Annotated in this window: 112 protein-coding genes, 2 tRNA genes, 2 rRNA genes and 4 pseudogenes (2 of these 120 cut by a window edge); 49 read left to right on the forward strand and 71 right to left on the reverse strand. The window is 38.7% G+C overall.

All coding sequences use genetic code 11. From position 1 onward, the window contains the following. The 6 genes from O1450_RS15360 to O1450_RS15385 all read left to right on the forward strand — a co-directional run. On the forward strand, positions 1–296 hold the 3' portion of the coding sequence (locus O1450_RS15360; RefSeq protein ID WP_241336832.1) for a transcriptional repressor. The gene continues 202 nt to the left of window position 1, outside the view; 296 of the gene's 498 nt are visible here — the last part of the coding sequence; its start codon lies off the left edge, out of view; its stop codon occupies positions 294–296. Next, the gene (znuC, locus tag O1450_RS15365) at positions 269–1,057 is read left to right on the forward strand and encodes a zinc ABC transporter ATP-binding protein ZnuC (RefSeq protein WP_241336834.1); all 789 of its coding nucleotides are present in this window, start codon (positions 269–271) and stop codon (positions 1,055–1,057) included. The genes O1450_RS15360 and znuC overlap by 28 nt, the downstream gene beginning before the upstream one ends. Positions 1,058–1,060: 3 nt before the next feature. Continuing rightward, the gene (gene znuB, locus O1450_RS15370; RefSeq protein WP_269229106.1) at positions 1,061–1,870 is read left to right on the forward strand and encodes a zinc ABC transporter permease subunit ZnuB; all 810 of its coding nucleotides are present in this window, start codon (positions 1,061–1,063) and stop codon (positions 1,868–1,870) included. A 162-nt stretch (positions 1,871–2,032) separates the two neighbouring features. Beyond that, the gene (locus O1450_RS15375) at positions 2,033–2,953 is read left to right on the forward strand and encodes a Dyp-type peroxidase (RefSeq protein ID WP_269229107.1); all 921 of its coding nucleotides are present in this window, start codon (positions 2,033–2,035) and stop codon (positions 2,951–2,953) included. A gap of 170 nt (positions 2,954–3,123) precedes the next feature. After that, on the forward strand, positions 3,124–4,929 hold the full coding sequence (argS, locus tag O1450_RS15380; RefSeq protein WP_269229108.1) for an arginine--tRNA ligase: 1,806 nt from the start codon (positions 3,124–3,126) through the stop codon (positions 4,927–4,929). A 197-nt stretch (positions 4,930–5,126) separates the two neighbouring features. Next, a complete protein-coding gene (locus O1450_RS15385; protein ID WP_269229109.1) occupies positions 5,127–5,729 on the forward strand; it encodes an SPOR domain-containing protein in 603 nt (200 codons plus the stop codon). Positions 5,730–5,790: 61 nt separating this feature from the next. Here the strand turns inward: O1450_RS15385 and O1450_RS15390 are convergent, their stop codons facing one another. The 9 genes from O1450_RS15390 to guaA all read right to left on the reverse strand — a co-directional run bounded on the left by O1450_RS15390 (position 5,791) and on the right by guaA (position 12,487). Beyond that, positions 5,791–6,444, reverse strand: coding sequence for a glutathione S-transferase family protein (locus O1450_RS15390; protein ID WP_269229110.1), 654 nt, complete (start codon positions 6,442–6,444; stop codon positions 5,791–5,793). Between the two features lie 97 nt (positions 6,445–6,541). Continuing rightward, on the reverse strand, positions 6,542–6,940 hold the full coding sequence (locus O1450_RS15395; RefSeq protein WP_269229111.1) for an OsmC family protein: 399 nt from the start codon (positions 6,938–6,940) through the stop codon (positions 6,542–6,544). Then, a complete protein-coding gene (locus tag O1450_RS15400) occupies positions 6,937–7,884 on the reverse strand; it encodes a pirin family protein (protein WP_269229112.1) in 948 nt (315 codons plus the stop codon). The genes O1450_RS15395 and O1450_RS15400 overlap by 4 nt, the downstream gene beginning before the upstream one ends. A 153-nt stretch (positions 7,885–8,037) precedes the next feature. Then, entirely contained in the window at positions 8,038–8,301 is a 264-nt protein-coding gene (locus O1450_RS15405; protein ID WP_269229113.1) for a DUF2798 domain-containing protein, read from the reverse strand. 17 nt (positions 8,302–8,318) lie between these two features. After that, entirely contained in the window at positions 8,319–8,624 is a 306-nt protein-coding gene (locus O1450_RS15410; RefSeq protein ID WP_269229114.1) for a DUF3861 domain-containing protein, read from the reverse strand. Positions 8,625–8,647: 23 nt separating this feature from the next. Then, complete coding sequence (locus tag O1450_RS15415; protein ID WP_269229115.1) at positions 8,648–9,037, reverse strand: Fur family transcriptional regulator; 390 nt, start codon at positions 9,035–9,037, stop codon at positions 8,648–8,650. Positions 9,038–9,051: 14 nt separating this feature from the next. Beyond that, complete coding sequence (locus O1450_RS15420; RefSeq protein ID WP_269229116.1) at positions 9,052–9,579, reverse strand: PadR family transcriptional regulator; 528 nt, start codon at positions 9,577–9,579, stop codon at positions 9,052–9,054. Positions 9,580–9,751: 172 nt separating this feature from the next. Then, positions 9,752–10,672, reverse strand: a complete 921-nt coding sequence (locus O1450_RS15425; RefSeq protein ID WP_269229117.1) for a restriction endonuclease — start codon at positions 10,670–10,672, stop codon at positions 9,752–9,754. A gap of 246 nt (positions 10,673–10,918) precedes the next feature. Next, a complete protein-coding gene (gene guaA, locus O1450_RS15430) occupies positions 10,919–12,487 on the reverse strand; it encodes a glutamine-hydrolyzing GMP synthase (protein ID WP_269229118.1) in 1,569 nt (522 codons plus the stop codon). 441 nt (positions 12,488–12,928) lie between these two features. Here guaA and O1450_RS15435 point away from each other — a divergent pair, with 441 nt between their 5' ends. Continuing rightward, positions 12,929–14,155 (forward strand): DUF445 family protein, encoded by a 1,227-nt coding sequence (locus tag O1450_RS15435; RefSeq protein WP_269230486.1) that lies wholly within the window; start codon positions 12,929–12,931, stop codon positions 14,153–14,155. A gap of 63 nt (positions 14,156–14,218) precedes the next feature. Here O1450_RS15435 and O1450_RS15440 read toward each other — a convergent pair whose 3' ends face one another. Continuing rightward, complete coding sequence (locus O1450_RS15440) at positions 14,219–14,578, reverse strand: NirD/YgiW/YdeI family stress tolerance protein (protein ID WP_269229119.1); 360 nt, start codon at positions 14,576–14,578, stop codon at positions 14,219–14,221. Positions 14,579–14,722: 144 nt separating this feature from the next. Then, positions 14,723–15,145 (reverse strand): DoxX family protein, encoded by a 423-nt coding sequence (locus tag O1450_RS15445; RefSeq protein WP_269229120.1) that lies wholly within the window; start codon positions 15,143–15,145, stop codon positions 14,723–14,725. A 236-nt stretch (positions 15,146–15,381) separates the two neighbouring features. On the opposite strand from O1450_RS15445, the gene O1450_RS15450 reads away from it, so the two are divergent. Continuing rightward, positions 15,382–16,020 (forward strand): DedA family protein, encoded by a 639-nt coding sequence (locus O1450_RS15450; protein ID WP_004665252.1) that lies wholly within the window; start codon positions 15,382–15,384, stop codon positions 16,018–16,020. Position 16,021: 1 nt separating this feature from the next. Here the strand turns inward: O1450_RS15450 and O1450_RS15455 are convergent, their stop codons facing one another. The 5 genes from O1450_RS15455 to O1450_RS15475 form a co-directional block, all read right to left on the reverse strand. Next, positions 16,022–16,612: a threonine transporter RhtB gene (locus O1450_RS15455; protein ID WP_269229121.1), complete on the reverse strand. Its 591-nt coding sequence runs from the start codon at positions 16,610–16,612 to the stop codon at positions 16,022–16,024. A 208-nt stretch (positions 16,613–16,820) separates the two neighbouring features. Next, positions 16,821–17,213, reverse strand: a complete 393-nt coding sequence (locus O1450_RS15460) for a hypothetical protein (protein WP_269229122.1) — start codon at positions 17,211–17,213, stop codon at positions 16,821–16,823. A 9-nt stretch (positions 17,214–17,222) separates the two neighbouring features. Next, complete coding sequence (locus tag O1450_RS15465) at positions 17,223–18,065, reverse strand: ParA family protein (RefSeq protein WP_269229123.1); 843 nt, start codon at positions 18,063–18,065, stop codon at positions 17,223–17,225. Between the two features lie 80 nt (positions 18,066–18,145). Further along, the gene (locus tag O1450_RS15470; RefSeq protein WP_269229124.1) at positions 18,146–18,538 is read right to left on the reverse strand and encodes a SirB2 family protein; all 393 of its coding nucleotides are present in this window, start codon (positions 18,536–18,538) and stop codon (positions 18,146–18,148) included. A 9-nt stretch (positions 18,539–18,547) separates the two neighbouring features. Continuing rightward, the gene (locus O1450_RS15475; protein ID WP_018678399.1) at positions 18,548–18,856 is read right to left on the reverse strand and encodes a BolA family protein; all 309 of its coding nucleotides are present in this window, start codon (positions 18,854–18,856) and stop codon (positions 18,548–18,550) included. A gap of 191 nt (positions 18,857–19,047) precedes the next feature. Here O1450_RS15475 and O1450_RS15480 point away from each other — a divergent pair. The 5 genes and pseudogenes from O1450_RS15480 to O1450_RS15500 all read left to right on the forward strand — a co-directional run bounded on the left by O1450_RS15480 (position 19,048) and on the right by O1450_RS15500 (position 20,695). Then, positions 19,048–19,120, forward strand: a tRNA-Gly gene (locus O1450_RS15480). 41 nt (positions 19,121–19,161) lie between these two features. Next, positions 19,162–19,237, forward strand: a tRNA-Gly gene (locus tag O1450_RS15485). Positions 19,238–19,430: 193 nt separating this feature from the next. Next, positions 19,431–19,963 (forward strand): annotated as a pseudogene (locus O1450_RS15490) (IS5 family transposase); the annotation flags it as partial. Beyond that, positions 19,952–20,371, forward strand: a complete 420-nt coding sequence (locus tag O1450_RS15495; RefSeq protein WP_269230487.1) for a type II toxin-antitoxin system HipA family toxin — start codon at positions 19,952–19,954, stop codon at positions 20,369–20,371. The pseudogene O1450_RS15490 and the gene O1450_RS15495, both read left to right, overlap by 12 nt. A gap of 42 nt (positions 20,372–20,413) precedes the next feature. After that, positions 20,414–20,695: a hypothetical protein gene (locus O1450_RS15500; protein ID WP_269229125.1), complete on the forward strand. Its 282-nt coding sequence runs from the start codon at positions 20,414–20,416 to the stop codon at positions 20,693–20,695. Positions 20,696–20,712: 17 nt separating this feature from the next. On the opposite strand, the gene O1450_RS15505 is transcribed toward O1450_RS15500, so the two are convergent. Beyond that, positions 20,713–24,060: a DEAD/DEAH box helicase gene (locus O1450_RS15505; RefSeq protein WP_269229126.1), complete on the reverse strand. Its 3,348-nt coding sequence runs from the start codon at positions 24,058–24,060 to the stop codon at positions 20,713–20,715. Positions 24,061–24,550: 490 nt separating this feature from the next. On the opposite strand from O1450_RS15505, the gene O1450_RS15510 reads away from it, so the two are divergent. Both O1450_RS15510 and O1450_RS15515 read left to right on the forward strand, forming a co-directional pair. Next, positions 24,551–24,853, forward strand: coding sequence for a helix-turn-helix transcriptional regulator (locus O1450_RS15510; protein ID WP_000364388.1), 303 nt, complete (start codon positions 24,551–24,553; stop codon positions 24,851–24,853). A gap of 4 nt (positions 24,854–24,857) precedes the next feature. Next, positions 24,858–26,117, forward strand: a complete 1,260-nt coding sequence (locus O1450_RS15515) for a type II toxin-antitoxin system HipA family toxin (RefSeq protein WP_269229127.1) — start codon at positions 24,858–24,860, stop codon at positions 26,115–26,117. 424 nt (positions 26,118–26,541) lie between these two features. Here the strand turns inward: O1450_RS15515 and O1450_RS15520 are convergent, their stop codons facing one another. The 4 genes from O1450_RS15520 to O1450_RS15535 form a co-directional block, all read right to left on the reverse strand. Beyond that, positions 26,542–27,978 carry an amino acid permease gene (locus O1450_RS15520; protein ID WP_269229128.1) on the reverse strand — a complete coding sequence of 479 codons (1,437 nt, stop codon included), beginning with the start codon at positions 27,976–27,978 and terminating at the stop codon, positions 26,542–26,544. Between the two features lie 190 nt (positions 27,979–28,168). Then, a complete protein-coding gene (locus O1450_RS15525) occupies positions 28,169–28,528 on the reverse strand; it encodes a RidA family protein (RefSeq protein WP_269229129.1) in 360 nt (119 codons plus the stop codon). A 10-nt stretch (positions 28,529–28,538) separates the two neighbouring features. Then, positions 28,539–29,642, reverse strand: a complete 1,104-nt coding sequence (alr, locus tag O1450_RS15530) for an alanine racemase (RefSeq protein WP_269229130.1) — start codon at positions 29,640–29,642, stop codon at positions 28,539–28,541. A gap of 24 nt (positions 29,643–29,666) precedes the next feature. Next, positions 29,667–30,923 (reverse strand): D-amino acid dehydrogenase, encoded by a 1,257-nt coding sequence (locus O1450_RS15535; protein WP_269229131.1) that lies wholly within the window; start codon positions 30,921–30,923, stop codon positions 29,667–29,669. A 136-nt stretch (positions 30,924–31,059) separates the two neighbouring features. On the opposite strand from O1450_RS15535, the gene O1450_RS15540 reads away from it, so the two are divergent. Next, positions 31,060–31,527, forward strand: a complete 468-nt coding sequence (locus tag O1450_RS15540) for an Lrp/AsnC ligand binding domain-containing protein (protein WP_269229132.1) — start codon at positions 31,060–31,062, stop codon at positions 31,525–31,527. Between the two features lie 45 nt (positions 31,528–31,572). Here O1450_RS15540 and O1450_RS15545 read toward each other — a convergent pair whose 3' ends face one another. After that, on the reverse strand, positions 31,573–32,721 hold the full coding sequence (locus O1450_RS15545) for a DUF1624 domain-containing protein (RefSeq protein WP_269229133.1): 1,149 nt from the start codon (positions 32,719–32,721) through the stop codon (positions 31,573–31,575). Positions 32,722–32,796: 75 nt separating this feature from the next. Here O1450_RS15545 and O1450_RS15550 point away from each other — a divergent pair, with 75 nt between their 5' ends. Then, entirely contained in the window at positions 32,797–34,887 is a 2,091-nt protein-coding gene (locus O1450_RS15550; protein WP_269229134.1) for a TonB-dependent receptor, read from the forward strand. 51 nt (positions 34,888–34,938) lie between these two features. On the opposite strand, the gene O1450_RS15555 is transcribed toward O1450_RS15550, so the two are convergent. The 7 genes and pseudogenes from O1450_RS15555 to O1450_RS15585 all read right to left on the reverse strand — a co-directional run bounded on the left by O1450_RS15555 (position 34,939) and on the right by O1450_RS15585 (position 39,936). Then, the gene (locus O1450_RS15555) at positions 34,939–35,307 is read right to left on the reverse strand and encodes a ribonuclease E inhibitor RraB (protein ID WP_269229135.1); all 369 of its coding nucleotides are present in this window, start codon (positions 35,305–35,307) and stop codon (positions 34,939–34,941) included. A gap of 221 nt (positions 35,308–35,528) precedes the next feature. After that, a complete protein-coding gene (locus tag O1450_RS15560) occupies positions 35,529–36,194 on the reverse strand; it encodes an RluA family pseudouridine synthase (protein ID WP_269229136.1) in 666 nt (221 codons plus the stop codon). Between the two features lie 177 nt (positions 36,195–36,371). Further along, complete coding sequence (locus O1450_RS15565) at positions 36,372–36,824, reverse strand: hypothetical protein (RefSeq protein ID WP_004665277.1); 453 nt, start codon at positions 36,822–36,824, stop codon at positions 36,372–36,374. Between the two features lie 561 nt (positions 36,825–37,385). Next, a complete protein-coding gene (locus O1450_RS15570) occupies positions 37,386–38,273 on the reverse strand; it encodes a DMT family transporter (RefSeq protein ID WP_269229137.1) in 888 nt (295 codons plus the stop codon). Positions 38,274–38,346: 73 nt separating this feature from the next. After that, positions 38,347–39,048 (reverse strand): annotated as a pseudogene (locus tag O1450_RS15575) (hypothetical protein). A gap of 43 nt (positions 39,049–39,091) precedes the next feature. Then, positions 39,092–39,667 carry a DUF4126 domain-containing protein gene (locus O1450_RS15580; RefSeq protein WP_269229138.1) on the reverse strand — a complete coding sequence of 192 codons (576 nt, stop codon included), beginning with the start codon at positions 39,665–39,667 and terminating at the stop codon, positions 39,092–39,094. A 125-nt stretch (positions 39,668–39,792) separates the two neighbouring features. Further along, positions 39,793–39,936 carry a zinc ribbon-containing protein gene (locus O1450_RS15585; RefSeq protein ID WP_004637424.1) on the reverse strand — a complete coding sequence of 48 codons (144 nt, stop codon included), beginning with the start codon at positions 39,934–39,936 and terminating at the stop codon, positions 39,793–39,795. A gap of 233 nt (positions 39,937–40,169) precedes the next feature. On the opposite strand from O1450_RS15585, the gene O1450_RS15590 reads away from it, so the two are divergent. Genes O1450_RS15590 through O1450_RS15600 form a run of 3 tightly spaced genes read left to right on the forward strand, consistent with a single transcriptional unit; the run spans position 40,170 to position 42,039 of the window. Then, a complete protein-coding gene (locus tag O1450_RS15590) occupies positions 40,170–41,129 on the forward strand; it encodes a hypothetical protein (RefSeq protein ID WP_269229139.1) in 960 nt (319 codons plus the stop codon). 18 nt (positions 41,130–41,147) lie between these two features. After that, the gene (locus tag O1450_RS15595; RefSeq protein WP_269229140.1) at positions 41,148–41,462 is read left to right on the forward strand and encodes an STAS-like domain-containing protein; all 315 of its coding nucleotides are present in this window, start codon (positions 41,148–41,150) and stop codon (positions 41,460–41,462) included. Continuing rightward, positions 41,455–42,039 carry a PIN domain-containing protein gene (locus tag O1450_RS15600; protein WP_269229141.1) on the forward strand — a complete coding sequence of 195 codons (585 nt, stop codon included), beginning with the start codon at positions 41,455–41,457 and terminating at the stop codon, positions 42,037–42,039. The genes O1450_RS15595 and O1450_RS15600 overlap by 8 nt, the downstream gene beginning before the upstream one ends. A 55-nt stretch (positions 42,040–42,094) precedes the next feature. Here the strand turns inward: O1450_RS15600 and acnD are convergent, their stop codons facing one another. The 4 genes from acnD to O1450_RS15620 form a co-directional block, all read right to left on the reverse strand. Further along, positions 42,095–44,725, reverse strand: coding sequence for a Fe/S-dependent 2-methylisocitrate dehydratase AcnD (gene acnD, locus O1450_RS15605; protein ID WP_269229142.1), 2,631 nt, complete (start codon positions 44,723–44,725; stop codon positions 42,095–42,097). After that, complete coding sequence (prpC, locus tag O1450_RS15610; protein WP_269229143.1) at positions 44,725–45,882, reverse strand: bifunctional 2-methylcitrate synthase/citrate synthase; 1,158 nt, start codon at positions 45,880–45,882, stop codon at positions 44,725–44,727. Before prpC ends, acnD begins: the two co-directional genes overlap by 1 nt. Positions 45,883–46,037: 155 nt before the next feature. Continuing rightward, the gene (gene prpB / locus O1450_RS15615; RefSeq protein WP_004665301.1) at positions 46,038–46,919 is read right to left on the reverse strand and encodes a methylisocitrate lyase; all 882 of its coding nucleotides are present in this window, start codon (positions 46,917–46,919) and stop codon (positions 46,038–46,040) included. Next, on the reverse strand, positions 46,912–47,622 hold the full coding sequence (locus O1450_RS15620; protein WP_269230488.1) for a GntR family transcriptional regulator: 711 nt from the start codon (positions 47,620–47,622) through the stop codon (positions 46,912–46,914). Before O1450_RS15620 ends, prpB begins: the two co-directional genes overlap by 8 nt. 443 nt (positions 47,623–48,065) lie before the next feature. On the opposite strand from O1450_RS15620, the gene O1450_RS15625 reads away from it, so the two are divergent. Further along, on the forward strand, positions 48,066–49,271 hold the full coding sequence (locus O1450_RS15625; protein ID WP_269229144.1) for an amino acid aminotransferase: 1,206 nt from the start codon (positions 48,066–48,068) through the stop codon (positions 49,269–49,271). A gap of 254 nt (positions 49,272–49,525) precedes the next feature. Further along, positions 49,526–50,896 carry a phosphomannomutase CpsG gene (locus tag O1450_RS15630; protein ID WP_269230489.1) on the forward strand — a complete coding sequence of 457 codons (1,371 nt, stop codon included), beginning with the start codon at positions 49,526–49,528 and terminating at the stop codon, positions 50,894–50,896. A gap of 53 nt (positions 50,897–50,949) precedes the next feature. On the opposite strand, the gene galE is transcribed toward O1450_RS15630, so the two are convergent. The 21 genes and pseudogenes from galE to tviB form a co-directional block, all read right to left on the reverse strand. Further along, positions 50,950–51,966 carry a UDP-glucose 4-epimerase GalE gene (galE, locus tag O1450_RS15635; RefSeq protein ID WP_269229145.1) on the reverse strand — a complete coding sequence of 339 codons (1,017 nt, stop codon included), beginning with the start codon at positions 51,964–51,966 and terminating at the stop codon, positions 50,950–50,952. After that, a complete protein-coding gene (gene pgi / locus O1450_RS15640) occupies positions 51,959–53,632 on the reverse strand; it encodes a glucose-6-phosphate isomerase (RefSeq protein WP_269229146.1) in 1,674 nt (557 codons plus the stop codon). The genes galE and pgi overlap by 8 nt, the downstream gene beginning before the upstream one ends. Positions 53,633–53,634: 2 nt before the next feature. After that, a complete protein-coding gene (locus O1450_RS15645) occupies positions 53,635–54,894 on the reverse strand; it encodes a nucleotide sugar dehydrogenase (protein WP_269229147.1) in 1,260 nt (419 codons plus the stop codon). A gap of 17 nt (positions 54,895–54,911) precedes the next feature. Next, positions 54,912–55,787: a UTP--glucose-1-phosphate uridylyltransferase GalU gene (galU, locus tag O1450_RS15650; protein ID WP_269229148.1), complete on the reverse strand. Its 876-nt coding sequence runs from the start codon at positions 55,785–55,787 to the stop codon at positions 54,912–54,914. Positions 55,788–55,798: 11 nt separating this feature from the next. After that, the gene (locus O1450_RS15655; protein WP_269229149.1) at positions 55,799–57,673 is read right to left on the reverse strand and encodes a polysaccharide biosynthesis protein; all 1,875 of its coding nucleotides are present in this window, start codon (positions 57,671–57,673) and stop codon (positions 55,799–55,801) included. Positions 57,674–57,822: 149 nt separating this feature from the next. Continuing rightward, the gene (locus O1450_RS15660; protein ID WP_269229150.1) at positions 57,823–58,998 is read right to left on the reverse strand and encodes a DegT/DnrJ/EryC1/StrS family aminotransferase; all 1,176 of its coding nucleotides are present in this window, start codon (positions 58,996–58,998) and stop codon (positions 57,823–57,825) included. 30 nt (positions 58,999–59,028) lie between these two features. After that, a complete protein-coding gene (locus O1450_RS15665) occupies positions 59,029–59,679 on the reverse strand; it encodes an acetyltransferase (protein ID WP_269229151.1) in 651 nt (216 codons plus the stop codon). Positions 59,680–59,683: 4 nt separating this feature from the next. Beyond that, on the reverse strand, positions 59,684–60,286 hold the full coding sequence (locus tag O1450_RS15670) for a sugar transferase (RefSeq protein ID WP_269229152.1): 603 nt from the start codon (positions 60,284–60,286) through the stop codon (positions 59,684–59,686). Further along, a complete protein-coding gene (locus O1450_RS15675) occupies positions 60,279–61,496 on the reverse strand; it encodes a glycosyltransferase family 4 protein (protein WP_269229153.1) in 1,218 nt (405 codons plus the stop codon). The genes O1450_RS15670 and O1450_RS15675 overlap by 8 nt, the downstream gene beginning before the upstream one ends. Positions 61,497–61,499: 3 nt before the next feature. Then, positions 61,500–62,630, reverse strand: a complete 1,131-nt coding sequence (wecB, locus tag O1450_RS15680) for a non-hydrolyzing UDP-N-acetylglucosamine 2-epimerase (RefSeq protein ID WP_269229154.1) — start codon at positions 62,628–62,630, stop codon at positions 61,500–61,502. Between the two features lie 13 nt (positions 62,631–62,643). After that, a complete protein-coding gene (wbjC, locus tag O1450_RS15685) occupies positions 62,644–63,756 on the reverse strand; it encodes a UDP-2-acetamido-2,6-beta-L-arabino-hexul-4-ose reductase (protein ID WP_269229155.1) in 1,113 nt (370 codons plus the stop codon). A gap of 1 nt (position 63,757) precedes the next feature. After that, entirely contained in the window at positions 63,758–64,792 is a 1,035-nt protein-coding gene (locus O1450_RS15690) for a polysaccharide biosynthesis protein (protein ID WP_269229156.1), read from the reverse strand. Between the two features lie 10 nt (positions 64,793–64,802). Next, positions 64,803–66,017, reverse strand: coding sequence for a glycosyltransferase (locus O1450_RS15695; protein ID WP_269229157.1), 1,215 nt, complete (start codon positions 66,015–66,017; stop codon positions 64,803–64,805). After that, positions 66,010–67,086: a glycosyltransferase gene (locus tag O1450_RS15700; protein ID WP_269229158.1), complete on the reverse strand. Its 1,077-nt coding sequence runs from the start codon at positions 67,084–67,086 to the stop codon at positions 66,010–66,012. The genes O1450_RS15695 and O1450_RS15700 overlap by 8 nt, the downstream gene beginning before the upstream one ends. Next, positions 67,079–68,395, reverse strand: a complete 1,317-nt coding sequence (locus tag O1450_RS15705) for a hypothetical protein (protein ID WP_269229159.1) — start codon at positions 68,393–68,395, stop codon at positions 67,079–67,081. The genes O1450_RS15700 and O1450_RS15705 overlap by 8 nt, the downstream gene beginning before the upstream one ends. A gap of 2 nt (positions 68,396–68,397) precedes the next feature. Then, positions 68,398–69,558, reverse strand: a complete 1,161-nt coding sequence (locus O1450_RS15710) for a glycosyltransferase (protein ID WP_269229160.1) — start codon at positions 69,556–69,558, stop codon at positions 68,398–68,400. A 9-nt stretch (positions 69,559–69,567) separates the two neighbouring features. Further along, positions 69,568–70,113: an acyltransferase gene (locus O1450_RS15715; protein ID WP_269229161.1), complete on the reverse strand. Its 546-nt coding sequence runs from the start codon at positions 70,111–70,113 to the stop codon at positions 69,568–69,570. After that, positions 70,114–71,418, reverse strand: coding sequence for an oligosaccharide flippase family protein (locus O1450_RS15720; protein WP_269229162.1), 1,305 nt, complete (start codon positions 71,416–71,418; stop codon positions 70,114–70,116). 49 nt (positions 71,419–71,467) lie between these two features. Then, positions 71,468–71,644, reverse strand: a pseudogene (locus O1450_RS16585) (DapH/DapD/GlmU-related protein); the annotation flags it as partial. A gap of 344 nt (positions 71,645–71,988) precedes the next feature. Then, positions 71,989–73,014 (reverse strand): NAD-dependent epimerase/dehydratase family protein, encoded by a 1,026-nt coding sequence (locus O1450_RS15730; protein ID WP_269229164.1) that lies wholly within the window; start codon positions 73,012–73,014, stop codon positions 71,989–71,991. A 20-nt stretch (positions 73,015–73,034) separates the two neighbouring features. Further along, positions 73,035–74,309 carry a Vi polysaccharide biosynthesis UDP-N-acetylglucosamine C-6 dehydrogenase TviB gene (gene tviB / locus O1450_RS15735; protein ID WP_269229165.1) on the reverse strand — a complete coding sequence of 425 codons (1,275 nt, stop codon included), beginning with the start codon at positions 74,307–74,309 and terminating at the stop codon, positions 73,035–73,037. 348 nt (positions 74,310–74,657) lie between these two features. Between tviB and O1450_RS15740 the strand changes: the two genes are divergently transcribed. The 5 genes from O1450_RS15740 to O1450_RS15760 all read left to right on the forward strand — a co-directional run bounded on the left by O1450_RS15740 (position 74,658) and on the right by O1450_RS15760 (position 80,004). Continuing rightward, positions 74,658–75,758: a polysaccharide biosynthesis/export family protein gene (locus O1450_RS15740; protein WP_269229166.1), complete on the forward strand. Its 1,101-nt coding sequence runs from the start codon at positions 74,658–74,660 to the stop codon at positions 75,756–75,758. Between the two features lie 2 nt (positions 75,759–75,760). Then, the gene (locus O1450_RS15745; RefSeq protein ID WP_269229167.1) at positions 75,761–76,189 is read left to right on the forward strand and encodes a low molecular weight protein-tyrosine-phosphatase; all 429 of its coding nucleotides are present in this window, start codon (positions 75,761–75,763) and stop codon (positions 76,187–76,189) included. A 16-nt stretch (positions 76,190–76,205) separates the two neighbouring features. Then, entirely contained in the window at positions 76,206–78,389 is a 2,184-nt protein-coding gene (locus tag O1450_RS15750; protein ID WP_269229168.1) for a polysaccharide biosynthesis tyrosine autokinase, read from the forward strand. A 177-nt stretch (positions 78,390–78,566) separates the two neighbouring features. Beyond that, on the forward strand, positions 78,567–79,274 hold the full coding sequence (locus tag O1450_RS15755) for an FKBP-type peptidyl-prolyl cis-trans isomerase (protein WP_269229169.1): 708 nt from the start codon (positions 78,567–78,569) through the stop codon (positions 79,272–79,274). Positions 79,275–79,320: 46 nt separating this feature from the next. Then, positions 79,321–80,004 (forward strand): FKBP-type peptidyl-prolyl cis-trans isomerase, encoded by a 684-nt coding sequence (locus O1450_RS15760; protein WP_269229170.1) that lies wholly within the window; start codon positions 79,321–79,323, stop codon positions 80,002–80,004. Between the two features lie 32 nt (positions 80,005–80,036). Here O1450_RS15760 and murJ read toward each other — a convergent pair whose 3' ends face one another. Then, a complete protein-coding gene (gene murJ, locus O1450_RS15765; protein WP_269229171.1) occupies positions 80,037–81,587 on the reverse strand; it encodes a murein biosynthesis integral membrane protein MurJ in 1,551 nt (516 codons plus the stop codon). A gap of 62 nt (positions 81,588–81,649) precedes the next feature. After that, on the reverse strand, positions 81,650–82,228 hold the full coding sequence (gene ampD, locus O1450_RS15770; protein ID WP_269229172.1) for a 1,6-anhydro-N-acetylmuramyl-L-alanine amidase AmpD: 579 nt from the start codon (positions 82,226–82,228) through the stop codon (positions 81,650–81,652). Positions 82,229–82,373: 145 nt separating this feature from the next. Between ampD and nadC the strand changes: the two genes are divergently transcribed. After that, a complete protein-coding gene (nadC, locus tag O1450_RS15775; protein WP_269229173.1) occupies positions 82,374–83,219 on the forward strand; it encodes a carboxylating nicotinate-nucleotide diphosphorylase in 846 nt (281 codons plus the stop codon). A 5-nt stretch (positions 83,220–83,224) separates the two neighbouring features. On the opposite strand, the gene O1450_RS15780 is transcribed toward nadC, so the two are convergent. From O1450_RS15780 to O1450_RS15795, 4 genes are all read right to left on the reverse strand, one after another. After that, positions 83,225–83,398 (reverse strand): ABZJ_00068 family colistin stress protein, encoded by a 174-nt coding sequence (locus tag O1450_RS15780; RefSeq protein ID WP_269229174.1) that lies wholly within the window; start codon positions 83,396–83,398, stop codon positions 83,225–83,227. A gap of 310 nt (positions 83,399–83,708) precedes the next feature. Then, positions 83,709–84,425 carry a ribonuclease PH gene (rph, locus tag O1450_RS15785; RefSeq protein ID WP_269229175.1) on the reverse strand — a complete coding sequence of 239 codons (717 nt, stop codon included), beginning with the start codon at positions 84,423–84,425 and terminating at the stop codon, positions 83,709–83,711. A gap of 124 nt (positions 84,426–84,549) precedes the next feature. Continuing rightward, positions 84,550–85,740 (reverse strand): fatty acid desaturase family protein, encoded by a 1,191-nt coding sequence (locus O1450_RS15790; RefSeq protein ID WP_269229176.1) that lies wholly within the window; start codon positions 85,738–85,740, stop codon positions 84,550–84,552. A 29-nt stretch (positions 85,741–85,769) separates the two neighbouring features. Next, complete coding sequence (locus tag O1450_RS15795; protein ID WP_269229177.1) at positions 85,770–86,810, reverse strand: ferredoxin reductase; 1,041 nt, start codon at positions 86,808–86,810, stop codon at positions 85,770–85,772. A gap of 312 nt (positions 86,811–87,122) precedes the next feature. Between O1450_RS15795 and O1450_RS15800 the strand changes: the two genes are divergently transcribed. From O1450_RS15800 to O1450_RS15810, 3 genes are all read left to right on the forward strand, one after another. After that, complete coding sequence (locus tag O1450_RS15800) at positions 87,123–87,773, forward strand: TetR family transcriptional regulator (protein ID WP_018678343.1); 651 nt, start codon at positions 87,123–87,125, stop codon at positions 87,771–87,773. A 107-nt stretch (positions 87,774–87,880) separates the two neighbouring features. Further along, positions 87,881–88,507 carry a TetR/AcrR family transcriptional regulator gene (locus tag O1450_RS15805; protein ID WP_241284062.1) on the forward strand — a complete coding sequence of 209 codons (627 nt, stop codon included), beginning with the start codon at positions 87,881–87,883 and terminating at the stop codon, positions 88,505–88,507. Between the two features lie 181 nt (positions 88,508–88,688). Then, positions 88,689–89,621: a tetratricopeptide repeat protein gene (locus tag O1450_RS15810; RefSeq protein ID WP_269229178.1), complete on the forward strand. Its 933-nt coding sequence runs from the start codon at positions 88,689–88,691 to the stop codon at positions 89,619–89,621. Positions 89,622–89,745: 124 nt separating this feature from the next. On the opposite strand, the gene O1450_RS15815 is transcribed toward O1450_RS15810, so the two are convergent. Continuing rightward, positions 89,746–90,366 (reverse strand): thiol:disulfide interchange protein DsbA/DsbL, encoded by a 621-nt coding sequence (locus tag O1450_RS15815; RefSeq protein ID WP_269229179.1) that lies wholly within the window; start codon positions 90,364–90,366, stop codon positions 89,746–89,748. Between the two features lie 178 nt (positions 90,367–90,544). On the opposite strand from O1450_RS15815, the gene ubiG reads away from it, so the two are divergent. From ubiG to O1450_RS15865, 10 genes are all read left to right on the forward strand, one after another. After that, the gene (gene ubiG, locus O1450_RS15820) at positions 90,545–91,258 is read left to right on the forward strand and encodes a bifunctional 2-polyprenyl-6-hydroxyphenol methylase/3-demethylubiquinol 3-O-methyltransferase UbiG (RefSeq protein WP_269229180.1); all 714 of its coding nucleotides are present in this window, start codon (positions 90,545–90,547) and stop codon (positions 91,256–91,258) included. Then, complete coding sequence (locus tag O1450_RS15825; protein WP_269229181.1) at positions 91,258–91,956, forward strand: HAD family hydrolase; 699 nt, start codon at positions 91,258–91,260, stop codon at positions 91,954–91,956. The genes ubiG and O1450_RS15825 overlap by 1 nt, the downstream gene beginning before the upstream one ends. A 31-nt stretch (positions 91,957–91,987) precedes the next feature. Next, positions 91,988–92,734 carry a YciK family oxidoreductase gene (locus O1450_RS15830; protein ID WP_269229182.1) on the forward strand — a complete coding sequence of 249 codons (747 nt, stop codon included), beginning with the start codon at positions 91,988–91,990 and terminating at the stop codon, positions 92,732–92,734. A gap of 179 nt (positions 92,735–92,913) precedes the next feature. Then, positions 92,914–93,297, forward strand: a complete 384-nt coding sequence (locus tag O1450_RS15835; RefSeq protein WP_250753703.1) for an RcnB family protein — start codon at positions 92,914–92,916, stop codon at positions 93,295–93,297. 111 nt (positions 93,298–93,408) lie between these two features. After that, a complete protein-coding gene (argA, locus tag O1450_RS15840; protein WP_269229183.1) occupies positions 93,409–94,764 on the forward strand; it encodes an amino-acid N-acetyltransferase in 1,356 nt (451 codons plus the stop codon). Between the two features lie 310 nt (positions 94,765–95,074). After that, positions 95,075–96,067 carry a sulfonate ABC transporter substrate-binding protein gene (locus O1450_RS15845; protein ID WP_269229184.1) on the forward strand — a complete coding sequence of 331 codons (993 nt, stop codon included), beginning with the start codon at positions 95,075–95,077 and terminating at the stop codon, positions 96,065–96,067. 141 nt (positions 96,068–96,208) lie between these two features. Then, on the forward strand, positions 96,209–97,384 hold the full coding sequence (gene ssuD, locus O1450_RS15850) for an FMNH2-dependent alkanesulfonate monooxygenase (RefSeq protein WP_269229185.1): 1,176 nt from the start codon (positions 96,209–96,211) through the stop codon (positions 97,382–97,384). Next, positions 97,381–98,184 carry an aliphatic sulfonate ABC transporter permease SsuC gene (gene ssuC / locus O1450_RS15855; protein WP_269229186.1) on the forward strand — a complete coding sequence of 268 codons (804 nt, stop codon included), beginning with the start codon at positions 97,381–97,383 and terminating at the stop codon, positions 98,182–98,184. Before ssuD ends, ssuC begins: the two co-directional genes overlap by 4 nt. 13 nt (positions 98,185–98,197) lie before the next feature. Further along, positions 98,198–99,004 (forward strand): ABC transporter ATP-binding protein, encoded by an 807-nt coding sequence (locus O1450_RS15860; RefSeq protein ID WP_269229187.1) that lies wholly within the window; start codon positions 98,198–98,200, stop codon positions 99,002–99,004. A gap of 242 nt (positions 99,005–99,246) precedes the next feature. After that, on the forward strand, positions 99,247–99,858 hold the full coding sequence (locus O1450_RS15865; RefSeq protein WP_269229188.1) for a TetR/AcrR family transcriptional regulator: 612 nt from the start codon (positions 99,247–99,249) through the stop codon (positions 99,856–99,858). A gap of 294 nt (positions 99,859–100,152) precedes the next feature. Here O1450_RS15865 and O1450_RS15870 read toward each other — a convergent pair whose 3' ends face one another. Both O1450_RS15870 and O1450_RS15875 read right to left on the reverse strand, forming a co-directional pair. After that, positions 100,153–101,487 (reverse strand): ISNCY family transposase, encoded by a 1,335-nt coding sequence (locus O1450_RS15870; protein ID WP_269229189.1) that lies wholly within the window; start codon positions 101,485–101,487, stop codon positions 100,153–100,155. A gap of 135 nt (positions 101,488–101,622) precedes the next feature. Then, positions 101,623–102,156, reverse strand: a complete 534-nt coding sequence (locus O1450_RS15875) for an SMI1/KNR4 family protein (RefSeq protein ID WP_269229190.1) — start codon at positions 102,154–102,156, stop codon at positions 101,623–101,625. 93 nt (positions 102,157–102,249) lie between these two features. On the opposite strand from O1450_RS15875, the gene O1450_RS15880 reads away from it, so the two are divergent. After that, positions 102,250–102,945 carry an IS1 family transposase gene (locus O1450_RS15880; protein WP_269228537.1) on the forward strand — a complete coding sequence of 232 codons (696 nt, stop codon included), beginning with the start codon at positions 102,250–102,252 and terminating at the stop codon, positions 102,943–102,945. A 194-nt stretch (positions 102,946–103,139) separates the two neighbouring features. Then, entirely contained in the window at positions 103,140–103,523 is a 384-nt protein-coding gene (locus tag O1450_RS15885; protein WP_269229191.1) for a hypothetical protein, read from the forward strand. Positions 103,524–103,626: 103 nt separating this feature from the next. Here the strand turns inward: O1450_RS15885 and O1450_RS15890 are convergent, their stop codons facing one another. After that, the gene (locus tag O1450_RS15890; RefSeq protein ID WP_269229192.1) at positions 103,627–104,193 is read right to left on the reverse strand and encodes a phosphorylase family protein; all 567 of its coding nucleotides are present in this window, start codon (positions 104,191–104,193) and stop codon (positions 103,627–103,629) included. Between the two features lie 63 nt (positions 104,194–104,256). Then, on the reverse strand, positions 104,257–105,390 hold the full coding sequence (locus O1450_RS15895; protein ID WP_269229193.1) for a TDT family transporter: 1,134 nt from the start codon (positions 105,388–105,390) through the stop codon (positions 104,257–104,259). Positions 105,391–105,597: 207 nt separating this feature from the next. Between O1450_RS15895 and ribF the strand changes: the two genes are divergently transcribed. The 5 genes from ribF to O1450_RS15920 all read left to right on the forward strand — a co-directional run bounded on the left by ribF (position 105,598) and on the right by O1450_RS15920 (position 111,155). Next, entirely contained in the window at positions 105,598–106,599 is a 1,002-nt protein-coding gene (ribF, locus tag O1450_RS15900; protein WP_269229194.1) for a riboflavin biosynthesis protein RibF, read from the forward strand. A 60-nt stretch (positions 106,600–106,659) separates the two neighbouring features. Further along, positions 106,660–109,497 (forward strand): isoleucine--tRNA ligase, encoded by a 2,838-nt coding sequence (gene ileS / locus O1450_RS15905; RefSeq protein ID WP_269229195.1) that lies wholly within the window; start codon positions 106,660–106,662, stop codon positions 109,495–109,497. Continuing rightward, positions 109,490–110,020: a signal peptidase II gene (gene lspA / locus O1450_RS15910; RefSeq protein WP_269229196.1), complete on the forward strand. Its 531-nt coding sequence runs from the start codon at positions 109,490–109,492 to the stop codon at positions 110,018–110,020. The genes ileS and lspA overlap by 8 nt, the downstream gene beginning before the upstream one ends. A gap of 1 nt (position 110,021) precedes the next feature. Next, the gene (locus O1450_RS15915) at positions 110,022–110,504 is read left to right on the forward strand and encodes an FKBP-type peptidyl-prolyl cis-trans isomerase (protein ID WP_269229197.1); all 483 of its coding nucleotides are present in this window, start codon (positions 110,022–110,024) and stop codon (positions 110,502–110,504) included. Between the two features lie 108 nt (positions 110,505–110,612). After that, positions 110,613–111,155, forward strand: coding sequence for an NADPH-dependent FMN reductase (locus O1450_RS15920; RefSeq protein ID WP_269229198.1), 543 nt, complete (start codon positions 110,613–110,615; stop codon positions 111,153–111,155). 238 nt (positions 111,156–111,393) lie between these two features. On the opposite strand, the pseudogene O1450_RS15925 reads toward O1450_RS15920, so the two are convergent. Both O1450_RS15925 and O1450_RS15930 read right to left on the reverse strand, forming a co-directional pair. After that, positions 111,394–111,471, reverse strand: a pseudogene (locus tag O1450_RS15925) (ankyrin repeat domain-containing protein); the annotation flags it as partial. Between the two features lie 98 nt (positions 111,472–111,569). Then, on the reverse strand, positions 111,570–112,064 hold the full coding sequence (locus O1450_RS15930; RefSeq protein ID WP_269229199.1) for a hypothetical protein: 495 nt from the start codon (positions 112,062–112,064) through the stop codon (positions 111,570–111,572). Positions 112,065–112,199: 135 nt separating this feature from the next. Between O1450_RS15930 and O1450_RS15935 the strand changes: the two genes are divergently transcribed. Next, positions 112,200–112,895, forward strand: a complete 696-nt coding sequence (locus O1450_RS15935; RefSeq protein ID WP_269228460.1) for an IS1 family transposase — start codon at positions 112,200–112,202, stop codon at positions 112,893–112,895. Here O1450_RS15935 and O1450_RS15940 read toward each other — a convergent pair. The 4 genes from O1450_RS15940 to O1450_RS15955 all read right to left on the reverse strand — a co-directional run. Continuing rightward, positions 112,876–113,337, reverse strand: a complete 462-nt coding sequence (locus O1450_RS15940) for a Panacea domain-containing protein (protein WP_269229200.1) — start codon at positions 113,335–113,337, stop codon at positions 112,876–112,878. The two genes, O1450_RS15935 and O1450_RS15940, sit on opposite strands and share 20 nt — an antisense overlap. Before the next feature lie 360 nt (positions 113,338–113,697). Continuing rightward, positions 113,698–114,511, reverse strand: a protein-coding gene (locus tag O1450_RS15945) for an IS5 family transposase (protein ID WP_269229201.1) whose coding sequence is annotated in 2 segments (ribosomal slippage) — positions 113,698–114,130 and positions 114,129–114,511 — 816 coding nt in all. Because the reading frame shifts where the segments join, the coding sequence is not laid out codon by codon here. 100 nt (positions 114,512–114,611) lie between these two features. Beyond that, a 5S ribosomal RNA gene (gene rrf, locus O1450_RS15950) occupies positions 114,612–114,726 on the reverse strand. A gap of 174 nt (positions 114,727–114,900) precedes the next feature. Then, a 23S ribosomal RNA gene (locus O1450_RS15955) occupies positions 114,901–115,343 on the reverse strand; it runs 2,448 nt beyond the window's last position.

Genomic DNA, 115,343 nt, shown 5'->3' on the forward strand with positions numbered 1-115,343 from the left:
GACAAGCAGACCGCCCTGCTGCCCCACCTACGGTTTATCGTACTTTAGACTTTTTACTAGAAAAAGGCTTAATTCATAGATTAACCTCTATCAATGCTTATATTCCGTGTTGTCATCCACGTGAAGGACACCAAGCTGCCTTTCTGATTTGTACTGAATGTCATTCAGTGAAAGAGGCTTCAGCACAAGGCTTGATTCAACAGCTTGATCAACTTGCTGCTTCTGATCAATTTTTTGCACAGCACAGCATCATTGAAATTTCTGGAAAATGTCATCAGTGCAACACACGTCAGTAAGCACTCCACTTATTCAATTGGAGAATATTTCTGTTCGACGTGATGAGCGGGATATTTTGAGAAATATTGATTTTGCATTACAAGCAAAAGAAATTGTAACGCTCATAGGGCCAAATGGTGCAGGTAAGTCGACGTTAATTAAAGTCTTACTCGGCATCATGTCACCCAATAAAGGAAAAGTTCACTTTTCCAAGAAATTAAAACTGGCTTACGTCCCACAAAAATTCAACCCTTCAGCCAGTCTTCCCTTACGTGTTCAAGACTTACTTGATTTAGAAATTTGCACTGCTGATTTACGTGAAGAAATTAGTCGTGATACAGGGATTCAAAAACTACTGTCCTCCAAAGTACAACAACTGTCAGGCGGTGAACGACAACGGGTTTTACTGGCACGTGCTTTACTACGTCAACCTGATATTTTAGTGCTTGATGAGCCAATGCAAGGTTTGGATATTCAATCCGAAGCTGAGCTTTACGACTATGTTAGAAGCCTACCTGAACGCTACGGTTGTGCAGTGTTAATGGTCTCCCATGATTTGCAATGGGTGATGCAAGGTACGCATCGGGTGGTCTGTCTCAATAAGCACATTTGCTGTAGTGGTTTACCTGAAAGCATTCAGCAGCATCCTGAATACCAAGCGATTTTTGGTACGCAACGGATGTTCTATCAGCATCATCACAATCATTGTGGGCATAGTGACCATGCCGAACCCTGTTCTCATGATCCACGCCCACATATTCACCCCGAACCAAAGGTCTAAGCAATGATGGAATGGTTACAACTACTATTACCTGCTTGGATTATGGGGTCGCTACTGGTATTCCTGACAGCACCACTCGGCTGCCTGATGCTTTGGCGCAGAATGTCTTTTTTTGCCGACACCATGGCCCACGGAACTTTACTGGGTGTCGCGATTGCAGGTTTATTGCATTTACCTTTTTGGTTAGGTGTAGCCAGTTTAGCTGCATTATTGGTAGCAATTTTATGGGTGCTGCATGATTCTCGCCTACCCAATGATGCCCTCCTCGCTCTAAGCTCAGCAACCTTACTCTGCTCAGGCTTGCTCTTGATTCAGCATATTCCGAGTTTACGTCCCGAATTATTGAGCTATTTGTTCGGTGATCTACTCAGTATAGAGTGGGCTGATTTACCCATGTTTGCCGTGGTCATTGTGAGTTCTCTGGCTGTGCTTTATCGCTCATGGTCAGCGCAAATCCAAATTGCGATTGACCCTGATATTGCCATGAGCGAAGGAGTCAGTGCCAACTGGCAACGTTTAATTTTCATGCTATTACTGGCTTTATTTACTGTACTTGCGCTCCGCGCTGTCGGCTCACTCCTTATGGGTGCATTACTGGTGATTCCTGCACTAAGCGCACGCTTACTTGCACATTCACCTAAACAAATGGTGATTTGGGCATTTATACTGGCTCAATTGGGTGTGACGGTTGGCTTATGGTCTAGTGCGGCGTTAAATATTGCCACAGGTCTGAGTATCGTTTTATGTATGGCGCTTTGCTTCGCAGTTATTTTTGCAGTACAAAAATTCATACCAAATTTTAAAACCAATTAAATGTTTCCAATCTTAGCATCCAATGCTTGGATGCTATGTCGACTATTATTTAACGATTATCAATATCGTAAAAATCGTCAAAAGTAAGCTATTAAGCACTGCTCACATCGGGCAAAATCATATCTTTGTATCATTTAAAAATAACGAACCAAGGAGAGCTTCATGACTGCTCAATCCGTCATTCTTCCATTACCATCCGACCATGCTCGTTTTATTGTTTTGCGTTTAAAAGATTTAAGTATTTCGGAACTCAAGCAGCAGATTGAAGCTCTGCTTTCAACTCGTGATCGTCTTATCACTCAACACCCAAATGATCAGATTAAAACTGCGATTGCATTTGGCCCTGAGCTTTGGTCGAGACTTTATTCACAAACGCCTGAGGGGTTTAAACAACTCGACCCTCAACAAGGGGCGTTTAATATGCCTGTCGTACCCGCCGATGTGTTTATTCATATCGCCAGCGCTCGTGCCGATATTTGCTTTGCCATCAGTCAAGCATTCTTCAGTGGCATTCAAAACAAAGTTGATGTTTTAGATGAACGCGCGTGTTTCCGTTTCTTTGATGGTCGCGATATGACAGGCTTTATTGATGGTACAGAAAATCCTCAATTTCCAGATGACCGTGCTGAAGCTGCCCTCCTTGCAGAAACAGCTGGCGCTTTTGCAGATGGCAGCTTTATTTTCGCACAACGCTATATTCATGATTTAGCAAAATGGCAACAACTCAAAGTCGATGCTCAAGAACATGTTTTTGGACGTACCAAACTTGAATCTATTGAACTTGATGATGACATCAAACCCCAAAATTCGCATGTCGCTCGTACTGTAGTAGAAGATGAGGATGGCGAAGAAATGGAAATCTTGCGTCACAGTTTGCCTTATGGTGATGGTAAAGGTGAACAAGGTCTATTTTTTGTTGCCTATACCAATAATTTGAGCATTATTGATGCCATGTTAAAACGAATGTTTGGTACCACAGGTGACGGTATTCATGACCGTTTATTGCATTTCACTACTGCGATTGATGGAGCATATTATTTCGCACCGAGTGATGAATTACTCGAACAGGTTTTACAAGCTTAAAGAGAAAAATGCTATATCTATCGTCGATATAGCATCCCCATCACCACACTGAAAAATAAAAGTCTGAAAAGATTTATGTGAATATGTTAATTCCACTTCAATCACTCTCCCCTTAAGCCCTCAAAATTTGCTATATTTGACGTTTTTCCGCGACATTTATTTCGGTAACTATGAATACGGCAATACAAGCAGCTCTTGATCATGCGGTGCAATCCCTTCAACAACAAGGGGTACTTCCTTCAGATTGGACAAACACGAGCCATTTAACCCGTACTAAAGACCGAAGTCACGGTGATTTTGCTTCAAATATTGCCATGATCGGCTCTAAAGCTGCTGGTATGAAACCACGTGATCTAGCTGAAAAAATCTTAGCAGCACTGCCTGAAGTCGCTGACATTACAAAGGCAGAAATCGCAGGTCCTGGTTTTATTAACTTCTTTTTAAATGCAGACCAACGCTTCGCTGTACTTGATCAAATTCAAGCACAAAAAGATCAGTATGGTCGCACTCAAGCCAATGCAGCTAAAAAGATCCAAGTTGAATTTGTTTCTGCAAACCCAACATCTAGTCTACATGTAGGACATGGTCGTGGTGCAGCTTACGGCATGACTGTTGCCAACCTTTTAGAAGCAACAGGTGCAAAAGTTGACCGTGAATATTATGTCAACGATGCAGGTCGTCAAATGGATATTTTGGCAACCTCAACGTATTTACGTTATTTAGAACTCACGGGACAAACACTGGTTTTCCCTAAAAATGCTTATCAAGGCGACTACGTCAAAGAAATCGCACAAAGCATTATTGATAAAGATGCAGATGCGCATGTTCGTCCAGTTGCTGACATTTATAAAGATGTGCCTGAAGACGTTCAATATGCCGAAGAACTCGATGCTGAAGGCAATAAAGTTGTCCTTGCTGGCGATAAAGAAAAACACATTGATGGCTTAATTGCCAATTCACAACAACAGTTAGGTGCGGGTTATCGTGTATTTCACCAAGCGGCTTTACATGCCATTTTGGATGATATCAAAGATGACCTTGCTGACTTTGGCGTGACTTTTGATGAATGGTTCAGCGAAGCTTCGCTAACCGAAAAAATTGATGAAGCACTTGCGACGCTTGATCAACGTGGCTTTCTCTATGAAAAAGATGGCAATATTTGGTTTAAATCAACTGAATTTGGCGATGAGAAAGACCGTGTAGTCAAACGTCGTAATGGTCAAACCACTTATTTTGCATCTGACATTGCTTACCACTTAAATAAGTTACAACGTGGCTATACCGACCTGATTGATATTTGGGGTTCAGACCACCACGGCTATATCTCACGTGTGAAAGCAGCCATTGATGCAATGGGTTATGACTCGAAGAAATTGACCGTGCTTTTGGTTCAGTTCGTGAGCTTATGGCGTGGTGGCGAGATGGTGCAAATGTCATCTCGTTCGGGTCAGTTCGTGACTTTACGTGACCTACGTAAAGAAGTCGGTAATGACGCAGCTCGTTTCTATTATGTGATGCGTAAATCTGAACAACACATCGACTTTGACTTAGACCTTGCCGTTTCTCAAAGCAAAGATAATGCGGTGTACTACATTCAATATGCGCATGCCCGTGTGAACCGTATGGTAGATATTCGTGCACCAGAAAAGAATATTCCATTTGATCGCACTGCTCTACAAAATTATGATGCAAAATTACTGACTTTAGAGGCAGAATTTGAAATATTAGCTAAGCTCTCAGCTTATCCAGATATATTAGTACGTGCAGCCAATGCGTATGAACCGCATCAAATTGGCAACTATCTGAAAGAATTAGCTGCGTTGTTCCACGGTTGGTATAACTTGGATAATGTTAAAATTCTAGATGAAACAAATATCCCTTTATCTCAAGCACGTTTATTACTTTCAATTAACGTACAGCAAGTTTTACGTAATGGTTTAGACTTACTGGGCGTATCAGCGCCTGAGACAATGTAACTAGCAAAGCAACGCTTTGCACATTGTCGCAAGACAAGGGCTATGCCCGCGTAGAAATGTAATCAGCAAAGCAATGCTCTTGCAACATTACCCAGATCGTAAAACAAACAAAGCATTATTTTAAACATAATGCTTTGTTTTTAAGCAGTTTCAAGTTACAAATAACCTAATAGGATTAGGATCAAGAGGAATTTCAGGTGTTTGGAAAAACGCAACGTGGTGTATCTGAACGACCAAACAAGCCCAAAAAACCACTTGTTCCCAAGTGGTTAGGAATGCTTGTCGCAATTCTTGCGATCCTTTGTGCAGGCGTCATGTTAATGCTATGGCAGCCGTGGCAACCCGTCCCCGCAAAGAATCAAGTCACTTCTGAACATTACGAAGAAGACACCAATAAGGACTATCGTTTCTATGACTTGTTACCCCAACAACAAGTCACGCCAATTCCTGAACAGGCTGTCCCTGAAACAAAACAAGAAGGTAATGTTGTGATTATCGAATCACCAAAACCTGAAACAACCACAGCAGACCCAACAACCATCACATCGACTGAAACAACCACACCAGTTCAAGCCAGTTATATCTTACAAGTACGTAGCTATCCAGATCCAGATAGCGCTGATGCACGTCGTGCGGAAATTATTTTGAATGGTTTATCTGCCGATATCATAAAAACCGTTGAGAATGGGCAAACATGGTATCGTGTTTTCTCTGGTCCTTATGATAGCCAAGATGCAGCACTTGCTGCTCAACAAACCTTGCAACACAGTGGTATTGATTCAATTGTAATTAAACGATAAAAATCTTCATGAATGAAAAAAGGGAGAACCCGTTGTTCTCCCTTTTTTCATGTTTGAAAATTTATGCACACTGCGAATGCAAACTTTTTTGCTCAGCGTGCTGAAATGCTGAACGCTGCTGAACACGTTGGACAAAGGCTTGAATATTCGGATATTTACCATGTAAACGTTTTTGGATTGCAATCAGTGGAAATGCCATTTGAATATCTGCAAAAGAAAAGTCTCCCGCGAAATAATCATGTTCTGCCAAATACTGTTCAAGATAGAGAATATGTTCTTTTACACGAGGACGAACAAAACCAGCTTTTATACCATTGGTAATTTTTTCAGCAACAGGGCGAATAACCCACGGAACATGTTTGCTTACATTATTGATGACGAGAGTCATCACCAACAATGGCATAAGAGAGCCTTCTGCATAGTGCATCCAATAGGAATATTGCCGCTGGTCTTTTGCTTGTTCTGGTTTAAATTTTTGCTGCCCATCATACTGCTGTTGCAAATAATCCAAAATAACAGCAGATTCTACAATAACCTCTTCATCATCAACCAGAATTGGTGCTTTTCCTAAAGGATGAATTTGTTTAAGGCTTTCAGGGGCTGCATAACTAGGTGACCTTTGATAATACTCAACTTGGTAATCCACACCAAGTTCTTCTAATGCCCACAGGATACGGAATGAACGTGAGCATTGTAGGTAATGTAAGGTAATCATTTTTGTGCCTGCTTTTTTACTGTGTAACTGCGGTTCTAATCCCTCTCACAGTTACACTTAGAATTATGTTTCGCCCAAGCACAATAGCACTTTAGTCTTAAACAATCACGGTCTGTATGTCTAAACTGCGTAACAAAGTTTTAGTAACTGGTGTTTTGCTACATACATTGAGAAATTTTTCTTGTAAGTCTTGTGAAATCGGTTGTTTAAATATTACTCGACGTTCGATTCGTTCCTGTTGTTCACGATTGGTGTGAAAATCGACTTCTACGCTAAACTGACCCAAATCAATTTGCTTATGCTGTGCATACATGCGTAAGGTAATCATGGTGCATGATGCTAGACTTGCAGTCAGAAAATCATAGGGCGCTGGCCCTGTATCATGACCTCCAAAAGATTCGGGTTTATCGGTTAGAAATTGGTGTGTTCCACTCGTTACTTCCCCTTTCCACGGTTCAGGTAAAGTTAGAACTTTTGCACTTGCGATAATACTCATTTCGATGCCCTCATTTGCTCAGGCAGTACAGGTGCTTCGAGACGCTTACCTTGATAATCAGGAATTTCACCAAAACGGGGATCATGATTGACCCAATCTTCTCGTGCTTGCTGTAAATCTTGCATGGTACGTCCAACGAAGTTCCACCACAGCAAAATTGGCGACTCAAACGGTTCACCCCCGATGAGTAACACACGATGACCTTCTGTCAGCTCAACTTCGATTTCAGTCAAGCCTGTTTCCAAGATCACCATATTATCAGCATTTAACTCATGTCCATTAACACGAGCAACACCCTCTAATGCCATAAAGGCATATTCAAATTTTGGATTCAGTGGAATACGGGTTTTCGTATTGGCTTGTGCAGTGAGGTCAACACCGACCAAAGGCGTATGTACTTGAACTGGTGAGGTTGTTTCCAAGAAATCACCGACCAACACGGTAAACTCAACCTGATCCTTACTCACCACAGGCAATTCTGGATAGTGCTCAAATTTAGGATCTATGTTGAGCTTGTCATCTGGCAAAGCAATCCAAAGTTGTGCCGCATGCATTTTAGTTTCAGTCTCAGGTGCAACTTCAGTATGAGAAATTCCATGACCTGCCGTCATTAAATTCACTTGCTTTGGACGAATCAGTTGTTTTGAACCCAGACTATCAGTATGCATCATGGTGCCTTCAATCATCCATGTAAATGTCTGCAAACCAATATGTGGGTGTGGCCCAACATCTAAACCATCTCCCGCAGGGAAACTCACAGGCCCTGCATGATCAAGGAAACACCACGCCCCCACCAAACGCTTCTGACGACTCGGTAAGGCTCGCTTAATGACTGTACCCTTACCAATTTCCGCTGATCTAATCGTAAATTCTTGAATAAACTGATTGATATAAGTTTCACAATCTTTGGAGTTAGAAATATCGTAATCGTTATTATTGCTCATGATATCGCTCTCTTTTACCTATGCTATTGCAATGAGTTGTTTTACTGATCTTAACAATACAATCATCATTCAATATAGTCTTTTGGTAATACGCAGAGTGCTATCAATGAGACAATCTTGCATTTATTTTTCACAATGCATGAACAGGATCAATCAATGTGATGGCATCTCCACAATTAAGCCTGTCAAACGTCTAACCAAAGGTAGAAAAATCAAAACTACAGGATAAGCAATCAACCAAGATAGCATCCAAGCATTTAACCAGTGGCTTATAAAATTTGTGGTTAACCCTAAATTAATCAGCATATTGATCAGTGACAAAGTGCCACTCATTAAACCTGATAGCAATAAAGGCATAATCCAAGCAGCATATTTTGCAGGTAATTTAGTAAAGAAAGTCTTCTTTGTTTGTTGCATGCCATTTGCCCCCACACTCATTCAACCTGTTTCTTTACATGTTGCTTTAGATTCTTCATAAATTGACCGAACTGCGGCAAGAATTCTTCGAATAGTGGATGATCTTTATTTTCCAGCATCACTTCACTAAAAAGTTTTAGCCCCACTGCAAAAGATTTTGTAGTTTGATCATCGAACAACTCGGCTTTTTTCAAACGCTCAACGATCTCAAAAATATCGTCATGATTCCCTGTATAGAACTCTAAACGCTCGGTATAGGTCGAGGCGTGCCCTTTTGCATCTTTTAAATGCTGTACCGTGACATGGTATTGATGTTGTTTCATCATTTGCTCCAATCAATTTTTAATTAAGGATTTTCTTTGATTTCGATCTGCATCAAATCAATTTGAAATTGGGTAAATACGGCTTCTAAGGACTGTAAAAATCGTGCTTGTTTTGCTGTGGTTAAATCTGCACAGCGAATTTGTAGTAATTGATTTTTAGAAACCCTTGGAAGATTAAATTTCGTTTCCGCACGATGAAATTGATAACTCACCAATAAACCTGCCAAGACAAGATCACTCACCACGCGATAGATGGTTGCCAAACTTAACTGCTGCTTTTGTAGATTTAGACGTTGGTAAATTTGTTTCACGGTGAGGTCATCCGTCTGTTGTGCCAGTAAAGATAAAACTGCCATGCGTGGATGCGTCACTCGTAATCCTGCCTGTTTAATTTTCTGCTGTAGCGCTAACATCCTTCGCCCCCAACTTATAAACGTCCAATCGCAATTGCGGCTTGATCAATCTTTTCAGCAATTTGATAAATTTGTTCTTGCTGTAGATCAGCAATACTGAGTTTTAATCGTAATGCTGTTTTTAGATTTTCCATTGCTCGATGGATCTCTATCAGTTGATCGTTGTTATGAATTTCACGTCGAATCCGTAGTTTTTCCAACAAAGCGGTCAGCATTTCCTGCTGATCTTTTAGATAAGTCTCGCCATATTCAGTGACTTGGTATTGCTTACGTTCGGCATCCAGTAAAGAAATACAGTTCATTTCTTCTAAGCTAGTCAGTGTTGGATAAATTGTTCCTGCACTTGGTGTATAGCCATCACCGACTAAATCACTAATTTCTTTAATAATTTCATAGCCATGTTTAGGATTTTGCTGAATTAAATGCAGAACTAACAGTTTCATACGTCCTGATTCAAATAAACGTCCACGGCGCCCTGTACGGTGATGCTCTCGATGGTGTGTATCATGTTCATTTTCACGATGATCTGATTGATGTCTCATCTTTATTTTTCTCATACTGCTTAATTTATGATAAATAAGATATATCTTAATTATTCTTATGGCAAGTTAAGATATCTTTTTAAATTTTATAATTTTGATATTTAATGATTTATTAATTTTTTATAGAGAAATTTTATAAAGTTAAGTAATAAAAAAGAGCGACTGAGCGCTCTTAAAAACTATCTTCATCAAACCGATCTTGATCTATTTTATAAATATAAAAACTTCGCTCAACTTGCACACCTAAACCGAACTCGATCATTAAAGAAGTTAGCTTTTCTCCATCAATTAAGACAATTCCAGATTTTTTTGCAGATTCGACTGCTTCTTTGCTAAAACTTGAGGTCGTAATAAATACACCTTTCTTAGCAACCTGATCGGCTAATGCACCTTTGAACTGTTGTATATTTGGGCGACCAACGGTATCTTCCCAGCGCTTTGCTTGAATATAAATTTTGTCTAAACCCAAACGATCTTCACTGATGATTCCATCAATACCACCATCACTTGTTTTACCTATTGCTTGTGCAGCATCTTGATGTGAACCCCCATAACCCATAGCAACAAGCAAATCTACAACTAATCTTTCAAAAAACTGCGGAGAATTGCCTTTAATTAAATTTAATAGCTCAATTTTCAAATCATCATTTAATATTTTAGCTTGCTGAGAAATAATTTCTGGGGGTGTTAACTCTTCAGAGTCTTCATCATCTTTTTGCGTGCTTTCATTTCTTTGTTCTTTTCTATCTTTTGTATTTATTTTTCTAAATTCACTAAAAGTATCAAATTGAGATAGATATTGAGCATCTATTTTTTTAATTTTACTTAGATCCAAACTTTTCCCTAAATTAGACAGATTAAAATGCGCTCGTTTAGGATAATCAATTAATCCAGCTTTCTTTAAATAAGTCTTGGCCCATTGCAAACGATAAAATATAACATTTCGCCCATCTTCCATTGTTTCATTTCGATCTTCTTCTGAACATTTTAATTCTTGAAGTAGTATTTCATAAGCTTCTTTTAAACTATAAGTCACATCATGTGATTGCATAATACGGAGCAAAGGCAGCATCAAATCATAATGTGTATACATATAAACCCAAAATAAAATACTAATTTTTAAAACAGTATAAAAGAAAAAGAGCGCCTAAGCGCTCTTTTAAGAGTAATTTTCTAGGGCACTGCCAAGAACACCTTACGCATCATTTTTAAAGTTTCATTTTAAAACTCATTCATGGCATAAAACTGGCACTAGGCTTCGTTTCTTGAAATCCTACTGCCGCGGGCACAGCTCTTGGCGTAAATTTGGCAAGCAGCGTTGCTGTTTGAAACCCCAGTTTTACTCCCACTCAATCGTTGCTGGTGGCTTAGATGACACATCATACACCACACGTGAAACATCTTTGATTTCATTCATGATACGCGTTGAGATTTTATCAACTAAGTCATACGGTAAATGAGCGAAACGCGCTGTCATAAAGTCAACCGTTTCAACCGCACGAAGCGCAATCACCCATGCATAACGGCGACCATCACCAACAACACCCACAGATTTTACAGGTTGGAATACTGCAAATGCTTGCGCAGTTTTATCATACCAACCGCTTGCACGAAGCTCTTGCATAAAGATGTCATCAGCAAGACGTAGAATATCAGCATATTCCTTTTTCACTTCACCCAAAATACGCACACCCAAACCTGGACCTGGGAATGGATGACGATAAAGCATTTCGAATGGAAGACCGAGTGTCGTTCCTAAACGGCGTACTTCATCTTTAAACAAATCACGAATCGGCTCAACCAATTCAAAAGCTAAATCTTCTGGTAAACCACCGACGTTATGGTGTGATTTAATCACATGTGCTTTACCATTTTTAGTGGCAGCAGATTCGATCACATCTGGGTAAATCGTACCTTGAGCAAGGAAATTTACGCCATCAAGTTTACGTGCTTCTTCAGCAAATACTTCGATGAATTCACGACCAATAATTTTACGTTTCTTCTCAGGATCAACTTCACCCGCTAACGCCGTTAAGAAACGCTGTTCAGCATCGGCACGAATCACACGGATGCCCATGTTTTTTGCAAACATGTCCATCACTTGTTCACCTTCGTTTAAACGAAGCAAACCATTGTCTACAAATACGCAAGTCAACTGATCGCCAATCGCACGGTGTAAAAGTGCAGCAACAACAGAAGAATCAACACCACCTGAAAGACCTAACAAAACTTTTTGATCACCAATTTGCTCACGTAATTGTTCAACACGCAAGTCGATGATGTTTTCAGAGTTCCAAAGATTGCGGCATCCGCAAATCCCATGCACAAAGTTCGATAATAACTCTGCACCTTTCGCTGTATGTGTCACTTCAGGATGGAATTGAACACCATAGAAACGGCGTGTTTCATCACTTACCGCAGCAAATGGACAGCTTGGTGTACTTGCAGTAACAGAGAAACCTTCTGGAATCACACTGACTTTATCGCCATGACTCATCCAAACATTAAGCTTGTCGTCACCATCATTGAGATCACCCAACAATTGATCACGAACCAATACATCAACAGCAGCATAACCAAATTCATGTACTGTACCTGGTTCTACTTTACCACCAAGCTGTTCAGACATGGTTTGTAAACCATAGCAAATACCTAAAACAGGTACGCCTAATTCAAATACCAACTGCGGTGCGCGTGGACTACCTTCTTCATGTACGCTTTCAGGGCCACCTGACAAAATAATCCCATTCGGATTAAATGCACGAATATCTTCTTCAGACATATCGTATGCATACATTTCAGAGTAGACACCTGCTTCACGCACACGACGTGCAATCAGCTGGCTATATTGAGAGCCGAAATCCAGAATAAGGATGCGATCTTCAGTAATTTGAGTATTGGTCGTCATGGCTAATCAGAAAGGCAAATGAATTAAGCGCCATATTCTAACATTTTTCACGCTTTGGCGCATCGCAATTCATCATCTATCTTATTTTTTAACTTTTATCACCAATCATGACTGATATTTAAACTAAAATTTCATAAAATGATGCCTAAAAAGAGTGTTAAATCAACTCTTCTTGGCGATTCTGATCAACAAAAAATAGAATTTGGTGCTAAGATGATGAGCCGAAAAGATGCATGACCACGGAAAGGTATGCTGTCGGCATCATCGTTTCCTTTTTGTGCGACTGCACTATCCTTGGAAAGAGGAAAATAAAAAGGTAACTAAAAGCCTAAAAGATATTGGCTCAGTCAATATTGTAAAATATTTCACTATCATCTATGGCTTGCCCTATAACGAGCAACAATTAGGACTTGAAGGACCAATAAAATAATGTTTCAAGAAATGATTGCGGATTTTCAACAGAATTTCTGGTTATATATTTCAATCCCGTTTATTAGTGGCTTTATTGGCTATGTAACCAAAGTTATTGCCATTCAAATGATGTTTGCACCACTTGAATTTAAGGGACTAAGATTATTTGGTCTTCCAATCGGATGGCAAGGCATCGTCCCTCGCAAAGCTGAAAAAATGGCGACCATAGCCGTTGAGTTAATGACCTCAAAGTTAATTCAGCCACAAGAAATTTTTGCCAGACTAGATCCGAAAAGGATTGCTCAAGAAATTGAAAAACCACTAATGGCTGCCGCTGAAGACATTACCCGTGAAGTTGCACAACAATATCAACCGGGTTTATGGGAAGGTATGCCTGAGTTCGCACGAAAGAAATTAATTAAGCGAGTTCAAGCCAAAGCCCCTGAGATTGTTGAACATATCATGGGCGAAGTGCAAAAAGATGTCATCAAATACTTTGACATCAAACACATGGTGATTAGCAATCTCCTCAAAGATAAGCGTCTTCTCAACGAAATTTTCAAAAAAGTTGGCAAACAAGAGTTTAAATTCTTTAGTAACGTCGGTTTTGTCTTTGGCTTCGCTATTGGTGTGGTGCAAATGTTGTGTTGGGTAGTCACTCAAGGAAAATATCCTTGGATGCTGCCAATGTTTGGTGGATTTGTTGGCTTTTTCAGTGACTGGATGGCTTTACAAATGATGTTTAGACCACTGTATCCCAAAAAGGTATTGGGTTATACGTGGCAAGGTTTATTCATCAAACGTCAAAATGAAGTTGCAGCTGATTATGCAGCCTTAATTTCCAAGCAATTGCTTACATCACGCAATATGATGGAAGAACTTTTTTCTGGAACCAATTCAGATAAAGTGATCGAACTCGTCAGCCGCCATGTCAAACAAGAAATTGACCTACAGGCAGGTATTGTTCGTCCATTGGTTGTTTATGCGATTGGTGGTGAAAAATATCAAAATCTGAAAGCAGAAGTTGCTGAGCGTATTTTAAAACAACTCCCAGAAACGATGCGCTATGTAGAGTCTTATGCCGAAGATGCCATGGATGTTCGCACGACCTTAGTCGAACGAATGCAAAAATTAAGTCCTGAAGAATTTGAAGGCATGCTCCGCCCTGCATTTAAAGAAGATGAATGGTCATTGATCATTGTTGGCGCAGTACTAGGTTTCCTTGTTGGGGAAATGCAAATTCACTTTATGCTCTAAAGCAATACCATCAAAATCAAACAAGGAAGCTTCAGCTTCCTTGTTTTTTTATGACTAGTGCATCTACTTTTCAATTTTGATCACTTCAATGTCAGTGGGTTTATAGCGGTGGGTATCCACCTCTCCCACTAGCCGAACATGATCACCGACTTTCAAGCCTGCTTTACGCCAAATATCATCATCAACTTCAATGCCAATCGTGCCACTCTGATCTTTAAATTCGTAATGATCACTTCGCAAATGTTTCGTAATTTGACCTGTTAAAGTAACACCTGTTTCATCAGCCAGTTGAGCAATCTGATTCACCGTTATCACATTTTTTGCTGCTTCTTGCACAAGCACGTGATCATCTTTTCCTGCCCATGTGAACGTTGACAATCCTGTTAACATGACGATCCCACAACTGACTAGGATTTTTTTCATCGTACTTCCCTCATGGTTTTAACATCTTATTATCTAAACAGAAATAAGCCCTTGCTTCGGCTTCTGTTTGTAATTAAGCATTAACTTTATCTGTATAAAAACCGATCCCCACTCATTGACGTGGGGATTGTTTTAAATGGCTCATTATTTCTCAATCACATGATCTAAGCTCAAACGACCAGCACCATGCAACATTAAATAAAATAAACCACCAGACATAGCTAAGTTTTTCATAAAGTTGATTTGTTGCATTTGATCATCTGCGCCATGGAAAATGAATGCGGTAATAATGCTAAAGATACCTAAACCAAATGCAGCTAAACGAGCTTGAAAACCAAATAACAGCGCAAGTCCACCACCAAACTCAACCAAAATAGTTACTGGTAACAATGCCGCAGGCACACCCATCGATTCCATATAACCCGCTGTAGCGCCATAAGCGCTGAGCTTGCCCCATCCTGCAATAATAAAAATATAGGCCATTAGGATCCGTGCAACAAGCGTAACGATATTTTCTACACCTGACTGCGTTACGATATTTTTTAAGATAACATTTGGATTAAACATAATTGATTCCACACTAGTTGTTTTTTAATATAGAAACAGTTTATGTGTGTTTTATTTTGCAATAAACATTATATTAGTTAATGCATCGTTCTATATTTGCAACAAATATTGTTATTCCAAATCAAAATTAATCATGTCGCTACTCAATCAATGTTACCAATTAAATTGGTTTTTATACTGACATTCTATAGTTGCACTGCTAGGATTTAGCTCAAATTTATACTGTTAACAGCTTCATGGAACTTATTGATTTTATTCTGCACGTTGATGAACACCTTTTAGAATTCATTACCAATTATGGCGTATGGATTTATGCCATTTTATTTTTAATTATCTTCGTTGAAACAGGCCTCGTAGTGATGCCTTTTTTACCTGGAGATAGCTTATTATTTGCTGCGGGTGCACTAGCAGCATCAACTGGTGCGATGGATCCGTGGGTGCTCGGTATTTTATTATTTATTGCCGCAGTATTAGGTGATACCGTAAATTACCATATTGGGCGTTATATCGGCCCGCGTGTATTCGAAATGAATTCACGATTCATCAATCAACAACATTTACTTAAAACACAGCAGTTCTTCCAACGTCATGGCGGTAAAACTATTATTTTTGCCCGCTTTGTTCCGTTTGCACGTACCTTTGCACCATTTGTCGCAGGTGCAGGCAGTATGAATTATAAATTTTTCCTCACCTATAACGTAATTGGTGCTTTTTGTTGGATCGCATCATTTATTACGTTAGGTTATATCTTTGGTAATATGCCAATCGTTAAAGATAATTTCACCTATTTAATTTTTGGCATTATTATCATCAGTATCTTGCCGGGCGTTATTGGTTTTGTTCGGCAAAAACTCAATGAGCGTAAAGCTCAATAAATTAAAATAATCGAAAAATCATTGGCAACATACAGATCAGTAATAACATTGCCGACCCTTTATATAAATGGTCGGCTGTAATTCCATTAAAACTCCCAACCAGAAGTGCTCGTCCGAAGTACATCCAAAAAACACTTACAGGGATTAAGATCACACTAAAAATCGCAAAAACTAGCACTGCATTTTCAACCGAAGTCCACGTTTCAACAGGAAAAATACCTGCCGCTAAAAGCACTGTTTTTGGATTTTTTAAAGTCGCGCTAAATAATTTTGTCTTACGTATCTTCTGATGGCGTTGATCATATTTTTGCAAATGCGCACTTTTCCAAAGATGAAATGCCATCCAAAGTACCAATGCTAAACTCACCGTATGTAAAATCAGATCTAAAGCTGGCCAAATCGGCTCAAAAAGATGAATAAATAATGCCCACAAACTTATGCCATATACATATCCCAACCATTCAATTGGAATGAAGATTATCGTCTTAAAAGCCCCTTGTTGATGAGTTGCACTGGCGAGCAATGCATTGGTTGGACCTGGAATAAGTAACACCGCCAACATCGCCAAAACAAAAAACCAACTGTCAATCATAAAGATACCGAACCACTATGTAGGTCGCCACCTTAAACGAATTTGAAGCAAAAAAACAAATTTAGGGGAGAAAATTAGGCTATAAAAATTAAAGAAATGAATATAAAGATTACTAAGATATTGTTTTATATATTTTTATATTGAAACATTTTGCTAAAATTTAGTTATTTATCACTGTAATAAATTACAGTGATAAATAAATTTCAACTTATGACTTTGAACGTGGCTTGACCACAATTGCACAACCTTTGAACTGTGCAGCTTGGACAATTGCATCTTGCTGACCGAGTAGGTTGGCAAGTTCAGTATTCTTGGTATTCATCGACTGCCCCATATTGACAGAGATTGTTGGGGAAATTCCCCAGCCGCCACCTCTCGCCCAACCGCCGCCGAGCCCAACACCGACACCCACCCCAGTACGCTTAGGTGTCTGCACACCATTATCGATGTATTGTTGAACACGATTATATTCAGCTTGCAACTGTTGGCAGTTTAAAGCTTGGTACTGAGTTGGTGAAACATAAGACGGCTTAACCGTTGATGCGCAAGCACCTAATAACATACTGAGTGCTAACACAGGCATCCAATATAAGCGTTTCATAAGATTCTCTTATTTTTTTGATTCAATCTCACCAAATAAAGTGACGTAAGCTAAGGTCAACTTATGTTCTGATGCCAAGTGAATCAAGGGTAAATTCTTTTGATGTGATTCTTTCATCAACACGGATGGCGGTAACATGCTTGCTAAAACAGGTAAACCTTCATCTTTTAATTGTTGAACCACTTCACGCGGTAATTTTGCCTGAGATTGGAATTGATTCACGACGATTCCCTCAATCTCCAAGCGATCATTATGATCATCTTGGGTTTCGAGTACATTTTCAATCAAAGTTTGTAACGCACGTTTCGAAAACACATCACAGTCAAATGGAATCAAGACACGATCTGCGGAAATTAATGCCGACAAGGTAAAGAAATTAAATGCGGGCGGTGTATCAATGAAAATACGATCATAACGCGCACTGAGTGACTGAATCGAATCACGCAATTTATAGATTTTATGTTTGCTTTCTAAAGCATGTTCTAGCGCGCCAAGGCTTGGGCTGGCAGGAATCACATCTAGATTTTCAAAAGATGTCCGATGAACATAACTCTCTAAACCTTTGCCTCGTGGTGCTTTTAGGATCGAGCCGATGGCATTGCTAATTAATCCCTTCTGCTGCGTGCTGCCTAAAATATCATCAAAGAAATTTTCAATGTTTGGCTCTAATGCTGCTTTGTCAGCAGAATATGTTGCATCTTCACCTAAAAGGTATTGGCTTGAATTTGCTTGTGGATCAAGATCAATCACCAAAGTTCTTAAACCTTGCTTAGCACTAATTGCAGCTAAGTTGACTGTAATACTTGATTTCCCTACACCACCTTTTTGGTTAAACACCACACGAGTTAACATGATTTCCCTCTACAAGATTTTTGTAAACTGCACGCAGTTTAACTTAGTGCCAAAACAATTACTAAAACAATGTCAAACAATTACGCAAAAACAGGTTTAATGATGACTAAGCCAATAATACCAACTAATGCCACTGTACCGACCAACAAACCTGCACGGCGCTGTTGTAACAACACGCTGTTGTCTTTTTTATAAATTTTGATTAAAGATGACCAAAGTACAAAAAAGAGAATCACTTTGGCATAAAACCAAGGTGCTACCTCAAAGTTCTTCATCACAACTAAAATAGCCCCTGTCAAAATAATCAGGGTCAGCGACAAATGTTGTAAACCGACGAGACCTTTAAAACCTTTTGGATTGGGTTGTTGGTTTTGTACACCGATAAATAAAGTCGCTGCACGAAGAACAAAAGCAATGATCAACAAGCTCACTGCGGACATATGAATAATTTTGGTGAGTAAATGTGCGTCCATGATCAATCCTTAACTTTTAGGTGCATGCGCGCATTCAGGACTGGCTGGCGCTTGCCCTTGCCATTCACTTGCCACATAAGCATGAATCGCTAAAGCATGGATTTTCCCAGGATTCATTAACTCAGTCGCAACAGCATAGATTTTTTGATGACGCTGTACCAAACGTAAGCCCTGAAATTCATCACTCACCACAATCACTTTAAAGTGTGATTCTTTACCAGGAAAATAACCACCATGCCCTGCCGACTCATTGATAACTTCAAGATGGGTAGGTGCTAAAGTTTGCAAACGTTCAATCAACTGTTGTTCTAAGTTCATCAGTCACTCTATTAAGGTCAGATTGAGATAGCCCATTAGTATACATGACCCGACCTCTAGAGAAAATTTTGTACAAAATTTTGCCTTTCCGCTTTTTAAAAGCGTAGAAATGCTTTTATTTTATGCAATTAATCATTTTCTTTGCATAAAATTATTGACCCTATTTTTGCATAATGTATTATACACGGCATGCGGGAATAGCTCAGTTGGTAGAGCATAACCTTGCCAAGGTTGGGGTCGGGAGTTCGAGTCTCCTTTCCCGCTCAAATTTTTTAGTGTAAGTTTTAGTAAAAACTGCTCAATAAGCGGGAATAGCTCAGTTGGTAGAGCATAACCTTGCCAAGGTTGGGGTCGGGAGTTCGAGTCTCCTTTCCCGCTCCAGATTCAAAAAAACCCTAATCGAAAGATTAGGGTTTTTTTCTTTTTGATTATTAATAATATTTTTTCTAAAACCTATATATTTTAGCTTTATAAGAAGCCCTAAGAATTTTTAAATAACGTGTTTTTTATACAAGTACGTGGCTTTGTTGCACAAAACTATTCTTGAAGGCTTCATCAACAATATAATTTCTAGATGAAGAAGCCTGCACCTAAAATCTACCGTACAACCAATTGGTCCTCGTATAACCAAGCTTTAATCAAGCGAGGAAATATTTCAATCTGGTTTGATCCTAAGACCCAATGGTATGCACAGCCACAAGGCAAATACGGACGAAATCAAACTTATTCCGATACAGCGATTCAATACTGTTTAATGATCAAATCTCTATTCCATCTTTCTTTACGCATGGTCACTGGCTTTGCTCAAAGCCTGATTAAACGCTGTGGTTTGAATTGGACAGCACCAGATTACTCCACCCTCTGTAGACGACAACAGCATATTGATATTGCGATAAGCTATCAGAAAAGTCGTGATGGGTTACACCTACTCGTCGACTCTACAGGGTTAAAATTTTTAGGTGAAGGCGAACGGAAGCGTAAGAAACATCAACCTGAATATCGTCGCCAATGGCGCAAACTTCATATCAAATACGAGCAGTTCAGCTCACAACAAACAATGTGGCAACGGAAACGACTCTACTCGGGGACTGGATTATCAAAACTCCTTCTTCCAGACATGCTTTTGTTGCGCTAAATGAATATTCTATGATGCCCCTTGCCAAAACGGTCGGAATAGATGTCCCTGAGATTCGCTTAGTGGATATGGCAATTTTACAAGACCTTCCACCATTAAATTTACCCCAAGAGCAATATGCTTTCGCAATCAAAAGATTTGATAGAGAGAGTACTGCTGATACTACAGAGCTTATTCACATCGAAGATTTTGCTCAGATCTTCAGCGCATATCCACATCAGAAATATAGCACCACAAATTATGAGCAGATAGGAAAGATCATTTATCAATTTTCAGATAAAAAAATTATTGATATTCAGCAATTTGCTAGCCGTTTACTCATAAATATTTTACTCGCCAATGGAGATGCACATTTAAAGAACTGGAATATAATTTATTAAGATAAAAGTGCACCAAGATTATCACCCGCATACGATATATTAATGACTAGTGTATATATTGAAAATGAGCATCATTTCGCATTAAATCTTGCCAAAAATAAAGATTGGTATCTAGCTGAGATAAAGCATTTTAAGCAATGGGCAGAAAAAGTAGGCGTTCCATGGCGTATCATCGAGAAGCAACTTCACGATATTATGGATAATGCTCGACCATTATGGCCAGCGCTATTACTAGACTTACCTATAACTTCCGCTCATAAAGAAAAATTAAGAGCACATTGGGAAAAATTTCATCCAGACTTTCTGATACTTACAGATGATTAGGGCAACCAGTAACAAGACTAAAATTTTTCAAACAAGTTCATCACGTCATTTTCCGTCAGTTTCACTTCGCCTTCATGATCTGTACTTAGAATAGAGTGTGCCAGTTTTGCTTTATTTTGCTGTAAGGCAAGAATTTTTTCTTCTATGCTTTTATTGGTAATCAGCTTATACACAAATACCGACTTGTCCTGTCCAATTCGCCATGCACGATCTGAAGCTTGATCTTCAGCAGCAGGGTTCCACCATGGATCATAGTGAATGACTGTATCTGCGGCAGTTAGATTCAGACCGACCCCTCCTGCTTTCAGACTGATTAAAAATACCGACACTTGTCCAGACTGAAATGCTGTAATGACTTCATCTCGCTTTTTGGTCTGCCCAGTCAGCTTCACATAGCCAATTTCTACATGATGGAGCTGTTGCTCAATCAGTTCCAACATTGAGGTAAACTGAGAGAAGATAAGAATTTTTCGCCCCTCTTCCACCATTGGAACGACCATATCCATCAACTGTTCAAGTTTGGCAGAATGTGCCTGCGCGGTTTTCACTGAATCCAGCTTTAGTAAGCTAGGATGGCAGCACACCTGACGTAGCTTCAGTAAGGCATCTAAAATTTGAATTTGACTACGTTTAAAGCCTTTTTCTGCCACAATTTTCTGAATGCTTGCCTGCATCGTGGCGCGAACAGCCTCATATAACTTAGATTGCTGGTCATTCATATCAATATTGACTTCAATCGTGGTTTTTTCTGGCAACTCTTTGACTACGTCAGTTTTCAAGCGACGTAAAATGAAGGGCTTAATCCGGTTGACCAGCTTTTGTCTTAACTGCTGATCACCGCGTTTTTCAATCGGATGACGGTATTTTTTATTAAAAATTTCTTGTGAATATAAGAATCCTGGCATCAGGAAATAAAATAGTGCCCACAGCTCACCCAAATGATTTTCCATCGGGGTACCTGTTAGACACAAACGATGTCGTGCTTTTAATTGCCTTACTACCTGTGCAGCTTTGGCACGCGGATTTTTGATATTCTGCGCCTCATCCAAAATGAGTTGATGATATTCATATTGCTTTAGTTGTTCTTCATCTCTCGCCAGAAGCGGATAGGTGGTTAACACAATGTCATAGTGCGGAATCTGCTCAAAATACTGATGGCGGTCGGCCCCCTGTAGCAGCAATACCTTGAGTTCAGGGGTAAATTTCTCTGCTTCTTTGAACCAGTTATGCATCAGCGATGTGGGTGCAACAATTAGGGCAGGACTGTCATGCAAATATCCAGCCTGTTTTTCCATGAGTAAATGGGCTAAAGTTTGTGCTGTTTTCCCCAAGCCCATATCATCTGCCAGAATCCCGCAATGCTGGGTTTCCCTTAAAAACTGTAACCAGCCTAAACCCTGCTGCTGGTATGGACGCAATTCCCCCTGAAAACCTTGTGGTGTCGGCAGTTGTTGCTGATAGCCTTGTTTGAATTTCTGTACAAATTGTTGCAGACGATCACTGACCTGCCATGTCATCCCAAGATTATGCTGCAATTCTAATAATTGACTCGCATCATAGCGATCAATACTGCGCTCTTCTTGCTGTAAAATGCTCTGCAGATGCAACAATACCGGCTTAATATCCCTAACGGATAAGGCCAAATCAGGTTGATCAACTGCAGTTTTCACGGTGAAAATTTGACTGTCATGCAGATGAATAAAAGTCCGCGGATCAAGTAAATCAGGATTTACTCGCACCAAAGCTACGAGCGCATCAAGCAAATTATAAGAATTGCCTGCACTGTCTTGAACCGTCGCACCGATATTGAACCAGTCCTGCTGACCTTCAGATTCAGTGATAGAAATATTTAAATTTTCAACATATTGCACATTAAAAGGGCTGTTCTCCAGATGCTCTATCTGCCAGCCCATCAGCTCAATTTGATTGATGGGCATCAGCTGTTTGATCCAGTCTCCATAGAAAGCAAAAACCATAGAATCAAGACGTTGTTTATCCAATTTTAATTGCTGGTCATAACTAAAATCTTTCACCCACTTCAGTGATTCGACCAATAGCTGTAAACGCTGGATTGACTGTTGTTCCTGAACTAAGTCCCGAAGCTGTCGCACCATTTTACCATGCTGTTCACCAATAAAACTGTCACCTGATGTACCTGCTTTAATTCGCCCACCTGCATAGGAGAATTCAATTTCAGCACAAACAGACTCTTCCCATTTCCAATCAAATTTATCTAAAACACCGAAGCGTAAAATTGGCTGGGGACTACCCTTAATGACATCAATATGCTGAATAGACTCGGGCTGAGGCAATTTTTTCACCTCTGAATATTGATGAGTCAGTTGCTCAAACTCTGGAAAGAGCATAGTTGGAAGATCAGGCATCTGTAAAAAATGGTACAGAAGATTTGCCGTATATTCACCATATAACTGGCCCACCGTGTTCTGTTGAATATCCACATAACATGGTGGATGGCTCGCGAGAATCTGAATATGTGGATTTGATTTTAAATCGAGTCGAATATCACCATTGACCAATTCAATGTTTAAATGCTCTGTCTGTTTGTTTAGACCTTGTTGCCAGATCAGTTCGATGTGATAGCCTTGTTCTGACCATTGAAGTGCAGCATGGCTCTTTTTTTTCCAGTACACATCGCCACTTTGAATAAAAGATTTGAAATGCTCCAATAAAATGCTTGAGATATCAAGATTGCTTTGATAAAAGCGTTCGTCGCTGTTTATTTTGGCGTAATAATAAATCTGGTTAAATAATTGTCGTTTTTGTTCAGGTAAAGTCAGATGCTTTCTGGTGATATTTTCATATTGGGTATAATAACTTTCCCCTGCAATTGAGCCGTTTTTATTGCGTCTAGCCTTCTGAACATCAACTGTCAATTTCTTTAAGCTGACAGACTGATCTAGCAGGTAAATTAAATAATTGTTTGTTTTGACAGATTGCTCAGGTTCAGTCTGTTGTAAATACCGTTTAAAATCATTCAACCAGCGCTGCGCCTGATCATCCCCCCATTGGCGTTTTGCGATTCCTTGCGGAGATTGAGATTCAGCATAACGCTGTTGAAATTCCTGACGATATTCTTGAAAGAATAACCGCGCTAAAGCAGCAGCATGTTTACAGTTATATCCAACCGGACAAGTGCAGTCGTCATCGATTAAACGGTCTTTTTGGGGATTATAGGTAATCGCAGTATCATAATAATCTGTCCCTTCAATTTGGGCATACATGGTGACACCATCTTTTTCCTCAAAGAACTCAATCGTTTCCCTATCAATGTGTTTAGCATAGCTAAGACTACGCTGAATAGTTGCAGTACTAAAGCGAGATAGAAAATTGATCAATGAGGACATAATTACTAGAGACTAAAAATATTTATACAATTATAACGGACAAAGCTGTCATTTCAGAACAGTAGGGCTTTATTGCACAAAGATTTATAATTTGAAGCATCCCCCAACTTACCCAAATGTAAATTATAACTCGCTATCTGGTAGTGAACTTTGATGTTTTTTCTATTGGCTGGCGTAGATACTTCTAAGCTGCCTAAGGTATCAGCAAAGGCAGAGCCCTGCCCATCGACCTCATTGCTTCAGACCACTGGTGCCAGATATTCCAGATTGAACTGATAGCAAATCCCGGTTCCTCGTGACACCATGCAAAATTAATAGAGCTTAAAGCAAGTTGTTAGACTCTGTTAGATTTTAAATATCTAATTAGACTTCTTTAATCTAATAGGATCTAATCAGCCCATAAAGCACCTCATTACCGATCAACGAGCACAGTTCATAACTCCATTATTTTGTGGTTTAATACATATATATAAACATAAGACACAATATTATGGATTTAAAATTCAAAAAACCTGAAGAGGTTGTTACTTTATTATGTGAAAGGCTTCGCAAAGAACGACTTTATCTGGAAATGACTCAGGCAGACGTCGCTACACGTGCTGGTATTAGTGTGAATACAGTATCTAATCTGGAAGCTGGTCGAAATGTTTCATTTGAAAATTTAGTACGCGTTGCCATGGTATTGGGCCGATTAAAAGAATTAGAGGAACTCTTCAAACCTCATTTAAACAGTGTAAATGACATTCTCCGCTATGAGAGCAATACGGCTCGCCAACGTATCAAAAGGAAATAAGTCCATGCTCAAAAAACTTAATGTTTACTACAATGGATGGGGTGAATATTGGCTTTGGGGTACACTGGTCTCCTCAACCGCAATCACAGGTCGGCCATTAATCGCCTTTGAATACAGTGCAGAAGCGATCAGTAAAGGTTTAGAACTTTCCTCTTACCTACTTCCATTAAAAGGTGACTCATTAAGAACGAACTTTCCTACACATCAAATGGGATTGCCAGGTCCTATATATGATGCCTTGCCCGATGGTTGGGGCATGCTTCTTATGGATCGCTTATTTAAAAAAAATGGACTCAATCCAGCACGGATTGGGCCATTAGAACGACTCACGTATATTAATACACATGCAATGGGGGCATTATCCTTTGAACCTTCAGCACCTGAGTTAGCATTAACTGAAAATATTCCACTGATTAAACTCGCTCAAGAAGTTCAGGAAGTTCTCAAAGGAGAAGGTGCAGAATTTTTACAGCATTTATTAATTATGGGTGGATCTCCACAAGGTGCAAGGCCAAAAGCGCTCGTCTACCGTGATCCTGTCACCAACGAATTCTCAACAGTTAGCTCACATCAACATGAAGCATGGCTGATCAAATTTCCCGCTCAGCAAGAGCATCCTGAAGTTTGTGCAATTGAAGCTGTTTATGCAGAATGCTTACGTCATTGTGATATTGACACCCCTGACACTCAATATTTTACTCTTCCGAATGGATTAACCGCATTTGCATCAAAAAGATTTGACCGCCACGATGGCATGCGTATCCCTATGCAAAGTTTAGCTGCCTTCACCGGAGCTGATTTTAAATCACCAGGGAGTTTAGACTACAGTAACTTTCTCCGCGCTACACACTTTTGCACCAATGATGTTCGCGAAAAAGCAATTGCATTCAAGCGAGCTGTTTTCAATGTAGTCTTCAATAATCGAGATGATCATTGCAAAAACTTTTCATTTCTGATGTCCCAAAATGGGCAATGGAAACTCGCCCCTGCCTATGATGTTACTTTCTGTGAAGGGCCAGGGGGATATCATCAAATGGATATCATGGGTGAGGCACTGGATATTCCTCGACAAGCTCTTGTAAAACTTGGTACTCAGGAAGCGGAACTTTCTGCCCAAGAAGTCGATGAAATTATTAGTTCGATTTGTAAGGTTGCAATCCGATTCAGTGATATCGCTCATGATCTATTACCTGAACAAATTCAAACAGAGACTCTCCAGATGATCCAAAATAGGATTGCGCATAATATTCATTTATTGAATTGAATATAAAAAATTTTCATCAGGATTAAGAATCATTATATTAAATTATATACTGTTATTATTTCTCATGAAAATTAGCACCAAAATATAGGTGACTTTTATAGACTAGAATCTCCAATATGAAGTGACCAAAATACCATTAAATGATCTAAATTGCTAAAAATTTTACCCCACAAAAAACCACACTATACCAATTAAATCATACACTTATAATTAACATCATTTAATGGAATAAATCTCGGCGACCTTGCCAAGGTTGGGGTCGCGAGTTCGAGTCTCCTTTCCCGCTCCAAATTTAAAAAGCCCTAGTCGAAAGATTAGGGCTTTTTTCTTGCCGAGATTTCTTTAATACATCATCTCATCAATAAAAAAGGTGTTTCCATTTGCATAGAAACACCTATGTTGTTATTTAAGCCAACATCTCAAACTAAGCAGCAGACTTTTCCTGTAATCGGCGCATTCTTGGTTTATACAGCACACGATAGGTCACACTTAAAATCACAATCCAAACGGGACTGACATACAAGGCTTTCAATGTATCGGGTTCAAGGGCCAAAATCACTAAAGTAAACATCAGGAAGGCGATCACGACGTAAGACATGAATACCCCACCCGGCATTTTGAATGTTGATTGGGCATGTAATTCAGGACGTAACTTACGGTAGCGGATATAACACACCATAATCAGACTCCAGACGCTGATAAATAGGATCACGCATAAAGAGCTTGCTAAGGTAAATGCTTCAATCGTGTTTGGCACGAAGTATTGTAGAACCGCGCCTCCCATGATGAATACGCAAGAGAAGATTAAACCATTGGCTGGAACAGCGCTCTTTGACAACCGACCAAAAGCATTAGGCGCCTGACCATCTTTCGATAAACCAAATAACATCCGACTCGTTGAGAATACACCACTATTCATGGATGACATCACCGAAGATAACACCACAAGATTCATGATAATTGCAGAGGTGACAATTCCTGCATTTAAGAATAATTCAACAAACGGACTTTTATCCGCACGAATATGATCCCATGGCGTCACAGACATCACGACCAACAACGCCAATACATAGAACAAAATAATACGAATCGGAATCGCATTAATCGCCTTGGGTAAGTTCTTATGTGGATCTTTGGTTTCAGCCGCAGTCGTTCCAATCAACTCGATACCAACAAAGGCAAAAACTGCAATTTGGAAACCTGCCAAGAAACCATCGACACCTTTCGGGAACATGCCCCCATGCGACCAAATATTGCTGAATGAGGCAACTGTGCCATGCGGTGCGGTAAAATGACTGAAAATCATATAACCACCCACCGCAATTAATCCCATAATTGCTAAAATCTTAATTAAAGCAAACCAAAACTCGACTTCACCAAACAATTTGACGGTAAGTAAATTCAATGCCAAAACGAATAATACGCAGCCTGCACTAATCATCGCTTGTCCGACTGGTGTAAAGGTCATACCTTCGGGCAGCCAAAAGCCCAGATAGTTAATCACCGCAGCCAAGTCTGCTATCCCGACCAAAACCCAACCGAGCCAATAAGTCCAACCCAAATAATAACCAGCCCATGGACCAATCAGATCATGTGCCATATCGACAAAAGATTTGTACTGTAAGTTTGCAAGTAATAACTCTCCTAATGCACGCATCAGGAAAAAGAACATCCCACCAATGATCATATAAATGAACAGAATAGATGGGCCTGCAAGGGAGATCGTTTTACCTGAACCCATAAAGAGTCCTGTACCAATCGCACCACCGATCGCAATCAATTGCAAATGGCGATTGGAAAGTTTCCGTTGTAAGTCTTGAGGCGCTTGTTCGTCCTCTGACTGATTTTGAATCACCGTCATAATAAAAGTTCCTTTTTACTATTTCCTAAAATAAATCCGCCGATAATTTATGAGCTTAGCCAGCTGTCTTTTTAAATAACGGATCTATTTTGATTACTCGAAAATACGTATCTGAACCCATTTTGGCGATTACAAATACGTGAATTTTCTTGTTTTTAAGCCTATTTAAACAAAAATAAAGCTGATCGCTTTATTTTTGTGCTGCAATCACTGCAATTTCAATCAGCCATTTTGGATTGACCAAATCGGCTTGAATGGTGGCACGCGATGGTGCAACACTGCCTTTTAACCAATCCACATAAATCGCATTAACCTTTGGAAAATCAGCAAGGTCTTTCAGAAAAAGCTGAACCGAAAGTAATCGCGATTTATCACTATTTGCTAAAGCAAGTAATTGTTCAATCGTTGCAAGAATATCTCTCGTTTGCCCCTCAATATCTAAATCGGGGTTTTTAGGGACTTGTCCTGATAAATACACCACTTGATTAAAGACGGTGACAGCACTCATCACTTCGGTGCTATTGATTTTCTGGATATCTGAATGTGACATGATGACTTCCTTAGTCTTGAGTGATAAATGGAACTCGTGCAGTTACACCACACATGAGTTCATAGCCAACTGTGCCTGAGGCTGCTGCAACATCATCAATGGATAGAATTTGTCCTGTTTTGGAAGTTCCCCAAAGTACAACTTCACTGCCAATCTCAGCATTCGGTACTGGCGTTAAATAAACTGCCAACATATCCATACTGACTCGTCCAATAGTTCGAGTACGAATTCCATTGACTAAAACAGGGGTGCCTGTAGGAGAAATACGCTGATAACCATCTGCATAGCCACACGCCACAATGCCAATGGTCATCGCATGCGCAGCGACAAAATTCGAGCCATAGCCCACACTTTCATTGGCATTTAACTGTTGGATTGCAATCAGTTCACTACGCAAACTCATGGTCGGGGCAAGCCCCCAATCTTGGATATTATGCTGAGGATAATCGGGAGAGCTTCCATACAGCATGATGCCGCCACGGACATAATCAGAGTGCAGTTGAGATGAATATCTGAGGATGGCTGCACTATTGCTCACCGATCTTTCCCCAGGTAAATCTTGAATGGTGCTTTCAAATTCTGTGAGTTGATAGTCCACGCCAGCTTGATCAAAACGCTCCCCATCTGCATCAGAGAAATGCGTCATATGCGTGATTTTAGCAACATGATTAAGGCGTTGCAGATGCTGCCAGACTTTGCGGTATTGTTGTGGCTTGAAACCTAATCGGTTCATACCACTGTTCATTTTTAAGAAAATATCAAACTGTGCAGGGTAAATGTGCTGCTGCACCCATTCAACTTGTTGCTCATTATGAATGGTAAAACTGAGTTGATACTGGACACAATCAAATAAATCTTGAGGAGAGAAAATCCCTTCGAGCAATAGAATAGGCCCTGTCCAACCAAGTGCTCGTAGTCGTTTTGCTTCTTCAATATCCAGTAAAGCAAAACCATCTGCTGTTTTAAATGATTCATAAACACGTTCAATACCATGTCCGTAAGCATTGGCTTTGACTACAGCAAACACCTTGCTATCTGGAACACTTGCTCTCAAGACCTCGATGTTTTGACGCAAAGCCTGAGTATGGATGACCGCAGTAATTGGGCGAGGCATAATAAACTTCCTTGTACGCTGTAATTATGCTGCGTGTGAATAGCGCTGAATGGACAAACCATCCGTACTAATATCTGTGCGATGGTTCATCACCAGATCACTAATTAATTTTCCTGAACCACATGCCATCGTCCAACCTAAAGTGCCATGTCCAGTATTCAAGAATAAATTTTTATACTGAGTCGCACCGATAATCGGGGTACTATCAGGTGTCATTGGACGTAAGCCCGTCCAGAAAGAAGCTTGCTGTAAATCACCACCCGGGAATAAATCTTGAGTCACCATTTCTAAAGTGGCACGACGGTCTTCATTCAAGCCCAGATTAAAACCACTCAATTCCGCCATACCACCAACACGAATACGTTGATCAAAACGTGTAATCGCAACTTTGTAAGTTTCATCTAAAACGGTGGATTGTGGTGCAAGTGCAGGATCAACAATTGGAATTGTTAATGAATAGCCCTTCACTGGATATACAGGCAAATTGAGCGCCAATGGTTTGAGGAAGTCACGAGAATAACTACCAAAAGCAAGAACAAAACGGTCGGCTGTTAAAACTGCTCCATTGACCATGACGCCTTTGATTTCATCACCTTCAACAATTAAGTTTTCAACATTCTGATCAAACTTAAACTCCACACCCAAATCTTGTGCCAGTTTTGCCAAAGCATTGGTGAATAAATAACAATCACCTGTCTCATCATTTGGCAAATGTAAACCACCCACTAATTTATCGGTATGTGCTAAAGCAGGTTCTACACGTGCTAACTCTTGTGCATTAAGTAAATCGAAATCCACACCACATTCTTTGAGTACTTGAATATCACGTTGCACCGCCTCTAGCTGAGCGTCATTACGGAATACTTGCAACGTACCTCTAGAACGATTTTCGTAATTAATGCCAGTTTTTGTTCTTAGATCACGCAGACAGTCACGGCTATATTCCGCAACACGCATCATGCGCTCTTTGTTCACTGCATAGCTTTGTGGATTACAGTTTTTCAGCATTTGAGCCATCCACTGTAACTGCCACATACTGCCGTCAATATTAATGGCTAGTGGTGCATGATGTTGAAACATCCATTTAACTGCTTTAAAAGGAATTCCTGGCGCTGCCCACGGTGTCGAATATCCTGGGGAAATTTGCCCTGCATTACCAAAGCTGGTTTCCTTGGCAGGACCCGATTGACGATCAAGCACAGTCACTTGAGCACCTTGCTGTGCAAGGTAATAAGCACTTGCTACACCAATAACACCACTTCCTAAGACGATGACGCGCATAACAATCCCTCACGCACACTAGTTTATTTAACTAGTATATTTTTGCATCAATAGTTTTTTTCACTATTTTTAGGCTTATAATCTAGGTAATTTCATGTTTTCGTCGTGAAAAAATTAAAATAGAAGGGAATAATCTATGCGTAAATTAGACCGTATTGATCGCCTGATTTTAGATATTCTGCAACGTGAAGGTCGGATTGCGATTAGTGAGCTGGCTTTACGTGTCAATTTGTCCACCACCCCGTGTTCAGAACGTGTTAAACGCTTAGAGCGTGAAGGGATCATTATGGGTTATTACGCGCGACTCAATCCTGCCCATGTTGACCGCAGTCTTTTGGTATTTTTAGAAATTAAACTTTCAGCCAAATCTGGTGATGTTTTTGATCAAGTTGCACGTGACCTTGTTGATATTCCCGAAGTTTTGGAATGTCATTTGATCTCAGGAGAGTTTGATTATTTAGTCAAAGCAAGACTAAAAGAAATGAGTGCATACCGACGATTATTAGGTGATTTACTGAAAAAGCTGCCTGCTTCCGCATCTTCACATAGCTATGTGGTGATGGAGGAAGTCAAAGAAGGCTTATACCTCGATGTCAGCAAATAAAGTACGCACGGTTCAGAGCGTACTTTAGAGCTAAAGTCAGAAGAGCTAAAAATATTTTAAGATCGAAATCTGTTTATTTTGATGCTTAAAATTTGAGAACCATTGCACTACAGGATAAAGTGCAAAAGACAGTGCAATACTCATCAGCCACATGATCCAAACATGGTCGACAGAAAAATAGTGTCCATGATTGAGACCCCAGATACTCACTGAAAGCACATACAGCAGTTTCAAGACATATAAATGCAAGAGATAAAAGAACATTGGCACAGAACCAAATACAACCAGTGGTCTAAACCATCGTTGTTGCTGCCAACGCTCAAACAGCACCAAAATAATCAGCCCAATACCAACATTCCATAAAATAAAAAGCAATGACGGTGGGTATTTGGTCAAATTAAAAAAGCTCATGAGACTTAATGAGAATGTGTCAAAGTGCTGCCAAGGCTGGTCACCATAGATATTGATCAAACGTAGTACAACAAACAAACCAATACTGAACACACCCATTGAAACCAAGTAGGTATTTCTTTGTTTTGCCGTATATTTTTGACTGAAAAAATGTCCCAAAGCAAAACCTAACAAAATCACACCGATCCACGGTAAAACAGGATAAGAACTTCGCAATTTGATCCCAGCAAACTCCATCCAACCACGTTCATGTAAGATCAGCCAAAGTGTCTGCATCCAACTTCCTTCGGCAAAATGAACCGAGTCCAGTAAGTTATGCCCAAAAATAATTGCACATGCACTCAGCACAATTATCGGTAAAGGCAGGCTAATACATGCTGCCAAAGCCAACATGCTCACGCCAATTGCCCAAATGACTTGCAAATAAATGACCTCAGGTGGAAAAGTTGCAGTCCAAGCAAAATTAACCAACGTCAGCTCAAGCCCAATCAGAAATAAACCACGTTTGAATAAAAAAGTTCGCGTTTGCTGCACGCTTTGCGTCTTTGAATAAAACAAAAATGCTGAAATACCCGTTAGCAGCACAAAAACTGGTGCACAAAGATGTGCCAATAAGCGACTTCCAAACAATGCAGGTTCGGTCATGACGATGTCCATCGGGTCACTGACCTGCTTATGCAGATAAAAGGTTTCCCTCACATGATCGAGCAACATAATCAGAATAACCAAACCACGTAATGCATCTATCGACTGTAAACGTTGCGTATTTTTTTCGACTCGCATAGTAAAAATAAACAAATTAATGTAATGTTATACTATTACATTAAATCTATTTTGTCTTTATTTGGCTGATCATTTATGCAATACAAACTCGGATTATGCTCATGTTTGGGGCTTGGTTTTATTTCCACTGCGGCGTGGGCAGAAGATAAAACCGCTGTACTTGCTACCATCCATATTCAAGCAGATGCGACACAACCCAGTCATGAAACAAGTCCTGCAACCACGAAGTTCTCTCATGATGTAGTCGATGTCCCCTTTAGCCGTTCATTCCTGTCGAAACAGCAACTCGAACAACAGGATGTACAACGGATTGATGATGCATTAACACTGGTCAGTGGGGTCTTTCACCAAAATAGCTTAGGTGGAGGTTTTTGGGATAACTACTCAGTACGAGGATTTAGCACAGATCCCAATTGGGGAGCAGCCATGATCCGCAATGGTTTAAGTGTCAATCGTGGCATTAGCGCACCTAAAGATATGGTCAATATCGAATCCCTTGATTTCTTAAAAGGCCCAATGGCAGCTTTATACGGTCGTGGAGAAACAGGGGGATTACTCAATCTGAATAGCAAAAAACCACAATGGCAAAACGAAAATGAAGTGAATTTACGTGCAAACAGCCTTGAAAAATACCGCATCAGTATCGAACACACCGCTCCCATCAATGATGAACTTGCTTACCGTTTCGCCATCGCCCATGAGGACAACCAAAGCTTTCGAGAAAATGTGAGTAGTAAACGCTGGTTTTTTTCACCCCAACTGACATGGAAAATTTCAGATCAAACTCAACTTGATTTTGATAGTGAATTGACTCAACAACTGGGTACTTTTGATCGTGGTGTCAGCACCTTTCAGAAAAAATTTGTGATGAACCCCAAAACATTCACAGGTGAACCAAATGATGGTGACATGCGAGTGAAAGATCATTTCTATCAATTTCGTCTAAATCACACCTTCAATGATACGTGGACACTAAACAGCGCGCTCAGTTATAAAGACGCGCAACTGGTTGGCTTCTCTACCGAACCACGCCGTATACAAGCCGATGGACAAACGTTAGAGCGTCAGCGTCGCTATCGTAATTATCAAAGTGAAGACCTACTATTGCAAACTGAACTACTAGGCAAATTAGAACATTCATGGGCAAGGCATGAGCTTTTAGTGTCCAGTGAAATTGGGCAACTGGATTATCGCCAGTACCAACAACGTCGTAATCACAGCGTAAGCAATCCAAATACCATCAACATTTACCATCCGATTTATGCGCAATATCTTCCAAGTCTCGCTCCCTTTACGGATACAGATGAACGCCAACGCTATTTCGCCCTCAATCTGCAAGATCAGATCTTTTTCAATGATCAATGGAGTGTGTTGCTCGGTTCACGTTTTGATCAAGTTGAGCAGAATTTTGAAAATCATCGAACCCAAGCTCAGCATAGTCAAACCTTGCACCAAGCCAGTCCACGTGTTGGGATTAATTTCAAAGTATCAGATCAATGGGCATTTTATACAAACTATGGTCATTCATTTGCCATGAATAGTGGTATGAACCGTAATGGAGAAAATTTTGCCCCTGAAAAAGGACGAAGCTATGAGATCGGGAGTAAATATCAAATCGATGACCAGAGTTTAGCCAGTGTTGCATTATTTAAAATGCAAAAACAGAATGTCCTTACCACAGACCCAATTGATGCAAATTTTCAAACGGCTGCAGGAGAAGTGAGTAGTCAAGGCATCGAGTTCGATTTTAATCGTCAGTTCAATGATCAATGGTCATTCAATGCCAATTATAGCTATACCGATGCCAAGATTGAAAAAGACCAAGACTTAGCCGAGGGCTCTCGACTCAGTAATATTCCTCAGCACCAAGCTTCGATGACGAGCAATTATGAGTTTTTACAACAAGGCTCAACGAAAGCAGGTGTAGGCGCAAACATCAGTTATGTTGGGCAACGTAGTGGACATAATTTAGACAATGGTTTTAATTTGCCGAGCTATACTTTGGTCAATTTAAATGCGTATTACGCCCCTTCAGATCGCTTACGCTATCAGTTCAATCTCAATAATCTATTGGATAAAACCTATTATCTTTCTAGTTATAGTGATCTATGGATTCAACCTGGCGAACCGATCAATGCTTCAGTTTCAGCACAGTTTAAATTCTAACTCAACAATCTTCAGCCTGCTTAGTACAGGCTGAAGGTTTCAATATTAAAGTTATTCAGCTTCATCATCATAAATATAGCTCATACAACCCCAACCGTCATATTCACCATCAAACTCTTGTGCAATACGTGTCATCCACTCTTCTAAATCAGCAATATCTTCATACGCAAGCATCATATTGATATGGATATTGAGTACCCACATATCCGATCCATCAGAATGTAATTCTTCTTGATACAGCGAAATTTTTTGCTCTTGATGTAACAGGTGCAAGGCACATTTTTCAACTTGTTCTTGTTTCTCAAACACAATTGAAAATTCGACCTCGTGCGGTTCACTCAGGTCATTGCCATCTTCAACCATCTGCCATAAGACATTGCCATTATCATTTTCTGGAAATTGCTCGTAGTCGCGAGTCATATAAGTATCCTTTGTTATGTTTTGACTTCATTATTGGCTATAGATTAACCTATTTTTATGTCAATTTTTAGACACCTAGAGATTATTTAGACCAAAATTCACGCACAATTTAAGTCTACATCGCATCAAACTGCCTCTCATTCAGTTTGTGATTACTCTGCCAATCTTATCAATTATTGCTATTGGATCAAATACCTATTTTTTTTCATAGATTGTTTTTATTAAAATGTAACTTCTGAATGAATTTCAAGTGCATGCATTTTCAAAGGGTGCTTAAATGCAAGATAAGCTGCATGTAGTGCCATACGTTTTAAATCAAATTGGGCTGGTTCAGGATGATACAACTTATCTCCCATAATCGGATGACCAATGTGCATCATATGCACACGAAGCTGATGAGATCGCCCCGTTACAGGCTCTAAACGCACTCGACTTTGATTGGTTTCAGCATCATATTGCATCCGTTGAAATAAGGTTTTAGCGTGTTTACCTAATTCAAAATGCACCATCTGACGTGGTCGATTTTCCCAATCCGTAATCAATGGGACATCCACACTCCCTTCCACCTGAATCTGCCCCTGCACCAAAGCAACATAGTACTTTTTTACAGTTCGTGCTTGGAACATTTTGCTAATCGCAACTTCAGCATCTCTATGCTTTGCGAACATCAACAACCCCGACGTTGCCATATCTAAACGATGCGTCACTTTTGCAGTTGGATGCTGGTCTAACACACGCAAATAGGCACTATCTTGATGTTCTGGCAAGCGCCCCATCACCGACAATAAACCAGCAGGCTTATTCACCACCACCAAGTCTTCATCTTCATACATGATCTCAAGCGGATCTTGTGGTGGCATATAGATAAAATTGTCATTTAAGGGCATGGGAAATAAACAAATTGAATAAAGCACGGCAATTATAGCGAGTTCTTAGCCAAAAACGAATTTTGAGATGAAATCGTGAACAAAGAACTCGTTTTATTGAAATGTTATTGAAGATGTCTAGAGTTAATGCCGTTGCCTGTTTTGATTATTATTGTTGCGACATTAACTCGTATATTTTTATGATGCTGTTTTTATCGCTTTATTTAAACTGTCTTTATAAAGCTGCTCTAAAGTTGCAATGTCTCGATTTAAAAAAGTAATCAAATATTCTTTCGCACGACTCAACGTTAAATGATTAAAAGAAATCGTATCTTTGCTCTTACGTGTCACCAATCCGAATAAATCTTTTTTAGGAATAAACACAGGAATATCGCTTTCTAATTTAAATTCAAGTTGCTGTGTTTGTGAAAAGGCATCTATTGTGATGCGTAAGGTTTGCTCAGTGTAATCATCTCGTACAATAAAGCTGGTACTTGCACCATCTAGCTGTAACTGACGAACCAATTGCTGACGCCATCCCATCTCATCGAAACGAGCAACGATCGTTTCTAAATCAAAAGCACCCAAATGATCAGCTTCATTTCGATTAGTTTGATGCGGATAACGTATTTTAAGATCGAATTCTTTCATTATTTTTATGACCTCTTCCAATATGATCAATTTTCTAGTTTCAATTATATCATTTTGTTTTTTATTATAAAAACAGAAGTTTATATTCAAAAAATAAATATTCTAAGACCTATTTCACACTTATATTTAAATTCATTGATCGGGTTTTTATTATTTATATCTGATTGGTCACATTCTGTTTATATTAAATTTTTTAGGGTATCAAGGGAAAACATGTTGTTTACTTCAACACCTATGACTTTGTAAGCCATAACCTTTGCCTATAGACTTTTGATCTATAGCGTCCTAAGCCGAATCGAGACCTTTTGGGTTTGTACACACTTGCTTTATAAGCATCGGTGCATGCTACTCTTTTCGATCCCTTTCACACCCTTGAGACATAGTTTAGGCAGATCAGTGCGGGATTGTTTTCCTAAAAACTGGTATTTTTCGCCACTAATGAAATAATTTTGCATATCTCATATTACAATCAGAATTATTTTCCATTTCAATAAAAAATAGCTCATTTAAATTTCAATATATTCCAATTTAGATGTGTATTTTTTCATTTAAAACCTAAATTTATGCCCAGATGACCATAATAGCTGCCACAATTACCAGCCATAAACCTAAATGATCTGTTTTAGCGAGTTTTTCTTTAAAGAAAAATGCTGAGATCAGTAAACTAAATAAAATCTCAACCTGACCCAGTGTTTTGACAATCGCCACCGTTTGCATACTCATGGCACTGAACCACCCCACAGATGCTAAAAAACTGCAAACACTCACCCGAAACGTCAGCCCAAGACGTTGCCACATGTTATACAGCGTTTGACGACTAAAAATACCCAAGTAGAGTAATAGCACAATGCACTGAAAACTAATCAAGCTACACAACACCCATCCTGCACGATGCAAAAAGGGCAACATGCTCAACTCTAAGCTGGCTTCACGTACCAGAAGTGAAGTAATGGCAAAACATAAACCACTGCCTAAACCAATCATTAAGGTATTGAATGAAAGTTGCGTACTATGCCGACCTTTACTTAGTAAAAAAACTGCAACCGCACCAATCATCACCCCGACCCAACCCCAAGTGGTCAAACGTTCTTGCAAGAATAAAACGGCAATAAGAGCAGCCAAAATCGCTTCGCTTTTAGCCAGTCCGATGCCAATCGCATAATTTTTTTGTTGAAATAGTTTCACCATCAACGCTGTCGCAAAAATTTGGCTGATTCCTGCAATCACCACGTAAAGCCAGAATATATTGGAAAAATGGACTTGAGCAGTGACAGGTTGATGTAGATAGAGAAATGCTAAATAGCTAAAGGCAAAAATCGGAGCAAAGATAAATCGAGCCAATGTCGTACCATAAGCATCAACTGTGGTACTGAGCTGTTTCTGAAATGCGTTGCGCCACGCCTGCATAAACGCAGCCATGATCGTAAATAGAATCCAAGTAAAAGCCATAAGCTTGAACGTCATCTTAAAAAGTGGGTGTAATTTACTCTGTTCTGCTTACTTTTTCGATAGTGATCAATTTTTAAAAGCTCAAATCACTCAAGTCTTTCACTTTGGATAAATAGATCGGTGCTTGATTAAAACTGCTCCATGTTTCTTCAAACTTCGGATCAGCGTCTTCATCTGCACTTAAATTTTTACGAATAACTTTTTTGCCTGTTAAAAAGTTAATACTGGTTTTACTTTCAATATAGGGCCCATGATTATTGGATTCATCATAACCAATAAGACGTAAGTCATTTCCTTCTAACCTAAACAGATAATGCCAATCGCCATATCATCCATGGGCATAATGCACATCCAATACATTGTTTTTGATCTCTAACCATAGTTCAGGTGCGAAATACACACCACCATCTTCATTTTCTGAACTAAAACAATCTAAGTGGCGAACAATAGGTTTGTATTTGCCTTTTTAATTGAGTAAAACAATCATGCCACGGCGGTTTCGGTCTAAACGCCCTCGATATTCATCATCGACAAAGGCTTTAGGATTAGTTGCTTTGACGATTAGCACGACATCTTTCAAGCCATCTTTATTTAAATCACCCTCAATCGCTTCAAATAAATGATATGTCGCTGGGATATAGGCTTTATAAATGTCTTTATCTTTACGTAATTTAAGTTGTTCTGCTGTCTGTTGTTCTTAAGCAAACGTTGTTTGTGGAAGTATAAATAGGCTTGAGCAAGCCAAAATTAGGGCTATGTATTGCGTTCTTATCATCATCTTTAATTCATCATTCAGGTTGTTATTGGTGTCATTACATTTATAAGGAATGGCTGATTTTTTGTTGGCGTTTTGAGTGAATCCAACGTACAACCACAATCACCAGAATAATCACAAATACCGTAATCATGACTGGCATCACAAATGCCAAGATCGACAAGACAATTGAACCAAGCAATTCACCTGTTGCCACCACAAAATTGCCCAGTCCACCCGTGGTCGCCGTTGAAACGCCACGTGCAGCTACCGTACTCATTTGCACCACGCCTGCTGTTCCGCCCCCCACGATCAATGCGGCTGCCCAAGTGGCAAATTGTGACATTTCTCCACTACTGACTGCCATCGTACTCAGTGTACCTGCCACTACAGCAGCAGGTGTAGCAATGGTATCCAAGAGATTATCGACCCACGGCACATAGTAAGCTGCGATTTCACAGATGGTTGCAAATCCAAGTGCAGCGCATACAGATGGAATGGCTAACCATTCAAAGCCTTTAGCAGGTTCATACCAACCCAACAAAGTTGCAATGCTCATCACCAATAAAGGAACAAAGACACGAAAACCACAGGCTGCGCTTAATCCTACGCCGATACAAAGTCCTAAAATTGTTTCCATCTGGGTTTTCCTTATTTTTGTTGGATAGAGCTATCTTGTTATTTCATATTTTACAGTAACAAAAAAGCCCTATCGAGTGACAGGGCTTTCATCAAAACAGTGGGTAACTGTTTGGTGTTTGCGGCTTAGGCATTCTTACTGTTGAATTGATTGCCAAGGCATTTGGTACACGGAGGTAAACGATCAGTACCAATTTCTAAATAGGTGCGGTGTCCGCATTGAACACAAAAATAGAAGCCAGTTCCAGGTTTTTCGCCAGCAGTAACCATCTTTGTTCTCCATAGATTTTAGAAATGGTTCATATACTATAGCGTGATAGTTTTGATTATTTATTGACCTTTCTGACGAGTAGTGGTGGCATTTTGGCAAAATAACATCCCAATAGTCTCAAATTTTATGCTCCTGTTTAATTTCTAATATTTAGAATATTTTTTAGATCTAATTATTTGACTTATAAATAAAAACCAATAATATTTTAAATGTTTTCTTTAAAGCACTAACTATGAGTATTATTGAAATTCCAACAATTAAAAGTGATGAAGCAGGATTTGAGTGTATTCTCAAAATATTCCAAGAGATTTGTAATGATCCAGTGGACTATTTTTTATTTGATTTTAAACATTGCTCAAAAATTTCACACAATGGGGTTGTACTACTTGGAGGTTTAAGTCGATATATTGCCAATCAGAAACTAACCTCAACCGATCTACTGAAGAAGAAAATTCCTTACATTGGATGCAAATTTCTCGTTGAGAGTATGTCTTCTGTCGTATCCGACAACCTTATCGGAAATAATTTTTTAAGTTATTTTTCACCCATTGATGTAAAAGAAAAACCCTATCCCAAGGGAGAGTATATTGGTTATCGTGAACATGATATAACACTTGATGACGGAGCATTAGCCGAACATTTAGAAAGTGAATGGTTATCTGATGATAAATTAAAGTTAAGTGATAAATTGAAACAAGCAATTATTAGTAGAATTCTTGAAATATTTATGAATGCTTACGGCCATGGAGTATCGAAACAACTGAATTCAAAGTTGAAAATTTATAGTTGTGGTGAATACGACAAAAAAAATAAAAAACTTCATATAAGTGTCTTAGATTTTGGTCCAGGGATTGTTCATAATGTAATTAAATGTACAGGTATTAAAGATGATATAGAAGCAATGATTTGGGCGCTCAAACAAGGTAATTCAACAAATACTGATAGCTCTAATTACAATTTGGCTAGAGGCCTAGGATTCGAACTATTGAGACAATTTGTTAGAGTAAACAAAGGTGAACTACGAATTTATAGTAATAGAGTTAAAGTATGCACAGATCAATACGGCGAATATAAAGTTACAAAACTTGCAGATTTTTTTCCAGGTACCTTTGTAAGTATCACTATAAATTGTGATGGGAAAAATTACTGTTTTTCCTCAGAACAACCTCAGAAAAACTCTTTTTATCAGTAAATTATTAGGATATGACGAATGAATACGATAAAGGTATACGACCTAACTGGTAGAAATGCTATTTCCATGCAGAAGGGAGATAAAATCTATCAAATTTTAATTAAAAATATAACGGAAAAACAAAAAACTATACTAGATTTTAAAGACGTTTCTTTATTTGCATCTCCATTTTTTAACGCGGCAATTGGTCATCTACTTAAGGATATAACAATTGATGAGTTATTGATTTATATGGAGCCAACAAATTTAAATGATACAGGTAAAGAACTACTTAACCTTGTAATATCAAATGCTCTTAGCTTTTATTCTGAAAAGGAAAATAAGAGTGAGTAAAGCAGCTAAAATTTTTGACATATCCCACTCTTACCCGCAAACAAAAGATCAATACTTCTTGGATACAAATGTATGGTATTGGCTTACTTATTGTGGATCAAAAAATTTTTATAGTTCAAGAAAACCTGCACCTTATCAGCTTGAAAAATATCCTAATTTTGTAGAAAAAATACAGGATAAAGGAGCAAAAATTTATCACTGTCCCCTTACATATACAGAATTAGCAAATATTATTGAATCTGCTGAATATGAAGAATATTTAACAAAAAACTCTCACATAACAAAAAAAGCATTTCGTAAGATCGAGGCAGAACGTAAAAATGTAGTTAAAGAAATCGATGCCGCTTGGAAGACAATCTGCTCAATGTCGGAATGTTTGACCTTAGAGATCAATGCTGACACTATTAACGCTACGCATAGTTTTTTATCTACATCTATTCTTGATTCTTATGACGCCCTTTTTATTCACTTTATGAAATCCCATGATATAAAAATGCTTGTTTCAGATGATAGTGATATGGTTTCTGTTGAAGTAGATAAATTTTTTACAGCCAATAGAAAAGTTTTGAGAAAATAACCTCTGCTTTTATAAAGTGTTACTAATATCTAGATACTAGTAACACACTCATCCTTTAAACCACTTGACCTTCTAAAAAGTCTTGTGCAAAACGCTGTAATACACCGCCCGCTTCATATACAGAAACTTCTTCTTCTGTATCTAAACGGCAAGTTACAGGTACTTCCAGAATCTCTTCCTTACCGTCCGCTGTGGCACGCTCAATCACTAAAGTCAAAGTCGAACGCGGTGAGATATTACCAATCACGCTATACAGCTCAGTACCATCTAACTTCAACGTCTTACGGTTCACACCAGCTTTAAACTCAAGCGGTAAAACACCCATACCGACTAAGTTAGTACGGTGAATACGCTCAAAACCTTCGGCAACAATCGCTTCAACACCTGCAAGACGCACACCTTTGGCAGCCCAGTCACGGCTTGAACCCTGACCATAATCCGCACCCGCCACAATGATTAATGGTTGCTTACGGTTCATGTAAGTTTCAATCGCTTCCCACATACGCATCACTTCGCCTTCAGGCTCTACACGCGCTTTTGAACCTTGTTTAATGGTGCCGTCTGAACGAACCACCATTTCATTAAACAATTTCGGGTTAGCAAAAGTTGCACGTTGTGTGGTGAGATGGTCGCCACGATGGGTTGCATATGAGTTAAAGTCTTCCTCAGGCACGCCCATTTTCGCCAAATATTCGCCTGAAGCACTATCTAACACAATCGCATTCGATGGTGATAAGTGGTCAGTCGTGATGTTGTCACCCAAAATTGCAAGTGGACGCATATTGGCTAAAGTACGTGGTGCAGCCAATGCGCCTTCCCAATACGGCGGACGACGAATATAAGTACTCATTGGACGCCAGTCATACAATGGGCTTGCCGCTTCTTCATTCACACCCAAATCAAACATTGGAATGTAGATTTTACGGAACTGTTCAGGCTTCACTGCTTCTTTGACTAGCGCATCAATTTCAGCATCCGAAGGCCAGATATCTTTCAGGTAAATTGGATTACCGTCTTTGTCATTTCCAAGCGAATCTGTTTCGATGTCAAAACGAATCGTTCCTGCAATCGCATACGCCACCACCAGTGGCGGAGATGCCAAGAACGCTTGTTTTGCATAAGGATGGATACGACCATCGAAGTTACGGTTACCCGAAAGTACTGCTGTCGCGTATAAGTCACGGTCAATAATTTCTTGTTGAATCACTGGATCAAGTGCACCTGACATACCATTACAAGTAGTACATGCATACGCTACGATACCAAAGCCAAGTTTTTCTAAATCACCCAATACGCCTGCTTCTTCTAGGTATAAAGCCGCTGCTTTAGAGCCTGGTGCAAATGATGATTTCACCCAAGGTTTACGTACCAAGCCCAATTCATTGGCTTTACGTGCCAATAGACCAGCCGCCACGGTATTACGTGGGTTTGATGTATTGGTACACGAGGTAATCGCCGCAATAATCACAGCACCATCAGGAATTAAACCTTCTGCTTCTTGTGCTTTCGCAACATCCAAATTCCCTGCAATACCTTTGGCTTTCAAGTCAGCAGTAGAGACACGTGCATGTGGGTTTGATGGACCTGCAATGTTACGAGTGACTGTTGAAAGATCGAAACGAAGTACACGTGGGTACTCAGCTTGGGTCATATCAGATGCCCAAAGACCGATTTCTTTTGCGTATTGCTCAACCAACGCCACTTGTGCATCTTCACGACCTGTTAGGCGTAAATAATCAATGGTGTTTTGGTCGATGTAGAACATTGCCGCAGTTGCGCCATATTCTGGGGTCATATTCGAGATGGTGGCACGGTCGCCCACAGACATGCTGTCAGCACCTTCACCGAAGAACTCTAAATATGCACCCACTACACGCTCTTTACGTAAGAACTCAGTTAAAGCGAGTACGATATCCGTTGCAGTAATGCCTGCTTGACGCTGACCGACAAACTCAACACCAATAATGTCAGGTAGGCGCATCCACGATGCACGACCAAGCATGACATTTTCAGCTTCCAAGCCACCCACGCCAATTGAAATGACACCAAGCGCATCGGTATGTGGGGTATGTGAATCTGTACCAACACAGGTATCAGGAAAAGCCAAGCCATCACGATTTTGAATCACTGGAGACATTTTCTCCAAGTTGATTTGGTGCATGATGCCGTTACCCGCAGGGATCACGTCAACATTTTTAAAAGCAGTTTTCGTCCACTCAATAAAGTGGAAACGGTCTTCGTTACGACGATCTTCAATCGCACGGTTTTTCTCAAATGCATCAGGGTCAAAACCACCAAATTCCACCGCCAAAGAGTGATCCACGATCAACTGCGTTGGAACGACTGGATTGACTTTAGATGGATCGCCACCTTTTTCAGCGATTGCATCACGTAAGCCCGCAAGGTCAACGAGTGCTGTTTGACCTAAGATGTCATGACACACCACGCGCGCAGGATACCAAGGAAAATCCAAGTCCTGACGGCGTTCGATCAATTGCGTTAAATAGGCAGTTAAATTTTCTGCATCAGCTTTACGTACAAGCTGTTCAGCGAGCACTTTCGAGGTGTATGGCAAGGTTGCGTATGCGCCTGGCTGAATATCTTCAACGGCTTGACGCACGTCATAGTATTCGAGCTGGGTATTGCCATTATCATTTGGCAGCGGTTTACGGTATTGATTTGACATTAGCCACGCTCCGCCAATGGTTTGAATTCTAGGTTTTCAGGACCAGTGTAGTTCGCGCTTGGGCGAATGATCTTACCGTCTTGACGTTGTTCGATCACGTGTGCTGACCAACCCGCTGTACGTGCAATCACGAATAATGGCGTGAACATTGCTGTTGGAACACCCATCAAGTGATAGCTCACCGCGCTGAACCAATCGAGGTTCGGGAACATGTTCTTCACTTCTTTCATCACTGACTCTAAACGCTCAGCGATGAGGTACATCTTGTTGTTCTCTTGCGCTTCAGCAAGGTCATACGCAACTTTCTTGATCACTTCGTTACGTGGATCAGAGATCGTATAAACAGGGTGACCAAAGCCAATAATGACTTCTTTTTTCTCTACGCGGCTACGGATGTCTGCTTCTGCTTCGTCAGCGTTGTCATAACGTTGTTGAATCACGAATGCAACTTCGTTTGCACCACCATGTTTTGGACCACGCAACGCACCAATACCACCAGTAATTGCTGAATACATGTCTGAACCTGTACCTGCAACAACACGTGACGTAAATGTAGATGCGTTGAATTCATGCTCAGCATACAAAATCAAAGAGGTATGCATTGCTTGAATCCATTCTTCAGATGGCGCTTCGCCATGAAGTAAATGGAGGAAATGCGCAGCAATTGAATCGTCATTCGTTTCAACTTCGATACGACGACCGTTGTTGCTGAAATGGTACCAATACAACAACATTGAACCCAAGCTTGCCATCAATTTGTCAGCGATGTCTTTTGCACCTGCTTCATTGTGGTCTTCATGTTCAGGCGTTAAACAACCTAAAACTGACACACCTGTACGCATCACGTCCATTGGGTGTGCAGATGGCGGTAACTGCTCAAGTGCAGTTTTTAATGCAGCTGGTAAGCCACGCAGTGCTTTAAGTTTTGCTTTATAGGCTTTAAGTTCAGCTTTGTTTGGCAATTTGCCATGTACCAGTAAGTGCGCCACTTCTTCAAATTGGCTACCGACTGCAAGGTCAAGAATGTCATAACCACGATAGTGCAAGTCATTACCACTACGACCTACGGTACAAAGTGCAGTGTTACCTGCCACTTGACCACTTAACGCAACTGATTTTTTTGGCTTGAAGCCTGTTGGAGTTTCATTACTGCTCATAAGATTGTCCTTTTTATGGTGTTTATTTGTTTACTTTTAAGACCCCTCCTAACCTCCCCTAAAAGGGGAGGAATTGCACAAATCCAATTAATTATGATTCGTGTTATTCCCTCTCCTCTGAGGAGAGGGTTAGGGAGAGGTGAAGAACGGGGAAATTATTTATTCTTCGCAAAAGTTCCATCAAGATACTGTTCAAACGCATGGTAGTTAATGCGCTCATACAATTCTTGACGGGTTTGCATGGTGTCAACAACGTTCTTTTGTGTGCCTTCTTTACGCAGAGTTTCATACACATTTTCCGCCGCTTTGTTCATCGCGCGGAATGCTGAAAGTGGATATAACGCAATGCTGACATCCGCAGAAGCCAATTCTTCAGTCGTAAACAATGGTGTAGAACCAAATTCAGTAATATTGGCTAATACTGGAACTTTGGTCAGATCAGCAAACTGCTTGTACATTGCCAATTCAGTAATTGCTTCAGGGAACAGCATATCCGCACCTGCTTCAATGTATGCCCCTGCACGGTCAATCGCTGCTTGTAAGCCTTCAACCGCTAAAGCATCAGTACGTGCCATGATCACAAAGTTTTCATCAGTACGCGCATCGACTGCCGCTTTAATACGATCCACCATTTCTTGTTGCGTAACAATCGCTTTATTCGGACGGTGACCACAACGTTTTGCGCCCACTTGATCTTCGATGTGCATCGCTGCTGCACCGAACTTAATCATTGATTTAGTGGTACGTGCAATGTTGAATGCTGAAGCACCAAAACCTGTATCCACATCAACCAATAATGGTAGGTCACAGACATCCGTGATACGGCGTACATCCGTTAATACATCATCAAGGTTACTAATCCCCAAATCAGGTAAACCTAACGAACCTGCGGCAACACCACCACCTGACAAATAAATTGCTTTATAGCCTGCACGTTTTGCCAATAACGCATGGTTGGCGTTAATCGCACCGACCACTTGTAATGGTTTTTCATTTGCGACCGCGTCGCGGAATAGCTGACCAGCAGATTTAGCCATGTTGATGTTCTCCTTGGGTTTGCAGCAATGTTTGCTCAACAATTTTGTAGGATGCATTGATGTGACGGTGCATTAGCATTTCAGCAAGCTCACCATCACCCTCTGCAATCGCATCTAAAATGCGAATATGTTCATCCCAAGCTTTGCTTGGTCGATCAGGGGTATTTGAAAATTGAATTCGGTACATACGGATGAGGTGATACAGCTCATCACATAACATTTTTTCGAGGGTTTTATTGCCACTGCTTTTGATAATGCAGTAATGGAAATCGTCTTGACCTTCTTGCAGATAGTAGCCCTTACCTGCTTTAAAGTTTTCATCTTCAGCATGCATTCGCAGTACATCACGCAATGCTAAAATTTGTTTTTTATCAATATGCTGAGCTGCTAATTTACAGGCTAAACCTTCAAGTGAAGCACGAATTTGGTAAAGCTCTTTAAACTGTTGTAGAGAAAGAGAAACAACTCGCGCACCCACATGTGCCGTACGCTCAACTAACTTCTGTCCTTCCAGACGATGTATCGCTTCACGCAATGGACCTCGACTGATCCCATAAATACGCGCTAGTTCAGGTTCAGAAATCTTACTGCCCGCAGGAATTTGTCCTAATACAATCGCCGACTGAATTTGCTTAAATACGTGTTCCGTCAAAGTAATACTCTGACTCGTGCTGATGGCTTGAGGAACAAGGGTATCTTGCATATTGTCGACAATCTCTACAGTTTTGATGATTTTATAACGAGATAGAAGAAAAAATGCAATAGGATTGTCGACAATAAAATAGACTGATCCAGTCAATACTATTCGCTTGACTCACAATAGAATGTTCTGAAAAAGGCACTAAAAATATAAAATAATTATATATAAAACATATTCTTACTAAAATTTAAGTACTTTATTTCAATTGATCCAAGGCATTTTTCCTATTATTTATATTACGTATGCTACGACCATGGTATGACAGCTTGATTGTAGACAATCCTTATAATCGATCGATTTTCTACGAATTTTTGTAAGTAAATACTGCACCAGAAATGTAAATAACAGCGTGCTTCATAAGCGCTTTATTGGTACATTATTGGGCATCTGGAGTCATGCTCCGCAAGACACATCCATGCACCTTGTTGAATAAAAGGACATTGTTAATGTTTCAACATATCCCACCTTATGCAGGCGACCCAATTCTCTCTTTAATGGAACAGTTTAATGCTGATCCACGCGCTGAAAAGGTTAATCTAAGTATTGGTTTGTACTATAACGAAGACAGTATCGTTCCTCAGCTTGATACCATTATCGAAGCGCAAAAACGTATTGCACCTAAAAATGATAAAACCAAACTTTATCTTCCAATGGAAGGCTTTAAACCTTACCGTGACGCAATTCAAGCTCTATTGTTTGGCGCAAACAGCCCTGCTATTCAACAAGGTCGTGTTGCAACCATTCAAACGCTTGGTGGTTCAGGTGCATTAAAAGTCGGTGCAGATTTCTTAAAAACTTATTTCCCAAATTCAGAAGTGTGGGTGAGCCAACCAACGTGGGATAACCATGTTGCGATCTTCAACGGTGCTGGAATCAAGAGCAACTACTATCCATATTTCGATGCTGAAACACGTGGCGTTGATTTTGATGGTATGTTGTCGACATTAAAAACTCTGCCAGAGCAAAGCATCGTATTGTTACACCCTTGCTGCCACAACCCGACAGGTGCGGATCTAAATCCAGCACAGTGGGATCAAGTGATTACGGTATTAAAAGAGCATAACTTGATTCCATTCCTTGATATCGCTTATCAAGGCTTTGGCGATAGCATGGAACAAGATGCTTATGCGATTCGTGCTTTAGACCAAGCTGGTTTAAACTTCATCGTCAGCAACTCGTTCTCTAAAATCTTCTCACTTTATGGTGAGCGTGTTGGTGGTTTAACTTTCGTGTGTGATGATGCTGAAGCAGCAAAATGCACATTCGGTCAGTTAAAAGCAACGGTACGTCGTATCTACTCTAGCCCACCAACAACGGGTGCATGGTTGGTTGATCAAGTCTTAAATGACGCTGATCTAAATCAACAATGGCAAGGCGAAGTCAAAGAGATGCGTGAGCGTATTATCAAAATGCGTAGCATCTTAAAAGATGAATTGACTAAAGCATTGCCAGACCGTGATTTCAGCTATCTTGTCAATCAAAAAGGTATGTTCAGCTATACAGGGTTAACAGGTGAGCAAGTTGACACCTTACGTGAAGAATATGCAATCTACCTCGTTCGTAGTGGTCGTATCTGCGTTGCGGGTCTAAATATGAATAATATTTATAAAGTGGCAAAAGCAGTCGCAGAAGTTTTAGCGAAATCAGCTTAAAATTCCCTTGCGGAGCTATAATCGCTCCTCATCTCCCTTTTAAAAGGGAGACTTTATGGATCAAAAAAGGTTGTTTCACGTGGAACAACCTTTTTTGTTTTTACATGATGAGAGTCTTTTAAATTTAAGATTGGTCATCTAGCTGAAACCAAGAAAAATCACTAAATGATTAAATCTGTATCTATGAATGTTCAAGCCCAGCGAGTCTTTGTATACTGCAACACATGAATAAACAACAAACAGCACTTTTGAACATGACTCAACTGACTTGCTTTAAAGCCTACGATATTCGCGGAAAACTAGGCACTGAACTCAACGAAGAAATCGCCTATAAAATCGGTCGTGCATACGGACAAATCTACCAACCTAAAAAAGTTGTGATTGGTTGTGATATCCGCCTCAGCAGTGAGGGCTTAAAACAAGCCACCATTCGTGGTTTAAATGATGCGGGTGTCAATGTGCTTGATTTGGGTATGACAGGCACAGAAGAAGTTTATTTCGGTGCTTTCCATCTCGATGTGCAAGGTGGGATCGAAGTCACGGCAAGCCACAACCCAATGGACTATAATGGTATGAAATTGGTACGTGAAAATGCACGTCCAATCAGTGCTGATACAGGCTTAAAAGACATTCAGGCATTGGCCGAGTCTGGTGATTTTGTAGAAGTAGAACAAAAGGGTTCAACTGAAAACTATAATATTTTGCCTGAATTTGTCGATCACTTATTAACATATATCGACCCACAAAAAATTAAACCCCTCAAGCTGGTGGTGAATGCTGGCAATGGGGCAGCAGGTCATGTGATTGATGCGATTGAGCAAAAATTTCAAGAACTCAATATTCCTGTTGAATTTATCAAAATCCATCATGAAGCCGATGGCAATTTTCCAAATGGGATTCCAAATCCAATCTTAATTGAAAATCGTGACAGCACCCGTGATGCTGTACTTGCGCACCATGCAGATATGGGCATTGCTTGGGATGGTGACTTTGACCGTTGTTTCCTATTCGATGAGAAAGGTCAATTCATAGAAGGCTATTATATTGTTGGCTTATTGGCACAAGCATTCTTGATCAAACAATCAGGTGAGAAGATTGTGCATGATCCTCGTCTGGTCTGGAATACCTTTGATATTGTTGATCAATATCAAGGTATCGCGGTGCAATCAAAATCTGGGCATGCTTTTATTAAAGATGTGATGCGCGAACACAATGCTGTTTACGGTGGAGAAATGAGTGCTCACCACTATTTCCGAGACTTTGCTTATTGTGATAGCGGTATGATTCCTTGGTTACTCACGATTGCCTTACTCTCTGAAACAGGTCAATCACTCTCAACGCTGGTTGAAAACATGATTGCCAAATTCCCGTGTAGCGGTGAAATCAATTTTAAAGTGGCTGATACTCAAACAACAGTACAAAAGATTTTTGATCATTATGCTGACCAAAATCCACAAGTAGACCGTACTGATGGCGTGAGTCTTGATTTTGGTGTATGGCGTTTAAATGTTCGGGCATCTAATACTGAGCCTTTGCTTCGCCTGAATATTGAGAGTCGTGCCGATCAAAATCCACAATCAATGCAAAGTTATGTGGATGAGTTAACTGCTTTAATTCAAGGATAATCTAAGAGTTAAAAAACAGGGAGCTGTTGCTCCCTGTTTATATGAAACAATAATTATTGATATCCATTTGGATTTTGTTTTTGCCAATTCCAACTATCCGCCAGCATATCTTGCAAGGTATATTGTGGTTTCCAACCCAATTCTTTCTTCGCGCGAGAGGCATCCGCATAAAAAGCTGGTAAATCGCCTGCTCTACGTTCGACGAATTCTGTTGCAATCGTTACACCATTGACTTGTTCAAATGTCTCTTTAATTTGTAATACTGAAATTGGCTTACCTGTACCAATATTCCAAGCTCGACAACCTTGATTTGCGAGGCGATTAGTAATCGCAAGAACATGTGCTTTAGCTAAATCAACCACATGAATAAAGTCTCTTTCACAAGTACCGTCTTGAGTTGAATAGTCCTGACCAAAAATCGATAGTTTTTCACGTCGTCCTACTGCAACTTGGGTGACATAAGGCATTAAATTATTTGGAACCCCTTGTGGATCTTCACCAATTAACCCACTTTTATGCGCTCCAACAGGATTAAAATATCTTAATAAAGCGATTGACCATCTATTATCAGCTAAAGCTAGTTTCTCAAGCATTTGTTCAATGACCAATTTTGTATAACCATAATTATTATTAGGTAGACTTAATGGCATATCTTCCTGATAAGGAGATGGATTTAATTCACCATACACCGTCGCCGAAGAACTAAACACAAGAGTAAAAACACTCGCTTTCTCCATCGCCTTCACAAGTTGGATACTACCCGAAATATTATTATCGAAATAGATTAAAGGCTTCTCCTGACTTTCACCCACTGCTTTTAAACCAGCAAAATGAATCACCGCATCGATTTGATGATCCTGAAAGACCTGATCCAACTCATGCTGATTTCGGATGTCACCTTGCACAAATACTAAACTTCTATTTGCGAGTTGCTGTATTCTATTTAGAGACTCTACACTGCTATTTGATAAGTTATCAAAAACAATGACATCATGATCTGCTTTCAATAACTCTAAACAAGTATGGGAGCCAATATAGCCCGCACCGCCAGTTACTAAAACTTTAGCCATCAGTTTTTCCTAATAATATTTTCAACAAACCTTGTGTTGATGCATCAAAACTCGATAGATCATCTTGCTCGCGGTTTAAAATCGGTAACAGCTGATTGGCAATTTCTTTGCCTTTTTCAACACCCCATTGGTCAAAGGGATTAATACTCCATAATACTGACTGTACAAAAACCTTATGTTCATACATCGCAATCAGCATTCCTAAGCTATAAGGATTCAGCTCTTTAAGTAGAATAGTGGAGCTAGGTTGATTGCCTTCATATTGTTTATAAGCGGGTAAGCCTTCCAGTTCATCTACTGCCAATGCTTGATTCCCAAAGGCCAACAGGCGCGACTGTGCCAAACAGTTGGATAAAGCCAAATGATGCTGTTCTACCAAAGCTTCAGCACTTTCAGCATAAGTGAATTGATTGGAATTATAACGCTTCACAGGCGCAATAAAGTCACAACTAACCAAATGTGTACCTTGATGCAGCAGCTGATAGAATGCATGCTGTGCGTTAGGTCCAACCTCACCCCACACAATTGGACAGGTCACGGAACCAACTTTTTCGCCGTTGCGTTGGATCGATTTGCCATTGGATTCCATTTCAAGCTGCTGCAAATAAGCCGCGAAATATTTAAGTCGGCCATCATAAGGCAGTACCGCATGGGTATGAATATCCAGAAAGTTATTATTCCACGCGCCTAATAACCCCATCAAAACAGGAATATTCTGCTGAAAGGGTGCTGATTGAAAATGCTGGTCAATCGCATAAGCACCTGCTAACAGTTGCTTAAATCCCTCAACGCCGACAGTCAGTGCAATTGGCAAACCAATACATGACCACAGTGAATAACGACCGCCGACCCAATCCCAGAGCAATAGCTGTTTATCAGTAGCAATGCCCCACTCTGTCATCTTGTCAGGCTTAGTCGAAACCCCGATAAAATGATTTTGCAGAATCTTCTCATTTTGCCCCAATGCCTTTTCTAACCATTGACGTACGGTTTGCGCATTAGAAAGTGTATCAATGGTACCGAATGACTTTGATGAAATAATAAATAGAGTTGTTTCAGGGCGGAGTTGATGCAGTAACTCAGACAGTTGACTACCATCCATAGTCGAAACAAAATGTACATTTAAAGGTTTTGTAGTTGCGACCTTAAAGTCAGACAGTGCATGGGTCACCATGAGTGGACCAAGATCAGAACCGCCCACACCAATATTCACCACATCTTGAATGACCTCACCCGTTGCACCGCGATACTGCCCAGCATGGATTTTATCCACTAAAGCATACATTCGCTCCAACTGCTGCTGCACTAGCTGATTCACATCAGAAAAGTCTGGACTCGATTGTGGTAAACGTAAAGCCCAATGCATTGCTGCGCGGTGTTCAGTATAATTAATCGGTTCAGATGAAAAGAGCTTTTTAATCCAGCCTTTTAAATCTTGTGCCTGAGCTAAGTCCACTAAGTTATTTAAAATCGTTTGATCAATACGATGCTTACTGAAGTCCAAAACAATTTGGTCATACTCAACCGAAAAACGTTTAAAGCGTGCAGGATCTGCTGCAAATAAGGTATTTAGATGGACCTTTTTAAATTGCTGTTGTAAAGATGAAAGGTGCTCCACGGCGGAAGCTTGCTCTTTTACAGCAAAAGACTGAATCTGCTTGATCATCTTTAACGCCCCACACCTATATATGCAAAACCTTGTGCTTTAACATAGTCAGGATCATAAATATTGCGACCATCCAGAATTAAAGGGTGTCCCATCAACTGTTCAAGCTGTTTGAATGCTGGGCTCCAATATTGTTTCCACGCCGTAAGCACACACAGACCATGCACATTTTTGACCGCATCATACTGATCTTCGCAAAGAATCAGATCGTCACGTTGTCCATACATCTGCTTAATTTCATCCAAGGCTTGTGGATCATGCAGATAAACCGTCACTCCTTGCGCCCACAGTGCTGCAAGCATTTGGTGAATAGGTGATTGCTGAATACTTGAGGTATTTTCTTTAAAAGAAGCCCCCCAAATTGCAACAGATTTTCCCTGCAAATCCCCATGATAATAGTTCCAAAACTTACGGAACAAGATTTCTTTTTGTTGCTCATTAATTTCCCATACTTGTGCAAGCAATTGGCTTTTAACGCCTGTATTTGCAACTGTATTAGAGAGTGTCAGAATATCATGAGAAAAATTTTCACCGCCAAAACCAGCACCAGGGGCTAAGTAAGCTGAACCAATACGGTTATCCGCTGCCATACCCTGACGTACTGATGCAATATCAATCCCAAGTTTCTCAGCAACCACGGCCAAATCATTGATATAGCTGATCCGTGTTGCCAACATACCTGAGATACTGAGTTTGGTAAACTCAGCATCTAAAATCGGCATAAATAGATATTGCTGTGCCAAAGGGAAAAAAGGGCGAAGTAACTCTTTTACTTTGGTCTGAACATTAGCTTGACTACATCCGACTATCAGCTGCTTAGCTTGGGTCAGACTCTGTAACGCATTTCCCTCTTGGATGGTATCTGGTAAATAGACCCAGTGATCTTCAAAAAGGATTTGTTGAAAATGCTCAGTCCCATGTAAGCCAAAGGTAGATGCATTGATCATCAATTTTGGATGAATAATCGGACGCTGTTTTAGTGATGCTAACAGTTGAAAAACTTGTTGTTCTTGGGTTTGATTAAAACTAAATAAGTAAGCATCAATGTCTAAAGGAATACTATCCAGATCACGATAAATCAGAAATCCACTACTGAGCTGTTTTTCAAGTAAGCGACTGACATTTTCATCATGAAAAGAATATTGCTGACCATTTTCATTTGGGTTGAGGTGGGAACACCAATATACAAAATGCCCAGATTCAGACAATAATGCAGACATCACGCCTGCATATAATGTATTGCCAAAGATTGCAACTTTCATAACCACACGCCCTAAAACTATAGGGCTAATTCTTGGATTAAGCCCTTAAACTCTACGCCCAATTTTGGATGCTCGATACCATAGTGTAATACAGCTTTTAAATATCCAAGCTTACTACCACAATCAAAGGTTTGTCCCTTCATACGGTAGGCTTCCACAGTTTCTGATCGCTGCAATGCTGCAATCGCATCGGTCAGCTGAATTTCATTACCTGCCCCACGTGGGGTATGTGCTAAAAGCTCCATAATCTGAGCTGGTAGAATATAGCGACCAACCACAGATAAGTTTGAAGGTGCTGTATCCACCGCAGGTTTTTCAACGATTCCCTGCATCACAACGCTTTCGCCTTCATTCGGTGAAACCGCGACATCCACAATACCATATTGATCAACCAAATGATCAGGAACTGCTTCTACCATGATCTGTGCTGCTTGGGACTGTTCAAAACGTTGAATCATGAGAGATAAATCATTCTCATCGGTCCGATTTTTAACTAAAACATCTGGCAATAACACTGCAAAGGCTTCATCACCCACGATATCTTTCGCACATAATACCGCATGACCTAGTCCTAGGGGTTGTGGTTGGCGTACACTGACCACACTGACATGCTTCGGTAAAATATCAGTAATTTCTTTCAGCAGGTCAAATTTCTTTTTTTGTTCTAAAGTTGTTTCAAGCTCAAAATTACGATCAAAATAATTTTCAATTGAAGCTTTTGAGGAATGAGTGACCAAAATAATTTGTTCTATACCTGCCTCAACTGCCTCACGTACCACATATTCAATTGCGGGACGATCGACAACCGTAACCATTTCTTTGGGAATAGATTTACTTGCTGGTAAAAAACGGGTGCCTAAACCTGCGACGGGTAAAATTGCTTTTTTGATCATACAATACTCTCTTAATTAACTCGTACTTCGCCGCTACGTTTATAGCCATCAACATAATATTCTAACTGACTTAAAGCCCAATCTACATCATGATCCACTGCTGTCATTTGATTGATTTTACTGAATACCAATTGAATCTCTTGTAACGGATAATGCTTTTCAAAAGAACGTAAAATACGAGTATGCTCTGTATAACCTGTGTTATCTTGATCGATGAGAAGTTCCTCGTAAAGTTTTTCTCCCGGACGTAAACCACTATAAGCGATTTCAATATCACCATCCATTGTATTTGCTTCTCGAACTTTTAAACCACTTAAAGCGATCATTTGTCGTGCTAAATCCTGAATTCGAACAGGTTCACCCATATCGAGTAAGAACACATCACCACCTGAACCTAATGCCCCAGCTTGGATGACTAACTGAGAGGCTTCAGGAATCGTCATAAAATAGCGCGTTACATCAGGATGAGTCACCGTAATTGGACCACCTTTTGCAATCTGCTGTCTAAATAAAGGTACAACCGACCCAGATGAACCCAATACATTTCCGAAACGCACAATGCTAATCTGCGTATTTGGTTTCGTCTCAGCCACGGCTTGGCAATACAATTCAGCCATCCGTTTCGATGCACCCATGACGTTAGTCGGTCTAACTGCTTTATCAGTTGAAATCAATACAAAGGTTTCTACGCCTTTTTTTACAGCGGCATTTAAACTATTTGCGGTTCCAATTGCATTATTTTTTAATCCAGCAATTGGATTACACTCAACCAATGGAACATGTTTATAAGCGGCGGCATGATAGACTGTCTGCACATGATATTGTTCGATGATACGTTCTAATTTTTGTTGATCTTGTACAGTCCCTAAAATGGGAACAATGTCGCAACTGGCAGTTTGCCTTAACTCTTTATCAATATCATATAATGCAAATTCAGTTAATTCATATAAAACCAGCATTTTAGGTTGATTTTTTATGATTTGTCGACAAAGCTCTGAACCAATCGATCCGCCAGCACCTGTCACCATAACAATTTTATTTTGAATATTTTTAGCCAATAAATGAGCAATAGGTGGAACAGGATCTCGTCCTAAAAGGTCGATAATATCAACCTCACGGATATCTGAAACTCGAATATCACCATCAACAAGTTTAGTTAGCCCTGGCAGTTCTGTGACTTTCACAAATGCTGGTTCTAGTTGTTGAATAATTTCACTTTTACGTACACGCCCCACAGAAGGTAAAGCAAGTAAGATTTCATCTATCTTATATTTTTTAAAATTCCGTAGTGCTTTCGCAGTGGAATAAACCTTTAAGCCACCTACAAGTTGATCTTGTAATGAAACTTTATCATCAATAAAGAAAACTGGCGTATGGTCATCTGAGCGATGTAAAGCTGCTGCGATTTGCTGACCAGCATCACCTGCACCATAGATTGCAACCCTTTTACAACCACCATGAGTGTGCAAGGTCGCTTTCACAATAAAACGAATAAATGCTCGACTACACCATATCCATGCAAACATCATAAAGCCGAACATAAATGGAATCGACATCGGGATATATGCATGACTAAATGCATTAAATCCATACAGTATTATCATCATACTGCATACAGCAAATGCCAGTTTGACAATGAAGACTTCATCAAATGTTCGAACAATAAAATGATAAACGCCTGTCAACAATAAGCTAATAATTGAAAAAAATGTGATTAAAATTACACCGTGGTTAAGTCCAGGTACAACTTCTGCTCCTAAATCAAATAAGCGAATGACATAACACAACCATAAAATCACAGGAAATGCGACTAAGTCTAAAAATATCAATAGAGCCTGTTTTGCTAGCCTTGGTGCTGATGCAAGCTGATAAATAATCTTTTTCACAATAATCTTCTAATTATCCCACTAAGCATGCGCACGTTATACGCAATTCTTCCACAAGCTGAAATGACGATCTTGCCTTAATAATACAACGATAAAGCAAAAAGCTAATTTATGATTAACTGCTTTAAACTTTATCGCCTATTCGCTCATCACTGATCTAAAACTTTCTTTAGTTTTTCAATCGCATCAACTGTTTTCTTAATATTATCTTCGCTCAGTGTTGGATGTACTAAAAACATAAGACTAGTTTCACCAAGCTGCTGAGCATTTTTCAAACGTTCTTTCGGTCGCCAATTCGTATTATCAAAAGCATGCTCTAAATACACTTCAGAACATGAACCACTATAACATGGTACGCCTTCTGCATTGATAAATTGCATGATTCGGTCACGAGACCAACCACTTGGTAACGCATTTATATTGACTTGCACATAACATTTATATTGTGCATGTAGATAATCATCTGTTGGTCGGTTTACAGTAAAATAAATAGAATCAGCAAATGCTTTTAATATTTTATCTGCATTTTCAATCCTATTTTTCGTCCAATCTGCCATATAAGTGAGTTGAATGCGACCAATAACGGCTTGCATTTCCATCATACGCCAGTTTGTTCCAAAAGAATCGTGTAACCAACGGAATCCTGGCGGATGTTGTTTATTGTAGACACTATCGTAGCTTTTGCCATGATCTTTATAAGACCACATTTTTTTCCACAGGCTCTCATCGTTAGTGGTAACCATTCCACCTTCGCCACCCGTAGTCATAATTTTATCTTGGCAAAATGACCACGCAGCAATGTGACCGATAGAACCCGCAGGCTTACCTTTATATTTAGCACCATGCGCTTGAGCACAATCTTCTATGACATATAAACCCTTTTCAGCTGCTAATTGCATAATTGGATCCATATCACACATCCAACCAGCCAAATGAACACAAATGATTGCCTTCGTATTTGGTGTTAATACAGCTTCTATCGTTTGTCTTGAAATATTTTGTGAATCTAACTCAACATCAGCAAAAATTGGATTCGCTCCAGCTGTAACAATCGAACTTGCTGAAGCTAAGAAAGTACGTGAAGTTACAATCACATCATCACCAACACCAATTTGTAATGCTTTCAGTGCAACATCAAGTGCAACAGTCCCATTTGCTAGAGCAACAGCATATTTTGTACCAGAAAACGATGCAAATTCCTTTTCAAATTCACGGCATTCTTGTCCTGTCCAATAATTTACTTTATTCGAAAGCAATATATTTTTAACTGCATCTGCTTCTTTCTCTGTAAAGCTTGGCCATGGTTCAAATGCTGTGTTTAACATACTCTCATCCCTTTATATTGCTGATAAAATCTATTTTTTCTCTAAAATTCGTGCAGGATTTCCAACCACTGTGACACCAGCTGGAATACTCTTTGTAACGACTGCCCCCATACCGACCACCGCACCTTTTCCAATTACTAGAGGTTTATCTGGTGTACCTTGCTTAATGATAGCGCCAGTACCGATATAAGCATGGTCTTCAATATGAATATTTCCGTTGCATTTTACACCTGGTGCAAAAGTCACATAGTCGCCAATCACACAGTCATGAGCAACATAGCTATAAATATTGGCATGAAAAAATTTTCCAATTTTAATATTTGAAGTCAGACAGGTAAATGGACAAAGTAAGCTACCTTCACCAATTTCAACATCATCCAACACAACCGTATTTGATGCTTGAATTGATAAGTGTTGGATATTATCTTGGTTTAACTGAGTAACTAATTTTTCACGGACACTGCTATTCGCAATTGCTATTGTAACAAGCTTATTTGATACTGGCTGTTTAATAAAATCTGTATAAGTTAGAACTGAGTATCCATTTAAATGAGTTTCGGCCTTTCCATCATCAATAAAAATAAAGTTTTCTTTAGCTAATATTGGAAATTGCTGGCGAACCAAAGGCATGACTTCCTTACCAAAACCACTCGCACCATATACACCGATTAGCATTGTCATTAACCTACTCCTTCTCACTTGAACCTGTGAATTTGCTCATTGTTGCTTCACCAGCTTCATTAATATCATCCTTAGCAATGACTTTTTTGACGGTTTTAAGCATAATTTTGAAATCTAACCAAACTGATTGATTTTCTACATACCAAGTATCAAGTTTGAATTTCTCATCCCAGCCAATCGCATTCCGACCATTCACTTGGGCATGACCAGTCATACCAGGACGAACATTATGTCGTTTCGCTTGTTCATTATTATAAAGTGGTAAATATTCCATGAGTAATGGACGAGGCCCTACAATACTCATATCACCTTTGATGACATTCCATAACTCAGGCATTTCATCCAGACTTGTTGAACGTAACATTTTTCCAAAAGGGGTTAAACGTTCGTGATCAGGTAATGGATTCCCTTGTATATCAACTGCATCTTTCATCGTCCTAAATTTAATCATTTCAAAAGGTATCCCATTTAACCCTGGACGTACCTGACGGAAAAGAACTGGGGAGCCTAGATTTTTTTTCACTTTATAAGCTACAAAAATGTATAAAGGCGATAGAATTACCAATGCAATTGATGCAATCACAATATCAAGTAAACGTTTAAGCATCTTTCACCCTTTTGAAAATTTCAATAAATTGTTGTGTCCCATAACTTAAAGATAATTTTTCATCATAAAACTGCTTAGCATTCAAACCTAATTGATGTTGTCCATCAGTAGGTAAATGATATATTTCCAGAATAGCAGTTTTAATATTATCAACATCCTCAGATCTTGCTATACGACCACATTGAGCTTCTTGTACAAGATCCGCTGCATCTCCAGATACAGCCATTAATAGTGGCTTGCCTATTGCCATATAGGCTTGTGTTTTAGATGGTACTGTAATTTCAAAAAGTGGATCGCGCTTAAGATGAACTAATAGCACATCTGCATAATCCAAGACACCACCAACTTCAGACATTGGCAATCGAGGAATGAAAACTATATTTTCAATACTTTCATGAATTACCCTTTGTTTAAGTCGATCGGTTTCAGTTCCCGCACCCACAAAAACAAATTGTATTTTTGATTCTGATTTTAATTCTTTTGCAACATCCAAAATCGTATCTAATGATTGGGCTTTACCCATATTGCCAGCGAATATAATATTGAAACGATCCTTCAATAAATTCTGATAATCAACTTTGATTGGTTCCGCTTGTGTCAAACTATTTTCATCACACCAATTGTAAATTACACTGACTTTATCTTCTGATACGCCTCTTTCAACTAATAACTTTTTAAATCCGGGGCATAAAACCACGATATGGTCAACACAAGAGTAAACTAAACGGCATACGTGACCCACAATATTCAATATTTTCTGATTGTTTAGCATTCCCGTTGCTTTAAGCGTATCAGGCCACATATCCTGAATATCATATACAATAGGGATTCTTCTAAATAATTTAATGAAAATTGCAGCTAAACCAACTGTTAACGGCGGGTGATAAGCATAAATAACATCCGCTTTTTTAGTTGCAAAAATACCGAAAAGCAATGCCATAAAAGCAAAACTAATATAATTTAAAATCCTTTTTAACGCAGAGCTACCATGATCAGGAAATAATGCAACTCGTAAAACCGAAATTCCATCAATTTGTTCACGTTGGTACAATTTCAATTTATAACCATCATAAATTTTTCCTCCAGGATAGTTGGGAAACCCTGTTAGAACTTGTACTTGATGACCTTGTCGTTGTAGCTCCCTAGCAAATGCTAAACCTTTAAAAGTAGGCTCAGGATCAAACCATTGCGTTAAAAGAAGAATTTTCATTACTTAATATTTTTTCCATACCACGCGATTAACATAATCGGTATAGCTCATGATGATACGAACAACCTTATCACTCACATTTGGCATACTGTAGTCCGCCACCAAACGTAATAAACGCTCTTCTCCGCGTGCCTGAGACTCTAAAATCTCCAAACCTTGTAGAATTCGTTCGGCTGTTAATCCCACCATCATCACCGCTGCTTCTTCCATGCCTTCTGGACGCTCATGTGCTTGACGTAAATTCAATGCAGGGAAATTCAAAATCGAAGATTCTTCATTGATGGTGCCACTATCAGACAACGCGGCTTTAGCTGATAGCTGTAGTTTATTATAGTCACTAAAACCAAGTGGCTTTAATAATTGCACCAATGGGTGGAACTCAATATTAAGTTGTTCAATACGTTTACGTGTTCTTGGGTGTGTAGAAACAATGACCGGGAACTGATACTTTTCAGCGACTGCATTCAACATTGCTACAAGATCTAGAAAGTTCTGATCAGAGTTAATATTTTCTTCGCGATGCGCACTCACAATGAAATATTGCTGTTCTTTCAAACTCAATCGTTCAAGAACATCTGATGCTTCAATCTTTGCCTTATAATGGTTCAGCACTTCAAACATCGGACTACCTGTTTTGATGACTAAATCAGCAGGCAACCCTTCAGCCAACAAGTAATCTCGAGCAATCGTACTATAAGTCAAGTTGATATCAGCAGTATGATCTACGATTCGACGATTGATTTCTTCTGGAACACGCATATCAAAACAGCGATTACCTGCTTCCATATGGAATGTTGGAATTTTACGACGTTTGGCAGGTAGTACAGCCATACAACTATTAGTATCACCAAGAACCAGCAATGCTTCTGGTTGTACTTCGTCCAAAATCTTATCAACGGTAATAATCACATTACCAATTGTTTCTGCACCTGTTCCACCTGCAGCATTTAAAAAATGATCAGGTTTGCGAATCCCTAAATCTGTAAAAAAGATTTCATTCAATTCATAATCATAATTTTGCCCCGTATGTACCAAAATGTGATCAAAATATTGATCACATGCTGCCATCACTCGAGACAAACGAATAATTTCAGGACGCGTACCTACGACGGTCATTAACTTTAATTTTTTCACAACGATTCAACTCTTAATCTGTTATCGGCATTGCATAAGTATCAGGCTTACTACGATCAAAAATTTCATTTGCCCATAGCATCACAACCATTTCATCATCACCAATATTGGTAATGTCATGTGTCCATCCAGGAACTGTCTCAACAATTCTCGGCTCATCCCCATGCGTTTCGAGTTGATAAAATTCACCTGAAACTACATGCTTAAATTTAAATAGGGCTTTACCTTTAATTACAAGGAATTTTTCAGTCTTGGTATGATGGTAATGTCCACCACGAGTAATGCCCGGGTGTGCAGTAAAATAGGAAAACTGCCCAGCATCAGGTGTTTTTAACATTTCAACAAAGACACCACGCGCATCGCCATATTTAGGCACGCTGTAATCAAACTGTGCAGGTCTTAAGAAACTTAAGTAAGTTGAATATAAAGCTCGCGTTAAACCTGTTCCGACACGATCCGTAATTAGCGTATCTCTTGATCCTTTAAAACCATTTAAAGTCTCAGCTAAATCACCGACAGTGATCTGATACTCAGGCTGAATTTGGAAACTTTGATCAACACTAATCGAACCATTGATCATATTCCAAAAGGTCTCAACAACATCGTCAACATACACTAATCGAATAAGAGCATTTGCATCATTGATTTGAAGTGGCAAATCATTTGCCACATTATGGCAAAAGGTTGCAACAGCAGAATTATAATTTGGACGAGACCACTTACCAAAAACATTAGCTAAACGGCAAATGTAAACTGGATTTCCTTGATCTGCATGTAATTTCTCAAGAGCTTGCTCACCACCAAGCTTACTTTTCCCGTAAGCGTTATCACGATCAGCTTGAATAGATGACGATAAGATAATCGGTGTTAATTTGTGTTCTGCTCTGAGTGTTTGAGCAATTGTCTCTGTGAGCGTAACGTTACCATCAATAAATTCACTTTCATTTAATGGGCGATTAACGCCTGCTAAATGAACAATCCAATCAGCAGCTAAAATAGAGTCTTTTAGTTCTTGCTCAGATGATTCCCGATGAATTTTTAAAACTTCAACTTCGGTTTTTTCAGATAAAAACTGAATCAAATTTTTAGCAATAAAACCATTTGAACCTGTTACCAAAACCTTCATATTAAGCCTCTGGATCTACATATTGTCCTTGTGTAAGTGCACGAATAAACTCTAACTTGAGTAGCAGTTTCTTCATGCCTTCTACATCTAAACGCTCGGTATTATGCGAATTATAATCTTCGAGTTCAGTAATTTTTAAATCACCATTCTCAACATATTTTTCATAATTAAGGTCACGCTGATCGGCTGGTACACGGAAATACTCACCTTGATCAATTGCCACGGCCATTTCCTCACGGCTCAACAACGCTTCAAATGCTTTCTCACCATGGCGAGTCCCCATGATTGAAATCGGATACTCTTCAACATTTAATAGTTCTCGTAAAGCTTTTGCTAAAACCTCAATCGTTGCAGCAGGTGCTTTTTGAACAAAAATATCACCATTTTGGCCATGCTCGAAGGCGTATAGTACTAAATCGACCGCATCTTCCAACGTCATCATAAAACGAGTCATGTTCGGATCAGTGATCGTTAATGGCTTATTTTGACGAATTTGATCAACAAATAATGGAATCACAGAACCACGCGATGCCATTACGTTACCATAACGGGTACAACTAATAACTGTATCCAAACCCTCTAAGTTACGGGACTTCGCAACAATAACTTTTTCCATCATTGCTTTGGAAATGCCCATTGCATTGATGGGATAAACTGCTTTATCAGTACTCAAGCACACAATTCTTTTAACATGATTTTGAATCGCTGCTTCAAGTACATTTTCTGTACCAATTACGTTTGTTTTAACAGCTTCCATTGGATGGAATTCACAAGAAGGGACTTGCTTTAATGCAGCAGCATGATAAATATAGTCCACACCACGAGTAGCATTTAAGATACTGTTGTAATCTCGTACATCACCAATATAAAATTTTAACTTCGATGATTGATACCTTTTACGCATATCATCTTGCTTTTTCTCATCCCGACTAAAGATTCGAATTTCTTTTATATCAGTTTCTAAAAATCGCTTTAAAACTGCATTCCCGAATGATCCAGTACCACCTGTGATCAGTAAGACTTTATCTGAAAACATAATTTTTCTCTCAACGACGCAATAATTGTTTAATCATATAATTAATTTTTTCACCTACAGCGACTTCAGAAGCTTCCTGCTGGATAAATTTCTGAGCGTTAGAGGCAACTAATTTTCTTTCCACAGGATCTATTGCCATTACCCTTACAATAGCTTGCTGAATACCACTCTCAGACTCATCATCAATATAATAAAAGAATTCTTCGTAGCATGAAGGAATACTAACGATCTTTGTTGTCAATACTGGTATTCCTGTTGCTAAATATTCGATAAGTTTTGAAGGAAAAGATAAGCCCGAAAACTCTAAAGAAGTTGGTCTAGGATTTATTAATAAGTCAGCTTTTAGGAGCTGGGGGATCAACTCTTCATTACTTAAAAAACCACCATACTCTACCCTTGAGTCAACTTTAGAGCTTTGTTTTATATATTCTAACTGATCACCTTTACCAAGAAAAAGCATTTTAATGCTTACGTCTGGCGGCAAAGTTAAAATAGCATTCACCAATTTTTTTATTCCATATATTTCGTGCAAGCCGCCAGCGTAAACGATTCTGAAAGTTTGATTATTTTCTTTTTCTAAATGATTGGCAAGAATCCCCTCATTAAAACTCTTATTCAAAATGCCAGGAAAATTAAGTTTTATAATTTTTTTATCATAATTTTCAACCAATTTCGGAGCCAAAGAAATTAAAATATCAGCATTATTAATAAAAAAATCAATAATAGATTTATCTATTTTTTTCAAAAATTTAGATAAGAAAGAATCAGTATCTAATTCAACACCTGCTGGGTCAGTCAAAATAATCGCAGACTTAAAACCGAATAGTTTGAAAAAATTAGCTAGTATAAGATAAGGTGTATGAACACCATGAACAAAGATAACTTCAGGTTTTTTAAATACACATACATACAATAAGATAAAAAAACCAAAAAACAATCTGAAAAAATGTTTTAAAACTAGAATATTAATAAATGGGATAAAATAACCATTAAAATCTTGATCTTTAAAACTACCACCTTGAATAAATAACTTATCTACGAGCGGATAGTTCTGAATTGGAACTGAAGAGATCAAAATAACTTGATTATGTGTTGCTAATGAGCGAGCAAAACTCCATGCAAACTTATGTGTCTGTATTGCAGGATTAGGATCCTTTCTAAAATAATCATGTGCTAATTCTTCAGGTATAGTAAAACCTAAAAAAACAACATTTTGCTTATCCATCTTTGCCCTCTAACAATATTTGTTCATATAATTTCTCCCAAGATATAACCATCTTTTTAATCGAGTAATTATTTATAATATTTTGTCTAGCTAACAGACCTAAACTATTTGTCAATTTGGTTTCATGAAGAAATTTCTCTATAGAATTTGCCAATTCATCGACATTATTGCTTTCAATTAACACCCCCCCACCCTTTTGAATGACTTCAGAGTTACCACCTACTGCAGTTGCTATCGCAGGAATTTGATAAGACATAGCTTCGATTAAGGCATTAGACAAATTTTCATGAAAAGTTGGAAAAATAAAAAAGTCACTAATTGATAAATATTCATTTACATTTTTAACATGTCCAATAAACTTAACTTCTATATTCTTCAAACCCAAATAAGATTTTCGAATAGAATGATCATCATCTCCACCACCAACAATTAATAAGAGAAATGGACTTCCCTCCTTATCAATCTTTTTTAAGGCCTCAGCCAAGATGAGATATCCCTTTTCAACTGTTATTCGGGAGACACAAACCCCTATTCTTTTTTCTGTAGAAATGCCTAATTTTTCTTTAATTTCTAATATAGTATTTTTAGATAATAATTCGGGTATTTCTGCACCATTTGGAACAGTCCCTCTTAATTTACTTTTGTAAGGCTTCAAGAAATCTCTTGTAGCCGCATACTCGCAAACAGTCACTATATCAGTTGCAAAATTTAAAGTTAATCTTTCGAAAATATTGACCATTATCCATTTTTTTAAAGGGTTTGAGTGATATTTCAAATCTCTATGTGTACCATGTATAGAAACAAGAATATTCGGCACACCCATAATTTTAGCAGCAAGTGCTGCATGGAAACCCTCATTACCTAATCCTCTAATATGTATAAGATCAGGTTTTTGCTTTTTAATTTCTGTAATAAAATGATTTATAAGTTTTTTATTTAATCCACCAGCCGGTTCTATTTGACGAATAGTAGAATACTGATATTTTGAATATTTAATTAACCGATTAAATGCATTTATGGGACCACCAGAATTATCAGCTCCAAAACAGTGTTGCATAATCTTAGACATAATATTTCTTCTTCATTAATTCACGGAATAAAGCTGCTAAAAGGAGCGTAAGTATTACCCACAGACCTTGGCGCTGCATAAAAATCTGATTATTAGCAGGTAAATACAAAAGTAAAATGAATAGTTGGCCTAATAAAGCATAAGATAGTATATCAACATGTGTGATAGCTCTTATCCATGTTCTAGCAAATAAAAAGCCTATAAAAAACATAAATAATATTACACCGAAGTAACTTAAATCGGATGCAAACCAAGGGAAAGCTGTTGCCCAATACATCCCTGCAGGCCAACCCGTTGCGACTTCAGTTCGAAACGGATAAGTTAAATCGAGGTTAGACGTGCCACCAAAAAATTGTAATCTATAAGACTCGAAAGCTGGAGAAAGACCAGCTCCATATGAAAATTGAAAATCCTGTGTCATATTATAAGCAAGACCAGCATAACCATGACTAGGATAGCTTATAGCATTGTAAAAACCTATTGCAGATTGTTCACCAAATATCGATGCCATCAAACTATTTGAAACATCGCCATATAATAATGTAGTTTGTTGTCCAAATTCAGAGACCCTAGATGATTGAGTAAAAATCATATAAATAAATAGAATAAAAATAAAAGCAAAGATAAACGAATAAATTTTTATTCTTGTTGCTCTTTTTAACTTATTACCAGATGCTAAAAACAAGGAAAAACCGACCATTATATAAATAATTACATCACCAATGCCTTTTTGAGTGCCAATATATAAGAAAGATGCTAGGTAAATTACAATTGCAAACAAGCCGAATAATTTTGTTTTTAATTTCAACTTATTCCAATAAACAACAAAAAGAATAACAAAGACAGACCCAAAAAAACTCAAAAGAATAAGAATTTGTGTTAACCGGTTCACCGAGCTATTTAATACTCTACTCTCAAACACATCAAATTTATTTTTATAAGACTCTCCAGGATTCATTATATTAGCAACAACATTACCAATACTGTTTGCACCAAAATCAATCATTTGATTGACCCCCCAAACAATATAATATGCAGCTCCAATAAGAATTAGAATGTTTGCCAATTTTTTTTTGTCAACTTGATCTTTTATTATATAGTTATTACCTTTAGTTTTAACTCCAAACCAATAACCAAAATACAATGAAATATAAGAAAAAGAAACAAATACAATAACCGTTATTGTATTTGGTAAAGTAGCAGCTAAATCACTAGTAATAAATATAAGAAACGTTAAAATATAATAAAGCATAAAGTATTTAATAGGCTTCATTCTTACATCATAAGATAAATATTTTTTATCAACCATATTCACCTCGATGATTTACCATGAATTCTAAATAAAAAATTATTTAACTCTTCAGAATAATTTTTGTAATAAAAATATTGAAAAAATGTTTTCCCGGCATTATCTCTCATGGTCAGACGTTCATGACTATTTTGAGAAAAGATGATAGAAAGCTTTTCAAAAAAGCTATTTTGACCACTATCCTCTATAATAAAGCTGTCTTTTCCATCTGTTAAATACAATTTTATATCACTAAAAACATTACAAATAATAGGCGTTCCCAATGATAAACTTTCAGGGATTTTAGATGGAAAACCTGCATTAGAAAATCTAAGGTTGGGTCTAAAAACCAACATAAAATCAGAGGCTTTTATGATATTTTTTGCAACAATATTTGGAACTTTCCCATGAAATCTACAATAATCCTCATTATGAATAAATTTCACGTCATGATATCTATTAACAAATAGTTCTTTGTTCATCCCAACAAAATCAAATTTGAATTTTACATTGGATTCATATAATTTATCTAAAGCCTTAAACAAAAAATTAAAATCCTCTTTTTTACCTGGAGTACCAACATAGCACAATGTAACAACAGAGTTTTCAATTCGATCATCTAAACTCTTAATTGACTGAAAAACTGGTGGAATTAAAACTATTTCTTCCACACTTTGATTATAGTATTTTTTTAAATACTCACTTATAGTTATTATACCGTCTACTTTTCTAACGAAAAATCTCATACTAAGTTCATTCATTATCGCAAATGGACCTAATAATCCACCTGGTAAGTGACGAGGGTCATACCACTCAACCACATCTAAAATTAACTTTATATTATATTTCTTAGTGAATTTTAACAACCTAATTAAATATCCTAAATGAGTACCATACAATATAATTATATCTGGTTTTTTTTCCAATGATTCTAACCATGCTATTGTATTATCACCGACAAACATCCCCCTAATAGAACTTAATTGGGAGAAGAAGCCCGACTTATATTCATTTACGACCTCAACTGACTGTTCACGATCTATTTTTTTAGTACCAGACACTAAACCCGGACAGATAGTGACATTATGACCTAAATTCTCTAAAATACGGACTACACCATCAACTCTTAAAGAATTAGCATTTGAATCAGGATAGGCAAAAAGACCTGTATAAATTATATTCATAATATATGCCTAAAATGTCCACCCCTTTTTTCTATAAATTTCTTTTATAACTTCTGCCTTTTCTTCACCTTGTAAATGCCCACATTTTAGAGATTTTTTCTCCATTTTTTCTAAGTATTCATCAGTTGTACAAATGAATCTAGCTGGGACACCTGCATATACACTATTATCTGGTACATCTTTAGAAACAATAGAGCCAGCACCAATAATACATCTATTTCCAATCTTAACATTTGGTAAGATAATACACCTTACCCCTATATATACATCATTTCCTATTTCTATTGGGGCAGTCCATTCCAATGTCGGAATTTCTTTTCTTAATATTAATGTACCGCCATCATGATTAATAAACTGAACTCCTGCTGTAATATAACAGTTATCCCCTATTGAAATTAGCCATGGCTCCGACCCAAACATGCTCCTATTGATACCATAAAATCTCACATTATTGCCGACTTTAACACCTAAGCTTCTTGCAAATTCAATTGGCTTTCGAGCAGCATATAAACGCTCTAATATTGACATAAAAATCGATTTAAAAATTTTTAGCATTTACTTTAATTCCTTAAAAACATTTAATATAGAATATATAAGTATTGGAATTACAATAAAAAAATATGTACCACTACTTATCAAAGCAACAACCCACAATGCCGAGCCATCTAAAAATATTAGCTTTAATGCAATAGATATAAATAAAAAAATCACCCATATTTTTATTTGGATTTGAATTCGACCTAAACTATTTAACAACATCTGTAACGGAGATGTAATAGCCATGCCAAGAGACAATAAACATAAAAAAATTAAAATTTCTTGCTGATTTTTAAACTCATGCCCCATCCACAAATTAATAATTTCTTTGTTAAATAAAATTAAAGGAACCGAACACAGAAAAACAGCTAATGCACCTAGGAACACCATCTTCTTTGTTGTTTTCAAAACCCAATCATAATCTTTTTTTGCTATTGCCTCGCCATTCGCAGCCCATAATGGTAGAAACAATGTGGTTACAACCACACTTAATAATGAAGCAATTTTTGCCGGAACTACAAAATCAGTAACTGCCTCCGATCCTAATTTAAAAGAAATAAGTACATTATCTATATTTAAAGCTATTGAAGTCAAAATAGAGAGTACTAAAAACTTTGAACCTATCTTTAAAAGGTCTAAAGATTTTTCTTTAGAGAAGGAACTTAATTCGGGTGAAATTTCTTTATTGTCATTAAAAAATACGACTGTCGCAATAATTAATATAATTAATGGGGGGGCAGAATAAGCAAGAATAATTAACCAACTGCTTAACTTTAAAAGCACAGCAATATAGCAAAAGAATAATGAAAAAAAAGCACCAGAAATTTGCCACAAATTAAATTTTAAAATTTGCTGCTTAGCATACATAATTCGTTGAATAACAGAAATAGGTATACCTAAAACAAAAATAATAGCACTTGCAAATACAATATATAATGCCTCTTGATTCTTAAGATCTAGAGAAAAAAAATGAAAATTTGTTAAAAAGAACAATAAAAGTAAGATACTCACCAAAATAAAAGCTATTACAGTCAATGAGATATATGCACTGATTATGTATGCTCTCATTTCTGAATTATTATTTAAGCCATTTGCATATGAAAGTTTTGTCAATAAACCATTACCTATGCCAAAGTCCATAAATAATGCCATTGTTGTAAAAGATAATACTGTCATCCATACACCAAAAAGATAAGCACCAAGTGTATGCAATATGATTGGCATGACAATAAACGGCGCTAGTAGTGAAATACTTCGACCTAAAGCTCCACCTAATATGCCTGTTACTATACGGCGATTTCTTTCTGAGAGGCTAGCTAACATTCTTTGACACTTAATGCATAGTCGTTAATAAAATAGTTTCATGTTTCTTGATTTCATCATCAGAAAACCTATATTTTATAATTTTTGCTGGATTTCCACCTACAATTGCATATGGAGGAATATCCTTAGTCACTACGGCTCCTGCTGCAATAACTGCACCATCACCAATTACGACACCTGATAAAATTATAGCTCTCGTCCCAATCCAAACATCATTTCCAATTATTACACCTTTGTCATCTGTTTCTCTTTTTTCATGATCTTTAATGCTTACCATAGTTCGCCCAACAATATCTATTCGGTGGTTCCCTCCCCGAATAGTAACTTCTGGGCCAAACATAACATTATCACCGATAATAATTTCTGACCTAGTTGCTAAAATAATAGGGCGATAGCCTAAATTCACATTATGGCCAACGCTAATCGTTGAAAAACTATAAACACCATACGGATCAAATGAAAAATTCTTTCCATAAGATTTAAACAGTGTTTTATAGTAAATAGATAGACTTCTAAATATAAGTTTCCTTAAATGATGAATTAGAATTCCTATTATCATGAAAAAATATTTCATTTTAAAAAACCTATGTACCAAGGCATTGCTTCTTTAATCCCTTGAAGCACATTGTATTGCCCCTCGTAACTCAAGTTTTTATTTATTTTACTTACATCAGCTTGCGAATGTCTTACATCACCAGCTCTAAAATCTTTGTATAATGCATCTTTATTATAAACAACATTATTTTCATTTAGCTCTTCACGAATAGCTTTAAATAAATCATTTAGTGTTGTTCTATCACCAACAGCGACATTATAGACTTGATTTTTAGCTTCTACATTTTTAGTTGTAGCTGCAAGAATATTAGCCTGTATTGCATTTTGTATATAACAAAAATCTCGACTAGTTTCACCATCACCATTAATAGTAACATCTTGATTTTGGATCATCGCCGAGGTCCATTTAGGAATCACTGCAGCATAAGCACCATTCGGATTTTGACGTTTACCAAAGACATTAAAATAACGTAAGCCTATAGTTTGAAAACTATATGTCTTCGCAAAAACATCTGCGTAAAGCTCATTCACATACTTGGTAACAGCATACGGCGACAAAGGCTTACCGATGTTTTCCTCTACTTTAGGTAGCGCGGGATGATCTCCATAAGTCGAGCTACTTGCTGCATATGTAAAGCTTTTTACATTAGCATCTCGAGCAGCAACCAACATATTTAAGAAACCTGTAATATTGGCACTATTTGTCATAATAGGATCTGCAATTGATCGTGGTACAGACCCTAAAGCGGCTTGGTGTAATACATAGTCAACAGTAGCACATACTTTTTGACAATCTTCTAATAAACGAATATCACCTTCAAAAAAGGTAAAATTCTTCCATTGCTGTTCTGATACTAAACTTTGGACTTCATCTAAATTATGTTGAAACCCAGTCGCAAAATTATCTAAACCAATTACTTTTTGATTTAATAACAATAATGTTTCTAAAAGGTTGGATCCAATAAAACCAGCAACACCCGTAATCAACCATGTTTTAGGATTATTTTTTAATTCTTCACATACTTGAACAAATTGAGTCATAACGTACTCTCTCAAAAAAATTATAAACGAATATCAGATTCTTGCTGTGTGAGTACATATTTCAGATCATATAAGACATGCTCAGCTTTACCGAACTTTCGTATTTCTTTAGCCCCCATTTGTTTAAATTGCTCATGGGCAACAGCTAAAATTATGGCATCATACTCTGCTGATTTAGGGTTATTTATAGGCTGAATATTGTACTCATGTTCTGCTTCTGCTGAATCAACCCAAGGATCATAAACATCAACCTCTATGTGATATTCTTCAAGCTCTTTCACAATATCAATAATCTTAGTATTTCTAATATCAGGACAATTTTCTTTAAAACTTAATCCCAATAATAAAACTTTTGCTCCTTCAACTTGGATCTTCTTCTTAATCATTTTCTTAACAAGTTGAGTAACAACATAAGCACCCATACTGTCATTTAATCGACGTCCAGCTAAAATAATTTCTGGATGATAGCCAATAGACTGGGCTTTATGCGTTAAATAATATGGATCAACACCGATACAGTGACCACCAACTAGACCTGGGCGAAACGGTAAAAAATTCCATTTTGTGCCTGCTGCCTTTAACACATCTTCAGTATCGATTCCCATTCGGTTGAAAATCAAAGCCAGTTCATTAATTAAAGCAATATTTACGTCTCGTTGAGTATTCTCAATTACCTTAGCAGCTTCAGCCACTTTAATAGTTGAAGCTTTATGCGTTCCAGCCTCAATAATTAAATTATAAATTTCATCAATAAACTCAGCTACCTCTGGAGTAGAACCTGAGGTAATTTTTAAAATATTGGTTACCCTATGAAGCTTATCACCAGGGTTAATCCGCTCTGGGCTGTAACCTGCAAAAAAATCTGTATTAAATTCTAAACCTGATACCTTTTCTAGAACAGGAATACAAACTTCTTCTGTAGCACCAGGGTAAACCGTCGATTCATAAACGACGATATCACCTTTTTTGAGAATTTGACCAATGCTTGTCGATGCTTTAATTAACGGCGTTAAGTCCGGTTGCTTGTAATCATCAATAGGTGTTGGAACAGTGACAATGAAAAAGTTACATTCTTTTAATTTTTCTAAATCGCAAGTAAATGTTAATTGAGAAGCTTGTTGTAATTCATTTGGAGAGACTTCAAGAGTATGGTCTTGCCCATTTTTTAGTTCGCCAATTCGTTTGCTCGAAATATCAAAGCCAACAACGGACACCTTTTTTCCAAACTCTACGGCTAATGGTAAACCTACATAACCCAAACCAATAATTGCTATTTTTAATTCGGCAAGTCTCATAAAATTAGCCTTAATCCCTAAAATATATTTAAAAACTTAAATGAAAGACATAAAAACCATCAATTTTTCTGCGCACAATATAGCAGAGTTTTGCTAGACACTATAACGAAATTGTATAACGTATTTTTCTTTTGAGCTGATTTATTCATAAATTTTACTAAAATGCAATATTATCAATAATTAACAAAACTTTCTCTTTTTATGAGATAAACTTAGCATACAAAGCCATGCGATTAATCGGTGATTTTTTAGGTTTTTTGAGCTAGAATTGGCAAAATTCTAAGTCTAAACACAGATGATTGTGTCTAAACTGATATTAAATTAGATATAAATATTCAAGGGTAAAGTGTGAAGCATTATCAACTATTTTCCATCCTTGCAATTAGCATAAGCGCTGTAGGGTGTGCTGTCACTTCTGGTTTACAAACCTATGATATTCCGAGTGAAGGGATCTATAAAACTGATCTTGGAACCACTGTAAGTGTAATAAAAATTACTCAAGATACTTTGCAGACAATCAAACCGACACAACTCAATAATCAACAGAACTACACCTCGCTATTCACACAACCTCAGCAAATTTATCGTTTAAGTTCAGGTGATGTTTTATCCATTCAACTTTGGGCATACCCTGAAATCACCCCACCTGTAAACAATCTGACGAATGATCAATCGATTCAAGCCAATGGATACCCTATTGATTATAATGGATTCATCCAATTGCCCTTAGTAGGTCGATATAAGGCATCCGGTAAAACTTTAAGTCAATTAAATTCGGAATTACGAAATCAATTTGCTCATTATTTAAAAACTCCTGACGTAATCGTTCGAGTCTTAAACTATCAAGGACAACGTTACTCTGTTCAAGGAAGTGTAAGGAAAGGTGGTCAATTTTATTTAAATGACCAACCTATTAACATATATACCGCACTAGGTATGGCTGGTGGTGTCTCAGATCAAGGTGACAACACATACATACAATTAGTCCGTAATGGCATCACTTATAACCTCAACACACTTGAATTAGAAAAATCAGGCTATTCGCTACACAAACTTTTAATGCAACCAAACGATACAATCTACGTTAGTACCAAAGAAAATCAGAAAATATACATCATGGGTGAATCGGGTAAAAACCAAGCACTACCAATGCGTGATCAGGGCATGACTTTAAGTGATGCTCTTGGGGAGGGTTTGGGTCTAAATCCTTTATCCGCAAGTGCTAGCCGAATTTATGTATTACGCACTAATGCAAATGATCGACGAACTGAACTTTATCATTTGAATTTAATGAGTCTAGGTGACTTTGGGCTAGCAAATCAATTCCGTTTGCGTAGTAATGATATTGTTTATATTGATGCAACAGGCTTAACTCGCTGGCAACGTGTTATGAACCAGATTGTACCTTTCTCCAGCGCACTTTATAGCTTTGATCAGCTAGGTAAGTAATCATGCAGATTCGAAGTATTTTAGTGGTTTGCGTTGGTAATATTTGTCGTAGCCCTATGGCAGAGTATCTACTCAAACGAGACTATCCTGAGTTGAATATTGAATCTGCTGGTATTGCTGGTCTTACAGGTCACCCCGCCGATGAAAAAGCTCAATTGTGTATGCAGCACTTAAGTATTGATATGAGTGCCCATATTGCCAAGAAACTAAACTCTGGGCATTTAAAACAAGCTGATTTAATCCTCGTCATGAGTAAAAATCAGCAAGCTCATATTGAACAAACTTGGCCTTTTGCTAAAGGAAAAGTTTTCCGCTTAGGCCATTGGCAAAATAAAAATGTGCCAGACCCATATCAGCATGATCAGGCCTTTTTCGATGAGACATGTCAGCTTATTCAACAGTGTGTCACTGATTGGAAAAATTATATTTAACTTTTAGATTAAGATTATGAGCCAAAATACTAATACTGAAGACACAATTGACTTGAAAGAGCTTTTTTTCTCTCTTATTGCTCAATGGAAATTAATTGCTTTATTTATCATTCTTAGTCTTGTATGTGCACTTTTGTACCTTCGTGCAACACCTGATACCTATTCAGTTGATGCCTTAGTTCAAGTTGAAGACAGTAAGGGAGCCTCAGCTGCTTTATTAGGCGACTTGTCACAAATGATTGATCAAAAATCACCTGCTCAGTCTGAAATCGAAATTTTAAAATCCCGTTTAGTCTTAGGATCAGTGATTCAAGCACTTCATCTTGATCTCAATATTTCAAGTATAGAAGATACTTTACGTAATCGTTTATTGAAAAAACCACATTTTATGACTGAATATAATTCTAAGTCAGTCATTTTTAAAGATAATACCAAGCAGTTTGAAGTCCGAGATTTTCTAATACCAAATCAATTTATTGATAAAGGACTTAACCTTACTTTCAAAAATCGGGACTTTTTCTTAGTAAATCCCCAAAATGATCAAATTATATTTACCGGCATCATTAATCAATCAAACTCCATTCAAAATAAATATGGCTCATGGAAAATAAGTGTTTTTACAAAAGACACTTTAACCAGTGCATATCGAATTCAAAAGAAATCTTTACCCGCTGCTGTCAATGCTCTTAGTTCAAATTATACAGTTGCAGAAAGAGGTAAAATGACTGGAATTCTTGGTTTAAGTTATCAAGGTCAAGATAAACAACATATTACCAAGGTTTTAAATGCAATATTATCAGCTTATAGTGCTCAAAATGTTGCTCGTCGTTCAGCGGAAACAGCTCAAACACTTAAATTCTTAGATGAACAACTACCAGAGTTAAAAAAACAGCTCGATGATGCTGAACGAGAATTTAATAAATTTCGTCAAAAATATAATACTGTTGATGTCACCAAAGAATCTGAACTTTACCTTACTCAGAGCATCACGTTAGAAACTAAAAAAATAGAATTACAACAGCAACAAGCAGATTTGTCAGCGAAATATACAACTGAACATCCAGCGATGAGAGAAATTAACGCTCAAATTTCTGCAATTAATAAACAGATTGGTGAATTAAATACTACATTAAAACAATTACCTGATTTGCAACGCCAATATTTACAACTTTATCGTGAAGTTGAAGTAAAAACCCAACTTTACACTGCTTTATTGAATTCGTATCAACAACTTCGAATTGCAAAAGCAGGAGAAATTGGTAATGTTCGTATTGTTGATACTGCGGTTGAACCAGTTGAACCAATTAAGCCGAAGAAACTACAAGTGCTTATTCTTGCTATGTTCTTGGGTGGCTTCTTAGGCACAGTAATTGCATTATTGCGCAATATGTTACGTACGGGCATCAAAGATAGTGGGCAAATTGAAAACGAATTTAATTTACCTGTTTACTCAACTGTACCTCGCTCTCCGATTCAAGAGACACGTATCAGTATTTTAAAGAAAAAGAAAACTATTCCTATCCTTGCGGTTAAGCATAATGATGATATTGCAATCGAAAGCTTACGTAGTATTCGAACTGCGATTCATTTTGCACTCGCAAGTGCAAAAAACAATGTCATTGTGATTGCAGGCCCTTCTCCTGAAGTTGGTAAATCATTTATCTCAACCAATTTGGCGACTATCTTTGCACAGAGTAACAAGAAAGTTTTGTTAATTGATGCAGATATGCGTCGTGGCTACATGCATAAATATTTTAATTTAGACGTAAAGCCTGGTTTATCTGAATTTTTAAGTCATCAAGCTGATTTAAACCAAGTCGTCAATACAACTGAGGTGTCAGGCTTAAGTGTTATTACACGAGGTAAAAGTCCTACGAATCCTTCAGAAATGTTAGGATCTGAGCAGTTTGAATTATTACTTAATCAATTAAGCCAAGAATATGATCATATTATCATTGATACACCGCCTGTACTTGCCGTGACCGATGGAATTATCATTTCTCAATATGCGGGTGTAAACTTACTTGTAGCGCGCTATGCTAAGTCACAAATGAAAGAACTTGAACTGAGTTTAAATCGTTTTGAACAAGCGAATGTTAAAGTAAATGGCTTCATTTTAAATGATATTCAACGTGCAAGTGCTGGTTATGGATATGGATACAATTATTCCTATGCTTACAAAGCAAATAACAATGATTAAAAATCCATCATGATAGTCATGTCAAAAGGCCAGATCTCAAAGTCTGGCTTTTTATTGATAAACACATAAACTATATAAAAAATACACGCATTTTTTAGCTGAGTTATTCAATGCTTAAGCTTAGACATGCTAAGATCATGACCATATTTTTTATTAAAATCTTACTTCGGACATCTCATGAGTAAAGCTTTACCTGTCATTGCAGCAGTCGTTTTAGGTGGCGCAGCCCTTGTTCCTGTTTACTATGCTACTCAGCATCCAACGACTGAACTTGGATCAAAAGCGGATAAGAATGCAGCACCTGTTGCAAAAATCAGTTATGCCTTAGGCTATGAAGTTGCAAAACAAACACCACCTGAATTGGAAACAGCTGCATTTATCACAGGTTTCCGTGATGGGCATGCCAAAAAGCCTGCTGCATACACCGAAGAAGAATTACAAGCTGCTTATATGGAATTCCAAAAGGAACTTCAACAAAAACAACTTAATGAAACAAAAAAAGCTGAAACCACAAACAATAGTTTTTTAGCTGAGAATGCGAAAAAAGAAGGTGTGAAAACAACGGCTTCCGGTTTACAGTACAAAATTATTAAAGAAGGTACTGGCAAACAACCTGTCGCAACGTCTGTTGTGAAAGTTCACTATAAAGGTCAATTAACAGATGGTAAGGTCTTTGATAGTTCTTATGACCGTGGTGAGCCAATCGAATTTCCACTCAACCAAGTCATTCCGGGTTGGACAGAAGGTTTACAATTAATGAAAGAAGGTGGTAAAGCAACGTTTTATATCCCTTCTCAACTTGCTTATGGAGAACAAGGCGTTCCGGGTTCTATTCCACCAAATAGCACATTAATTTTTGATGTCGAGTTAATCGCTGTAAAATAATTAGTAACAAGGAGAGCATAAGCTCTCCTTTATTTTGGAAGAAATAATGAAAAAACTAAGTTTGATTTTAATTGCTTCAATGCTGGGGACAGCACATGCAGCACCCATTACTTTAAAAAGCCCACAAAAAGATCAGTTGGGATATAGTTACGGTTATTTAATTGGTAAGAGTTACGCTGAGACATTAAAAGATCTTGATATTGCAACAATCTCACAAGGTCTAGAAGAAGCGATACAAGGTAAGTCTGCATCGTTAACTGATGAAGAAATGATTAATCTATTAAGCCAATATAAAAAGCGTCTCGAAGCAAAACAACTGGTAGAATTTCAGGAACTTGCTCAAAAAAATGAGCAAATTGGAAAAGCATTTTTAGCTGAAAACACAAAGAAAGCTGAGATTATAACCACCAAATCAGGTTTACAGTACCAAGTGATCCAAGAAGGCAAAGGCAAATCACCTAAAGCAACTTCAACAGTGAAAGTAAATTACGAAGGACGACTCTTAGACGATACGGTATTTGACAGTTCAATTGCACGAAATCATCCAGTTGAATTCAAACTTAATCAAGTCATTGCCGGTTGGACTGAAGGCGTTCAAACCATGAAAGTAGGTGGTAAGAGTCGTTTCTTTATTCCAGCAAATTTAGCATATGGCGAAGTGGGTTCAGGTGATGTGATTGCACCAAATAGCACACTAATTTTCGATATTGAATTACTAGAAGTGAAATAAGAAAAAACCTCCTGTACAGGAGGTTTTTTATATTAATGCTTAAGTTGTCTTGGGCGAAAGCCTGTTGCAAAAAGCCCAATAGCATACGCAATAACACCAATTACACATAAACCAGCCACTTCAGCGATGCGTAACCATTGTGAAATATCGCCTTGATACCAACTTAAACCATACCAAAGCGCGACAATCATAGTGATGTTCGCAATTGCATATTGGAACGCTAGTTTCTTCCAATGCGCACCAAATCGATAAATATTCCGTTTATGTAAATAGAAATATAGCATACCCGCATTCACCAAAGCTGAACCTGATGATGCTAAAGCTAAAGCCATATGTTCTGCATGCCAATCAATTAACTTAAACAAGCCAATAAAGACGACGTTTAAAATCGCATTCGCAGCCACTGCCATCAAACCTACACGAACAGGGGTTTTGGTGTCTTGCTGAGCGTAAAACCCAGGTGCAAACACTTTGATCAACATAAATGAGATCACGCCTGCACTCATACATTGCAAGGCTAATGCTGTCATTCGTGTATCTTCCAACGTAAATTCACCACGTTGGAACAAGGCTTGAATAATCGGTGTAGACAACATAAATAATGCGATGCTCGAAGGAATACCAACAAGCATGATAATTTTAGCAGCCCAGTCAATCATGCCCTTAAACTTAGCTTGATCTTGTTCCGCATGACGTGCTGAAAGTGAAGGTAAAATCACCGTACCAATCGCCACCCCGATTAAACCGAGTGGTAGCTCTGTCATACGTTCAGCACTATATAACCATGACACTGAACCATCTTGCATGAATGAAGCCCAAATCGTATTCAGCAATAAGTTGATCTGCGTGACTGATACACCAAATAAAGCAGGTAACATCAGTTTTAAAATACGGTTAACACCTTCATGTTTAAAATCAACTTTCGGGGGAATCAGTAAGTTCTTATTCCATAATTCAGGAATCTGAATCGCGAGCTGCAAAACACCTGCAACCACAACAGCCCATCCTAATGCCATAATCGGTTCAGCCATATACGGCGTTAGCCACCACGCCCCTGCAATCATTGCCAGATTCAGCAACACAGGTGAAAAGGCTGGCGATGCAAATGAACCATAACTATTTAAGATGCTACTCGCAAAAGCCGTTAATGACATGAACATCAGATAGGGAATCGTAAGACGAAACATATCAACAGCGAGGTCAAATTTCTCAGGATCGTTATGAAATCCGGGTGCGTAGATATAAATAATTGCAGGTGCAGCAACCATTGCGACAAACGTCAATAATGACATGGCTGTGAGTAGACAACCAAAAACTCGACTAATGAGAATCTGAACTTCGGCATGCGCACGACTGGTTTTATATTCAGTTAGAACAGGAATGAATGCTTGAGAAAAAGCCCCTTCTGCGAAGAGTCGCCGAAAAAAATTGGGAATACGAAAGGCAACGACGAAAGTATCGAAGTCCTTGCCCGCACCAAATACATTGAGTAGCACAACATCACGCACTAATCCCAAAATTCGGGATAACATCGTCATTGCACTGACAATGACAGTCGATCGCCACAATGCCATCGCATTCACCTACGGCTTATCTTTTAAAAAGCGTTATTGTAATGAAAGTCCAAATAGATTTCGTTGTGAAATCATAAATCCGACGAAGTTTTTTTAGCGAGTTGTTGGCGGAACAACTGCCAATCAAAATATGGTCCTGGATCTGTTTTACGTTTTGGGGCGATATCAGAGTGACCTGCAATATGATTCTGAATTTTTGGATAGGCCTGTCGCAGTAGTGTTACGACTTCTACCAAAGCCTGATATTGTTCAATTTCAAAAGGCAAATCATCGCTGCCTTCTAATTCGATGCCAATCGAATAGTCATTACATTCTTTTTGAGCCAGATAACTGGAACGTCCTGCATGCCATGAACGGTCATTAAAGTTTACAAATTGAATGACCTCTCCTGTACGCAAGATCAGCAAATGTGCGGATACCTGCATCCCTTCAATGGTCTGAAAATATGGATGGATAGACCAATCTAATTTATTTTGAAAAAACTGCTGAATATAGCCTCCACCAAACTGTGAGGGTGGCAAACTAATATTATGAATAACAATTAGTTGAATATCCGTATCATCAGGACGAGTATTAAAATTAGGTGATGCAATCTGGGTCGCACCGATTAATTTTCCATCTTGCACTTGAGTAAATTTAGCCTGTTGCATTATGACCCGAATCAGCAATTTAATGTTTATCTACTGCATTCTGACATGCTTTATCACGAATAATCGAGATGAAATACTTATTTTTTATGAGGAGGGTGCTAATATATCGCACAAGTTTTTTGGTCATAAATATACTGGAACGGGTATGAGTATTCCTCAATCTTTGCTTGAACAATCTATTCAAATCAATATTCAACAAGCATTACAAGAAGATATTGGGGATGGTGATATTACCGCAATGCTTACCCCTGAAGAAGAGCAAGCAACCGCAACGATTATTACCCGTGAAGATATGGTTTTAGCTGGTCAGCCTTGGGTCAATGCGCTGATTCAAGCGTATGATGACTCCGTACAAATCACATGGCTTAAACAAGAAGGTGAGCATGTTGCTGCAAATGAGGCTTTTTTAAAACTCGCTGGTTCTGCGCGTAGTTTACTGACTGTGGAACGCCCTGCTTTAAACTTCATTCAAACTCTTTCTGCTGTGGCGACTAAAACTGCAAATTATGTGCAACAACTTGAGGGTTTAAATACCAAATTGCTTGATACACGTAAAACCTTACCCGGTCTACGTATTGCACAAAAATATGCAGTTGCTGTGGGTGGTGGACAGAACCATCGTTTAGGTCTATTTGATGCATTCTTAATTAAAGAAAACCATATCATGGCAGCTGGTGGTATTGCTCAAGCGATTAGCAAAGCACATGACATTGCACCAGGTAAACCTGTCGAAGTAGAAGTTGAGACTTGGGACGAGTTAAACCAAGCACTTGAAGCTGGTGCAGATATCGTGATGTTAGATAATTTTAGCCAGCAACAAATGATTGATGCGGTCAAGCATGTTGCGGGGCGTTGTAAATTAGAGGCTTCTGGTAATATTACAATTGAAAACTTGCGCGAAGTTGCAACCACAGGCGTCGACTATATTTCAATGGGCGTACTCACTAAAGATGTTCGCGCTGTAGACTTATCTATGCGTTTTAATGCTTAAATATTCTAAGCATCATCATCCGATGACTGTGTTTTAAGTTCATCAGAAGTCGAAATGTTTGTTGTTTCGACTTTCTCAGTCCACGCTGATTTAGCTTCAGCTGAATCAGTAGGTCGTGGATCTGCCGCCATTAGCACAAAAGTCACTGCAGTTAATAACACTAGAAAAACTTGTACCATGTTCCCCTTCCTTATTTATTCTTAATTTTTCTAGTCTATCAATCCAAAATGAGTCAAATAAATGGGTTATGTGACAAACTGCAAAGATTGTGTGATTTTATGTTGAGGAATAAATTGACCTGTTTATTTTTTGCTTGCTGTTACAGCCCTTGGCAACAGGTCAGTGTTGATATGCTATGGTTGGACTTTTGACTTGGTTTATACTCATTTTCCTGGGTATTTATAGGTTTATGCTTCATTAGCATCTAAATTGATAAATAAAAAAAAGGCGGTCTAAACATACCAGACCGCCCGCACTATCAACTGGAGATTACCAACCGAGTGCCTGCTGTTGCTTCTGAATCAATTCTGCGATTCCTTTTTCTGCAAGCTCTAACATGGCATTAGACTGCTGGCGAGTGAACGGTTTCTCTTCTGCCGTTCCTTGAATTTCAATAAATTCGCCCGCTTGTGTCATCACCACATTCAAATCCGTTTGGCAATTTGAATCTTCTTCGTAACACAAATCGAGTAGAACTTCGTCTTGGTACATTCCTACTGAAATTGCTGCTACGAGACCTTTTAATGGGTCTTGTTTAATCTTTTTATTGCTCAGTAACACATTCATGGCATCAACTAAAGCCACAGCTGCACCTGTAATGGCTGCTGTGCGAGTACCGCCATCTGCTTGAATCACATCACAGTCAATCGTAATCGTGTTCTCACCCAACTTCTTCAAATCCACCATGGCACGAAGACTACGACCAATGAGACGTTGGATTTCTTGGGTACGTCCTGTTTGCTTACCGCGCGCTGCCTCACGGTCACTACGGGTGTGGGTTGAGCGCGGTAACATACCGTATTCAGCAGTCACCCAACCTTGCCCTTTACCTTTCAAGAAACGTGGAACTGAGTTATCAATACTTGCTGTACACAACACTTTGGTATGACCAAATTCAACCAAAACTGAACCTTCTGCGTAACGGGTATAGTTACGGGTGATTTTTACTTCACGTAACTGGTCTAATGCTCTTTGGTCAATACGCATAATGATTCCTTAAAACGATGGCACAAATATAATTGCACCATAGTATATCTCAATTACTCGTACTTTCCCTTTTACTTATTGGTGATGAGCATCGCTTGATGGCTCAAACGACGCTCAATCTTGATTAAGCAGCTTTACCAAACATACTTTTCACTGCGTCAACAAGGCTATGCTTGATCGCCCCCAAACGGTCAACCACATTGTCAGGCAAAGAATGAATCGCCAAACGTTTATATACACTCACAATTTGAGATCCAAACGGCGCTGTATTGTACTGTTGACCAAACTCTGCACAGACTTCACGTACTTTAGGTGCCATTTCTTGATAGCGGTTGGCAGGTACATCAGGGAACAAGTGATGTTCGATTTGATGACTCAAGTTACCACTCAAGAAGTGCATGATTTTACCGCCAGTAAAATTTGCTGAACCACGAATCTGACGTAAGTACCACTCTGCTTTGGTTTCATTATCAATGTTGTCAGTGATAATTTCAGAATCTTCTGTAAAGTGACCACAATAAATCACGGTCGATGCCCAGTAGTTACGAATCAGATTGGCAACAAAGTTACCCGCTAATACTGGCAAGAACATTGGGCCCGCGATCAATGGGAACAATACATAATCTTTACCAAACTGACGCACCATCTTTTTACGTAGATTTTTTGATTCTACATACACTTCTTTCCAAGTTTTGGTGCCATCAAACAACACTTTTTCCATCTCTAGACGTTGCAAAGCCAGTAGCCATTCAAAACCCGTTGATAATACAAAACCTGTTGGTACGTTGAATAAAAAGCGAGGTTCCCACTTTTGCTCACGACTCATGCGCATTACGCCATAACCGCTAATGTCATGATCCATGCCAACAACATTGGTATAGGTATGGTGCTTATAGTTATGGGTATATTTCCAATCTTCACCCGTACACACCGTATCCCAGTCGTAGGTTGCACCGTTCAAGGTTGGATCATTTAGCCAGTCAAACTGACCGTGCATCACATTGTGACCGAGTTCCATATTTTCAACGATTTTAGATACGCCTAGCATAACGGTACCCAATAACCAAACAGGTGGAATCCAACCACCAAACATCAACATGCCACGCGATGCAATTTCGGTGTAACGTACAAAGTTACGTACTTTATAAATATAATCAGAATCTTCTTTGCCAATTTTAGCCATGGTTTCAGTACGGATGGCATCAATCTTACGGCCAAACTCTTGTACTTCTTCTGGTGTTAATGCACGGCTTGTGTTACCGCCAAATTTGATTGGAGGAATCGTTTTAGTCGGATTTACTGTCATCATGTTCATAATATTATTCTCTATCTGGTCAATATGAATTAAAGGTCAATCTCAACAGGACTGACTGCTTCACTCACACACAACTTGATTTGCACATTGTTTTGGTTATCGATTTCACCTGTAAGTTGATTTTTCACTGCACCACTGACCTTGGTACAAACACAGGTATTACAAATCCCCATACGGCAACCAAAAGATGGTTTCAAACCAGCAGCTTCAGCGCTGGCTAACAAGTTGCCACGGCCTTCAAACTCTTGCATACTGCGACGGAAATTGACCGGTTGGATTTGGGCATCCACATCCATCGTCACTGGCAAGAAGCTTTCTTGTGTTAAACGGTCTAACCAACCACGCTTCGCCCAAATTTGACGTGTCGCTTTCATCAATCCTGGAGCAGCACACACATAGGTTTGACGTTGAACAGCATCGGCACACAAACGGTCCAAAGTTTCTTCATCAAAATAAGCAGGTTGTTCAGCACTATCGACAATAATGTGTAGGTCAAAGTGCGCATATTCTGCTGCCAGTGTTTCCAATTCAGTACGGAACGCTGGATCACGTGAGTAATAAATCAATGTCACAGGTTGATTTGAACGTGCTAATGCCTGTTTCGCAATCGGAATAATCGGCGTAATACCACTACCTGCAGATACCAAAAGAATTGGTTGTTTACCTTCTTCTGTATCAAAGTCTTTTAGCGTAAATTCGCCCATCGCCTGAGTAATTTCAATCACATCACCAGCACATGCGCTGTTGGCTAAATAGTTAGATACTCGACCTTGTTTTTTGATACCTAATACCAATTTGTCGTGACTTGGTGAACTCACCAAGCTATACGCTCGTTGATGCTGCACACCATCAATACGAACCGTCACCATCACAAATTGACCAGGCTGGTAGGTTGTAAATTTATTGTTACTGCTTAAAGTGACCTTGATCATTTCATCGGCAATAGGCTCAATCGCTTCGATTTTTGCCATAATGCGGCGCAAAGTCCACATCGGGTTAACCTTTGCAAGGATAAAATCCACAAAATCTTCGCGAATCCAATGTGGCTGATAACTTAACTGTGCGTTCATACGTTCCTCGTTTTGTATCTGGCTATTTATTTTGAGTGAACAAATGTTCGTGTAGTGAACATATGTACACTATATTTATTTGCGTTCACTGAGTCAACACTTGTACACTTATTTTTTTGAATATTTTTTGTTCGTTACTATAAACATTTCAATTTTCTTGAAAATTGATCACGATCTAGCATTTATTATTTTTTAAAAAAACGATTTATTTTGCTAAAACCACAAATGCATATGATTTAGCAATGGATAAAAGCTAAAAAAATCATGTTTTTTTTGCTAGACTCTAGCGTATGGTTTTAATGGATCTTATTCATGTCGATTAGAGATGAACGAAAACAACAGAGTCGTCAGGCTTTACTTGATGCAGCGCTCCACCTCAGTACTTCTGGGCGTTCATTTAGTAGTATTAGTTTGCGTGAAGTTGCACGTGAAGTTGGCTTAGTCCCAACGGCATTTTATCGTCATTTCCAAGATATGGAGGCATTAGGGCAAGAACTGGTTGACCAAGTGTCTTTGCATTTAAAAAGCTTGATTCATCAATTGGGGCAAAGCTATTTAAAACATAGCGGATCTGCTAAAACACGGACAAGCATTGAATTGTTTGTACAGGCCGTCAATCACAGCCCACAACAATGGCAATTTATGATTGCAGAACGTTGGGGTGGCTCTGAAACCGTTCGTATCGCAATTGCGCGTGAAATTGAATTTTTGATTGAAGATCTTGCAATTGATTTGTGTAAACTCGATACCTTTAAACACATTCAAGAAGCCAAAGATTTACAAGTGTTATCCACGATTTTGATTAATATGTCATTTACATGGGCAATGACGTGGATCAACTTACCGAAACAATTTCCAATTGATCGTTTGTTAGAACAACAAAACTTATTTATTGACAATGCAGCGACTCAAGTCCGCTTACTTTTCCGAGGTATCTCGAACTGGGAACCACAAAACGCCTGATCTTATCAAAGCTAAAGTTTGATATATAAAAGCATTGCTTAGCGTTATGATTGATAAGACACTAATGCAAATGCCGTTTAGAACACTATGAGGAGCTTATAAGCATCATGAATCCTGATCGTCATACTCAGTTCTTAATTCGTAAAGAAAAAATTTTGCAGGTTGCGGAAAAACTTTTATTAGAAAATAACCAAGAAATGACCTTGGATGAACTGGTTGCCGAGCTAGATATTGCTAAAGGTACTTTATATAAACATTTCCGCAGTAAAAATGAATTACTATTGGAACTGATTATTCAAAATGAAAAAGAAATTTTAAAAATTTCAGAAAAATATAACACTGATGTTAAAGAATATGCGCCTCGTTATATGCTTTATCATTTAACCTCACCAAGTCGCACGATTTTATTGCATCAGTTAGAAGAGCATCTGACGATGACCGAGTCCAAGCTCAAACATTTGTTCGATGAGCTTTATGCGATCCGTCAACAGCGTATTATTTCGCTCAAAGATATGACTGAAAAATATTTAAAATCACAGAATTATGATATGTCGATTCGTGATTATCTTTCCTATATTTGGTCTCTGACTTACGGCGCAGCTTTGCTATTGAATTCAAGCTATTACCAGCGTTCAATTGGTTCTCGTGAGAAGCTGATTAACCTGTATGTAAACCAAGCTCTGTCTTTACCGACACAAAAAGTTCAAATCGATCTGGATGAGTTTCTGAAATAGCAAAACTCATCATCTAATGTGTGACACGAAATATTACCTATTTCAAAGATTTCGAAGTGAAACCCTTTAATCCTTTTGATGATGGCTGTTAAGGTGATAATGATTTTTAAACCATCTGTCTAGATGGTTTAATTTGGTTCTATATATTAAAAATAATAACTTTTTGATTTTTGGGGATACAATGAAAAAAATGATTTGTGCATCGTTACTATCGATCACAACTTTAGCTTATGCAGGCACAAATGAAGGTGTAGCTGCTCAGAACAAAGACAATTATCAAACTGCTCTAAAAGAATTTAAACCTTTAGCTAAACAAGACGATTCTTCGGCTCAATCTAATTTACAACTTATGTCTGCTAATGGAAAAGGGGATGCTCAAGCTTATACTCCCGCCATCTATTGGTTTAAAAAAGCTGCTGAACAAAGAGATGCTTCTGCTCAATTTAATTTAGGAGTGATGTATAAGAAAGGACAAGAAGTTACTCAAAATTATACCCAAGCTATCTATTGGTTCAAAAAAGCTGCTGAACAAGGATATGCTCCTGCCCAATATAATTTAGGAGTGATGTATAAGAAAGGAGAAGGTATTGCCCGAGATTACAATCAAACCATCTATTGGTATCAACAAGCTGCTGAACAAGGTCATGCTCCTGCTCAAGACGGCTTAGGAACTATGTATCTTAGGGGCGGACTAGATTTTTCACCAAATTATACTCAAGCCTTCTCTTGGTATCAAAAAGCGGCTGAACAAGGTTATGCTGCAGCTCAATCTAATTTAGGATTTATGTATAATCAGGGGCTAGGAGTTAGTAAAAATTATACTCAAGCCATTTATTGGTTCAAAAAATCGGCTGAACAAGGTCATGCTTCTGCACTATATCAGTTGGCTCTTATGTATAGTAAGGGACAAGGAATTCCTCAAAATTATAAAATCGCTTATATTTTATTTGATCTTGCTAAAAGTAATGGTTCAAAAAAGGCAGAAAATCGGGATATTGCATCGACCAAACTTAGCCCAGAAATGCTTGTAGATGCCCAACGTATCACCACACAACTCTCTCATTCCAAGAATTTTGCTGCTGATTTATGTAAATTATTAAATTCTCAAAACTAGCGTCCATTGATTTAGCTAACTCAAATGATGAACATGGAGTTATCTAATAAATTTGTATTATCGCACTGATATAAAAAAACCCCATCATCACGACGGGGTATTTTCAGAACAAAAAATGAAGCTACTATTTGCCCTTACGTTCTTTTTCTAATAGATAATCAACAACTTGTGTCACTTTGCCATCTTCACCTTGCACAACATACTTACCGTTTACAACAACAGCAGGTACGCCCGTAAGTTGATATTGCTGTGCCAATTTATTTGACTCAGCCACTTTTGCAGTAATTGGGAAAGAGTTAAACATACTGTTAAATTTCTGTTCAGGCACGCCATAACGGGCAAAGAATTTTGCTTGTGATGCTTGATCAAAAATTTGTTGTCCGCCGTCATGGATGGCATGGAATAATGGAATATGGGTTTTCTTACGTACACCTAGTGCCTCAGACACATAGTAACCTCGAGCACCCTGCTCCCATACTTTATTCATAGCTGCAGGCGTACGGAGGAAATATACATCGCTTGGAATCTTCTTTAACCACGTTTGCATATGTGGTTCAAGCTTAAAGCAGTGCGGGCAACCGTACCAAAAGAATTCACGTACTTCAATTTTTCCCGCTGGCGCAGCTGTTTTACCCGGATTGGCAACCACGGTATAGTCTTTACCAGCAACAAAATCAACAGCCATTGCATTCATCGAAAATGCCATTACAGCTGCACTTAAACCACCTAATACTAACTTTTTCATTGAGTTTGCTTTTCCTCTAAGCATTTTTCGTAAGTTTATATGCTAAATATAAATCAAACACGACTAATTCGTTTTGCTTGTGTGAAGTTTTTTATTGGATTTATCGCTTTTTTTTCAAGAAGCGCTACACTAACAACAGATTAAACCGAAATAATCATCCTAATACAGAGGTATTTCCATGTCACAATTGAATGTTGACCCACAAGAAATCGCAAAATTTGAAGCATTGGCTGCCAAATGGTGGGATCAACATTCTGAGTTCCGCCCACTTCATCAAATCAATCCTTTACGTTTAAATTGGATTGACGAACGTGTTGGTGGCTTAGCAGGTAAGAAAGTGCTTGATGTTGGCTGTGGTGGCGGTATTTTGGCAGAAAGTATGGCTCGTCGTGGCGCTGATGTTTTAGGGATCGACATGGGCGAAGCCCCGCTTGCTGTAGGACGTTTACACGCACAGCAAGACAATGTGCAAAATATTGAATATCGTCAAATCCCAGTCGAGGAGTTAGCGCAACAACAAGCAGGACAATATGACGTAGTGACCTGTATGGAAATGATGGAACATGTTCCTGATCCAGCCTCAATTGTCAAAGCCTGTCAAACACTGGTTAAACCGGGTGGACACGTCTTCTTTTCGACCATTAATCGCAATCCAAAATCATATTTATTCGCAATTATTGGCGCAGAATATGTCCTACGTTTGTTACCAAAAGGTACGCATGATTATCATAAATTTATCCGTCCTTCAGAAATGGCGCATGATATTCGTAACGCAGGCTTGAGTCTAAAAGAAATGACTGGCTTACATTACAACCCTATCACTAAGCATTATTGGTTAGCGCCCAACGTAGATGTGAATTATATGGTTTATACCACAAATACAGGTGCCTAATGAAAGCCGTTTTATTTGATCTTGATGGTACTTTGATCGACACTGCTGCAGATTTTATTCGCATCATTCAACAAATGTGCCGTGATGAACAGCGTCCTGTTGTTGATGCAGCAACCATTCGCACTCAAGTGTCTGAAGGCGCACGGGCAATGGTCAAATTAGTGTATCCAGAATTGGATGTGACCGATCCCATCTTTCTAGCCCATCGCCAGCGCTTTTTAGATGTATACGGTGACAATATTGTGGTGGATACGGATTTATTTGTTGGGATGTATCCTCTGCTCGAAGAACTTGAAGCAAACCAGATTCCTTGGGGAATTGTGACCAATAAACCACGTGGTTTAAGTGAATCATTATTGGCTGAATTAAATTTAACCGAACGCTGTGCAGTTTTGGTTTGTCCTGAAGATGTCACACATACCAAACCCGATCCTGAACCGATGTATTTAGCAGCTCAGCATCTCGGCATCGATGCAGAAAAAATTATTTATGTGGGTGATCATCCACGTGATATTGATGCAGGTCGAAATGCAGAGATGTATACCATTTTGGCAGCTTACGGGTATTTACCAATAGAATCTCGTGATGATCTGAACGCTTGGCAAGCAGATGCAATTATTCAAACTGTCCCTGAATTACACCAACTGTTAAAACAGAAAATCTCTGCATTATCAGAAAATCAGGGTATGATGAGCTAAACATTCAATATAAGAACTAGGAGGCATAACAATGAAATATTCAGAATATCAACCTCGTCCAGATCTACTCAAAGATCGTATCATTCTCATCACGGGTGCAGGTGATGGAATTGGTCGAGCTGCTGCTCTTAGTTATGCCCTTCATGGTGCAACTGTGGTTTTGCATGGACGTAGCCTGAATAAACTTGAAGTCATTTATGATGAAATTGAAGGTTTAGGTGCACCACAGCCTGCAATATTGCCATTACAGCTTTCAACTGCATCCAGTCATGACTATGAGCTTCTTGTCGATACGCTTGAGCAACAATTTGGTCGCTTGGATGGAATTTTACATAATGCGGGCATGTTAGGTGATCGAGTTGAACTAGCGGATTACCCTGTTGATGTTTGGGATGATGTCATGGCCGTAAATTTACGTGCACCTTTCGCGTTAACTCAAACATTATTACCACTGCTTGAAAAATCTGAACATGCTTCAGTGGTATTTACCAGTTCGAGTGTAGGTCGTGAAGCTCGTGCTTTATGGGGAGCATACTCTGTTTCTAAAGTTGCAATCGAAGCAATGAGTAAGATTTTTGCAGCAGAAAACACCTATCCAAACATTCGTTTTAACTGCATTAACCCAGGCGGTACCCGTACAGCGATGCGTGCAAAGGCTTACCCAGAAGAAGATCCAAAAATTCTTCCAACGCCGGATAGTATTATGCCTGCTTATCTTTATTTGATGGGTGATGATAGTTTAGATATGAATGGGCAAAGTATTGACGCTCAATCTTAACTAATTGAATATAATAAATTTAAACGATATTAAATACGGGCTTCGATGATGCTTTTCTAGAGAAATTGCTTAAGGATCTCCATCTTTTTAATGGAATAATGAATTGATCTTCACAGTTTCTCTGCATTTTTAAGGTACAGTTTTCACATGAGAGACATCCGAAGTCCATAAGGTGCATCATGAAAAAATTTTTCATTATCTTGGTTTTAGGTTCAACAACCCTATTGAGTAGTATGGGTAGTTTTGCAGGTCCACATTTTGATGGTGATGATGACTCACGCGGTGGTGGCTGGCAAGGTCGTAACTTTGACCGTCCAGATGATGAAAACCGTATGCGTGAACGTCGTATGCGTGAAGAACGTGGTGTCGAGCGTTTAAAACAACATCGCTGGCAAGCAGGTTACGTCATGCCACAGCATTATCGCGGAAACGGCTACAAAGTTGATTATAAAGATAATAATCTCCCACGTCCCGGTCGTAATGAGCAATGGTATAAAATCAATAATGATTTTATTTTAGTCAACTCTGATGATAATAGTATTATCCGCATCATGGGGTTCTAAACACGTTCTCAGACGATGACTGTACAAAGTTGAAGCGTTGTTTTAGGAATAGATTTATCTTTTTATTTTTTTCGTTAGAATCAGATAAATTGATGTATATCTGAGATGAACATGGCGAACCAAATGACTGAAACTTCACATAGTACAACGCAAGATTATGTGCATTGGTTTCGCCACTCAGCACCATATATTAATGCCCATCGTGATAAAACCTTTGTGCTTATGTTTGGCGGTGAAGCCGTCTTACACCAGAACTTTCAGCATATTATTCATGATATTGCCCTATTGCATTCTTTAGGGATTCGTTTGATTTTGGTGCATGGCGCACGCCCACAAATTAATCAAAATCTTCGTGAAAGCCAAATTGAAACGCCTTTTCATCAAAGTCGTCGTGTGACAACTCGTGCATCACTACGTAGTGTCATGAATGCAGTTGGATCGATTCGTTTAGAAATTGAAGCTCTTCTATCAATGGGCTTAGCAAATTCACCCATGTATGGTGCTCGCATTGATGTGGTTTCGGGTAACTTTGTAACGGCTAAACCCTATGGCATTCGGGATGGGGTTGATTTTCAGCTCACAGGCGAAGTCCGTTCAATTGATACCGATGCGATTCAACGCCACTTAGATAATCACAATATTGTGTTACTAGGACCTACAGGTTATTCAACCACTGGAGAAGTATTTAACTTATTGGCGGAAGAAGTCGCGACCAAAACAGCAACTGCATTACAAGCCGATAAATTGATTTTCTTGGGTGAAAAACAAGGATTAATGAATGAGCAACAACAATTATTACGTGAATTAAGCTCGTATCAACTTGAACCTTATATTCAACAATACCAAACACAATATCCAGAATTCGCCTTACACCTCAAACAAGCTCAACAAGCTTCATTATCTGGGGTGCACCGTGTTCACCTCATTTCATATACTTATGATGGTGCTTTGATTGAAGAACTATTTACACGCGACGGGATTGGCACTTTAATCACAGATGCCCACTATGAAGAAGTACGCATTGCTAATATTCATGATGTGGGTGGTTTAATCAACTTATTACGTCCACTCGAACAGGAAGGTATTTTAGTCTATCGTTCACGTGAACGTCTTGAAAGTGAAATAGAACAGTTCGCAGTGATTGAACGAGATGGCATGATCTTAGCCTGTGCAGCACTCTATCCACTTCCTGCTGCAATTGGCGAAATTCAATCCGCTGAAATTGCATGTGTCGCTGTCGACTCGAGTTATCGTAAATCGAACCGTGGTAGCCAAATTTTGCAATTTTTGGAAACCAAAGCAAAACAACAGGGTATTCAACAACTGTTTGTTCTCACGACCCGTACCGCACATTGGTTTTTAGAGCAGGGTTTCAGCCCAGCAAGTGTTGATGATTTACCGAATGCTCGACAAGCGCTGTACAATTATCAGCGTAATTCTCTAGTCTTTAAAAAAGTTTTGCTCTAATAACATCTGATCTGAAGATATCTTTATTTCTGATAAAGATATCTTTTGACTTCTTTCTTTTCTATTTTTATTCAGCTCATTAGAAAAATAAGCGCACTGATTTTTTAAAAATAAAAATATAAAACAAAAACTTAAGTGCTAATTAAATTTCAATGCTTATTCATCTTCTCAATAACATTATCTATTTTTCTATTTTGCAATTTTCATCATAAGCAAAGCCCAATTATTTATTTTTTATGCATTAAAAAAAGTTTTAGTTTAATTGCTCAACTTATTTAGATCTTGTAATTTTCTGGGGAGCACAATCAACATGGCTATTTTTATCAATCGCTCATGGGCAACTTCAACCATCATCGCAGCAACTATTGCTGGCTTAATGGGCGTTGCAGGTTGTGCAAAAAAACCTGAGCAGCATGCAACACCAAAACAAGAAACCACCACATTAAATATCGGCTTTCAAAAGTATGGCATTTTGCCGATTGTCAAAGCAAAAGGTGAATTAGAAAAGAATCTTGCTGCTCAGGGTGTCAATGTAAAATGGGTTGAATTTCCAGCCGGCCCCCAACTTTTAGAAGGCTTAAATGTAGGTAGTGTCGTATTTGGCGAGGCCGGTGAAGCGCCTCCGATCTTTGCCCAAGCAGCAAATCCTAACTTGGTCTACGTCGCAAATCAGCCACCTGCACCGAAAGCAGAAGCCTTAATCGTTCAAAAAGATTCACCAATACAATCTGTACAAGACCTGAAAGGTAAACGTATTGCATTGAACAAAGGCTCAAACGTTCATTATCTTTTATTGAAATTACTAGAAGCCAATAATTTAACTTTAAATGATATTCAGCCTGTTTATTTACCACCGTCAGATGCACGCGCAGCCTTTGAAAAAGGCGCAGTCGATGCTTGGATGATATGGGATCCATTCTTCGCAGCAGCAGAGCATCAAATCCATGCACGTGTGATCGCAAACGGCGAGCATTTGGTCAACAATCATCAATTCTATTTAGCTGATCGTAAGTTTGCGGAAGGACATCCCGAAGTTCTAAAAACACTGGTGACAACATTGAATCAAACCACAGATTGGGTAAAGACCCATCCTGATGATGCTGCAAAATTACTCGAAAAACCAACCGCACTTGAACTCGATGTTTTAAAAACTTCAATTTCTCGCATGGGTTTTGGCGTTCAGCCAATTTCTGAAAAAGTCGAAAAAGAACAGCAGTACGTCGCTGATGCCTTTTTTGCTCAGAAATTAATTCCAAAGCAATTGGTCATTGCAGATGCTGTATTAAAAAACCAAGTTCAATAATTGAGAGTCTACTTTAGGTAATTTCTCATCGGTTTTGATTGTGATCAATCAAAGTGCTTTATCCCCCATGCAGATTGCAATCTAAAACACGATGCAATCTGTCTCATTCACATGATCTCATTCTTCATAAGGAATATCGACATGAATATTTTCTGGTTCATCCCCACTCATGGTGACAGCCGTTACTTAGGCACCAGCAAGGGCGCACGTCAGGTCGATCATGCTTATATGAAACAAATCGCCGTTGCTGTCGACAACCTTGGTTATGCTGGCGTACTGATTCCAACAGGTCGTTCTTGTGAAGATCCATGGATCACAGCAGCCAGCCTCATTGATGCAACCAAACAATTAAAGTTTTTGGTGGCGCTACGTCCCGGAATTACGACACCAGCATTGGCAGCGCGCATGGCTGCTACCTTTGATCGCCTATCCAATGGTCGTATTTTACTCAATCTTGTAACAGGTGGTGATGAGCAGGAACTCAAGGGCGATGGTCTATATGAAGATCACAGCACGCGTTATCAGACTGCCTCTGAATATGTCAAAATTTGGCGTGAAATTCTGACTCGCTCCCATACAGGTGAGTCGTTTACTTTTCATGGTGAACGACTCAGTGTCGATGAAGCAAAATTACTTTATCCACCTGTGCAAAAGCCCTATCCACCCCTTTGGTTTGGTGGATCATCCGCAGACGCGACTGAACTTGCAGCCGAACAAGTCGATACTTATTTAACTTGGGGTGAACCGCCTGCGGCAGTAAAAGAAAAAATAGACCATTTAAAAGCAAAAGCCGCAGCCAAAGGGCGCATCCTGAATTATGGTATTCGCTTGCATGTCATTGTTCGTGAGACCAATGAACAGGCTTGGGCTGCTGCCGATGAACTGATTCAATATTTAGATGATGAGACTATTGCAGCAGCGCAGAAAAAATTTGCACAAATGGACTCGGTCGGGCAGCAACGTATGGCAGCTTTGCACGGCGGGCGTAAAGATCAATTAGAAGTCTCACCAAACTTATGGGCAGGTATCGGTTTAGTTCGTGGCGGTGCGGGTACGGCTTTAGTCGGCGATCCAGAAACTGTTGCTGCACGTATTCAAGAATATGCTGACTTGGGGATTGATACCTTTATTTTCTCAGGTTATCCGCATTTAGAAGAGTCGATTCGTTTTGCAGAATTGGTATTTCCTCTTCTGCCACTCAAAACTCGTGAGAAATTGGCACAGCCACATCTCACAGGTCCTTTTGGTGAAATCATTGCCAATAACTATGTGCCTGAGGTCAAAACACAAAAAGGCTTGGTTAAGGAGGAGGCATGAGAACAACGCCATTTCTAAATAATGTTTCACGTGGAACACAAAAATTAGGCAAAGGTCTCCTGCCTTGGTTGTTTCCAATTTTATTGCTGCTGATTTGGCAAGCTGCTTCAAGTTCAGGTCTATTACAAAGCCGTGTGTTACCTGCTCCAACTGCTGTAGTGAGTGCTTTTTGGCACTTACTGATCAGTGGCGAACTTTGGCATCATGTTAAAGTCAGCGCAGGTCGTGCACTGCTTGGTTTATTGGTCGGTGGTGGTCTCGGAATACTTTTAGGACTACTTAATGGTTCATCACGCATTGCATCGACCTTACTTGATACTACATTGCAAATGATCCGTAATATCCCTGCGCTAGCACTCATTCCGCTAGTAATTTTGTGGTTTGGTATTGATGAAACAGCCAAACTCTTTTTAGTCGCGGTAGGTGTATTTTTTCCAATCTACATCAATACCTATCATGGTATTCGCTCGGTAGACCCTCAGTTGATTGAAATGGGTAAAAGCTACGGACTTAATCGCTGGCAATTGTATAAAGAGATCATTCTACCCGGCGCAATGCCTTCTATCTTAGTGGGACTGCGCTTTGCTTTAGGTTTGGTTTGGGTACTGCTTATCGTGGCAGAAACGATTTCCGCTCAAGCAGGAATCGGTTATATGACCATGAATGCACGTGAATTTTTACAAACCGATATCGTTTTGGTCGGTATTTTACTTTACGCCATACTTGGAAAATTAGCGGATGTATTGGCGCGAGCGCTAGAGCGATATTTATTACGTTGGCATGCAGGCTATCAAAAATAAAAAGGTCAACTATATGAGCAATCTAAATTTAAATTTCTATGAAAATCCCTTGATTCAACCCCTTGGTGAATCTGAAGCATCGACTACTGCAAGCCATAGCAATGGTGCAAATATTCTGATTGAACAACTGTATAAGTTTTATGGTGAAGTCAAAGTACTTGAGGACTTAGACTTAAATATTCAAGCAGGTGAATTTGTCGCCATAGTAGGTCGCAGTGGTTGTGGTAAAAGCACCTTACTTCGATTAATTGCCCAACTAGAAAAACCTAGCTATGGCGAGATTAAATTCCAATCCGCAAGAAACTTTCGTGAAGGCATTAGCAGTGATGATATTCGTGTGATGTTTCAAGATCCACGTTTATTACCTTGGAAAAATATATTACAAAATGCACAATTAGGTTTATCAAAAGATAAATATCAACTTGCAGAAACACTATTAGAAAAAGTGGGTTTAAAAGAAAAGGCGAAGCAGTGGCCAACTCAACTTTCAGGCGGTCAGCGTCAAAGAGCGGCTTTAGCGCGTGCTTTATCACATTCGCCAAGAATTTTATTGCTCGATGAACCATTAGGTGCTTTGGATGCTCTAACGCGTTTAGAAATGCAAAGCTTGATTGAACGCCTTTGGAAAGAACAAGGCTTTACTGCAATTCTGGTCACACACGATGTGAGTGAAGCGGTACAATTGGCAGATCGAATTATTTTGCTAGATCAAGGACATATTGCACATCAATTTCAAGTGAATTTACCACGACCACGTAAGAAAACTATTGCATTTGCGCAGTTGGAACAACAAGTGTTAGATGCGGTTTTAGCAACTTAAAACCGCACTATGATCATAAAACCTGCTGGATATGCATCAAAAAATGAGCTTATTGATCAGCATTTAACACTGAATTGTTTACAAAATATGTAATTCATTTTTTAGATTTCAAGTATTATCAATTAGATCGCTTCAATTCATCTTAGAACTGCGTATTTTTCGACAAAAAAACTGTGTTATTGTGCACAAATCGGACAATTTATCTTACAATGTCAATGACATTTTTTGAATCAAGCTCGCAGATGGAACAGAAAAAAAGTACACAAAAGCGCAATCAACTGCTGAATGCTGCCCTCGATGTTTTTTCCGTCTATGGGTTTAGCGGTGCCAGTTTGGACGAGATTGCACAGCTTGCTAATATGCATAAGTCTAATATTTTCTATTATTATGAAAATAAAGAGTCACTTTACGTTGAAGTACTGACAACCGTACTGCAAAAATGGCTCGCGCCTTTACAAACCTTAGAATCAGAACTTGAGCCGACTGAAGCTCTGACTCACTATTTAATTCAAAAAATTGAAAGCTCACGTGATCAGCCAAAGGCTTCTCGTTTATTTGCCCTCGAAATTATTCAGGGCGCACCGCATATTTTGCCGATCTTAAAAGGCCCTTTGAAGAAGTTATTTAAACGTAAAACTAAAGTCATTCAAACGTGGCAAGAGCAAGGTAAATTATCAGCAGAAATTGACCCTGAATTGTTAATTATTAATATTTGGGCAATTACGCAAAACTATGCGGATTTCGCAACCCAAATGGAAATGGTTACGGGCAAAACCTTGCGTAACCGTAGTATGTACCAACGTACCATCGAGCACACCGTTCACCTGATGCTATATGGCGTGATACCACGTTAAATTTTATTCCGTTAAAAGCCTTAATTTTAGCGATTGAAATACATTAAAAAAGCGACTTTGTTAGTCGCTTTTTTCTTGCCAAATGGTTAAGGTGATTATTCAACTAAGCTAATCAAAAATGTGGAACATTGATTAAGAAACATACATGGAAAATGAATAGTCACGAAAAAGCCGCTCCAGTGCGCTGAACTCTAGAATGGCTTACTTTAAGATATTGATGCTAAAGAGGAAACTTCAAACTGTTATTCACCAATTAAAATGTCTATGCGATAAACCATTTAAAATGTCCTGTTTTTAACCACAAGAGTCAAGAACAGGATTTAAATTTCTTTGTTCAATCACAGCTTTCTGAGCTTTACGGCTTGGCATACTTTTCTTGGCACGAGTACGTTTATTTTGTTTTTCCAACTCTTCATGTTGTTGCTGAATATGGGCCAGAACTGAGCCTAATCTTTTATTCTCAACCACTTCATTCTGCTGTAGTCCAGCCAGTTTATTGAAGACGCTATAGTTAATCTTCCGTCCTTCATGCATGATGGCCACAGTGCCATCCGGGTACTCCAGAAATGAAATGTAGTGCCCAACAAGCTTATGATTGATTGGTGTTGGCTCAAGCAGATAAATACACTTGTCATAGGTGATGGTCAGGTTCTTCGTGACTTTACGTGGTTCCTGCCAGGTGAAAATATCATCTAGCTCAGCATCAGATTCCGTTAAAGGGCGATGCAAGTTTTTTGGGTTTCTCGCACACTTGGCGAACTTCTGATTGAACTGCTCAATGAAGCAGGGTAGCCAAGCATTGGCTTCGGCAATCGAACTAATACCTTCCAGACGCATATCCTTGATCAGGCGATCCTGAAGTGTTCTGTTGGCACGCTCTACACGACCTTTGGCCTGAGGTGAGTTGGCAAAGATAATATCTATGTTTAACTCGTTCAGAATCCGCCCAAATTGCGTGATCTGGCTATCTTGGCTCGATTTCTGATTCACTCGGAATACCGAGTGTTTGTCGCTATAAAAAGCCAGAGGCTTGCCATATTGTTCAATGTAGGCTCGGGTGGAAAGCATATAGTCGAAAGTGGTTTCCGCCTCACAAAAGCGCAGATGCAATAGTTTTCCAGTGGCATCATCGATATAAACCAACAAGCAGCATTTGGCTGCTCGTCCTTCAAACCAGTCATGATAAGAGCCATCAATCTGGATCAGTTCACCGAAGCAATCTCGGTTATAACGAGGCTGATATGGACGTTTCAGGCGCTTGGATCGCGGAATCCAGAGATCATTTACCGTCATCCAGCGCCGAAGCGTTTCTACCGGGATATTCAGGTCAAATATGCTGCTGAGCTTCTCATGGGCCAAGGTGGGTCCAAATCCCAGCAGATGCTCAGAAATAATGGAAAGACATTTTGATTTTAATAAATCATCATGGCGATGATGACCTGGTTGACCACGACTGGCATGCGCCATACCTGAAACACCATCTTGATTGAGCTTTTGTAATAACCGGGTAATTTGACGAGTTGAAAGATTGAGGATTTCAGCAGCACGAACTTGGGTAATACGTTGATCTCGAACGTCTTGCAGGACTGCAAGACGTTGTATTTCTTTGTCAGACATAGTGATCAGCATCTATATTTCATATCCAGTCCATGATGGTTAAACCATCATAAACTAGACATTTTTATTGGTGAGAATATAGACATTTTAAATGGGTTCTAACACAAGCATTTCGCATAAGGCGTATTATGTTAATTTTAGAAATATTTAAAAATTATTTTCTTTCAACAATGCCATAAAAGAAGTGAAACTGTCTGCTAGCTTTATAGTTCTTAACTTATTTTCTGTTGGTGATATTTCGATAAGGTCATCATGATAAATTAGAGCAATATGTGGCTCATCCGTATTAAAGTTGTCTCTATAATCAAAAGCTATTTGGTCACCACCTGCACATTCTCCAAAAATCACCATATGTTTATCCATAAATTCATACATGTGTTCATCAGGCTGATTTAATTCAATAGCTTCATATTTTTTGATAGAATCCTCATACTTTTTACGATCTTCTTCATCCCAAACTTCTATTTCTTCGTACCCATAGCTATAAAAATATACGTCTCTATCTGTGATCTCATTGTTATGATCTTGAAACTCAAAATAGTTCTTTTCAGGTGTTAATCCATTGTGTTTACTGAGTAATTCAACATAAGATTTGGGGAATTTATACCCAATCGATTCAGCATAATTCTCAATAATTTTTTTATCAATTTGACCACGATCTCTGCTTGCATCAATATTCATTTAGTCCGCTCAATTAATTTTTTGGTGGTGTTCTAAAAAGTATGCTCATAAGAAAAGGAGGCAACGAGGAACAATTCAGCTATATTTAAATGTGTGAAAATCGAAATAGAACTTCATTGTCCTCGATGCCAGAGTACAAGTATAAAGAAGAATGGCATTAAACACGATGGTAAGCAAAACTATCGTTGTAAAGAATGTAATAGGCAGTTTGTGGGTGACCATAATTTGACGTATTTAGGCTGTCATTCAAAAGCGGTCAAATTGATTTTGCTTATGCTTGTGCGATGTTGTGGCATTCGGGATATTGCAAAGATTACGAGGTTTAGTATTGGCAAGATACTTAAAACGCTTACACAATCAAATCATGAAATAATTCCTCAAAGAACTCATTATAAATGCTTGGAAGTTGATGAATTTTGGACATTTGTAGGCAACAAGAAAGATAAGCATTGGCTACAGTACGTCTATGATAGAAGTAGCGGAGAAATAGTGGCTTTTGTATGGGGAGGAAGAGATGCTCATACAGCACAAAGGCTAAAAAACCGTTTAGAAGAACTGGGTATTACTTATGATTGTATATCGAGTGATCATTGGGAAAGTTTCATCAAAATTTTTAAGCCGGACCAAGAAGGGAAATATTATACAGTCGGGATAGAAGGAAACAACTGCCGATTAAGACACCGCATAAGGCGAGCAGTAAGAAGAACATGCTGTTTTTCGAAGAAGGTATTGAATCATGTAAAAGCTTTTAATCTTGGATTCTTTTACATTAACCACGGTTTTGTATAGTGATGTTAAAATGATCAGCATACATTTTGAAACACCACCAATTTTTTTATAGTATAAATTATGAATTAATATTTTTATTTAACACAATGGGCGTTATATGAAATTTTTAAAAAGTATATTAGAAACGGGAGCTTAAGACACCTGTTTTCGATCTCGTATAAGGTGTATTATGTTAATTTTAGATAAATTTAAATATGTGGAAAATATATAAAGAACAAAGTTCTGATCTTGGATTTGCTATTGGGTGTCTATTTTCAGAAGCAATTAATTTAAATGAGTTTAGACAATGGATTGAGCTTTGTATCAACGATTTAGATCAAGATGAAATACCGCTTTATATGTTTGATCTTATAAATTTCGAAGACTCACTAGCGAAGATTCATTTAGTTATTGGCTTTGTGCCAAGCTCTGGGCTATCAAAAACAGAAAAAATAGCGTTAGAAGGCATCTCCTATCTAAGGGGAGTAGATATTTTTGACCCTATTTCTACGCAAGAACAATCCATTGAATATCTAAAAAATAATCCACATATATCCGAGAAATTTAAGCAAACTTTTCCTTTTATAAATTTTATTTAACATAATGAACATCATACAAATAAATAAAAATATTATTTAATTTCAACAATCTACCGATACGCAAAAGTCCACCCATACACACTACAGCGTTAGACCTTTGCCTTTAAAAATGCGCTTGATACAGCGCCAGTAATTTTTGTGCACCCAGCAACAGGTTCTCTTCCCAGTCCAGATGCGCAGTATCATTGGCGCCATCAGTAATATATTTAACTGAAATCAAACGCACTCCGAGCTTTTGACACACTTTGGCCAAAGCATAAGCCTCCATATCGACAAGGTTACAACTGACTTTAGGAATCCCTGTTTCAAACGAATCGCCCGTACCACAAATGCCTTTGGGTAAAAGCTCAAAATGTGGCTGAGTATGAATCTCTGCTGGAATCTCATCATCCATTGGCGTGACACCCACGGCAAAACCTAAGGGAGATACATCCATATCACGCTGCACGAAAGTAATCACCTCAACCAAACTATGTGCATCAAAGTGCGAACTCCCTGCACTGCCTAAATTGATCAGCGTTTTACATCCCGTCTTTTGAATCACCTCAAAGGCTTTGAATGCTGCATTAATTTTGCCGATGCCACTGTAATGGACTTCAATGCCCGCTTGTTCAAACAAACCTTTAGATTCATTCGGTAAGGCCATAATCAAAGCAATATCAGCATTCATAAAAAAGACTCGTTCAAATCAAAATAGAGACACAAAAAAGGTGTGCTTCGGCACACCTCGATATTATTGCATCTTCTGCTGTAAGGCGACCAAACAAGGAGAGAAAAATAATTGACCACTATACGCCCCTGCCAACGTTTTTTTCATCACCAATGCCCACAAACCAACTAACAATACACTTAAGATCACCGCCGCATACTGTAAAAAATCAATATTTAACTGATGCGCCAAATTAAAGATCGCCAAGATAAATACACCGAATGGGAAAGTCAGTCCCCACCAACCCAAGTTAAATGGAATGCCAGTGCGCATATGACGTAGTGTGGTCAAAATCGCAATCCCAAACCACCATAAACCAAAACCTAATAAAACCAAACTTGCCACAATGCCCAAGGCTGGAAGTAATGTCGCTAAACCTTCGAAACCCATCGCCTGCATAATACGTGGTGCTTGTTCACCCAGTAATAATAACGCTAATGCCCCTGTTCCAATCGGCCCTAAACATAACCAGCTAGAAATTGCGACCTCTTTTTCAGGTAACTGGTGTAAAGCCAGACGCAACATCAAAATCGTTAAGATTGCAAAAGCAGGTAATACTGAAATACCCCACAACACATAACCTGTGATCAAGATCGTTAATGCATGTTGATCGGCAGCTAAGTGCTCTAATAGTAGACCCGCAGAACTAGCAGCGACTTCACACGCTACGATCGGGAGTAACCATACCGCAGTCATCCGTTGTAATTGATGATCTTGGCAGCTAAACATACAGAATGGCACCACCCACGCAATCACCACCGCAAGAACAACATCGATATACCAAAGGTAAGTGGCAATTTGAACGGCAATATCACCATATAAATGCGTACCGAAACTGAGAAAACCATTGGCAATCGTGGCTAAGCCCATCGGAATAGCACCCAAAAATAGGCTCATATTCGGATGAGTAAAAATCTGCTTGGCTTCGGTTGGAAATAGAATCCAGCGTAAGCCATAAAGAATAGTGAATGTGCTAAATAACAGGATATTGAATTGCCATAATTTAGTCGCAAGCATAAATAACAGAGATGAAGCAAAAGGTAGCTGTGCTAAAATCATCGCCACCACACCCGTACCCATGGTTGCAGTAAACCAGTTTGGGGTAAAATGGCGAATCACATCTATCGTTTGTTCTAGCTGATAAAACGGCTTTTTCATCTCTTTCTCAATATCAAGCGACTATGAAGTTATTTTAGTTCAATCCAAAAATAAGAAAAATTGATTTATTTTTATTTAATGAATCATTTTAATTGATATAAAACTTCTAAATATTGAAAAATTCCTGTGTAAAAACACAACAACAAGACGAAACGCTGAGAATATGGCAATATATAGCCTCTGCAAAATTCGCTGAATTTAACGCCCATGAAGTTGCTTCGTCTCAACGCATTATCGCCAGATTTTCAGTTACCCCCAACTGCGGTAACGATTGGCAATTTTGATGGTGTCCATCTTGGCCATCAAGCGATGATTAGCCAGCTCAAAACATTGGCAGATGCCAAAGGCTTAAAAACATTAGTGATGATTTTCGAGCCACAACCTCTTGAATTTTTTAAAGGTTATGATGCTCCACCACGTATTAGCTCGCTTAGAGAAAAAGTAGAATATTTAACAGAGCTCGGTGTAGATTACATTGCTGTCGCAAGGTTTGATCAATATTTTAGAAGTTTGAATGCGACAGAATTTGCCGACCTACTCAAATTAAAACTCAATGCACAAAGCTTAGTACTGGGTGATGATTTTCATTTTGGCAAAGACCGCCAAGGCAATAGCGAATTCTTGCGTAACTACGGCTTTGATGTCACTAATTTAAATACTGTGGCTTTAAATAATGAACGTGTCAGTTCAACCCGTATCCGTCAGGTTCTACAAGAAGGTGATTTGGCATTAGCGGCAAAATTGTTGGGTCGCCCTTATAGCATTACAGGGCGTGTGCAATATGGCGATCAGATTGGTCGTACCCTTGATTTTCCAACGATTAATGTTCGTTTAAACCGTCATAAACCGTGTTTAAACGGGATTTATGCAGTGGATGTGGTCTGTGAAAATGCCTCACTCACTGCAAAAACAAAACACACTGATCCTGCTTTGAACGGAATTGCAGGCTATCAAGCTGACAGTTTATTTGGTGCAGGTCATGTGGGGACACGCCCAGCCATCAAACAAGAGCAGCCAGAGTGGCGATTAGAAGTACATTTTCCTGATGTTTCTGCTAATCTGTATGGCTTATTGATGCGGGTCACTTTCCTTCACTATCTACATGGTGAACTGAATTACCCTTCGCTTGAAGCACTCAAAGCTGGAATCGATGATGATGTGCAAAAATTACGAGACTATCGTGAACGCACACCAAAATTTCCTTTTTAAATTTAAATTTCATTTGTAATACATGTCAGTTTAGACTGATAAAACTGGAAGAAAACTTGCATGAGCGATAAGCAAACTCCTGAAAATGCAGTGGATTATAAAGCCACACTCAATTTGCCTGATACTGAATTTGCCATGAAAGCAAATTTGGCTGTGCGTGAAGCCAAATGGTTAGAAGAGTGGTATGCCGACAACATTTATCAGCAGATTCGTGCATCGCGTATTGGCAAGAAAAAATATGTGCTTCATGACGGCCCTCCTTATGCCAATGGTCAAATCCATTTGGGTCATGCCGTCAATAAAGTCCTCAAAGACATTATTATTAAAAGCCGAGTTATGGATGGCTTCGATGCGCCCTATGTACCAGGTTGGGACTGTCACGGTCTTCCAATCGAACTGAAAGTCGAAGAAAAAGTCGGTAAAGTAGGCGTTAAAGTCGATGCCTCCACTTTCCGTAAAGCGTGTCGTGAATATGCCTACACCCAAGTCGAATTACAGAAAAAAGACTTTGTGCGTATGGGTGTATTTGGTGACTGGGATAATCCATACCTCACCATGAACTTTAAGCAAGAAGCGGACATTGTTCGTTCGCTTGGCGCAATTGCAAAAGCAGGTCATATCGAACCAGGCTTAAAACCAGTGAACTGGTGTTTGGATTGTGGTTCTGCGCTGGCTGAAGCAGAAGTTGAGTACGAAGATAAAAAATCAGATGCGATTGATGTTGGCTTTACGGTTATTGATCTTAAAGATTTAAGCAGCCGTCTTGGTGTAAATGTCCAAGATGTAACGGATATTGTGATCTGGACAACTACACCTTGGACATTGCCTGCCAACCAAGCAGTTGCAGTACATGCCGATATTGATTATCAACTTGTGCAAGTTACAACTGACCGCGGCTCACAAAACTTTATTCTTGCCAAAGATCTGGTTGAATCTGCAATTGAGCGTTATAAGCTTGAAAACCCAGTGGTATTGGCTGATTTTCAAGGCTCGGCTATCGAAAATGTTCTATTACAACATCCTCTAATTACTGATCGCCAAGTGCCTGTTATTTTAGGTGAACACGTTATTGCAACCAGTGGTACAGGTGCCGTACATACCGCTCCTGGGCATGGTGTAGACGACTATAAAGTGGGCTTACTGTATAACTTAAAAGTTGAAAATCCAGTCGGTGGTAATGGCGTATATTTACCAACTGCACCGATTTTTGCAGGCGAACACATTTATAAAGCCAATCCAAAAATTATCGAAGCTTTGGGTGCAGTCGGTCGTCTGTGGGCGCATCAGCCAATCAAACACAGCTATCCGCATTGCTGGCGTCATAAAACTCCGATTATCTTCCGTGCAACACCACAATGGTTTATCAGCATGGATGCCAAAGGCCTGCGCCAAACGGCACTGAATGCAATTGAAAATGACATCGAATTTGTTCCAGATTGGGGTAAAAATCGTATTCAATCGATGATTGAAGGTCGCCCTGACTGGTGTATTTCACGTCAACGTACTTGGGGTGTGCCAATCCCATTCTTTGTACACAAAGATACCAATGCTTTGCATCCTCGTACGCCTGAATTGATCGAAGAAGTGGCACAACTGATCGAGCAAGAAGGGATTGATGGTTGGTATAACCGTGATGCGAGCGATTTTATTGGTGCGGATGCTGAACAATATAATGCAGTACGCGACACCTTAGACGTTTGGTTTGACTCAGGTACTACACATTACGCAGTATTGCGTGAACGTGAAGAATTACAAGATCCAGCAGACTTATATCTTGAAGGTTCAGACCAACATCGTGGCTGGTTCCAATCGTCATTGCTCACCTCAATTGCGATTAATCAACGTGCACCATACAGAGGTCTTCTCACCCACGGCTTCGTGGTAGATGAGAAAGGTCGTAAGATGTCTAAATCATTAGGCAACATCATCACCCCACAAGATATTATCAAAGATATGGGTGCAGATGGCTTACGCTTCTGGATCGCATCTGCTGACTATCGCTATGAAATGACCGCAGGTAAAGAAATCTTTAGCCGCGCATCAGATGGTTATCGTCGTATTCGTAATACCTTACGTTTCTTGTTGGCAAACTTGAATGGCTTCAAACCATCAACAGATGCTTTACCAGTCGACCAGTTGATCGCATTGGATCAATACATCTTACAACGTGCTGCTGATGTTCAAAAAACCATTCAGCAAGCCTATGAAGAGATGAATTTCCATATTGTCACCAACGCATTGACCAACTTCTGTATCAATGATTTAGGTGGCTTCTATCTCGACATCATCAAAGATCGTCAGTACACCACCAAAGCGGATTCTCAAGCACGCCGCTCTGCACAAACTGCGCTATATCATATCGTGCAAGCTTTTGTTCGTTGGATGTCACCGATCTTGAGCTTCACCGCGCAAGAAGCTTGGTCACTGATTCCTGAACAAACAGGTAAATATGTGTTTACCGCTGAATGGTATGACATCCCAACTGCATCAACAGCAAACTTACTGTCTGAAGCAGATTGGCAAACATTGATTAGCGTAAAATCAGCAGTAAATAAACAGATTGAAGCAGCACGTAACGCTAAACTCATCGGCAGTAACTTATCTGCAAAAGTTGAACTTTGGGCAGATGAAGCATTACAAACATTGTTAAACCAATTGGCTGATGAACTACGTTTTGTCTTGATTACTTCTCAAGTCATCGTTCACCCTTATGCTGAACAAGGTGAAAACACGGATCTTGCAGGATTACGTGTCCAAGTCTCCGCAGCAGATGGTGAAAAATGTGTACGTTGCTGGCATGTATTGCCAGATGTAAATACACACGTTGGTCATACTGGATTATGCGCTCGTTGTATCGTCAACGTCACTGGCAGTGGCGAAGTGAGAAAGTATGCCTAATACACAAGCAAAAAAAGGCTTGTTTCAATTTTATCCGCACAATTTACTTTGGCTCGGGCTATCGGTCCTTGCCATTGTGTTGGATCAATGGACTAAATGGATTGCGAGCTCACATTTAAATTATGCAGATCCCGTTCCAGTACTGCCTTTTTTGAATTGGACTTTACTCCATAATCATGGTGCAGCCTTCAGCTTTTTATCTGATGCGGGTGGTTGGCAACGTTATTTATTTACCTCTTTGGCGGGTGTGGTATCCATCATTTTTATTTTTTGGTTGATGCGTATGCCAAAGAAAATGATTGTATTACCAATGGCGATTGCGTTAATTCTTGGTGGTGCAATTGGCAATTTAATTGACCGTGTTAGCTTAGGTTATGTCGTCGATTTCATCCACGTTTATTATCAAAATAACCACTTTCCTGCGTTCAATCTTGCGGATAGTGCCATTACCTTAGGCACGATTCTGCTACTGATTGATACCTTCTTCCTTGAAAAGAAACGCACCCCAAACATGGAAAATTAAGATGACTGAAATTATCCAACCAAACGAAGAAATTCGTATTCAAGATGGCTCAAAAGTCGACTTACATTTTTCTGTTTCTATTGAAAATGGTGTTGAGATTGACAATACACGTAATCGTGAAGAACCCGTCAGCCTCGTGATTGGCGATGGTAACTTATTACCTGGCTTTGAAAAGGCATTATTTGGTTTACGTGCTGGCGATCGTCGTACCGTACATTTACCCCCTGAAGATGCGTTTGGTCCTTGGAATCCTGAAAATATCCAAATCTTCGATACTGTAAAATTTGAGCAACGCCCTATCGTTGGTCATATGATTGAATTTGAAGACAAAGCCAAAGCAACCTTGTTCGGCATCGTAAAATCCGTCAATGACGACACTACAGAAATTGATTTTAACCATCCTCTTGCTGGTAAAAATATTACCTTTGAAGTAGAAATTTTCAGAGTCACCCCGGCTGGTCAGCAAGGCATCACATTGATGTAACAAAAAAGCTCTCAAATGAGAGCTTTTTTTTACGCTAAAGAAAAGTATAAGATCATTTAAAGACATTCATTTTTAAAAATCAAAGCAATAACACATAGGAATTTCAATATGCTCATTTATATTATTGTTGGTAGTGTTCGCGAAGGCCGGACTGCAATTAAAGTGGCCAATTGGGTACAACAAGCAACGACTGAACTTGCATTAAAAGATATTCAAACCGAAATCGTCGATCTTAAAGAGTGGGGCTTACCTTTATTTGCAGGCTCTCACCCACCAGTGACAGGCATCTATGATCAACCTAAACAACAGCAGTGGGCAGATAAAATTGCTGTTGCTGAAGCGTTTATCTTCATTAGCCCTGAATATAACCATGGCTATAGTCCAGCACTGAAGAATGCCTTGGATTATGTCGGTAAAGAATGGCAAGGCAAACCTGCGGCTTTTATCGGCTATGGTTCAACCAATGGCTCACGTTCAATCAGTCAAATTCGTCAAGTAACCTCAAGCTTAGGTCTAGTTGATCCAAATGCTGTGATTGAAATTCGCGACATCTTTAAACGTAATAAAGACGAAAATTTTGACGCCAACGAATTTGAAGTGAAAGGATTAGCAGCACTCGTTGCCAAATTACAGAAGTATCATATCGCTTAGTTGTACGCCTAAGCGTACGTTGATTAGGTTGATTGACGTCTGTTCCACTGCCAACTTGATCGCTAATATATAAAGCATAGAGAGACAGGAAGTCTCATTGAAAATAAGAACACACAAGACGTGGTTGTTTATAGGAAATAAGCAACAATAAACTGAATATGAAGAAGCCCCGTCAGGATGATGGGGCTTCTTTTTATCTGTTGTTGTATGTTCTCTTTTATACTTCATCGATTCAAGTTTAAAAGCTTTTTAGATAAGCCACCACTTCGGTATTTCCAGCCATTTCTGCAAGCTGTAATGCAGTATATTCATTCTTTATAAGCTCATTTTACCTTATTAAAATCTATAGTCACAGAAATCGTAAATTGTTATAAGTGATAAGGTATTTGTCACATACGATACTAAATTAAAATTTCACGATGGAAAAACTGCATGTTCTCTATCTAAAAGAACCAAAAAAAATGCTGACTGCGATTGAAAACCATGAACTCTTAATTTTTCTTGATTAACACGTAATTCGAAAAAATCAATATCTTCTGATATAAGAGTCTTAACACGCTCAAGTGCTTGTTTTGCCTTTTGCGATTTTACGTCTTTAATATTGTATTTTGTATATGCTAATCCATGCTTAGGACATCTACTACCACTATCATATACCGAACGCCATGTGTGTTCAGATAAACGACCGAGAAAAGATGTCCATTGCTGTAATTCAGATTTTTCCCAATCTGAAAAGCATTGCCAATTATCTTGATAATATTTTAATACAACATATGGTTTCTTATTTGGAACATCAGATTGTTTTGCATCTGCTGCAACAAGGTCAAAAATTTTTCTTTCTTTTAATGATACTTTTGCAGAGATAGCCTCAGTATCAATTTTTTCTTTCGGTAATACTTTTTTAACCATCTAAATCATCACCATACTTAGCTATAAAATATTTTTTAATCTCTTCTTTAGGAATTACATTTTCAGGTGGTGTTCTAAAAAGTATGCTCATAAGAAAAGGAGGCAACGAGGAACAATTCAGCTATATTTAAATGTGTGAAAATCGAAATAGAACTTCATTGTCCTCGATGCCAGAGTACAAGTATAAAGAAGAATGGCATTAAACACGATGGTAAGCAAAACTATCGTTGTAAAGAATGTAATAGGCAGTTTGTGGGTGACCATAATTTGACGTATTTAGGCTGTCATTCAAAAGCGGTCAAATTGATTTTGCTTATGCTTGTGCGATGTTGTGGCATTCGGGATATTGCAAAGATTACGAGGTTTAGTATTGGCAAGATACTTAAAACGCTTACACAATCAAATCATGAAATAATTCCTCAAAGAACTCATTATAAATGCTTGGAAGTTGATGAATTTTGGACATTTGTAGGCAACAAGAAAGATAAGCATTGGCTACAGTACGTCTATGATAGAAGTAGCGGAGAAATAGTGGCTTTTGTATGGGGAGGAAGAGATGCTCATACAGCACAAAGGCTAAAAAACCGTTTAGAAGAACTGGGTATTACTTATGATTGTATATCGAGTGATCATTGGGAAAGTTTCATCAAAATTTTTAAGCCGGACCAAGAAGGGAAATATTATACAGTCGGGATAGAAGGAAACAACTGCCGATTAAGACACCGCATAAGGCGAGCAGTAAGAAGAACATGCTGTTTTTCGAAGAAGGTATTGAATCATGTAAAAGCTTTTAATCTTGGATTCTTTTACATTAACCACAGTTTTGTATAGTGATGTTAAAATGATCAGCATACATTTTGAAACACCACCCATTTTCACAGCGAGCCTCTTCAGATAACCCTTTTCTTGCATCTATCCAAGGAGAATCTAAATGAGTCATATTTTCTAAGTTTTTTGCAGAAAACTCGCCATAAATATCATAAACTTGTTCAAGCACATCTAATATATTAGCATCAAACGACGGAATAACCTCGGGTGCTGGTAAAGGGTGCCATCCATATTCTTTAAAGGCATGAAATACTTCAGGAACAACTGGTCCATGTGCCCATGCTTGAATATCTTCAATAAATAGTGGTTCATTACAAATTATTTGAGTCCAAGCCTCTGCATAGTACAAAAGTTTTTGAACCTTTAAATGTGTAACCAGATCCCCATGTTCACAAAATTTACTCACAAACCACATAGCAACATCTAGTGCCCTATATTCAGCCATATTAAAACCTCATCGAAATAATACTTTCACTAAATCATTTTTGTTTGGTTTAAAATTATAGTATAAAAAGCCCCCACACTATCAATTATATTTTTGCTAACGACAGATTATGTCACTTACAATTTATTCCTAGATCCGAACATCATTTTTTTAATAATATTACTTTTGAAGGTAGCTCTATTAACCATAATGGTACTGTAACTACAACATTAACTAAACCCAATAACCTTCAATATTAAATTCATAAAATTGTAGTTATAAGACCCATCAATTGGGCCTTTTCACATCACGTTTTATCTTTTCACCCCCATAGTTATACCGTAATTTTCCCCAATTTATTTATTAGACCTCTTGCGAAAGTTATTTTTTAATCATCCAATTGATAAGCCCAGAAATTAAATTTACTCTTAATCCGAATCTTTTTCGTCTATTTCTATATCGTTCACTCAGAATACGAAAGACTTTAAGTCTTGAATTGATATGTTCAATCGGAATTCGACGACGACTTATTTCCTTGTTGATTTGCTTAGCTTCTTTCGGTAAGCTCATCTTCCTTGGTTTTTTAATTGGAATTAATAACTTACTCTTTATTTCTTTGAACCCTTTATAGGCCAAATCCCCCAAAACACATGTAAAATTGGCAAATTCTTTAGCATATTTTCGAGCTATTTTAAGATCATGTATTGTCCCTATTTCAACTTGAATACTCACAATTTGATTTAATTTTGGACTAAAAATAACCTGTGTTTTTAATGTATGCTTCTTCTTTTTCCCACTATAGAATTTTCTTTGTTTTTTTGGGACGTTCAATTTGTGATTCTGTAACATCTATGATTACAAAATCATCATTTGCCACATGTTGATTTCGTTTAGGTAAAGCAAAATATCGAGATTGAATCAGGGCATTTTCAACTTTTTGAATCGTGCGATTAACATTACTTTCAGCTATACCATAATCAACTGATAATTCTAGCTGTGTTCTATATGATCGTAAGTAATTCAAAGATAATAATAATTGATCTTCTAAAGTTAAAGAATGCGGACGCCCAGATTTTTTCTTTGCGCGCTCAGAATTTTCTAAAATCGTCATCATTTTAGAAAATAAAGGACGAGGAACCCCAACTAAACGTTTAAATTCTTCATCATTAAATCGTGTTAAATTTTCATATCTCATAGAAAATAGTATAAACGATTTTATACTTTCGCAAGAGGTCTATTCTGCCCCAATAAAAAACACCCCTCAACCGTTAGGTTGGGGGTGTTTTAGAATTAAAAGCTGGCGATGACTTACTCTCACATGGCAAACGCCACACTACCATCAGCGCTAAGAGGTTTCACTTCTGAGTTCGGGAAGGGATCAGGTGGTTCACTCTTGCTATTGTCGCCAGCAAACTGTTTATGGATACTTGCTTTGGTCTTATCTATGCCAAGGCTTTTTCCAAATGAGTTATTAACGGATTAGATATTGAGTCTAACTTTGTGTTCAGCATTTTAACTAGTTTTCACACTAAATCAAGTTATGTATTGAATTTATCTTGAATACAACAACTGTTTGGGTGTTGTATAGTCAAGCCTCACGAGCAATTAGTATTGGTCAGCTTCACACGTCACCGTGCTTCCACACCCAACCTATCAACGTCCTAGTCTCGAACGGCTCTTTAGAGGAATAAATTCCTAGGGAAATCTTATCTTGAGGTAGGCTTCCCGCTTAGATGCTTTCAGCGGTTATCCCTTCCGAACATAGCTACCCGGCGATGCGACTGGCGTCACAACCGGTACACCAGAGGTTCGTCCACTCTGGTCCTCTCGTACTAGGAGCAGATCCTCTCAAATTTCCAGCGCCCACGGTAGATAGGGACCGAACTGTCTCACGACGTTCTAAACCCAGCTCGCGTACCTCTTTAAATGGCGAACAGCCATACCCTTGGGACCTGCTTCAGCCCCAGGATGAGATGAGCCGACATCGAGGTGCCAAACACCGCCGTCGATATGAACTCTTGGGCGGT

The organism is Acinetobacter sp. TR11 (genome assembly GCF_027105035.1).
In the GTDB taxonomy this organism is placed as follows: domain Bacteria; phylum Pseudomonadota; class Gammaproteobacteria; order Pseudomonadales; family Moraxellaceae; genus Acinetobacter.

Bases quoted from the DNA above. Each gene is read 5' to 3' on its own strand.
- O1450_RS15425 (WP_269229117.1), bottom strand. From the start codon at position 10,672: ATGTATACACATTATGATTTGATGCTGCCTTTGCTCCGTATTATGCAA.
- pgi (WP_269229146.1), bottom strand. From the start codon at position 53,632: ATGATCAAGCAGATTCAGTCTTTTGCTGTAAAAGAGCAAGCTTCCGCC.
- O1450_RS15510 (WP_000364388.1), top strand. From the start codon at position 24,551: ATGGATTTAAAATTCAAAAAACCTGAAGAGGTTGTTACTTTATTATGT.
- O1450_RS15870 (WP_269229189.1), bottom strand. From the start codon at position 101,487: ATGCTGATCACTATGTCTGACAAAGAAATACAACGTCTTGCAGTCCTG.
- O1450_RS15780 (WP_269229174.1), bottom strand. From the start codon at position 83,398: ATGGTACAAGTTTTTCTAGTGTTATTAACTGCAGTGACTTTTGTGCTA.
- prpC (WP_269229143.1), bottom strand. From the start codon at position 45,882: ATGAGCAGTAATGAAACTCCAACAGGCTTCAAGCCAAAAAAATCAGTT.
- acnD (WP_269229142.1), bottom strand. From the start codon at position 44,725: ATGTCAAATCAATACCGTAAACCGCTGCCAAATGATAATGGCAATACC.
- znuC (WP_241336834.1), top strand. From the start codon at position 269: ATGTCATCAGTGCAACACACGTCAGTAAGCACTCCACTTATTCAATTG.
- O1450_RS15550 (WP_269229134.1), top strand. From the start codon at position 32,797: ATGCAATACAAACTCGGATTATGCTCATGTTTGGGGCTTGGTTTTATT.
- prpB (WP_004665301.1), bottom strand. From the start codon at position 46,919: ATGGCTAAATCTGCTGGTCAGCTATTCCGCGACGCGGTCGCAAATGAA.
- alr (WP_269229130.1), bottom strand. From the start codon at position 29,642: ATGCCTCGCCCAATTACTGCGGTCATCCATACTCAGGCTTTGCGTCAA.
- tviB (WP_269229165.1), bottom strand. From the start codon at position 74,309: ATGAGACTTGCCGAATTAAAAATAGCAATTATTGGTTTGGGTTATGTA.
- O1450_RS15400 (WP_269229112.1), bottom strand. From the start codon at position 7,884: ATGAGCAATAATAACGATTACGATATTTCTAACTCCAAAGATTGTGAA.
- wbjC (WP_269229155.1), bottom strand. From the start codon at position 63,756: ATGAAGGTTTTGGTAACAGGTTCAAATGGTTTTATTGCTAAAAATTTG.
- O1450_RS15675 (WP_269229153.1), bottom strand. From the start codon at position 61,496: ATGAAAATTCTTCTTTTAACGCAATGGTTTGATCCTGAGCCTACTTTT.
- O1450_RS15620 (WP_269230488.1), bottom strand. From the start codon at position 47,622: ATGCAAGATACCCTTGTTCCTCAAGCCATCAGCACGAGTCAGAGTATT.
- O1450_RS15515 (WP_269229127.1), top strand. From the start codon at position 24,858: ATGCTCAAAAAACTTAATGTTTACTACAATGGATGGGGTGAATATTGG.
- O1450_RS15445 (WP_269229120.1), bottom strand. From the start codon at position 15,145: ATGTTTAATCCAAATGTTATCTTAAAAAATATCGTAACGCAGTCAGGT.
- O1450_RS15580 (WP_269229138.1), bottom strand. From the start codon at position 39,667: ATGGAAACAATTTTAGGACTTTGTATCGGCGTAGGATTAAGCGCAGCC.
- O1450_RS15845 (WP_269229184.1), top strand. From the start codon at position 95,075: ATGGCTATTTTTATCAATCGCTCATGGGCAACTTCAACCATCATCGCA.
- O1450_RS15560 (WP_269229136.1), bottom strand. From the start codon at position 36,194: ATGCCCTTAAATGACAATTTTATCTATATGCCACCACAAGATCCGCTT.
- O1450_RS15645 (WP_269229147.1), bottom strand. From the start codon at position 54,894: ATGAAAGTTGCAATCTTTGGCAATACATTATATGCAGGCGTGATGTCT.
- O1450_RS15815 (WP_269229179.1), bottom strand. From the start codon at position 90,366: ATGAAAAAGTTAGTATTAGGTGGTTTAAGTGCAGCTGTAATGGCATTT.
- argS (WP_269229108.1), top strand. From the start codon at position 3,124: ATGAATACGGCAATACAAGCAGCTCTTGATCATGCGGTGCAATCCCTT.
- O1450_RS15595 (WP_269229140.1), top strand. From the start codon at position 41,148: ATGAATACGATAAAGGTATACGACCTAACTGGTAGAAATGCTATTTCC.
- argA (WP_269229183.1), top strand. From the start codon at position 93,409: ATGGCGAACCAAATGACTGAAACTTCACATAGTACAACGCAAGATTAT.
- O1450_RS15390 (WP_269229110.1), bottom strand. From the start codon at position 6,444: ATGATTACCTTACATTACCTACAATGCTCACGTTCATTCCGTATCCTG.
- O1450_RS15670 (WP_269229152.1), bottom strand. From the start codon at position 60,286: ATGCTTAAACGTTTACTTGATATTGTGATTGCATCAATTGCATTGGTA.
- O1450_RS15405 (WP_269229113.1), bottom strand. From the start codon at position 8,301: ATGCAACAAACAAAGAAGACTTTCTTTACTAAATTACCTGCAAAATAT.
- O1450_RS15565 (WP_004665277.1), bottom strand. From the start codon at position 36,824: ATGAAAGAATTCGATCTTAAAATACGTTATCCGCATCAAACTAATCGA.
- O1450_RS15760 (WP_269229170.1), top strand. From the start codon at position 79,321: ATGAAAAAACTAAGTTTGATTTTAATTGCTTCAATGCTGGGGACAGCA.
- O1450_RS15865 (WP_269229188.1), top strand. From the start codon at position 99,247: ATGGAACAGAAAAAAAGTACACAAAAGCGCAATCAACTGCTGAATGCT.
- O1450_RS15695 (WP_269229157.1), bottom strand. From the start codon at position 66,017: ATGGATAAGCAAAATGTTGTTTTTTTAGGTTTTACTATACCTGAAGAA.
- O1450_RS15585 (WP_004637424.1), bottom strand. From the start codon at position 39,936: ATGGTTACTGCTGGCGAAAAACCTGGAACTGGCTTCTATTTTTGTGTT.
- O1450_RS15410 (WP_269229114.1), bottom strand. From the start codon at position 8,624: ATGAAACAACATCAATACCATGTCACGGTACAGCATTTAAAAGATGCA.
- O1450_RS15710 (WP_269229160.1), bottom strand. From the start codon at position 69,558: ATGAATATAATTTATACAGGTCTTTTTGCCTATCCTGATTCAAATGCT.
- O1450_RS15705 (WP_269229159.1), bottom strand. From the start codon at position 68,395: ATGGTTGATAAAAAATATTTATCTTATGATGTAAGAATGAAGCCTATT.
- ileS (WP_269229195.1), top strand. From the start codon at position 106,660: ATGAGCGATAAGCAAACTCCTGAAAATGCAGTGGATTATAAAGCCACA.
- O1450_RS15450 (WP_004665252.1), top strand. From the start codon at position 15,382: ATGGAACTTATTGATTTTATTCTGCACGTTGATGAACACCTTTTAGAA.
- O1450_RS15465 (WP_269229123.1), bottom strand. From the start codon at position 18,065: ATGTTAACTCGTGTGGTGTTTAACCAAAAAGGTGGTGTAGGGAAATCA.
- galE (WP_269229145.1), bottom strand. From the start codon at position 51,966: ATGGCTAAAGTTTTAGTAACTGGCGGTGCGGGCTATATTGGCTCCCAT.
- O1450_RS15790 (WP_269229176.1), bottom strand. From the start codon at position 85,740: ATGAACATGATGACAGTAAATCCGACTAAAACGATTCCTCCAATCAAA.
- O1450_RS15665 (WP_269229151.1), bottom strand. From the start codon at position 59,679: ATGACAATGCTAATCGGTGTATATGGTGCGAGTGGTTTTGGTAAGGAA.
- O1450_RS15825 (WP_269229181.1), top strand. From the start codon at position 91,258: ATGAAAGCCGTTTTATTTGATCTTGATGGTACTTTGATCGACACTGCT.
- O1450_RS15755 (WP_269229169.1), top strand. From the start codon at position 78,567: ATGAGTAAAGCTTTACCTGTCATTGCAGCAGTCGTTTTAGGTGGCGCA.
- ampD (WP_269229172.1), bottom strand. From the start codon at position 82,228: ATGCAACAGGCTAAATTTACTCAAGTGCAAGATGGAAAATTAATCGGT.
- O1450_RS15830 (WP_269229182.1), top strand. From the start codon at position 91,988: ATGAAATATTCAGAATATCAACCTCGTCCAGATCTACTCAAAGATCGT.
- O1450_RS15440 (WP_269229119.1), bottom strand. From the start codon at position 14,578: ATGAAAAAAATCCTAGTCAGTTGTGGGATCGTCATGTTAACAGGATTG.
- O1450_RS15920 (WP_269229198.1), top strand. From the start codon at position 110,613: ATGCTCATTTATATTATTGTTGGTAGTGTTCGCGAAGGCCGGACTGCA.
- znuB (WP_269229106.1), top strand. From the start codon at position 1,061: ATGATGGAATGGTTACAACTACTATTACCTGCTTGGATTATGGGGTCG.
- O1450_RS15455 (WP_269229121.1), bottom strand. From the start codon at position 16,612: ATGATTGACAGTTGGTTTTTTGTTTTGGCGATGTTGGCGGTGTTACTT.
- O1450_RS15860 (WP_269229187.1), top strand. From the start codon at position 98,198: ATGAGCAATCTAAATTTAAATTTCTATGAAAATCCCTTGATTCAACCC.
- O1450_RS15435 (WP_269230486.1), top strand. From the start codon at position 12,929: ATGATTGCGGATTTTCAACAGAATTTCTGGTTATATATTTCAATCCCG.
- O1450_RS15415 (WP_269229115.1), bottom strand. From the start codon at position 9,037: ATGTTAGCGCTACAGCAGAAAATTAAACAGGCAGGATTACGAGTGACG.
- O1450_RS15690 (WP_269229156.1), bottom strand. From the start codon at position 64,792: ATGTTTTCAGATAAAGTCTTACTGATCACAGGTGGTACTGGATCATTC.
- O1450_RS15810 (WP_269229178.1), top strand. From the start codon at position 88,689: ATGAAAAAAATGATTTGTGCATCGTTACTATCGATCACAACTTTAGCT.
- O1450_RS15505 (WP_269229126.1), bottom strand. From the start codon at position 24,060: ATGTCCTCATTGATCAATTTTCTATCTCGCTTTAGTACTGCAACTATT.
- O1450_RS15395 (WP_269229111.1), bottom strand. From the start codon at position 6,940: ATGAGTATTATCGCAAGTGCAAAAGTTCTAACTTTACCTGAACCGTGG.
- O1450_RS15890 (WP_269229192.1), bottom strand. From the start codon at position 104,193: ATGAATGCTGATATTGCTTTGATTATGGCCTTACCGAATGAATCTAAA.
- rph (WP_269229175.1), bottom strand. From the start codon at position 84,425: ATGCGTATTGACCAAAGAGCATTAGACCAGTTACGTGAAGTAAAAATC.
- O1450_RS15720 (WP_269229162.1), bottom strand. From the start codon at position 71,418: ATGTTAGCTAGCCTCTCAGAAAGAAATCGCCGTATAGTAACAGGCATA.
- O1450_RS15375 (WP_269229107.1), top strand. From the start codon at position 2,033: ATGACTGCTCAATCCGTCATTCTTCCATTACCATCCGACCATGCTCGT.
- O1450_RS15750 (WP_269229168.1), top strand. From the start codon at position 76,206: ATGAGCCAAAATACTAATACTGAAGACACAATTGACTTGAAAGAGCTT.
- ribF (WP_269229194.1), top strand. From the start codon at position 105,598: ATGAAGTTGCTTCGTCTCAACGCATTATCGCCAGATTTTCAGTTACCC.
- O1450_RS15470 (WP_269229124.1), bottom strand. From the start codon at position 18,538: ATGGACGCACATTTACTCACCAAAATTATTCATATGTCCGCAGTGAGC.
- O1450_RS15915 (WP_269229197.1), top strand. From the start codon at position 110,022: ATGACTGAAATTATCCAACCAAACGAAGAAATTCGTATTCAAGATGGC.
- O1450_RS15535 (WP_269229131.1), bottom strand. From the start codon at position 30,923: ATGCGCGTCATCGTCTTAGGAAGTGGTGTTATTGGTGTAGCAAGTGCT.
- O1450_RS15545 (WP_269229133.1), bottom strand. From the start codon at position 32,721: ATGCGAGTCGAAAAAAATACGCAACGTTTACAGTCGATAGATGCATTA.
- O1450_RS15885 (WP_269229191.1), top strand. From the start codon at position 103,140: ATGTGGAAAATATATAAAGAACAAAGTTCTGATCTTGGATTTGCTATT.
- O1450_RS15805 (WP_241284062.1), top strand. From the start codon at position 87,881: ATGAATCCTGATCGTCATACTCAGTTCTTAATTCGTAAAGAAAAAATT.
- O1450_RS15800 (WP_018678343.1), top strand. From the start codon at position 87,123: ATGTCGATTAGAGATGAACGAAAACAACAGAGTCGTCAGGCTTTACTT.
- guaA (WP_269229118.1), bottom strand. From the start codon at position 12,487: ATGACGACCAATACTCAAATTACTGAAGATCGCATCCTTATTCTGGAT.
- O1450_RS15525 (WP_269229129.1), bottom strand. From the start codon at position 28,528: ATGTCACATTCAGATATCCAGAAAATCAATAGCACCGAAGTGATGAGT.
- ubiG (WP_269229180.1), top strand. From the start codon at position 90,545: ATGTCACAATTGAATGTTGACCCACAAGAAATCGCAAAATTTGAAGCA.
- O1450_RS15475 (WP_018678399.1), bottom strand. From the start codon at position 18,856: ATGAACTTAGAACAACAGTTGATTGAACGTTTGCAAACTTTAGCACCT.
- O1450_RS15730 (WP_269229164.1), bottom strand. From the start codon at position 73,014: ATGACTCAATTTGTTCAAGTATGTGAAGAATTAAAAAATAATCCTAAA.
- O1450_RS15625 (WP_269229144.1), top strand. From the start codon at position 48,066: ATGTTTCAACATATCCCACCTTATGCAGGCGACCCAATTCTCTCTTTA.
- O1450_RS15500 (WP_269229125.1), top strand. From the start codon at position 20,414: ATGACTAGTGTATATATTGAAAATGAGCATCATTTCGCATTAAATCTT.
- O1450_RS15875 (WP_269229190.1), bottom strand. From the start codon at position 102,156: ATGAATATTGATGCAAGCAGAGATCGTGGTCAAATTGATAAAAAAATT.
- O1450_RS15835 (WP_250753703.1), top strand. From the start codon at position 92,914: ATGAAAAAATTTTTCATTATCTTGGTTTTAGGTTCAACAACCCTATTG.
- ssuD (WP_269229185.1), top strand. From the start codon at position 96,209: ATGAATATTTTCTGGTTCATCCCCACTCATGGTGACAGCCGTTACTTA.
- O1450_RS15630 (WP_269230489.1), top strand. From the start codon at position 49,526: ATGACTCAACTGACTTGCTTTAAAGCCTACGATATTCGCGGAAAACTA.
- O1450_RS15660 (WP_269229150.1), bottom strand. From the start codon at position 58,998: ATGTTAAACACAGCATTTGAACCATGGCCAAGCTTTACAGAGAAAGAA.
- O1450_RS15520 (WP_269229128.1), bottom strand. From the start codon at position 27,978: ATGACGGTGATTCAAAATCAGTCAGAGGACGAACAAGCGCCTCAAGAC.
- O1450_RS15895 (WP_269229193.1), bottom strand. From the start codon at position 105,390: ATGAAAAAGCCGTTTTATCAGCTAGAACAAACGATAGATGTGATTCGC.
- O1450_RS15540 (WP_269229132.1), top strand. From the start codon at position 31,060: ATGCGTAAATTAGACCGTATTGATCGCCTGATTTTAGATATTCTGCAA.
- O1450_RS15460 (WP_269229122.1), bottom strand. From the start codon at position 17,213: ATGAAACGCTTATATTGGATGCCTGTGTTAGCACTCAGTATGTTATTA.
- galU (WP_269229148.1), bottom strand. From the start codon at position 55,787: ATGATCAAAAAAGCAATTTTACCCGTCGCAGGTTTAGGCACCCGTTTT.
- O1450_RS15715 (WP_269229161.1), bottom strand. From the start codon at position 70,113: ATGCTAAAAATTTTTAAATCGATTTTTATGTCAATATTAGAGCGTTTA.
- O1450_RS15420 (WP_269229116.1), bottom strand. From the start codon at position 9,579: ATGAGACATCAATCAGATCATCGTGAAAATGAACATGATACACACCAT.
- O1450_RS15590 (WP_269229139.1), top strand. From the start codon at position 40,170: ATGAGTATTATTGAAATTCCAACAATTAAAAGTGATGAAGCAGGATTT.
- O1450_RS15930 (WP_269229199.1), bottom strand. From the start codon at position 112,064: ATGGTTAAAAAAGTATTACCGAAAGAAAAAATTGATACTGAGGCTATC.
- O1450_RS15555 (WP_269229135.1), bottom strand. From the start codon at position 35,307: ATGACTCGCGACTACGAGCAATTTCCAGAAAATGATAATGGCAATGTC.
- O1450_RS15940 (WP_269229200.1), bottom strand. From the start codon at position 113,337: ATGGCTGAATATAGGGCACTAGATGTTGCTATGTGGTTTGTGAGTAAA.
- O1450_RS15795 (WP_269229177.1), bottom strand. From the start codon at position 86,810: ATGAACGCACAGTTAAGTTATCAGCCACATTGGATTCGCGAAGATTTT.
- O1450_RS15700 (WP_269229158.1), bottom strand. From the start codon at position 67,086: ATGTCTAAGATTATGCAACACTGTTTTGGAGCTGATAATTCTGGTGGT.
- ssuC (WP_269229186.1), top strand. From the start codon at position 97,381: ATGAGAACAACGCCATTTCTAAATAATGTTTCACGTGGAACACAAAAA.
- O1450_RS15745 (WP_269229167.1), top strand. From the start codon at position 75,761: ATGCAGATTCGAAGTATTTTAGTGGTTTGCGTTGGTAATATTTGTCGT.
- nadC (WP_269229173.1), top strand. From the start codon at position 82,374: ATGAGTATTCCTCAATCTTTGCTTGAACAATCTATTCAAATCAATATT.
- O1450_RS15570 (WP_269229137.1), bottom strand. From the start codon at position 38,273: ATGGCTTTTACTTGGATTCTATTTACGATCATGGCTGCGTTTATGCAG.
- lspA (WP_269229196.1), top strand. From the start codon at position 109,490: ATGCCTAATACACAAGCAAAAAAAGGCTTGTTTCAATTTTATCCGCAC.